The following is a 111,550-nucleotide window of genomic DNA, read 5'->3' as shown; positions in this document are numbered from 1 at the left end:
GTTGCTGATCTCGGCGCTTGTGCTCAAGCAGACCATTGGTCCCTGGCGCATTCTGGCCGTTCTGATGGGCTTCACCGGCATTCTCTTGGTGCTTCAGCCAAACCCGACTGACTTTGATGCGCGGACACTTTTGCCGGTTGCCGCAGGATTTTTCTATGCGCTGAGTTCGATCCTGACACGTTCGATGTGCTCTGAAGAAAGCACAGTGGCAATGTTGGCGGCAATGGTTACCACGCTGGCCATTGCCGGAGCGATTGGTGTTATCGCCTTCACGGTTGTTCCCGTTGAAACCCCTGACGGACCGGATGGTTTTGTTACGCGTGGCTGGGTTTGGGCGTTCGAACCCGCGATGCTTTGGATAGGCATTCAAGCTGTGGGTTCAACAATCGCTGTCTATATGCTGATCAAGGCGTATCAGGTTGGCGAACCATCGTATGTAGCGGTCTTCGAGTATTCAGTCATGATTTTTGGTCCGCTCTTTGCATTTGTCGCTTTGGGGCAGACCATCGGTGCTCTGCAAGTTTCGGGAATTGTCTTGATAGCAGCGGCAGGGGCATTGCTTGGGTGGCGAGCCAGACGCTCATCGTCGTTGCAAGAGATGGCCTGACGCTTTCAACGCATTGAAGGGTCGGGATTCGAACCAAGAGTGCCCGCTTTACGTTTCGGATTTCGCAATAAAGTACATTAATCTGGCGAAAGTGTTTACGAAAACACCGGATCATAAGGCAAAATTAACCCAAATTGGGCGTAATTATGTCGGAAATAAGACGGCCTTTATTTTTGGTGCTAGCACTTAAACAAATCAATTTGTGCCAAAGGGGGTTCGGCACGTGTCTGAAGTTACGAGTATTTCTGTTTATCTGAATCAAACACCTGACGGTGATCCAAACAACCTGAACCAAGCGGTGAACGCACGCCGCGGGGGATTTCTGAAAGGCACCAAAGTTGCGACGACCAGTGGTTGGAAGCCCGTCGAACGGATCGCTGTTGGTGATCTTGTCCGCACGCTGGATAACGGCTTCAAAGAGGTGCGCCGCATTTCAACCAACGTTGTGGTTATCCCGGCTGACGAGCGACGGGACGAATACCTGCCTGTTTTTGTACCGGCCCGCGCAGCTTTTAATGGACGGCCTGTCTGGCTGATGCCCGAACAGGGCATGGCGCTGACCCTGTCCAAAATCGATGCCGAAAAAGACGGGGTGTCCGTGGTGCCCGCTCGTGTGCTGAGTGGCGCAGGTCGTCTGATGTCGCAAGCGCCGGGATCTTCTTTTGAAGTCTGTTCGCTGTTTTTCGACGAGGATCAGGTGATCTTTGTCGAAGGCGGCTTACAAGCCTATTGCCCTTCAGGTCGTTTTTCGATGCGCGGGTCGCTGCATAGGCAAAGCTACGAGGTCGCAGACGACGTGGCCGCTGCGGACTTGGTCAATTCCATAGCAATCAAGGGTGATATGTCAGCCCTTGCAAACCCATTGGGTGCACTGCCTGCACCCATCCCACAGGACCCGATATTTCCGATCCGCCCGCCATCTGGGGTCAGGCGACCGGGTCGACCGGGGCGTCCGAACGCTCCGGTTCTGTTCCTGCGGCCCGAATGGCAGATCTAACCAAACACTGACAAGAACGATACAGGCGCGGGCTCTTCCGCGCCTGTATCACATGATCAAGCAGCTTTTGCTGCGGGATTGAAGCGACCGTAGAAGCTTTGACCTTTTTCCGCCATCTCACGCAGCAGCGGTGGGCAGGCAAAGCGCTCACCATAGGTTTCGGCCAATTGATCGCAGCGCTCGGCCGCATAGGGCGTGCCGATGATGTCCAGCCAGCTCAGCGGACCACCCGACCAGGGGGCAAAGCCCCAGCCAAGGATCGCGCCTACGTCACCTTCGCGGATGTCTTCCAGAACACCTTCTTCTAGTGCACGAACGGCTTCCAGAACCTGTGCGAACATCAAACGTTCCTGCACTTCGATCAGGTCCGGTTGGTCTTTGGCGTGCGGGTATTTGTCTTGCAGACCCTTCCAGTATTCGACGCGCTTGCCTTTGTCGTCATAATCGAAGAAACCCGCATTGGCCTTGCGGCCCAGACGGCCCTGTTCCTCCATCCAGAAGATCAGGTCATCCGAGGGGCTGTCCGGATAGGCATCGCCCATCGCCGCCTTGGTCGCGCGGGCAATCTTGGCACCCAGATCGATCGAGGTCTCATCTGTCAGCTGGATCGGCCCCACCGGGAAGCCCAACTGACGCGCGGCGTTGTCGATCAGGACGGGGTTCACGCCTTCGGCGATCATCCGCACACCTTCGTTGATGTAAGGAATGATGCAGCGGTTGGCATAGAAGAAGCGCGCATCGTTGACCACGATCGGTGTTTTGCGGATCTGACGGACATAATCCAGCGCTTTCGCTACCGCGCGATCCCCGGTTTCTTTGCCTTTGATGATTTCGACCAGGAACATCTTCTCAACTGGCGAGAAGAAGTGGATACCGATGAACTGCTCGGGCCGCACCGAGGCTTTCGCCAGATCGGTGATCGGCAGGGTCGAGGTGTTCGAGGCAAAGATGCAGTCCTCGGGGATGATCGCCTCGACTTTTTTGGTCATCTCGGCCTTGACGCCCGGATCTTCGAACACGGCCTCGATGATTAGGTCACAGCCTTTCAGATGCTCCAGATCGGGGGTGGCTGTGATGCGGGCCAGCAGGGCCTCTTTCTTCTCAGCCGTGGCTTTGCCGCGCTTGATGCCCTTGTCCATGTAGGTCTCGCTATAGGCTTTGCCCTTGTCGGCGGCTTCCTGATCCCGGTCGATCAGAACAACCTCCATCCCGGCCTGCGCCGAGACCAGAGCGATACCGGCACCCATCATGCCAGCGCCGAGAACGCCGACCTTTTTAACGCGCTGATCTGGCACATCCTTGGGCCGCACCGCGCCTTTCTCCAACGCTTCCTTGTTCAGGAACAGCGACCGGATCATGGCCGACGAAGACGGGTTCATCAGGACATTGGTGAACCACCGCGCCTCGATCTTCAGGGCGGTGTCGAAATCGACCAATGCGCCTTCATAGATCGAGCTCAGCAGAGCTTTGGCCGCCGGGAACGCGCCTTGTGTCTTGCCGTTGACCATCGCGCTTGCGCCTACGAAGGTCATGAAGCCGGCGGGGTGGTAAGGTGCGCCGCCGGGCATCTTGTAGCCCTTGGCGTCCCAAGGCTTGACCAGATCCGCATCCTTGGCGTTCAGAACCCATTCCTTGGCTGCGGCAACCGGATCATCAGAAACTGCGTCGATCAGTTGCGCACCCTTGGCCTTTTTCGGGTCCATCATCTTGCCTTCCAGCAGCACCGGAGCGGCGGCCATTGCACCGACCATGCGGCTATAGCGCATTGTGCCGCCGCCACCTGGGAAGATACCCAGCAGAATTTCCGGAAGACCGATCTTGGATTTCGGGTTGTCGGTCATCACGCGGTGATGGCAGGCAAGGGCGATCTCGGTCCCGATCCCGGCGCATGTGCCGTTGATTGCGCAGGCAATCGGCTTTCCGCCCTTTTTGGTCTTGGGGTCCATGCCCGCCAATTCCAGCTTGCGCAGTATGTGGTGACCGCCCATCACAAAGTCGAACAAAGCTTGCGCCGGCTCGTCACCCGCCTCCTGACGAATGGTGGCCAGCGTATTCAGATCCATACCGCCAGCAAACGAGCCTTCCTTGCCCGAAGTGATGACGATGCCTTTGATCTCATCATCGCTCAGGGCCTGATCAATCAGTTGGCTGACCTCCTGAAACGCCTCGCGGGTCAGCACGTTCATGGATTTGCCCTGGGCGTCCCAGGTCACGAATGCGACGCCATCGGCGTCCTTGCTCAGAGTGAAATCAGTCATTGTCATCTCCAATCTGGTCAGCCGTCAGCGGGCTGCCATCTTTCCGGGTGAAAGAGAATCCGTTTTCATCATCTTTCACCATCATGTCTATGTCGCTGTAATAGCCGGTCTCAGTCGGGGTCCGTGTGCCCACCACCAAAAAGGTCGCGGGCGCATCGGTCTTGTTCACAAGGTGATGACCGTTGGCCTCACCAGCTGGCCAAGCGGCGCAGTCACCGGGCAGCATCTCATGCTCACCATCGTCATCGATCAGCACGCATTTGCCGCTGAGCATGATGGCAAATTCGTCCTGCTCCATATGGTAGTGGCGCAGCGATGAGAGGCCCTGCGGCTCTAACCGCACGATGTTGACCCCGTACTGGGTCAACCCGCCCGCATCACCGACGCGCTGCACAAAACGACCAGCGGTCGCCTCTGCCAGCTTGCCCGGATAGGACGAGCCACCCTTGAACGGGATCTGAGAGAGATCCAGCTTGGGCATCAGACCCGCTCGATAATGGTTGCTGCACCCATGCCGGACGCGATGCAGAGCGTGGCCAGACCGGTTTCTTTGTCCTGACGCTCAAGCTCGTCCAGCAGCGTGCCGATGATCATCGCACCAGTTGCGCCCAACGGGTGCCCCATTGCGATCGAGCCGCCGTTGACGTTCACCAGTGCCGGGTCGACGTCGAATGCCTGCTGGAAGCGCAGCACGACCGAGGCGAAGGCTTCGTTCACTTCGAACAGATCCAGATCACCAATCTTCATGCCGTTGTCGGCAAGGATTTTCTCGGTCACCGGAACCGGGCCTGTCAGCATGATGGTGGGGTCGGTGCCGATCTTGGCGGTCGCCTTGATACGGGCGCGCGGCTTGAGGCCGTATTTTTCACCGAATTCCTTGTTGCCGATCAGAACAGCCGCTGCACCGTCCACGATGCCCGAACTGTTGCCCGCGTGGTGGATGTGGTTGATCCGCTCCAGATGCGGATACTTGATCATTGCCACCTTGTCGAAGCCCGGCATCTGCTCGCCCATCATCTGGAAGGACGGGTTCAGCGCACCAAGGCTCTGCATGTCAGTACCGGGGCGCATGTATTCGTCACGATCGAGAATGGTCAGACCGTTCTGATCCTTGATGGTGATGACCGACTTCTCGAACCGGTTGTCTTCCCAAGCCGCTGCCGCACGTTTCTGAGATTCCACAGCCAGCGCGTCTGCGTCGTCGCGGCTGAAGCCGTATTCGGTCGCGATAATGTCCGCCGAGATACCCTGCGGAACGAAATAGGTCTCCATCGCCAGCGAAGGATCAACTGCAATCGCCGCGCCGTCGCTGCCCATGGCCACACGTCCCATCATCTCAACACCGCCAGCGATATATGCTTCGCCAGCGCCGCCTTTGACTTGGTTCGCGGCAAGGTTCACGGCTTCCATGCCCGAAGCACAGAAACGGTTGATCGCCAGACCGGGGATCGACTGATCCAGGTCCGAGGCCAGAACCGCCGAGCGTGCCAAACAGCCACCTTGTTCCATCACTTGTGTGACGTTGCCCCAGATCACGTCCTCAACGGCGTGGCCTTCAAGGTTATTGCGTTCTTTCATCGCGTTCAGGGTCAGGGCGGACAGGCGCACCGAGGTAACCTCGTGCAGGCTGCCATCCTTACGGCCCTTGCCGCGCGGGGTGCGCAGGGCGTCATAAATGTAAGCTTCGGTCATGGGTCTTCTCCTTAAGCTCGATCCGACGGGTTGCCGGGCATCAGGTCATAGGGGTGTTTCCAGCCGGGCTGCTCGGACAGTCGTTGCAGCCAGGCGTCGATATGGGGCCAGTCGGCACGGTCAAAGCCGAATGGTTCGGGATAGTAGAGGTAGCCGCAGCAGCTGAGATCGGCGTTCGTCACGCCGTCGCCGACGATCCAGTCGCGACCTTCCAAATGGGCGTTCAACACTTGGTAGGCTGCCTTCAGGCGCCCCTGATTGAAAGCAATCACATCTGGATTGCGATGCTGTTCCGGGAGGAAATTGATCAGGAAACGCGTCAAGCCTGCCATCGAACTGAGCTTGTGATTGTCCCACAGGACCCAGCGGAAAATGTCGTAGTTTTCATCGCGATCCTTGCCGCCGAACTTACCCGATTTTTCAGTCACATAAGCTTGAATGGCGCCAGATTGGCTGGTGCGGAAATCACCATCAATCAGGACAGGCGCTTCGCCCATCTCATTGACCTCGGCACGAAACTCGGGCGTTCGCGTTTGACCGTTGAAGAAATCGACAAAGACTGGCTCCCACTCCAGACCGGACATTTCCAATGCCAGGGCGGCCTTATAGCTGTTTCCGCTTTCTCCGAAGCAATGAAGTTTGATGCTCATGCGATCGCCCCTCCCAAGGCGCAATTGGCTAGGCCCAGTTTGAGTATTTTTGAAAAGATGAAGGTCTCTCAGTAACCTTTAATCAACCATCTTCGGTTCAATGGTCCTGCGGTACAGGCTGAAGAGCCGATGACCGCAAAAGGTGAAGTCGTCCCTGTCCTGATGGCGAGTGCGCCCTGTGGCAGGGACGCGTAACCGCTTCATCTTTTCACAAATACTCCCGCCGGAGGCATCCGGCATTTAGGCTAGCGTTGTTGTCGTACTTTCGCCGCAGCAGTTCATCTTTTCCGCGCCTCAAGCTCGGAGTTGAAGATGCGCAGGCGGTGGGTCAAATTCTCCTCATCGATCACGCTGCTGAAATTCTCGAACAAAAAAGACAAAGCCTCACCTTCGTCCAGACCGGCCTCTCGCGAGAACGCTTTGAGCTTGCGATACCCGTCCTCAGTCATGGCGATAGGAAAGCGACGTGTCAGGCGAAAACGCTTTGGCATTTTGGTCCTCCGGTGGTCTGGGTCCGGGCAGTGTTGCCCGAACCCACACTGAGATCAGAAGTTCGCTGCGTCCAGTGCCATGACAGTGTCCGCACCCGTCTGAATGCGTGCCAGATGCATCCCGGTCGCGGGCAGGCGGCGTGCCATGTAGAAGCGGCCGGTGTTGATCTTGGTCTCGTAGAACTCTTTATCCGATGCTCCACCGTCCAGAGCATCTTGTGCAGCTTTAGCCATTTGAGCCCACATCAGCCCGAGGCAAACGTGACCGAACATGTGCATGAAGTCGTAAGAACCGGACAGTGCATTGTTCGGGTTCTTCATGCCTTCTTGCATAAAGTACATGCCAGCTGCCTGCAGATCTTTTGACGCGGCTTTCAGCGGCTCGATGAACGCCTTGTCATACGCTTCGTCCTTGCCACCGTTTTCCTTGCAGAAGGTTTTGACCATCTCAAAGAACGCCATTACATGCTTGCCGCCGTCCTGCGCCAGTTTGCGGCCCACAAGATCCAGCGCCTGAACGCCGTTTGCGCCTTCGTAGATCATCGCGATACGGGCGTCGCGGGTATATTGCGACATGCCCCATTCCTCGATGTAGCCATGCCCGCCATAGACCTGCTGCGCCTGCACTGTCATGTCATAGCCCTGATCGGTCAGGAAACCCTTGATGACCGGGGTCAGCAGCGAGATCAGCCCATCCGCATCTTTGTCACCCGCGCGGTGCGCTTTGTCGAGCATCGTCGCGCCCCACAGGATGAACGCGCGCGCGCCCTCGGTAAAGCTTTTCTGATCCATCAGGTTGCGACGGATGTCAGGGTGCACGATCAGCGGATCGGCGGGACCATCGGGGTTCTTCACTCCGGTCACATCGCGGCCCTGAAGGCGGTCCTTGGCATATTCCAGAGCATTCTGGAACGCGGCCTCGGCCTGTGCCAAACCTTGCATCCCCACACCAAGACGTGCTTCGTTCATCATGGTGAACATGGCGCGCATGCCTTTGTGCTCTTCGCCCAAAAGCCAACCGGTGGCCTCGTCATAATTCATGACGCAGGTCGAGTTGCCGTGGATGCCCATTTTCTCTTCGATCTTGCCGACCGAGACGCCGTTACGCTCACCCGGCGTGCCGTCTTCGTTAACGATAAACTTCGGCACGATGAACAGCGACACGCCTTTGATACCTTCGGGTCCGCCAGGGATCTTGGCCAGCACCAGATGGATGATGTTGTCAGCCATGTCGTGATCACCGGACGAGATAAAAATCTTCTGCCCCGAAATCTTGTAGCTGCCATCGCCCTGCGGCTCTGCTTTGGTGCGCATCAGGCCCAGATCGGTGCCGCAATGCGGTTCAGTCAGGTTCATGGTGCCGGTCCATTCACAGCTGACCATGTTCGGCAGGTACTTGTTTTTCTGCTCGTCAGTTCCATGCGCCAGGATCGCAGAGGCCGCGCCATGCGTCAGACCCTGGTACATGGTAAATGCCTGGTTTGAACCCGAGAACATCTCGCCCACGGCAGTGCCCAGTACATAGGGCATGTTCTGGCCGCCATACTCTTCGGGCATATCGAGTCCAGTCCAGCCACCTTCCTTCATCTGCTCGAAGGCGTTTTTGAAACCGGTAGGAGTGTACACAATACCGTTTTCCAACCGACACCCTTCGGTGTCACCCACGACATTCAGCGGATGCAGGACGTTGGTGGCAACTTTGCCAGCCTCTTCCAGAACTGCGCCGGTAAACTCGGCTTCCAATTCGCTATAGCCGGGAATATCCGACTGAGAGATTTTCAGAACGTCATGCAGGATGAACTGCGTGTCTTTGGTTGGCGCGTTGTAAACGGGCATGTGAAGCTCCCTTAATTCATATGTCAGGATGACGGGGCGAGGTTACTCGGCCGCCTTCTTTTCCTGTTTCATCGAGGCGATAACTTTCTCGCCCCAGCGCAACTGCTCTTTCAGATCGTCGATGGCTTGCGTCAGTTCCCGGCGGCGTTCTTCCATATCCGCCAGACGTTCCAACGCGATTTCATAGGTGCGGGTCATCTGCGTGACCTGCTGGTCGCCCACATGGTACAGATCCAGAAGTTGGCGGATCTCTTCCAGGCTGAAGCCAAAGCGTTTGCCGCGCAGGATCAGTTTCAGCCGCGCCCGGTCACGTTTGGTGAACAGACGTTTTTGGCCTTCGCGGATCGGGAACAAAAGTTCCTTGGCCTCATAGAACCGCAAAGTGCGTGGCGTGACATCGTAAGTCTCGCACATCTCGCGGATTGTCATCACATCTTCGGTCATTCGTCATACTCTCGTCACTGGCGTCATGAGACATGAGTTGCGCAGTTGCTTTGAGCTTTACAACACGTGAGTGACGTTTACGTAATTCAGACGCTGCGTCACTTCAAAATTGACGTAACATCCAAACGCGTAAAGGGCGTTTCGCGTAATTTTCTTTCCCTAGGGTCAGGCATATGTTGCAGCTTTTGCACGTGCAAAGGCTGCACGCACACGCGTGAGGTGTGTCGCAAGACAGAGTGTACAGGAAAGAATTCCGAAGCGAAGGAAGACCTACTTCAGGGATTTTGCTGTTTGGTCGCGCAGACGCTTCAGTTCGTCCATGGCTTCGTCAAGTTGCTCGCGTTGCTGCTCAAGCTCGCTCATCTGGCGGTCAGCCATCTCAACGAAAGTAGCCATCTGAGCCTCGTTGCCCTGATCCTCATAGATCAAAAGCCATTGGCGAATCTCTTCCAGCGGGAATCCAAACTTGCGGCCACGCATGATCAACTTCATCCGGGCGCATTCCCGCGCGCCGTAAAACCGGGACCGGCCTTCGCGGTCCGGTTGCAGAAGCTCGATGTATTCGTAATAGCGCAGGGTGCGCGGTGTTACATCGAACTCGGCGCACATCTCTTTGAATGACAAACGGTTGTTGGACATTCCTGGTCTCCTTGCCAGCAACCTAGGCGGTCCCGATCCCAAGCGCAACAGGTGGGCTTGCCCTTTGCCGAAACAGCGGCTCATAAAGGAAGGGACGAGAACAGGACAGATGCCAATGGTCGACAAGACAGTATTAGCCCGCCAATTTATCGAGGCGATCCCTCATGCGCGGGCCCTGAACCTGACGCTGACCCATATTGGCGAGGGCGAAGCAGAGATCACGCTGCCGTACAACGAAGATCTGATCGGAGACCCGCGCACCGGAGTGATCCATGGCGGAGCAATCTCGACCATTTTGGATACGTGCTGCGGTGCCGCGGTGATGAGCCACCCATCGGCCCCTGGGGGGACTGCGACGATCGATTTGCGGATCGACTATATGCGCGCGGCGACGCCAGGTCAGACAATTTCGGCGCGCGCGACCTGCTATCACATCACGCGGAACGTGGCATTTGTACGGGCTACAGCCGTGGACAACGACAAAGACCTGCCCGTAGCGACCGCTGCAGGGTCATTTACGGTTGAGGGGAAGTAAAATGGCAAGACCGCGTCCTGAACCGATGCAGGTGGTCAAACAACGACGCGATGCGGCATTGCGCGCGTTGGTTGATGGCGTGCCCTATATCCGCTTTCTCGATATCAGCTTCGACCGGCGTGGGGATGAACTGACCGGCGTGTTGAATTTCGACGACAAACTTATTGGCAACCCGTTTTTGCCTGCGATTCACGGTGGGGTCACTGCGGCCTTTCTCGAAGTGACGGCTGTCATCACTCTCAGCTGGGAACATATGTTTCCGCTTATCGAGAGTGGTGAGATCGACGGCGAGGCAATTGTGACCGATCCAAACATCCGCTTTCCCAAGACAATCGACTTTACCGTCGATTACCTGCGCTCGGGCCTGCCGCGCGATGCTTACGCCCGGGCTTTTGTCAGCCGATCAGGGCGGCGTTATGCTTCGGTCCGGGTCGAAGCCTGGCAGGACAATCATGCGAAACTGTTTGCGCAGGCAACGGGGCATTTCCTGATGCCTCAACCCCCCAGAGATAAGAGCTGACTATGCAGGACGCGTCGGCGCCCATCACGCATAGGCGGGTGCTGAAAATCGCAGTGCCGATTGTGCTGTCGAACGCGACCGTGCCCATTCTTGGCGCAGTCGATACGGGCGTTGTGGGGCAAATGGGGCAGGCCGCGCCCATCGGTGCCGTCGGTATGGGCGCGGTCATACTGGCTTCGATCTACTGGATCTTCGGTTTTCTGCGCATGGGCACGACTGGCTTGGCTGCGCAGGCGCGCGGGGCAGGCGACGTAACTGAAACAAGGGCTTTGCTGATTCGTGGACTTTTGCTGGGTGCGGCAGCAGGCGTGTTCTTTGTCCTCGCGCAGGCGGCTGTCTTTGCCGGGGCATTTGCCCTGTCTCCTGCCAGCCCCGAGGTTGAGGCACTGACCAGAGCCTATCTTGAGATTCGCATCTGGGGTGCTCCGGCAACCATTGCTTTGTATGCCGTGACCGGATGGCTCATCGCGGTTGAACGGACGCGTGGTGTTTTCATTCTGCAAATCTGGATGAACGGGCTGAATATCATTCTGGACCTTTGGTTTGTTCTGGGGCTGGGATGGGGCGTGGAAGGTGTTGCTGTGGCCACCCTGATCGCCGAGTGGACTGGTTTGGCGCTGGGCTTATGGCTGTGCCGGGACGGATTCGAAGGCAAAATCTGGCTTGACCGGGCCCGGATTTTCGATGCCGGGCGCCTGCGCCGAATGATGCAAGTAAACGGTGACATCATGATCCGTTCCGTCCTTTTAACAGGCTCGTTCACGACTTTCCTGTTCGTAGGTGCGGATCTGGGCGACGTGACCCTGGCCGCCAATCAGGTTCTGCTGCAATTCCTTGAGATCACAGCCTTCGCGCTGGACGGGTTCGCCTTTTCGGCCGAGGCTTTGGTGGGTGGCGCAGTTGGTGCGCGGGATCGACGCCAGCTTCGACGCGCAAGTATCATGGCATCGCAGTGGGGGCTTGGTGGAGCCATATTACTGGGGGCTGTGTTCTTCCTGGCAGGCCCGGCCCTGATTGATCTGATGTCAACCTCGCCCGAGGTGCGTTTGGCCAGCCGCGACTACCTGTTCTGGGCGGCATTGGCCCCGATTATTGGTGTGGCTAGTTGGATGTTCGATGGCATCTACATTGGTGCCACCTGGACCCGGGCCATGCGCAACGCAATGATTCAATCCGTGGCGATCTATTTGGTCGCGCTGTTAATTTTAGTGCCGAGCCTCGGAAATCACGGACTGTGGGCCGCGCTTATGGTTCTGAACATCGCGCGGGGTGTAACGATGGGCTGGCGCTATCCCAAGCTGGAAGCGCAAGTGGCTTAGAGCAGTGTCAGCAGATTCTCAGGCGGGCGCCCGATGGCGGCTTTGTCCCCGGCAATGGCAAGAGGGCGTTCGATCAGGATCGGATTGTCCGCCATGGCGCGGATTAGATCGTCATCTGATGCGGTCTTTGTCAGCCCCAATTCCTTGAACCGTTTTTCACCGTTGCGCACCATATCAATCACAGGCAATCCCAGTGCAACGTGCGCGGCCCGTAGTTCGTCTGCTGAGGGCGCATCTTCAAGGTATTTTCGCAGTTTGATCTGTGCGCCATTTTCTTCCATCAGCGCCAGCCCGGCGCGGGATTTGGAACAGCGGGGGTTGTGCCAGTATTCGATCACAGCCAATCCTCTCGTTTGCTGCCAACGGCCTGGGCAACGCTGTCAAAGCCATCGCGGGCCAGCAATTGATCCAGCCCACGCGCGATGTCAGCGGCAAGTGAGATCCCACCGTAAACCATGGCGGTATAGAATTGCACGGCAGACGCTCCGGCGCAGATCTTGGCATAAGCTTGCTCAGCATTGCTGATGCCGCCGACACCGATCAGCGGGATGTCACCAGCGGTCAGCTGGCTCAGCTTTGCCAGCACGCGGGTGGATTTCTCGAACAAGGGCGCGCCAGACAAGCCTCCGGCTTCCCCTTTTTGCGCGCTACGCAACCCGTCGCGCGACAGGGTGGTGTTGGTGGCAATCACCGCATCCACGCGGGTTTCGCGTGCAACCTCGGCAATGTCTTGCAATTCAGGCTCGTTCAGATCCGGTGCAATTTTCAGAAAGATCGGCAGCGGGCGGGGCAGCGCATCCCGTGTCTCGATCACACCGTTCAACAACGCAGTCAGCGCAGCCTTGCCCTGCAAATCGCGCAGTTTTTCCGTATTGGGTGACGATACGTTTACGGTGGCGAAATCCAGATGTGCGGCGCAATGGGCCAGAACTTTCGCAAAATCACCCGCGCGGTCTTCGCTGTCTTTGTTGGCCCCGAGGTTCAGGCCGATCACAGCGACTTTGGGGCGCTCTGCCAGCCGTTTGGCCATCACCTCCATGCCTTCGTTGTTGAAACCAAAGCGGTTAATGGCTGCCTTGTCCTCGGTCAGGCGAAACAGGCGCGGTTTGGGGTTTCCCGGCTGCGGACGGGGCGTGACTGCGCCCACCTCGATAAAGCCAAACCCGGCGCGCGACAGCGGTGCGAGAACCTCGCCATTCTTGTCAAAACCAGCAGCCAGACCGACCGGGTTGGGCAGATCCAACCCCGCCACTTTGGTTTTCAGGCGCGGTGTTGTCACTGGTCCCGGCGCGGGTGTCAGCCCGGACTTCAACGCCTTGATCGACATGCCATGAGCCACTTCGGGATCCATGCGGTGCAGAGCGCTCAGCCCCAATTTTTCAATCAGTTTCATCCGAAGGCCTTTCCGCTTTCACCGGATCCGCACCGGATCAGACGCGAGGTTTCGACGGCAGCCTGACGATGGATCACCGCAGCCCGGTACACAGGGTCTGTCACCATTTCAAGGAACGCGTGTGCGGTTGGATAGCGGGCGATAAAGACGGCATCCCATGTTTCATCCGACGGCCCGATGAGAGTTGTTTCAAACACCCCACGCCACAAAATGCTTGCCCCGATACGCGCAATAATCGGCGCGGTTTCAGACCCGTATTTCTGATAGGCTTGTGCGCCAGTCAGCCCCGCGCCTGCCAATTCATGCGACGCGGGATACTGCGCTGCGGCCCGGAATTTCACCAGATTGAGCATCTCGATCGGCTGGTCGCGGTCCAGCGCTTTGAACGCTTCAAACTGATCCCGTTCGGGGTCGATAAAGGAGGTCATTCCATGTCCTCGGGGAACTGGTGCACAGCGCCGTCAAATGGCAGAGGGCGCGACCAGACAACGTCGCCAAGCCGGATCTGGCGATAGAGATGCGGAAACAGGGCACCGCCCCGTGACACTTCCCATTTCAGATCGTCACCCATGGCGTCGGCATTACAGGCCAGTAACGTCAGATCATCAACACCAGCGAAGTGTTTCGCCGCCGTCTCAGCAGCTTGTTCAGCCGTTGAAAAATGAACAAAGCCATCGGTGACATCGATTGGCGCACCATCTGTCGCGCCTTTGTCTTGCAAGGCAGCCCATTCATCGGCCCGGAAAATTTTGTAAATCAGCATATCGATCTGATGCCCCGCGCGGCGGCCGGAATCAAGCCGGATTTCCTCTTTGACTCTCTCTCTTCATAAGCGCACGATCCCTGAAAATATAAACAGGGAGATTCAGTATGTTGACCCGATTCTTGGCGTCTGCTGCAATTCTTGGCCTCACTGCCGGTATGGCGGCGGCCGAATACAAGCTAACCATTCTACACACCAACGACATTCACAGCCGCATCGAGTCGATCAATAAGTATGACTCGACCTGCGACGCCGAAGATGAAGCAGAAGGCAAGTGTTTCGGCGGCGTTGCGCGCCTCAAGACCATTGTGGATTCCCGCCGTGATGCGCTGGCGGATCAGAATGTTCTGCTGCTGGACGCAGGCGATCCTTTCCAAGGGTCGTTGTTCTACACCACTTACAAGGGCGCAGCAGAAGCCGAATTCATGGAAGCGATCGGCTACGACGTCATGGCGGTGGGCAACCACGAATTTGACGACGGCCCTGAAGGTTTAGCATCGTTCATTGAAACGGTCAGCTTCCCGGTGATTTCAGGCAATCTGGACCTGTCGTCGTCTGCCGAGCTGAACGGCAAGGTTGAAAACCATGTTGTGCTGGATATCGGCGGACAGAAGGTTGGTATCATTTCGGCGCTCGCTACGGATACGGTTGAAACGTCCAGCCCGGGCAAGGACGTTGTGTTTCAGGATGAGATCGAAAGCCTGAAGGCCGATGTGGCGGCTTTGCAGGATGAAGGTGTCAATATCATCATCGCCTTGAACCATGTGGGCCTGGCCAAAGATCTTGAGATCGCAGCGCAGGTGCCGGGTCTTGATCTTGTGGTCGGTGGCCATTCGCACACGTTGTTGTCGAACACGCAGGAGGGCGCGGCCGGGTCGTATCCGATGATGGTTGGTGACGTGCCGGTTGTGCAGGCTTACGCGTATTCAAAATATCTGGGCGAGATCACCCTTACCTTTGACGACGACGGCAACCTGATTGCGGCCGAGGGCGAACCCATTCTTCTGGATGCCTCAGTCACGCCTGACGCGGATATCGCCGCCCGCGTGACCGAAATGGGTGCGCCGATTGAAGAGATGAAGCAACGCGTTGTTGCAAACTCAGGCGCAGCAATTCAGGGCGACAGGTCGATCTGTCGCGTGCAGGAATGTGAAATGGGTAACCTTGTGGCCGATGCGATGCTGGCCCGTGTCGCGGATCAGGGCGCGCAGATTGCGATCGCCAACTCAGGCGGCCTGCGTGCGTCTATCGACGAGGGCGAAGTGACCATGGGCGAAGTGCTGACGGTGCTGCCGTTCCAAAACACGCTGTCCACGTTTGAGATCACCGGCCAGACCGTCATTGATGCGCTGGAAAATGGCGTCAGTCAGGTTGAAGAGGTAAAGGGGCGCTTTCCGCAAGTCGCGGGCCTGAGCTTTACCTGGGATCCCAGCGTGGCCCCGAACGAAGGCCGCATCAGTGAAGTCATGGTGGCCGAAGGTGACGGGTTTGTCCCAATTGATCCGAACAAGACCTATCTCGTCGTGACCAATAACTACGTTCGCAATGGCGGTGACGGGTATTCGATGTTCGAAGGTGACGACAAGAACGCGTATGATTTCGGTCCGGATCTTGCGGATGTCACCGCTGAATACCTGGCAGAGAATGCGCCTTATCAGCCTTATCTGGATGGGCGCATCAAGCAGAAATAATTCTACCCTCCAAAAACAAAAAAGCCGCATCCCAGTGATGCGGCTTTTTTGTTTCACACCAGCTCAGCTAAAGTCGTATTCCGGCCAAAGTTCTGGGTCAAAGCCGTCCAGCATCGGTTTGATCTGATCGGCTACCTCGCGCCAGCCGCCGATAGATTTGGTCGAAATTTTCTTACGCACTTGGTCAAGGCTGGCCGTCCGGACCTGTTTGGTGTTTTTTTCAGGGTGGACCATGTCTTCGGTCCATTGGATTCCGCAGTAGTCCGCCACTTTTTGACTATAAGTGGTGGGATCTGCGACCAACTCTTCATAACGTACGGTCAGCACCTGGCCAGGGAACACCTTATCCCAATGGGCCATGTAGCGGCGATAGAGGTTGGCCGAATGCGCAATCGCTTCAAGGTTCGACGCATAGTTCATGCCACCTGCCGGGAAGCGTCGGATCCATTTTGACAACCCGACATCCCGCGGGTCACGCAACATGTTGACGATCCTGGCGTTCGGGAAGGCCTGCAGAATGAAGCCAACGCGCTGAAAATTGTGCGGTAGCTTATCCACAAAACCAAGCGCACTTTCCGGTACGCCGGGCATGCTTTCCCGATAGGAAAGCGCGACAAGCTTCGCTGCTTCTTCATCAAATACTTTGCTGGTCGTGTGAAACTTGTTTGTCAGTTCCGGGATCAGCATCAACTCGCCACATCCCACAATATCAGGACCCGCGCTCAGCATCATCTCCATCAGGGTTGTACCGGATCGAGGTTGACCCAAGACAAAGATGGGCTGCGGAGCGTCCGATGGTACTTCAGCAAAGGGTTGTGTGCCTTCCGGGAATAGGTCGGTGATCTTGCTCAGCTTTTCTTCTTCTGCCGTGAAGTCATAAGGAAGCGCGTCAAACTGCAAAGTGTTTGCTTTCGCAAACTGGGGCAATGCAGCCGCCAGACCTTCTGATTTTTCGATCAGATGTGCTTTTGCAAACTCAAGCTCCTGCAGCGGTTCGTCTTTTTCAGACGCCGCTGCTTCGACCGCTGACATCAGCTGGGGAACGTTGTCTTTGGGTGTAATGGTTGCCACTTGCAGCAAGGCATTCGCGTGATGCGGTTTGGCATCCAGAATATCATTTAATACAGACAATGAGGTTTCTCTGTCGCCAGCCTGGTGCAGAATGATGGCCTTCTGGAATGCGACGACGAGGTTCTCTGGGGCCAGGCTGTATGCCAGGTCGATGTCGCGCGTGCTTTCTTCGACAAAACCCATTTGATGATACGCGCGTGCACGCTGTGCAAGAACGCTGGGATTGTAGGGATCTGAGGCCAGTTTATGCGTGGTGAAGTCAACGATCGAACGCCAGTTCCTACCCTCACGCTGGATCTCATCAATGACCCGCATAAGCTCGCGGTTGTTGGGGAACTGTTCTATCTTCTTTTCGGCATAGGCCAAAGCGCGAGAGATTTGCTCGGTTTGCATCAGCGCATTTGCCAGGTTTTCCGCAAATTGCGGATCATCCGGCTTCATTCGAGAGGCTTCAACAAAGTGCGGAATGGATTTCTTGTACTGCTTCATCTCGGTCAAAACAAAACCGGCGATGGCGTGGTAATCAGAGTCCTTGGGGAATTTCTTGACACCCAGTTGGGCCTTTTTCAAAGCCTGCGGCAGCTTGCCCTCATCCAGAAGGGATAGCGCTTTGCTCTTGAGGGATTGAGTCGTTTGGTTTTTCATGTGACCCGTAAGATCCTGTGCCTGTATCAAGAATATATCGATGGTTCATTACTCATGTGCGGACGGTTTGCAATAACTCTTCCCAATGACGCTATGGCACAGCTGTTTTCTGCACGCCCGGCAAACGCGCTACCGACCGTTCCGAACTATAACGTTTGTCCGACAAATCAGGTACATGTGGTACGCAGCAGCGAAACAGGTCGTCACTTGGATGCGCTGCGCTGGGGATTTTTGCCACATTGGTACAAGTCTGAGACGGCTGGGCCGTTGTTGATCAATGCGCGGTCCGAGACTTTGGCTGAAAAACCTGCCTTTCGCGACGCCTGCCGGTCGCGCCGTTGTTTGATTGCGGCCACGGGGTTCTACGAATGGACCAAGACCGAACAGGGAACGCGTCTGCCATGGTACATCCATCGCAAGGATGGAGCCCCGATTGCCTTTGCAGGCGTCTGGCAGGATTGGGGGCCACAGGAAACCAGACAGGGCACCTGTGCAATCGTAACAACGGGTGCAAACGAGAAGCTGAAGACGATCCATCATCGGATGCCCTTGATCGTCGAGCCCGACGATTGGCCATTGTGGCTGGGGGAGGCCGGAAAAGGGGCGGCCCGTCTGATGCAGCCGGGGGCTGAGGACCTGCTGACCTTCTATCGTGTTGACCCGGCTGTGAACTCGAACCGGGCCAGCGGACCAGAGTTGATTGAGCCTTTCGACGTATAAGGGCGCGTGGTCTTTCATTTGGTAACGCGTCAAGCTAGACCTCTGGTATGGCATTGAAATTCCCTGATCTGACCCGGCTCTACGCGCATGACTACGACACTGTCATAGATGTGCGCAGCCCGGCGGAGTTTGCCGAAGATCATCTGCCAGGCGCGATAAACCTGCCGGTTCTGAACAACGAAGAACGTGCGCGCGTTGGAACCATCTATGTGCAGGAAAGCCCCTTTCTTGCACGTAAGCTTGGCGCAGCGCTTGTCTTTCGCAACGCAGCCAATCACATCGAACGGCATCTCAGCCATCACGAAGGCGGGTGGCGGCCTCTTGTCTATTGCTGGCGGGGCGGGCAGCGATCTGGATCGTTCACCTGGATGCTGCAACAAATTGGCTGGCGCGCGGAAGTTGTCGAAGGCGGCTATCGCAGCTATCGCCGATTGGTGAATGCCTACCTGTACGACGACCCTCTGCCACATCGGTTAATTGCGTTGGATGGCTATACTGGCACGGCCAAAACCGATCTGTTGGCCCTGTTGCACAAGCGTGGTGTTCAGGTTCTGGATCTCGAAGCGCTTGCCAATCACCGGGGGTCCTTGTTGGGGGAAAAGCCAGGCGGACAACCTTGTCAAAAAGCCTTTGAATCGGCTTTGTCTGCCGCGCTTTGCAGGATGGATCCTGCACGCCCGGTTGTGGTCGAAGCAGAATCTTCGAAGATCGGCAGTTTGATCCTGCCGCCCAGCCTGTGGACGGCGTTATGTGCAGCGCCCCGGTTCCAAATTGCTGTACCGATTGAAGCGCGCGCCGCCTATTTGGTTCGGGCCTATGATGACATCCTGTCCGACAGCGACCGTTTGCGGGATCGGCTTTCTCCGCTGCGTTTTCATCGTGGCCACGAGGTTGTTGACGGGTGGATGAACCTTATCGATGCCGGAGAAAAAACGGCGCTGACGCAGGCGCTGATGGAACAGCATTACGATCCGGCCTACACCAAATCACGACGATCCCGGTCTGTTGAGGTTTTGGCCAATCTCGACATTGCGTCCTTGGACGAAGACGGCCTTGCAACAGCTGCAGCCCAAATCGAGAATTTGCTGGATCAGCTTTGAAGGCGCAGACCCGGTGTGTCTGTCAATTCGCCAATGATCGCAGCCGGATACCCGGCAGCCTTGAGATCCTTGATCATGGCATCTGCCTCAGAAGGATCGACAGCGGCCAGCAAACCACCGGCTGTCTGTGGATCAAATAACAATGCGGCTTTTCCCTCCGCTGGCAATTCCATAGCAATTGCCCGGTTATCAGCAAAAATCGTTGACCGCACACCCTGTTCCGACAACTCCAGTGCACCATCCATCACTTCAACCGCGTCCAGATCAAGCACTGCACCGCAGCCTGATGCTTCGCAGATACCTTGCAGATGCCCGGCCAAGCCAAACCCGGTCACATCCGTCATCGCATTGGCCTTGCCCAGAATGCGGGACGCATTTCCTTGTGGCTGGATCATCTGCTGATAAGCCGCCGCGACCCAGGATCCGTCGGCCTGACTAGCCATTTCAGCAGCCATGAGAACCCCGCTGCCCAAGGGCTTGGTCAGGATCAGACGATCCCCCGGGTGTCCGCCCGCCAGCGTGACAGGCGGCGTTTCACATAAGCCAGTTATCGTAAAGCCGACGGTCATCTCGTCGCCCATGGAACTGTGCCCGCCCACAATCTCGGCCCCGGCCTTTCTCATGACATCGCTTGAAACGGTCATAATTTCGGACATGGTGCGGCTTTGCAGGGCGGCAGACATACGAGGCAGGATGATCGTCGCCGTGGCGGCCTGAGGTGCGGCCCCCATGGCCCAGATATCCCCCAAGGCATGAACAGCAGCGATGCGGGCCATAAGGGCGGGATCATTGGTGAAAGCCCGCAGATGATCCGAGGTCAAAACCTGCTGGACGCCACCTGTTTGCAACAATGCTGCGTCATCTCCGAGCAGAGGGGTAATATCTGCGCGGGTAGGCACGGGTCGCGATTTAAGTGCGGTTTGCAACGCGTTACGCCCGACCTTGGCCCCGCATCCTCCGCACATGGGTTTTTCCCCCAGCGCTTCATCCAGCCCAAAGGCCCGGTCGCGGGGTAGTGCAGGAAGCTTCATCTGCGGCAGGTTTCGAAACCTGTTCATGAAGGTTTGGTCGATATGGTTCTTCCATGTCCACATCATCGGGCCGCTGAAGGATGCCCCCAAACGCTCACCCAAAGCGGATTTGCGGCCCAGCGAAATCAGTTTGAGGTAATCCTTCTGCGGGACATATTTGCGCATTCGTCCCGCCCCAAGCGCGGCGCGCAGATTGTCGAACAGAACAGGTGCTTCGCGCACCGCGTAAACGCCTGCCTTGGGGCGCGGATTGTCCAAGAGGTGGGCGCAATCTCCGGCCGCAAATATCACAGGATCGCTGGACTGGAGATAGCCGTTCACCCGGATGTACCCGTCCTGCAGATCCAGCCCGGTTTGTGCGATCCACTCAAAAGGGCGCGCGCCGGCGGCTCCGGTCACGAAATCGGCGGGGATCGCGCGGCCGTCCTGTAACGTGACATGATCAGCGTCGATCCGGGTGATCACTGCGTTTTCGATGACTTCCACACCCAGATCCTGCATGGCGCAGCGGATCGTAGCCGCCGCCTTGGGTTTGGTGGCCGTCAGGATTGAGGCATTGTCGATCAGCGTGATCCGCGCCGCGCGCCCCTTTGCTTTGAGAGCGTGGGCCATGGCCATGACCAATTCAGCCCCAGCAACGCCCCCGCCGATCACCGCGACTGACGCAGGGCCATCGTGATTAAGATAGTCAGCCCACCGCGCAGCAAATCGGCCCAGAGGTTTGGCAGGAACAGCATGTTCGGCAAATCCCGGCAATGCAGGCATGTCCGACGTGATGCCAACATTGACCGAAGCCACGTCGAACCCGACCGGCGGGTGTCCGTGAACATGCACCTGATGTGCGTCGGTATCGATCCCCTCAACCGCACCCAGAATGACACGAGCGCCTGCGAAGCGCGCGAGTTTCACCAAGTCAATGTCCAGTTCCCGGCGATCATAATGTCCGGCGACAAATCCGGGTAGCATCCCGGAATATGGCGCGGTAGGGCCGGGATTGATCACGGTTACCCGTGCCCCGGGCAGGGGGTTCATCCCCCATTTCCGCAAAAGCAACGCGTGGGTGTGACCTCCGCCAACAAGAACCAGATCGCGGGTTAAAGGCAGCGGAGGTGAGTGCATAGGTTTTAATTCGCGCTGTGGTCCGGGACGTCCTCGACCTGCTCGACCGCGTGAGTGGCCCAAAGCTCATCCTCACCCGCATCCGGCAAATCGCTGGGCTTTTCATGACGATGAATGTGCCATTTGGCAATGAACAGGGCCGTGATCGGAGCAGTCAGGAATAAAAACAGCGTGATCAGAAGTTCATGCAATGACAGCTTGCCTTCCAACAGAACCGAATGCGTGATTGAGGCCAGAAGCACGCCGCCCACGCCCAATGTCGTCGCCTTGGTCGGCGCGTGCAGGCGGGACATGGGGTCTTTTAGTTTGATCATGCCGAAGGAGCCAACAAAACCGAAGATACCCGACATAATCAGGAAGAGGGCGATCAGAATTTCGACGAGTAATGTCATGCCGCCCTCACTCGATAATGTTTCCGCGCAGCATGAAGCGCGCGTAAGCCACGGTTGAGACGAAGCCCAGCATGGCGATGATCATGGCAGCTTCGAAAAAGATCTCGGTGCCTTGATCCAGACCATACAGGATCATCAGGGCAATGGTGTTGATCACCATCGTATCCAGAGCCAGAACGCGGGTGCCTACGCCGTCAGCGGTGATGATCCGCCACAGACACATCATGATGGCGGCTCCGAAACAAGCGAAGGCGAACCAGATGGCATATTCCAAGATCATTCGAAAATCTCCTTCAACCTACGCTCATAACGCTGCTTGATCGTGTCTCGCACCTCTTCGGGGTTGGGGGCGTCAAGGCAATGGACCAAAAGGTTATGCCCTTGCGCCGACAAATCGCAGCTGACGGTGCCCGGGGTCATAGTGATGGTGCCGGCCAGCACAGTGATCGCCTCGGGGGTGCGCAGTTCCAGCGGGACACAGATCCAGTTGGGTTGACGGTCAGCATCGCGCTTGAACAGGATGATCCGGGCAACGGTGATGTTTGCAATCACGATGTCCCAAAGCACGACCAGCATGTACTCCGCCACCATCGGCCAATTGCGCAGCTTGGGACGATCCGGCCAATAGGGCTGTGTGATGAAAGGAATAATGATCCCCAAAATCAGACCAAACACCAATGAGTTCAATGACCCGTTATTGGCCAGCAGTACCCAGACGAATGTCAGCAGAAAAGTCAGATGAGGGTGCGGAAAAATCCGGTGGAGCAGTTTCATCATTCTTCCCTTCCCAATACGGCAGAGATGTAGTTGTCGGGCGCAAAGAGTTGAGCCGCGGTCTTGCTTGTGTATTCAAGGGCCGGGCCCGCAAACAGGGTCAGAAGGATCAGCCCAGCGACCAGTCCAAACACGGCCGTAATCGCAAGGCCAGGTTGCGGTTCAGGGGCAACCGGTGCAGGAACCTCTTCGCCTTCGACACGCTGTTCGATGGTAACGACCTGCGTGTCGTGGCTTTTCCAGAAGATCAACGTTCCCGCGCGCGCCAGCCCAACGATGGTGACAAAAGATCCGATCAGAATAACAGCCCAGACCGCTGTTGCATCCGATGCATCACGGGACGCGTCCAGAACCAGCAGTTTGCCGATGAAACCCGAAAGTGGCGGCATCCCTGCCATTGCGATGGCCCCGACAAAGAACAGGGCCGAGATCAGACCGCTTTGGGGCATCGGCGCTGTAGGTGTAATTGCGCCACCGCGACGCTCCATCACCAGATCAGCCACCAGGAACAGCAGTGCGGTCGCAAGCGTCGAATGGAACACGTAGTAGAGTGCAGCAGCCGTCGCATCCGGTGTGAATTGCGAGATCGCGATCAGCAGGGTCCCCATCGAAGCGATGGCGCAAAACGCAACCATGCGGGCAATGTGCTGTGATCCCAATATGCCGATGGCCCCAACGGCCAAGGTCAAAAGCGCGGCAGGTTGCAGCCAATCGCCGACCAATCCCTGGGTCGCTTCAACCTCTGGTCCAAAGGCCAGCGTGTACATCCGAATGATCGAGTAAGCACCAACCTTGGTCATGATCGCAAAAAGGGCAGCCACGGGCAGTGGGGCGTTGGCATAGCTGGCGGGAAGCCAGAAATGCAGTGGCAACACGGCGGCTTTGATACAGAAAACCAACAGCAATAGCACAGCGCCGACCCGCAGCAATGCCGTGTCCTCAGCCGGAAGTTCTGCCACACGCAGCGCGATATCGGCCATGTTCAGCGTGCCGGTGACGCCATAAATCGTGCCTAGGGCAAACAAGAAGAGTGTCGAGCCCAAGAGGTTGTATGCCACATACTGAACGCCCGATTTCAAACGAACCGAACCGCCGCCATGGGTCATCAGACCGTAGGATGCGATCAGCAGAACCTCGAAGAACACAAACAGGTTGAACGCGTCGCCGGTCAGGAAAGCTCCGCAGACGCCCATAAGTTGGAAATGGAGCAATGCGTGGAAATGTTTCCCGCGTTCGTCCCAGCCTGACGCTATGGCATAAAGAACAATCGGCAAGGCCAGCAGCGCGGTCAGCAGAACCATCATGGCTGAGAGCCGGTCCAACACCATGACGATACCGAAAGGTGCAGGCCAATTTCCAAGCTCGTAGACCAGTATCTCACCACCCGACGCCTGAACGGTGATCGTCAGGGCAATGCCCAGCAGGGCAATAACTCCGGCGACCGAGAAGATGCGCTGCAGGTCCAGATGGTAACGCAGGACCATAATGATGAACGGGGCCAGGATCGCGGGAAGGACGATCGGCGCAACGATCCAATGGTTCATGCGTCTTCTCCCGGCGCGTCAACGCTGTCCTGCGGGCTCATGTCGATATGGTCATCCTTTGAAGACAGGTAGGCCGAAAGCGCGATCATTACGATCACCGCCGTCATCCCGAACGAGATCACAATCGCCGTCAGCACCAAAGCCTGTGGCAGCGGATCGGTATAGGGCACGTCTTCGTATTTGTTCAGAACGGCAGGTGCGTTCAGCGCGAGGCGCCCGGTTGCAAACAAGAACACGTTCACCGCGTAGGTGATAAGGGACAGGCCAAGAATGACCGGGAATGTCCGTCGACGCAGGATCAGGAATATCCCGGCGGCGGTCATAATGCCGACGGCAGAGGCTACGAGCGCTTCCATCAGGCCTGCTCCTTCTCTTTGTCTTCGTCTTGAGGGGCGTCCCGCAGCGGGTTGATGTCCATCGGGAATTCCTGTGCCATGCCCGGTCGCCATGCAAAGCGTGACAGGCTGTCCAGCGCCAGCATCACGGCCCCAAGAACGGCGAGGAAGACGCCCACATCAAACAGCATGGCCGTGGCCCATTCGAACTCTTCCAACGGTGGCCAGTTAATGTAGCCGAAGTCACTGGTCAGGAAGGGGCGTTCGTTGAACCACGCGCCCAGACCGGTCGCCGCAGCGATCAGCACACCCCAGCCGATGGTGCCGTGATAGTAGAACCGTTGCCGTTCGATGGCCCATGTATAACCGCTGGCCATGTATTGCATCAGGAAGGCAATCGCGACGACAAGACCCGCGATGAAACCGCCGCCGGGTTGGTTATGACCCCGGAAGAAAATGTAGGCGCCAACCATCAGGGCGATGGGCATCATCACACGCGTCGCAACCACCATCATCAGCGGATGAGAATCCCCCGATTGCGGCCAATGCGGTCTTCGGTTCAGAAGATAGCCGCGCACATTCGTGCTCAGGACCGCTTCGGTCAGGGCAAAGATGATCAGTGCTGCAATGCCCAGAACGATGATTTCGCCAAAGGTATCAAAGCCCCGGAAGTCGACCAGAATAACGTTCACGACGTTCGTACCACCGCCGCCCTTGTACGAGTTCGCCAAATGGAAGTCTGAGATTGTCGGGAACGCAAAGTCACGAAGCATGATCGCGTAGATCAGCGCTCCAGTGCCGATCCCTGCAACAACGGAAATCGCAGCATCCCGCCACCGTCGTGCGGCTGAACTGTCCCACGGCGTTTCCGTGGGCAGGAAGTTCAGCGACAAAAGCAGCAGGATCATTGTCACCACTTCGACAGAGATCTGTGTCAGAGCCAGATCCGGTGCCGAAAGGTAGTTAAACGCGACTGACACGATCAGACCGACGACGCCGATCAGAACAAGCGACAACAAACGGTTGCGGTGGAACCACATGATCCCCAAGGTCGCGCCAACCAGACAAATCCAGCCGATGATCGGGATGATCTGCGCAGGCAGCGGAACACGTGTTTCAACGCCAATCGTGCCTGTCGAATAGGCGTAGTAGCCCAGACCGACGGTAAAGGCGACGAAGATGATTGCGTAGCGGCTGAGGACACCGTTGTGTAGCTCATCCGTGATCCATTGGCTCAGGCGGGTGAAGGCGTTGATGATCGCTTCGAAAATGACCTTCGCCTCAGGGCGAGGCAGGGCGTTCCAGATCTGCTCACCGCGTTTGTGCATCGAAAGCAGGAACAGACCGCCCAGCGTGGCTACGATCGACATATACAGGGCGGGCACAAAGCCGTGCCACAGCTTCAGCGAGTAGTAGGGCAGCTTTTCTCCACCGATCACAGCGCTGGACACCACGGCGACCAACGGACCGACGATCGCTGCCGAATAGAGGCCGATCAGAATGACCAGCACGACAAGGAAGGCTGGTGCAATCCACAGACCGACGGGTGGATCGTGCGGATGGGCAGGATAATCGTCGCGCTGCGGGCCGAGGAACACGTGGCTCACGAAACGGAAGGAATAGGCAGCGGAAAACAGAGAGGCCAGCAAGGCCAGACCCGGTACCAGATAAGGCGAGTTCAACCATGCTGTGCGCACGGTCTCTTCCAGCATCATCTCTTTCGACAGGAACCCGTTCAGCGGCGGCAAGCCAGCCATCGACAGCGCTGCAATTGTGCCGATTGTGAAGGTAATCGGCATCAGGTGGCGCAGACCGCCCAACCGCTTGATGTCACGCGTGCCTGTCTCGTGGTCGACGATCCCGGCGGTCATGAACAAAGCTGCTTTGAACGTTGCATGGTTGATGATGTGGAACACGGCGGCTACGGCAGCGAACTTTGTTCCAAAACCCAGCAGCATGGTGATCAGGCCCAGATGCGAGACGGTTGAAAACGCAAGCAGGGCTTTCAGGTCATCCTTGAACAGCGCAATCACCGCGCCCAGCAACATCGTTACCAGACCGGTGGTGGCGACGATGTAGAACCACGCATCCGTTCCAGCCAGAACCGGCCACATGCGCGCCATCAGGAACAGACCGGCTTTTACCATGGTTGCCGAGTGCAGATAGGCCGAAACCGGTGTAGGGGCCGCCATCGCGTGCGGCAACCAGAAATGGAACGGGAACTGCGCCGATTTAGTGAAAGCGCCCAGCAGGATCAGGATCAGCGCGGGCAGGTAGTAGGGCGAAGCCTGGATTAGTTCTTTGTTCTGAAGAATGACGCTGAGGTCATATGAGCCAACGATGTTGCCCAGGATCAGCATTCCGGCGATCATCGCCAACCCACCGCCTCCAGTAACGGCCAGCGCCATACGCGCGCCCTGACGGCCTTCGGGCAGGTGTTTCCAATAGCCGATCAGCAGGAATGAGCTGAGTGACGTAAGCTCCCAGAAAATAAGCAAAAGCAGGATGTTGTCTGACAGAACGATCCCGACCATCGCGCCCTGAAACAGCAGCAGATAGGTATAGAACTGCCCCATCGGATCTTCGCGCGAGAGGTAGAACCGCGCGTACAGGATGATCAGCAGACCGATGCCCAAAATCAGCAGGGCAAACAAAAACCCAAGCCCGTCCAGCATGAAGTTCGCGTTTAAACCAAGTCCCGGAATCCAATCGAACCGTGCAGTAACAACGTCGCCGCGCATGACCGAAGGGATGTGGATCAAAAGCCCCATCAGGGCGAGAAACGTCGTCAATGCCGCTGCGGACGCAGCCGCATTCCGACCAGCACGGATCAGCAGAGCAGGGAATACAGCACCAAGGAAAGGAAGGGCCGCGATAAGGAATAGGGACAAGTGCGATACTCCGGTCTGAGCGGTCAGGGTGAAGCCAATTTTGTAAGGATATTTTCTTGGCTGTCCAGATATTGTAACTTCTTCACAAAATTCTACTGAAACACTCAACTATTCGACAGCCCTGCGAAAAAATGACGCGATCTTGATCCTGTTCAGGGGTTTAAAGGCATCCGTTTTCATCCATCTGTGCTAGATCAACGGGTATCGAACAGGAGGCATCCCTTGGCCGAACAAGTGAACCGAACCCGCAGGTGGGTGCTGATCGGCGGTGGTGCCGCAGTCGCTGCCGGATTTGCGATCCGGGAATATCGCTTGATCCCCGACGATCATAGCGGAGGCCGGATAAGTGTAGCCGCGGCTCATGAACAAGCCCGCGAAGGGCGCATCCTGCTTGTCGATATTCGGACACCGCGTGAATGGAGCGCTTCGGGTATTGGTGAGGGTGCTACTCCGCTTGATATGCGACGTAAAGATTTCATCGAAGCGCTGTCGCAACTGACTGACGGTAACAAATCGGCGCCTGTCGCGCTGATTTGTGCACGTGGCGTACGCTCGGCACGACTGAGCAACCAACTCATCGCGGCCGGGTTCACCCAAATCATTGACGTGCCCGAGGGTATGCTGGGCTCGGCGGCTGGACCGGGTTGGGTTCGGGCCGGACTGCCGGTTCGTAGATATAATGAGGATGCAGGATGATCCGAACACTCTGTCTAACGGCATTTGTTGCCGCAGCCGGGCAGGCCGCTTGGGCCGGGTGCGCCGGTCAGGACGCGGTTTGCGAAACGCCCACGGGCACCTATCACCTCGAATTGCCTGATGCGGATAATCCTCCGATGGTCCTATTCCTGCACGGCTATGGCGGCAGCGGATCGGGCACGATGCGCAATCGTGCAATGGTCGAGCCTTTGCTGGAGCGTGGCTATGCGGTTATGGCACCCGAGGGTTTGGAACGACCTGATCGGGGCGGCACCAAAAGCTGGAACTTTTATCCCGGCTTTGGCGAACGGGATGAAACCGCCTTTCTGACCGAGGTTGTGCAAGATGCCGCCAACCGGTTCGGCGTCGATCCCGACCGCGTCCTTCTGGGCGGATTTTCGGCAGGGGGCTTCATGGTAAATTATCTGGCCTGTGAGGCTCCTGATACGTTTTCTGCCTACGTTCCCGTCTCGGGCGGGTTCTGGCGTCCGCATCCCGAGGCTTGCGAGGGCCCGATCCGCATGTTCCACACCCATGGCTGGACGGATAATGTGGTGCCGTTAGAAGGTCGTTTGCTGGGTGGCGGGCGTTTCCAGCAGGGGGACATTTTTGCCGGGCTTGAAATCTGGCGTGAAGCCAATGGTTGCGCCGATCACAAACCAAGCAGTTTCACTGTGATGGATGACTTTATGCGCCGTCGCTGGACCGGTTGCGCAGAAGGCAGCGCGTTGGAGTTTGCTCTGTTCCCCGGCGGACACAACGTACCTACCGGTTGGGCAGACATGATCGTCGATTGGTACGAGGGGTTACCCGGCAGTTGATCATTCCGCCGGGGTCATGCTGCCTTTACCTTCGACCAGCCGCTTGAGCTCATCGCGATAACGGCGGGCCGAGCGCGTGATAGCAGGCTCGCTGAAATCCTCACGCATCCCGACCATCCTGCGTGCAGTGCCCGCTGACACACCGCTGAGGGCCGACAACGGGATTGCCAGTGCTAGGCTGATGGCAATCGGGGCCAGCCAGATCGAAACCAGACCGGACAGAATACCCACGCTCAGCGCGATGCCACTGATCGTTTCCAGCGCATGGCACAAAACAAGAGTGCCCAACCCATAGCTGCCGCCATCACGGGCTTGCGGAGACCAGCCGCGTTGGATGCCAAAGGCGGTGCGGAAGACTGCGATCATCTGTTGCACCATCAGAATAGGCGCGTACAGAATAGACAGCAGAACCTCGGCCAGGAACGACGTCAGAAACTTGCGCGCTCCGCCAAAGTCGGAATAGCGCACACCGCTCAGCGGCAGGGCCAGAACACCAAGCACCTTGGGGGCCAGCAACATGGCATACATGACAAGAATGATCAGCACATGCCGGGTCTCCGACATTTCGGGCCATTGCGGAAACAGCGGATTGTCGGGACTGAAGTAATGCAGGACAGATGCGTCCTGACCCTGACCAATCAGCGCCCACATCAACAGCAGTGCGAACCATAGCGGAGACATCAGGTATCCAACCGCACCGTGGAACATGTGAAAACGCGACACGGCACGGAACCCGGTTGAGCCCAACAGTTTCAGGTGTTGCAGGTTGCCCTGACACCAGCGGCGGTCCCGCATGGCATGATCGATGAGGGTGGGTGGTGTTTCTTCGTATGATCCGCGAATGCGTGGCAGGAAACGCACAGCCCAACCTGCGCGGCGCAGCAATCCGGCCTCAACAAAATCGTGGCTCATGATCAGCTTGTCCTGACCGCTGAAGGATCGCAGCTTTGGCAGGCCAGCGCTGGTGGCAAAAGCCTTGGTGCGGATGATGGCGTTGTGGCCCCAATAATTGCCTTCTTGCCCGCACCAACGCGCCAGACCTTCAGCAAAGGCGATGCCATAGACGCCGTTTGCGAATTGCTGCATCCGGGCAAAGACAGACTGTGCGCCTATGAGTTGCGGATAGCTTTGGATCAGACCCGCGCTGGGATCACGCGCGAGCGCATCGGTCAGTCGATAGATCGCGCGCCCAGTCATCAAACTGTCGGCATCCAGCACCAACATCGCATCCCAATCCGCGCCCCAGCGGCTGACCCAGTCGGCGATATTTCCCACCTTGCGATCGGTGTTTTGATCGCGGCGGCGATAATACAACTCCAACCCGGGCGCCAACGTGGTGCGGAGAGCCTCGACGCTGGCCTGTTCCTGCGCTGCTATTTCGGGGTCTCGTGTATCGGAAAGGATGAACATGGCATAATGGTGCTGTCCGCCACGGGTCTGCAAATCTTCCAGCATGGTGCGGGCATTGCCCAGCACGTTCCACGGCACTTCGTTGTAAACCGGGGTCAGCAACGCGACGCGCAGCGGCTGCGCGCTGTGGCTTTTCTGTGGGCGATCCTGCCGAGACAGGGACACCATACCCAAAAGAACCGTGCAAACTGTAAACGAGATCCAGAAGAAATTGAACGAGATCAGCGCCAGTAGGATGGCTTCGATCAGATTGATCCCTTCAGCGCTGAACCAATCGCTCATCACCCAGAGCAGGCCCAGCGTTGCCGCCATTGCCGGGGAAAACGCTAACGCGCGCCAGAACCCGGCCGATGAGCCTTGCTTGCCAGACGGCGCATCCGAATCCCGGAACCGCGCGCTGAAGTTCTGCGCGGGCATCGCCAGCGGGGCTTCTGGCGGCATGATATGCAGATCGCGGCTCATGTGGTCCAACGGTAAAGCCAGACCTCAGAGGCGGGCTGTTTGTCTTTCAAAAGCTGCGCGCGCAGCTCGACATGATTGCGGTCTCCGGGCTGGAACGAAAAGGCCAGACGCAGGCCACCGGTATCGGGATTGCGTTGCAGAACACCTTCAGAAGTTTCGGCATGGGGCGAGTCAACAAAGATCGAGATCGCGTCGATGTCCTCGAACAGTTCACTGTCTTCAAAGTCAATGACAGCCAGACGACCCTCGCCGAACGTGTTGTCCCCCATCGCGGTGTTGATGACCCGCGGCATAGGCGTGCGCTGAGGTTCTTCACCCCAGATCAGACGATAGGACATATCGACCTGACTGCCCGCCGCATAAGGCTCAGCCGGGCGCCAATAGGCGACGATATTGTCATAGATTTCCTGATCAGCGGGGATTTCCACCAGCGTCACAGTGCCCTTGCCCCAATCCTGATTGGGTTCGACCCATAAACCGGGGCGCTTGTGATAATTCGCTTCCAGATCGGCATAGTCCGAAAACTCGCGCTTGCGCTGCATCAGGCCAAAACCGCGCGGGTTCGTATCAACAAAAGACGAGATCTGCAGGCGGGTCGGGTTGGCCAGCGGCCGCCACAAAACCTCACCCGCGCCATTGCGGATCAACAATCCGTCACTGTCATGCACAGCGGGGCGGAAATCATCGAACCGGCTGTGGTTGGTTTGGTCGAACAGGAACATCGACGTGCCCGGCGCAATTCCGACGTGGGGCAGCTCTTCGCGTGGGAACAGCGTTGCCTCAACTTCCATGATGCAGTCTGCGCCTGCTGTCACATTGAACCGATAGGCCCCGGTCACGCTGGGGCTGTCCATCAAGGCATGCACAACCATATTGCGCTGGCCGGGTTCAGGGCGCTCCAGCCAAAAGCGGATAAACTCGGGAAATTCCTCGCCATCGGGATCGCCGGTCTTCAAGGCCAGACCTCGGGCGGACAGGCCGTATACCTCGTGCAAGCCAATGGCGCGGAAATAGCTTGCCCCTTGCCAGACGCAGAATTCATCCGTCTTGCCGGGGCGGTGCATTTCGGTCCGAAGGCGCAGTCCAGAAAAACCCAGCGTATCGTCGATGGGCAATTGCGGGACATCTTCGGACTTGTCGAACATCGCAAGGTCGAAAGCGACTGGCGTGGTCATGCCGTTTTCAACCGTTTCGACCTTTACGGTACGGGGGAAGTACAAGCCAGGAGTGAAGAAATCCACGTTGAACGGGGTCTCGGTCTCGTACCAAAGCGCGCGGTCCAGCCGGAACCGGATCGAGCGGTATTGCTGATAGGTCAGATCCTGCCATTCCTGGGGAACCATATCGCGTTCCGCGTAGGGACGGCTGGCCAGATCACGCGCCATCTCGATCACATAGTTACGATCAAAAGGTACTTCGCCGCCCGTCGCATAGGCGGACGGGGCAAAAGCCAAAGCGGTCGTCGAAACGAGGAATGCGCGACGGGTAAAGTTCATTTCTTGGTCTTCCAGGGTTGTGACTTGAACCAAGCTGCCAAATAGGCAACGCCGATGATCATCGCAAAGCCAATCATGTTGGCGACAAAGACACTGGCAACATCTCGCCCAGATTGGTCCAGCGCAACGCCGATCAGGCGGGCTGCGGCCATGGAAAACACAAAGACCGCAAGGGATTGCTGGCCAACCTTCGTGATGACCGCCAGCAGGAATTGCCAGACCCGCGCGCCCACACTGTGCCCTGTTGCGATCAGGCGGTGGCCATGCTCGCCCGCCGCGACCCAACCCAGATAAGCCAGCGACAGGAAGTGGACGTAACGCAGCAGGCCAAATTCGGTTTTTCCACGCAGGTCTTCAGTCAGAGGCCAGCCCTTGCGGATTACTGCGCCAAGATCGGGCGCGGCGGTGTTGATCCAGGTGAAGACCTTCCACGACCCGAACGGAGCCGATAGGACGACGAAGGCAATTGCCACCCAGATCAGGGTTTTCGAAACGGGTGGAGCGGGAATCCAGCCGCGCATGAAGGCGAACCCTGTGAAGAACAGCAATTGCCAGCCGAACGGGTTGAAGAACCACTGGCGGTCCGACCATGGCTCGGCCGGCAATGCCAATGCGCCGGTCTGAGCAATAAACCAGATGCTGACCGATACTGCTGCCATCAGCCAGAAGCTGACCCGATACAGCGCCATGTAAAGCGGCATCAACGCCAGAACCACAAGATACATTGGCAGGATGTCAAAGTAGTTCGGCACGTAGGTCAGTGTGAAAATCCCAACCATCTGCGAGGCCGGATCGTTGAAAAAATGCTGCAGGTTCAGGGACGAAATATAGGTTTTCTCGAACGCACCGGTCTGGTCCAGCGCAGCCATGGTCATGGCCACGAAGAAAAACAGACAGATATGTGCCCAGTAAACCTGCCAGATGCGGAACGCCACACGCGCTGTCCCCATCCACCAGCCCTTGCGCAAGAATGCACCGCCAAAGGCAATGGCCGAGGCCATGCCTGAACAGAACACAAAAATTTCTGTCGCGTCGGAATAGCCGAACCGCGCTGGAATCCACCTGGCCCAGGGATCGTTGGGAATATGGGCAATGAGGATGATGAACATCGCGATACCGCGGTAGAAGTCCAACCGTGGATCGCGCGTGCGTGCAGGGGCTGCGGCTGGGGTCGCAGCTGGTGCAAAATCAGAAGCGGGCGATATGGTCGCCATACGTTTTCTGTCCTTCTAGATCGTCTTGTTATTCGGCGGGGACGCTTTGCACGTCGCCGCTGTCGCGGGCCGCATCGATCAGGGCGCGGCGTGCGATGGCAAAATTGTCTTCGCCTCCGGCTCGCTTTGCACGACGGTCGTCCAGAATACGCTCGACCGCGTCCAGACGTCCGGCGCGCAGACCGGAATCGATGGTAATGCGTTCAAATACATCACGTTGCGCGTGGCTGCCACCGGCCAATTGCATCGATCCACGCGCCGCCAGCAGGTGATCGAAGGCGGTGCCATAATGGCCGTCTCCGAAGGCTTCCAACCCCATGGCAGCTGCAACACCGGGATCAGCCATACGGCGGGTGGTGTCGTCTTTGGCGTGGGCTGCGTCACGGTTCATGCGGCTCAGCATTTTGGAAGTTGCATCGGCGCGGTTATCGCCCGTCAGAGCAAGCAGGTAATGCAGGTCCGCGAAGATCAGGCAGCCATCTTCGGTGCGTGCAGCACTCAGATCGGCCAGTTCTTCCCAGCGGTTGCCAACATTCACGCCCTCAAGCTCGAGCCGTGACAGAAGCGAGGTTGCGTTCGAAATGTCGCGGTAATCGTCGGTCTTGTCCTTGCGGATATGGGCGTCATACAGCGCCATCACCTGATCAACCTGACCCAGATCCAGATGCATCAGGGCTTTGTGCCACCAGACGTGATAGCGGAAATTGTTGCAGTGCGCCCAGGCATCTTCGCGCCCCGCCAGCCAATCCAAACCCAGCTGCGCGTTGCCGGTCATCTCATGCACATGAGCCACCGCGTGCAGGCCCCAGGCGTCGTCCGACACCATCCACAGCGCCTGACGGCCTGCGATTTCGGCTTTCTCATAGGCGCCGGTTTCCTCCAGCGCGAAAGAGTGACAGCCCAGCAGATAGCCACGGCCCGGATGGTCGGGTTCATAGGCTGGCATCACACGTTCGATCGACCGGCGCATTCCTTCGGCATCACCCAGCACGAATCGGGTTGCGTGGCTCAGCTTCATCGCCAGTGTGTCCTGCGGGTGATCACGCAGGATCGCCTCGAATTTCTGTACTGCCCGCGTTTGTTGTCCCGCCAAAAACAGCGCCAAAGCGTCTACATACAAGCGCTCGCGGGCCGAGATCGGCTGACGCTCTATCGCTGCATTTGCCGCGGCCAGCGCTTCAACCGCGACAGCCATCATCTCACGTCGGCCCAGCAGCGCCATGAACAGACCCTTGACCGCGTGACCCAGCGCAAAATCAGGTTCAAGCTCAAGCACTTTGCCCAGATGTTGGGGCGTGACGGCAGCATGCGCCATGAACCCAAGCAGAACACCATTCCAGGCATCGACCGCAGCCGGCTGGGTCAGGGTGTTCATCTGTCCAAAAACATCTTGTTTCATACTTGGGTCCAATCTGATTGCGGTATTTCACACTGTTCGATGTAACAGAGTGTGAGAGAGGGACGTAACAGTATCGACCCTGCTCTCGAATTGGTGAAATGCCGTGTGCGAAAAAGATGAAAAAAACCGCCGATTCAAGGGCATGTTTCAGCGAGTTGCCGCCTAAATGTGCAAGTATTTCAATCCTCGAACGGGTTTTCGGCGTTCAGAACGGCCTCGGTGTCCGCTCCGCAAACCGGGGGCGCACTGCGATATGTTACAGGCGTGCGAGATAGATTGAGCGGATTCCCGATCAGACTGACAGGGCCTGGCTGGGCTTGCATGTCGATCTGCATGTGCCGTGCGGCGACTTGTTCGGTGTTGAAAACCTGATCCAGTGTTTGCACCGGGCCAACCGGCACTTTCAAAGCTTCAAGACCCGAAATGACCTCTTGTGTGTCCAAGGTCTGCATCGCCGGCCGCAGGATCGCGTTCAGCGCGTCCCTATGTTCAAGGCGCGATGGGTTGGTCGCAAAGCGGGGATCTTCGGCCAGTTCGGTTCTTCCCAAAAAGCTGCAGAACTTTTTGAATTGCCCGTCGTTTCCAACGGCCAGAATCACATGCCCGTCAGCTGTTTCATAAACCTCATAGGGCACGATATTTGGATGTCCGTTGCCGCGCCGCTGGGGGACATTGCCCGAGGTCAGGTAGTTTACGCCTTCGTTGATCAGCCACGCAATTTGGGCGTCGACCAGCGCCAGATCGATCTGCTGACCTTCGCCGGTCAGGTCTCGGTGGCGCAACGCGGCCAGAATCCCGACACTCGCATACATGCCACACATCACATCTGCGATGCCAACGCCCACCTTCATCGGTGCGCCCTCTGGATCGCCTGTCAGCGACATGATCCCGCCATAGCCCTGTGCCATCAGGTCATAACCCGGCTTGCTGGCGTTCGGTCCGGTTTGTCCATAGCCCGAGATCGAGCAGTAGACCAATCCGGGAAACTCTTTCGACAATGTGGCGTAGTCCAGCCCGTATTTGGCCAGCCCGCCGGGCTTGAAGTTTTCGATCAGGATATCCGCGTGTGATGCCAGGCGACGGATTTCGGCCTGACCATCGGCCGTCGCTATATCCAGCGCGACGGATTTCTTGTTGCGGTTGGCGGACATGAAATAGGCACTCAGGTCCGAGCGGTTACCCTCGGCATCTGTCACATAGGGCGGGCCCCATTGCCTTGTGTCGTCGCCGCCAGTGGCAGGGTTTTCGATCTTGATGACGCTTGCACCCAGATCGCCAAGCAATTGCGTGCATGTGGGCCCTGCCAAAATGCGGCTAAGATCCAAAACCTTGACGCCCTTCAAGGGGCCTTCAGATGCGGCCATCATAGCCTCCGCGCTCAATTTCAGCAGCAATGACTGTAAATGTCTCGGCCTTTACAGCAGCTTCCAATGCTGCGCGCAACTCTGTTCGGTTGCGAACAGTGTGCCCGGTGCCGCCAAAGGCCTGACCCATAGCAGCGTAGTCGTGGTGGCCAAAGTCGACACCCTTGTTTCCCATTTGTCTTTGACGCTGTTTCAGTTCGATCAGCGCAAGACTTGCGTCCACAAAGACCAAAAAAATCGGATTGGCGCCCATTTCGGCTGCGGTCGATAATTCACCGGCCACCATCAAAAAACCGGCATCGCCTGAAAAGCTGATGACCGGGCGCTGGGGTTCTGCCAGTTTCAGGCCAATTGCCATTGGAACCGCACATCCCATGGTGCACAGTGCCGAAGACTGAATCAGTCCCCACTCTTCGCTGCAATTCCACATCTGACTCAGCAAAATACGATGGGCGCCGCTATCCGCAGTTGCCAGAGTTTCAGGGGGCAATACTGCCCGCGTTTCAGCAATAACCGCCGCCGGTCCCCAATCTTCGTCATTGGGAAAGGTCTTTGCCAAAGCAGCTTTGACCTGCAAGGGCTCACCTGCCGGCCACGTTGCACGCGCCGGATTACCTTTGGCGATGGCTTCTAATGTCTCGCCTGTGTCGGCCACTAGATTCAGCCCTGCCTGATGCATGTAGTGATCATTGACCACAGCAGAGATGTCGATAACGCGTTTGTCTGCGGGATCCCAAATCTCGCGCCAGCCGGGGCGCATTTCGATTGGGTCGTAGCCTAGGCACAGCACCAAGTCGGACTGTTCGACTAGAGGCACCAGATGTTTGTCCGCCAGCGGCGACAGACCGGCACCGCCCAGACACAAGGGGTGATCTTCGGGGACGACGCCCTTAGCTTTGTAGGTGGTTACAAATGGAATGCCGAAATGTTCCAAAAACGCCCGCACTACGCTGCGCGAGTCGTCGTACAGAACATCCAGACCGACAATCGCAATGGGACGTTCGGCCTCCGCTACCCAGCGGCGGGCCTTTTCCAAACACTCTCCCCCGGGGCTGACCGGCGCGACCTTGGCCAAGCGGCGGCGTTTCACACCGGTCACTGGCGTGTCGGCGACTGAGATCGGAACATCGATATGCACCGGGCCGGGGCGCGGTTGATTGGCCAGCGACACTGCCTTGTCGGCGATGACATCAGCGCCTTTGGCCGTCAGCGTGAAGGTGCCCTTGGTGATCGAGCGATAGACCTGCGCGTGGTCCATGACCTGATGTGTGTAGGTCAACGCTTCGTCCGCATCGACACACCCTGTCAGTACGATCATCGGCACACGGTCCTGCAATGCGTTGGCCACCACGTTGATGCCATTCATCGCGCCGGGGCCAAGCGTGGCCACCAGAATCGCAGGCGCGCCATCGCGGTGATGCACCGCCTCGGCCATGAAACCGGCAGAGTTTTCGTGTTTGGTCAGATGAAAGGTGATGCCTGCCTTTTCCAGCGCATCGACCAGTGTCAGAACCTCGCCCCCCGGCATCCCAAAGGCGTGGCGGCACCCTGCTTCGTACAGGCGTTGGGCCAGAAGATCCGCGGCGCGGGGCGAGGGGTCCTGCATATGTCATGCTCCGAAAAAACAGTTTCAAAGCAGATTGCGGAGGACGCCCCCGGACGCAAGGCGGTTCACGCCAGTGTGACTATTTGACTGCGTCTTGGGCGACAGATTGAAACTTTGTGTCAAGTTCTAAGGCGATGTCCGCCAATGCTTGCCCGCCTTCCGGTGCGTAAGGGGCAAAGACAAAGCTGGGGGTTTTGTACGACAGAGTGGCAGAGCCGTCCTCGTTTTCCGTCACATAAAAGCGGATGGGGGCTTCGATCATCGCGTGCGTTGATGTCTCAAGCACCCGCACGGCGTAGTCGTTGTTGAAAGCTCCTATCACTCGGTTGCCCGGAATGGTGATACCACGCGCGGCCGCTGCCTTGGTGGGGCCAGCCTGCGTCACGACGATCAACCCGTTTTCCTTGATGGCGGCTTTGGTGGCGTCAACCAACTCGGAATAGGGTTTGTCTGTCGGGTAGACGGCCCAGCCTTCCGGCGCGTCCTGCGACCAGACGGGCGAAGCGATCAGGCAGAGCAGGGGAATAAAGGCTTTCATGATCACGTCTCCGATAGAATGCTGAGACTTTTGTGCCAGACTTAGGCGCGCTGCGCGGTCACAAACGCGTGTTCATCGCGTGCAACAAACCTCAGCGCTTCTTCAGCACATAGATGTCCATGATCCAGCCATGATCTGCTCGTGCTTTGGCACGCGTATCCAGAATCTGTTGGGCGACCTGATCCAGCGGACCGCTGATCAGCAGCTCTTCTTTCATACCCACATACGCGCCCCACCAGATGTCGAATTCCGCCATCTCAAGGGATTGGAATGAGCATTCTCCATCTAACATAACCGCCACTTTTGAGCCGGTTGCGGGCCACCCTTCATCCCGAATGCGGCGCCCTGTTGTCACGACGTAAGGCGCGCCCAGATCGTTGATCGGGATCGCGTGGGCCGCCGTCAGCGCTTGCAAGGCGGTAATGCCGGGGATCACTTTCGTTTTGGGTTTGGGGTCCAGCCGGGCAGCGATGCGCAGCGAGCTGTCATAGAGCGACGGGTCCCCCCAAATCAGCAAGGCCACATGTTGTGCCGTTGGGTGGGCGTCCATAGCCTTTTGCCAGCGCAGGGCAATGGCATCGTGCCAATCGTCAACTCCGCGCAAATAGCCATCGTCAGCGCGGCGTTTGGGGATATCGAAGTAAGCGATCTGGGGCGCGGTATCTGTGACTTCGGCAATGATTTCCTCGCGCAGCCCGGCCAGATCGGCTTTGTTATCCCCTTTTTTCGGAATCAGAATCAGATCCGCCGCCCGGATGGCCTGCGCGCCCTGAAGGGTCACGTGATCCGGGTTGCCGGTGCCAATGCCGATCAGGCTCAGGTCAATCATCTTCGAACTCCGCCAGCGGGCCATACAGGATCAACGCCGGAGCTTTGCCAATCTCGGATTTCAACTGATCCGCCAACGCGCCGATGGTAGCGCGCTGCAGCTTTTGATCCGGGGTCGACACGGATTCAGCCATCAACGCCGGAGTGTCCAGTGGCAGGCCATGGGCGTTCAACGCTTCAACCAGCAGCGGGAAGGTGCGCTTGCCCATGAACACAACGGTGGTCGCTTGAGAATCCGCCAAAGCAGTCAGGTTCAGATCGTCCGGCAGTTCACCGCTGACGTCGTGACCGGTGACAAATTGCACCCGCCGCGCGGTCAACCGGCGCGTCAGTGGAATGCCTGCCGCCGCTGCTGCTGCGATGGCAGAGGGGATGCCGGGAATGATTTCATAAGCGATTCCAGCTTCACGCAGGGCCACAAGCTCTTCTTCCAGACGTCCGAACATGCCGCCATCGCCAGACTTCAGCCGCACAACGTGCTGGCCGGTCTGGGCGTAATCTACCAACAACCGGCTGACATGGTCCTGTTTGGGCGAGGGGCGACCAGCCCGTTTGCCGACCCCTACAAGATCCGCATCCTCGCGCGCGTGGCCCAGGATTGGCCCGCTGCTCAGGTCATCAAACAGAATGGCATCGGCCTTTTGCATCCGGTCCACGGCCTTCAGCGTCAGTAGTTCCGGATCACCGGGCCCCGATCCGATGAAAGAGACAAAGCCGCTCATGCCGAGGCCTCTGCGATCAGGTGAAAGAAAGTGCCGGTGACATTGCCGCGCACCGAGCCCGTCTGCGGGCCTTCTGCGCCTTCGGCATCAAACACACGCGCAAGGGGGGCATCAGGTTGGTCCACAATCGAAGAATAGTGGAATTCGTGCCCGCGCAGTGCTGTGCCTTCAGCAAAACCAGGCATGGGCGCAAGAAGCTCAGCCTTGCGATAACCAAGGTTGAACTTACGCTTTTGATACGACGTCACCAGTCCCAGCAAACCCGCCATTTCATGCTGCACGCCATCCTTGTCAATCAGCGCTGTTCCAAGCGCCATATACCCCCCGCATTCCCCATGAACGGGCTTGGTCTCTGCATGCTTGCGCAGACCCGTCAGGAACGTGTTCGCTGCGGCCAGGGTTCCGGCGTGCAACTCAGGGTAACCACCAGGCAGCCAGACCAGATCGGCGTCTGTCGCAGGCGCTTCATCGGCCAGTGGCGAGAAAGGCAGGATTTCGGCCCCGGCTGCACGCCAGCCTTCCAAGAGGTGCGGATAGGTGAACGAAAAGGCTGCATCCCGGGCAAGTGCAATCCGCTGAGCAGGGGCGCGCGGCAGCGCGGCTGACGATTGCCCGCTGGGGCCTGAGGAAGCCGCCCGCTTGATCGCCTCAAGATCAACATGTTCGCGCAGAAACGCAGCATAGCCGACGATTGCGCTTTCCAGATCCGGATGCTCAACCGCCTGGATCAGACCCAGATGCCGTTCCGGCAATGTCAGATCTCCGCGACGGGGCAGCACGCCCAGCACCGGTAATCCAGCGCGCTCCATCCCCAGCCGGGTCAAACGCTCGTGCCGGGGGCTGGCGCAGCGGTTCAGGATCACTCCGGCAAAGGGCAGATCGGGGTTGTACATCTTGAACCCCAACGCCGTGGCTGCCGCCGATTGCGCTTGACCGCCGACGTCCAGAACCAGAACCACAGGCCACCCCATGCGCGCAGCGGTTTCAGCACTTGACCCGTGGCCCAGCTCTCCGGGTTTGGCAACACCGTCGAACAGCCCCATCGAACCTTCGGCCACAACGATATCCGCACCTTCGGCCTGTGTTGAAATCGCGTTCAGCAAAGGATCACCCATTGCCCAGCTATCCAGGTTGAACGAAGCCCGCCCTGCGGCCGCCCGGTGAAAGGCTGGGTCGATGTAATCGGGGCCGCTCTTGAACGGCTGCACGGTCAGCCCGTCTTCGGCGAGCGCCCGCAACAGACCCAGCATCACCGTTGTCTTGCCGGTGCCCGAAGACGGGGCCGAGATCAAAATGCCGGGGGGATTAGTCATCACCGTGGCTCCAGCTGGACCACGGGCTGTCCGCGCTTTGCGGGCGATAGCGTCGGTCGTAGGTCTTGGAATAGAGGCAACTTTCGTCGAAACCTTCGCCCGCCAGCGCCGGACCAACCATAATCAATGCAGTGCGCGAGATTTTCTCGTCCAGCACGTCTTTGAGTGTTTCCAACGTGGCCCGAATGATCTGCTCGTCCGGCCAGCTGGCGCGATAGACTACGGCCACGGGGCAATCTGCACCATAGGCTGGTGTCAGATCGGCGATGACCTTGTCCAGATTGCCGATCGACAGGTGAATAGCCAGCGTCGCCCCTGTGCGCGCAAAGTTCTCCAGCGTTTCGCCCTCGGGCATCGAAGACGCACGCCCCGGTGTCCGGGTCAGTACCACGGATTGTGCCAGACCCGGCAACGTCAGTTCCGTACCCAGCGCGGCGGCGGCGGCGGCAAAGGAAGGCACGCCCGGTGTGACGCTGACGGGGATACCCATCTCTTTCAGGCGGCGGATTTGTTCGCCCATCGCCGACCAGACCGACAGGTCGCCAGAATGCAGGCGCGCCACGTCCTGACCCGCTTTATGTGCCGCGTCGATCTCGGCCATGATCTGATCCAGATCCATGGGCGCGGTGTTGATGATCTTTGCGCCCTCGGGGCAGTGGCTCAGGATCTCTTCGGGCACCAGTGACCCAGCATAAAGGCACACGGGGCAGGATGCGATGATGTCGCGCCCGCGCAGCGTCAGCAGGTCGGCAGCGCCCGGTCCGGCGCCGATGAAATGAACGGTCATGTTTGTCCTCCGATGGCTATGGCGCAGGTCGCCAGCCGGTCGTCTGAAATCTGTCTGGGTGAGAGCAGCCGCGCGCCCGAGCCAAATAGCTTTCCGGCGGCAGCCAATGCGGATGCTTCGGCCACGCTTCCGGTGCCATAGGTGGCACGGCTGCGGGTCGAGCAGGTGAGTGTGCGTTGCCCGGCCAAATCGGCTGCGGCAATGAAATGCACGGGCAGCGACACCTCTTCTGCAAAAGATGTCAGTGCTGAATGGCCTTCCTTGTCGGCAACAGTCGCCAAGGCTGCCACATCATGGTTCGCAGTCGCCGCGTTAAATGCTTCACGCAAACTGTCGGCTGTCGCAGCAGAGGAGAAACCGAGGCCAGCAACGATCATAGCGTTACGCTCCACTGCACCACCGGATAGGCAGACTTCCAGCCGCGCCTCGGTCCCAGCGGGGCGGAATGTGCCAGTTCAATGCGCAACAGATCGCCACCCAGGTCTGTGTGCCATTGTGCGAGTAGGGCTTCGCTTTCCAACGTGACCGCATTGGCGACAAGGCGTGTGCCTTTGGGAAGCGCACCACGCAGCCACGTCAGCAGGCTGGTACTTAACCCTCCGCCGATGAAAACGACATCTGGCAGGCTGACGCCAGACAGCGCTTCTGGTGCGGTTCCGTGAATGACGCTCAGGCGATCCTGGCCCAATGCATCGGCATTGCGGCGGATGCGCTCAGCCCGATCGGCGCGAGGCTCGATGCTGGTCGCGGTCAAGGTTGGATCACACATCAACCATTCGATGCTGATTGAACCTGTTCCGCCGCCGATATCCCACAGATGCTCGCCTCGTTGCGGGGCTAAAGCCGAAAGGGTCAGTGCACGGATGGGGCGTTTGGTGATCTGCCCGTCAGTCTCAAAAATCTCGTCGGGTTTGCCTGATGCTTTGGACAGGGCAGGACCTATACCGGTAACCTCCAGTCCAACGCAGACGGGATGATCGAACGTGCGCAATAAAGCTTCGGTCAGCGAAACGGACTGAGTATTTTCGCGCGGCCCACCCAAGGCTTGCATAACGTGCAGGGAAGAATCCGCAAAACCGGTCTCGGTCAGATATTTCGCCAGTTCCGCAACAGCCTTTCCGTCACGCAGCAACAGAATCGCGCGCAAGCCCGGTGCCAGATGAGGCCGAAGCCGGGTGAGGGGTGCGGCGTGCAGGCCAAAGGTCAAAGTGCTTTCCAACGGCCAGCCCAGCCGGGCGGCAGCCAGCGAAAAGGTGGATTGGCCGGGCAGGGCGACCCATTCAGCGGTATCGAAATTGCGCGCGATGACCGAGCCTGCACCAAACCAAAACGGATCGCCCGAGGCCAGAACGACAGTCTGTCTTCCACGCAAGCCTTGCAGGATTGGCAGTCCATCCGAGAACGGCACCGGCCATTCGATGCGTTCTGCCTTGGTTTCTGGCAGAAGCGAAAGGTGGCGCGTTGGCCCCATGATCACTTCGGCCCGGTCCAGCACTTGACGGCTTGTTGGCGACAGGCCATCAAGCCCATCTTCGCCTAATCCCAAAACGGTCAGCCACGGAGCTTTAGACATGACCAACCTCCTGATTCTTGGCGGCACAACCGAGGCCAACGCTTTGGCCAAAGTCGTTGCGGAACAAGGGATTGCGGCTGTCTATTCTTACGCAGGTCGGGTGGAAAACCCTCGTCCACAGCCTTTGACCGTGCGGGTTGGCGGCTTCGGCGGTCCTGACGGTCTGGCTGGCTACATCCGAAAAAACGCGGTCACGCACGTTGTGGATGCGACCCATCCATTTGCGGCCCAGATGAGCCGGAATGCGATTGAGGCGTGTCGCGCAACGCAGACGCCCTTGGCCGCGCTGACACGCGCGGCTTGGACGCGGCAGCCCGGCGACAACTGGCATCATGTCCCTGACATTGCAGCAGCCGTCGACAGGTTGTCCGGCGACGCGCGGCGCGTGTTCCTTGCCGTTGGCCGTATGCATCTTGGTGATTTTGCTGCTCGGCCCCAGCATCACTACTTGCTGCGTCTCGTGGATGAACCTGACAGCTTGCCCCTGCCGAACGCGGAAGTTGTCATAGCCAGAGGGCCTTTTACCGAAACCGAGGATCGTGCGTTGATGCAGCGCCACGGAACGCAACTGGTTGTGTCCAAGAACGCGGGAGGCACCGGCGCGCGGGCCAAGCTGGATGCAGCGTGTGCGCTGGGCGTGCCCGTGCTGATGATCGACCGCCCGGTTCTGCCAAAGCGGACCGAGCTTGCGACTGTTGCTCAGGTTCTGGACTGGCTGTCTCATCCCTGATCCTTATCAGGGGTGAAGCGTGGCGTGTAGACGATCGGTGCGCCGTTGCGTTCGATAATCCGAGTGCGGGATGACCCGACAATGACCACTGTCTGCATATCGGCCATCTCGGGCGTAGCTTCGGCAAGCGTCGAAATACGGATTGCCTCATCCGCTCGCGAAACCGCGCGAGCGAACATAATCAGGCGCTCGGGCTCACATTCGTTACGCAGGATTTCCAATGTCTTTACAAAGCCTTCCGGGCGAGACTTTGAGCGTGGATTGTAAAAGGCCATCGAAAAATCCGCCTGTGCCGCCAGACGCAGACGCTTTTCGATCAAAGACCATGGTTTCAGGTTGTCGCTGAGGTTGATGGCACAGAAATCATGCCCCATGGGCGCACCCGCCCGCGCAGATGCGGCCAGCATTGCAGTGATACCTGGCAATACATCGATCTGAAGATCGCGCCATTCTACCGGGCCGCTCTCCAGCGCCTCAAAGACGGCTGCGGCCATGGCAAACACGCCTGGGTCGCCCGAGGATACGACGACAACTTTCTTGCCCTCGGCTGCCATTTTCAAAGCATGTTGCGAGCGGTCGATTTCGACCCGGTTATCACTTTCGTGCAAGGTCAGGCCGGGGCGTTCGGCCACACGCGCCACATAAGGGATGTAACCTACCACATCGGTGGCCTCAGCCAGAGCTGCGGTGACTTCGGGTGTCACCAATGCCTCATCGCCCGGTCCCAACCCTGCAATCTTGACCCAACCGCTCATGGTCGCCGTCCCTGGCCATGCACCACGATGATCGAGAAATATGGGGTGATCTTTTCACAGGCCTCCGACAGTTTTGTCACTGTCTGGTTCGGCATCTGCGCGTATTCCACAATCCACGCCCGGTCATAGAGGCCTGAGGTCTTCAAAGCCCTCTTCACCTTGTCGATGTTCCGCCCGATTTTCATCACAACCAGCGCGTCGGTTTGCGCCATACGCTCGGCCAGAGTGTCTTCGGGCAGGGTGCCAACCAGCACGGTAAGCACGTCATCACCCCATGTGATCGGATCACCAGTTGCCGTCCACGCACCGGACATGCCGGTGATTGCGGGCACAACCTCAACCGGTGCTTCATTGCGCAACCGGTTGTAAAGATGCATGAACGAACCATAGAAGAACGGATCGCCCTCGCACAGAACCACAACGTCTTCGCCCTGTTCCGACAGTGTTTTCAGATGGGCAGTGCAATCCTCGTAGAACGCGGCCAGCAATTCGTTGTAACGTGGGTCCGTGACCGGGATTTCGGTGGTCACAGGGTATTCCATAGGGAACTCGACCGCGCCTTCAGGGATCATTCCGTTGACTATCTTGCGCGCCTGACCGCTGCGGCCCGGCTTGCGGAAAAAGGCCACATGCTTGGCGTTGCGTAACAGGCGATCCGCCCGGACGCTCATCAGATCCGGGTCACCGGGGCCTAGGCCCACACCGTATATGGTGCCCATGCTCATTCTGCCCGACTTGCGATGGCGTTGACGGCCGCCACGGTGATGGCACTGCCGCCCAGACGACCTTTGACAATGCAGGACGGCACCGGTTGTGCCTCCCACAGGGCATCCTTGGATTCTACCGCGCCAACAAAGCCCACGGGGCAGCCAATGATCGCGGCGGGGCGCGGGCAATCAGGGTCTTCCAGCATGTTCAGAAGGTGGAACAGGGCCGTCGGCGCGTTACCGATGGCGACCAATGCACCGTCCAGATGCGGCCGCCAAAGTTCTAACGCAGCAGCAGAGCGGGTGTTGCTCATCTCGGCCGCCAAAGGGCGCACGCGTTCGTCATGCAGGGTGCAGATCACTTCGTTGTCGGCGGGCAGGCGGAAACGGGTCACACCTTCGCTGACCATACGCGCATCACACAGGATCGGTGCGCCATTTTCCAACGCCGTACGGGCAGCCGTCACAAAACCAGGTGAGAAATGAACGAACTCTTCCAGCCCGACCATGCCAGCGGCGTGGATCATTCTGACAGCGACCTGTTCTTCATCCGCATCAAAACGGGCCAGATCAGCCTCGGACCGGATGGTGGCAAAGCTTTCCTTGTAGATCGCCGCGCCATCGGTTTCGTATGTGTAGGGCATCAGGTGAAGTCCATAGTCATGAGTGTTTCGGGGTCGAGCCCGCGCTGGCAGGGCTCATCCCCTGCGCGGCCCTGTTTTACAAGATCAAATCGTCCGCTTGCGCCCACCAAAGTGATGTCGGCAGAACCCATCCGGGCACAGCCCTTGGCGCAGCCCGAGACATGCAGGCGTCCAGGAACGCGCGCAGCCAGGGCGCGGGCGATGTCGCGGGTTTCCACTTGCGCTTGCGGGCAGAAAGGTGCGCCGGGGCAGGCGTCGGTGGTCATCAGCGGGTCAGAGGCGTCCGTGACAAACTCTGGCGCGGGTATCGCCGCCCCGCCTTCCAGCAGGATCAACCGCCACGGCGTGACGCGCAGGGCAGATGCGTCGCTGTCGTCAATCAGATCATAAAGCTTACGCGCGGGCAGCGATCCAAAAGCCGCGCCATACAGCGCGCCCAGATCACATGGGCCGGGTTGCAGATTTGCACCGACGGGGCCGGGCGCATGTCCTTGCCATTCCTGCGGCAACGCGTCGATGACCCGCGCCATGCGCCGGGCTTCGGACGTGTACGTCTTTGAAAACCACATGGCCAACGCGATCACATGGTCAACGGCGTTGTTCTCGGTCACAGGTCGCCCGGTTTCGCAGCCATCGGCGCGCAGGATCAGGCCATCAACGCCCGTTTCCAGACGAATATCCGCCGAATCCGAGTTCAACAACCGCGCGGGTCCAGTGTCGATGGCAAAGCCGAACTTGGCGGGTAGGGCAGGCAACTCTGCCAACCGGTCGATCAGTTCCTGAGTCAGCCGCGAAGTCAAATCACCGGCCTGATACAGCGGAGTAACCAGTATATTGCGTCGCACCTCGATGCCGGGTTCCGCATCCAGAAGGTTCAGCGCAGCAAGCTCCTTAAGCAGCGGCTGATGGTCATAGTCCGCCACGCCCCGCAATTGCAGATTGGCGCGGTTGGTCAGATCGATCGACCCGTTGCCAAACCGATCTGCAAGATCGCACAGACCCAGCGCCTGATCCGCTTTCAGACGCGCCAGCCGGGGCCTTACACGCACGACCAGCCCGTCGCCGGACATCATCGGACGGTGAGCACCGGGGCACCAACCCTGCACGACAGGAGCGCTCATGTCAGACCCTCCAAATCCGCCCGGATCGAGTTTCGACGGGTGTTCCAAAGCCCGGCCTCCAGCAGCGCGCGGAAACGGTCCTGCATTGCTTGATGGGCCAGGGGGTTGGCCTCTTGCAGGAAGGTGTCTACCTCTTCGTTGCCCAATGTGGCGTCATGGTAGAGGTCAAAAAGGTGCGGCGCGACTGTCCCGGACAGATGCGCGAAGGATGCCATGTGATCCAGCGTCGCCGCGATTTCAGCCGCGCCCCGGAAACCGTGCCGCTGCATCCCTGCGATCCAGCCGGGATTTGCGGCGCGAGCGTGAACGACGCGGCTGATCTCTTCCGGCAAGGTTCGGGCGCGGGGGTTTTCGGGGTTGGTGTTGTCCAGATGGTAAAGCTGTACGCTGCCGCCGGTGATTTTCTTGGCTGCCGCAAATCCGGCCTCATGCGTGGCATAATCATTGGCCAGCAGCAGATCGGTCTCGGTCAGATCCTGCAGGTGAACAAAGCTGTCAGCATTGGCCATGCGCTGGGTGATACCGTCTTTGTCCTGTGCGATGTGGTCGCCTTCCAGCGCGAAAGAACTGGCCTCCAGCCAAGCCTCACCCGCCTGAACGCGCGCCTCTTCCGTGTAGACTTCGGACAATTGGGTCATGTTGACGCCGTAGCTGCCGGGTGCCGGGCCGTAAACGCGGGCCGAGGGAGCCAGACCTGCATAGGGGTTCCAGTCCGGGGCTTCGTCACGCGTAGACAGCGCACGAACAGCCTGACCATAAAGCGCCGAAAGGGTCGGGAACACGTCCCGGAACAAGCCCGATACGCGCAGGGTTACGTCCAGACGCGGGCGGCTGAGATCGGTGATTGGCAGGACTTCGATGCCCGACACCCGTTCGGAACCCTTGTCCCAAACGGGTTTGACGCCCAGCAGATGCAGCGCCATGGCAAATTCTTCACCTGCCGTGCGCATGGTGGCCGAGCCCCACAGGTCAACGATCAGCCCTTTGGGAAAATCGCCTTCTTCTTGCAGATGACGGCGCACCAGTTCTTCGGCCAGTTTGACGCCCTGCGCATATGCTGCGCGAGTCGGGACCGAGCGTGGGTCGGTTGTATAAAGGTTCCGCCCGGTCGGCAGCACGTCCGACCGCCCGCGATAGGGAGAGCCGGATGGGCCAGCCTCGATCCGTTTGCCCGCGAGCGCGTCGATCAGAGCACTTCGTTCGGCATGGGCCGAAGCCGTTGGGTCGAAATTGCCCGCCACTTCTGGCACGCGGCCAAAGATATGTAGCCCGTCACCGAACTGACTTTCCTTGATGTCGCAGACAAAACGGTCGATCCGGGTGATCGCCTCGGCGGTGCAGGTGGCCTGATCCAATCCAAGATCGTTTTCAAGCCCGATGGCTTGTGCTTCATCCCGGATATCTTCTTGCAAACGGTCGCGGCGCTTGGGGTCTAATCCGTCTGCGTTCGAAAACTCATCCAGCAATGATTCCAGCCTCACCATCCGGTCAGGCGTACCGCTTTCCTTCATCGGTGGTGGGATATGGCCCAGCGTGACGGCCCCGACCCGACGCTTGGCCTGCGCGGCTTCGCCGGGGTCGTTGACGATAAAGGGGTAGATCACTGGCAGGTCGCGGATCAGCGCCTCGGGCCAGCAGTCGGCAGACAGGGCCACAGATTTACCCGGCAACCATTCCAGCGTGCCATGCGCGCCGATATGGATCAGCGCATCCGCACCCAGACCTTTGCGCAACCAAAGATAAAAGGCGACATAGCTGTGGCGCGGGGTGCGCGACAGGTCGTGATAATCGTCATCGCGCAGTTCGGGTGTGCCGCGTTCGGGCTGCAACGCGACCAGAGCTTTGCCCCGGCGCAGCGCTGTGAAGTGAAACGCGCCATCTGCACAGGCGGGATCATCTTCGCATTTGCCCCAAACCGTTTGAAGGTCGGTTCGCAACTGCTCTGGCAGATCGGTCAGCGCTTGCAAGTACTCTTCCAGCGGCCAGGAAATGCGGGCGTCCAGCAGTGTTTCAGCAATCGGTTCAGCTGGCGCGGTGTCATAACCTTCGTTCTGGAGATCGGACAGCATCGCCTCGGCGGATGCCAGCGCGTCCAGACCCACCGCATGGGCCATCTGCCAGTCTTTGCCGGGATAGGTCGACAGCACCAACGCGGGGGTCTGCTCGGCCTTCGGTTTGTGGTTCAAGCTCAGCCAGCCTGATACACGGTCGATGATTGCTTCGATCCGCTCCGCCTCGGCCCGGTGGGCGAAGCGGGAGTATTCCAGATGCGGATCGCGTTTGCCCGGCTCTTTGAACGAGGCGATGCCCGCTGAAATTCGTCCGTCTACCTCGGGCAGTACAACATGCATGGCCAGGTCGGCGGGCGAGAGACCGCGCTCCGCCTCGGCCCAGGCTTTGCGGCGCGAGGTGGCCAGAGCGACCTGAAACACCGGCACATTGGCGGCATCCAACGGAGACGTGCCGGACGCGCCTTTGCCGGAAAAGGATGTGGCGTTGATGATCGCAGCGGGGGCCAACGCCACAAGAGTTTCGCGCAACCAATCGGCAGCTGATGGCGCTTTGAGTGAAGGTGCGAACAGGCCCACTGCCGCAAATCCGCGCGCACGCAAACTGCGGATCAGAGCTGCGACTGGGGCGGTGTCGGCCGACGTCAGGTAGGCGCGATAAAACGTGACGACGATACGTTTCGCGTCGTCTTCGAACGCGGTATCCGCTGGGATTACACCACGATCCGGGCACCATGCCCCGCATTCAGGCAGAGTCTTTGCGCCCATCACCGGCCCGGCATACAGCCCGGCAGCCAAGGCCATCTGGGCCAATGCGGCTTGTGCTGCGACCTCGCCACCAGTGTCGCACAGATGGGCCAGACGGCGCAGCGTTGAAACGGGTAGGGTGGAGTAGTCATCCAGCCGCGTATCTTCGCGCCCATCCGCAGGCAGAACGGCAAGCGCGATCCCCTTGGACTGCGCCAGCGCCATAACCTGTTGCAAGCCGTAGGACCAGTATGGCACGCCGCCAATCAGGCGGATCAAAATGCCCTTGGCGCCGTCGAGCGTCTGTTCGACATAGGTGTCGACGGACAGAGGGTGTTTGAGCGCGGCCAAATTGGCCAATCGAAGCGTCGGCATACGACCCTCGGTTCCGCCGCCACGATGCCAACCCGCCGCGAAAGCGCCGAGGTCGCTGTCCGAGAAGGACAAAACAACCAGATCCGCCGGGCTTTGGCCCAGATCGGTTGGGGTCTCGGTTTCCTCGAGCCCGTGGCTTTCGCGGAAGACGACGTGCATGGGTTACTCGGCAGCCTCGGTGACGCCTGCAAGGATCTCGTGAATCTTGGCCTCTTTGATGTCGTCATGCTCGGCAATGATCACCAGACGCGAGCGGCGCTCTTCGCCCGGTTCCCATGGGCGGTCATATTGGTGACGGACGCGCGCGCCGACGGCCTGTACCAGCAAGCGCATGGGTTTGCCCTGAACTGCGGCATAGCCTTTGACACGCAGGATGTTCAGCTCTGACGCCAGACGTTCGATCTTGGCGACCAGATCGGCAGGGTCGGTTTGTTCCGGCAGCTCGACGATGATGCTTTCGAAATCGTCATGTTCGTGATCGTGGTGACCGTCGTGGTGCGACGGGCGGGCATCCATGTCGTCCTCGGCAGCCGCTTCCAGACCCAGTACAACGCGGACGTCCACAACCCCTTCGGCAACTTCGACCACGGGCAGGGGGCGCGGTGCTTCGGCGGCGATCACCTTTTTGGCCTTTGCCACACCTTCCGGGCCTGCAAGATCAGGCTTGGTCAGCAGGATGATGTCGGCGCAGGAAATCTGATCCTCGAACACTTCGGACAGGGGCGTTTCGTGATCGATCGAGTCGTCGGCCATGCGCTGGGCATCGACAGCTTCGACATTCGGCGCAAAGCGACCGGCGGCAACGGCCTCAGCATCGGCCAGAGCGATCACGCCATCGACGGTGATTTTCGAGCGAATGTCCGGCCAGTCGAATGCTTTCAACAGCGGCTTGGGCAGGGCGAGCCCAGAGGTTTCGATCAGGATATGCTCGGGGCGCGGTTCCAGCGCCATCAGCGCCTCGATGGTCGGGATGAAGTCATCCGCGACGGTGCAGCAGATGCAACCGTTCGCCAGCTCCATGATGTTTTCCGCCGGGCAATCCGGGATGGCACAGGATTTCAGGATGTCACCATCCACGCCCACATCGCCAAACTCGTTGACGACAACAGCCAGACGTTTGCCCTGCGGGTTCTGCATCAGGTGTTTGACCAGTGTGGTTTTGCCCGAGCCCAGAAAGCCGGTGATCACGGTGACGGGAAGTTTTTCGAGATTCGACATGTCAGGCTCCAATCGGGGGAATGCGCGAGGCGCAGTTTTTGCGGAAATGTTCAGGGCGCTCGCGCCATTTCACCAGGCCATCTTTGGTGGCCAGATACTTGGTCGCACCGTCGACGATTACATCGACATGGTCCACTTCGTTCAGGTTCTCGTAAACGAAGGTCCAGCGATCGGGACCACCGCGCAGCACGATAGAACAGCCTTGGTCGCAGTTCGAAAGGCATTCGACAGGTTTCAGGGTGATGCCTTCGGGCAGCTCTGCTTGTTCCAAGGCCTGGTGCAGCAATGTACCGGGGCGTTGCGCATCGTCTTCGATAGGCAGCCCGCGGCGGCAGGTCGTGCAGACCAGCAGCTCGACCGGTGTGGTCTCAGTCATGTCTCTCATCCCCCCAAATCCTCTTCGCGGGGGACGGGGTTTCAAGCGGGCCACGTGTTGCAACATGGACCCGATACCGGAACACCCCGCCCGGTTTCAACTTCGGGTGTTGGCAGGTCTCCCGGCTTGCGGATGTCAGAGGCCCGGTACGTCAGGGTCCTCTGTCGGATGTCCCGCCTTCCCGGCCTAGGCCAGTGGCATTGGGCACCCTCTCCGGTCACGGTCGCGGGGGCGGCTGCGTTTGGCGGAAGTTCCGTTGACGCATTCCCTTTTCATCGGCTCTTGCCGACACCAACGAATGGGTCATGCGGCACCGCTGGCCCGCTTGTCAAGCGCGTTGCGCGTAACATCAGGAGGCGGGTGTGAAAAGCGACCTGTGGTTGTCGTTGGGCGGCATGAATGGTCAGATAAATCCGTGATCGCATGACAGGTACAAGCCAGCAGGGAGAGGCGACATATGAAAGTAGGATTCATCGGGTTGGGAAACGTTGGCGGCAAGCTTTCGGGATCCTTGCTGCGAAACGGGATTGATCTGACGGTGCACGATCTTAACACGGATCTGGTGGCCGAGTTCGTTGCCCGTGGCGCAAAGGCGGCAGAAGGCCCGTCACAGCTGATGCGCGATTGCGACGCGGTCATCACCTGCTTGCCATCGCCTGCGGCATCAGATGCGGTCATGCAAGAGATGCTACCCGAAGTGGGCCCCGGCAAGATCTGGATGGAGATGTCGACAACCGATGAGGCCGAGGTCAAGCGTTTGGGGGCCGAGGTGATCGAACGCGGCGGCGCGGCAGTGGACTGCCCGGTTTCGGGCGGGTGCCATCGGGCAGCCACCGGCAATATCTCGATCTTCGCGGGATGTGATCGTGCGACTTTTGAGCGGATTTTGCCGTTTCTGACCACCATGGGACGGCGTGTTTTGCACACTGGTGAATTGGGTTCTGCCTCAGTCCTGAAGGTGCTGACCAACTATCTGGCCACGGCCAACCTGATCACCTGCGCCGAAGCGCTTGTCACGGCAAAGGCGGCGGGCATGGACCTAAACACTACCTATGAGGCGATAAAAATCTCGTCCGGCACATCCTTTGTGCATGAAACGGAAAGTCAGGTCATCCTGAACGGTTCGCGCGATATTTCTTTCACTATGGACTTGGTGAAAAAGGATATCGGTCTGTTTCAGGAGGTTGCCGACCGCGCAGGGGTGCCTCTGGAAATGAACCCGGTCATGATCAAGATTTTTGAAGATGGCATTGCACGGTATGGCGACCGCGAGCTGTCGCCGAATATCATCAAACGACTGGAAGAGGCGACAGGTTTGGATATCACAGCTCCCGGCTTCCCACCTGAGATGGAAGATGATGAACCGGAAGAGCCGGGGTATGAGGTTGTCCCGCAAGGCCGTCGCTCGGCGTAGAGGTTCAGCCTGAGCTTTCCAACGAAATGTCAATGGCAATCGGGGTGGGCTAATCCGGAAATCTGGTCCCGATTGCTGCGCTAGTACATAACGTTGATCATCACCAATGACACAACTAGGAACAGCGCGGTCATGATGCCGCCTGAACGGACGAAATCCATGACCTTGTACCCTGCCGGACCCATGATCAATGCGTTGACCTGATGGGTCGGGATGATGAAGCTGTTCGAAGTGGAAATGGCAACCGTCAGCGCGAAGACGGCAGGGTTGCCTCCGGCAGCCACCGCAATTGAAACTGCAAGTGGAACAAGCAATACCGTGGCTCCAACATTCGACATAACCAGCGAAAAGGCAGTCGCCAGAACGGCAACGCCGGTTTGAAGCGACCAAAGCGGCCAACCATCAAGAATGACCATGATCTGCTGCGCGATCCATGCGGCTGTGCCGGTGTTTTGCACGGCCTGTCCCAAAGGTATGAGGCAGGCGAGCAGGAAAACAGTGTTCCATCCAACGGCGCGGTAAGCCTCATCCACGCTGAGAACACGGCTCAACATCATGCCAGCTGCCCCGGTGAGAAGACACAGCGAAAGGCGTACGTCGGTAAACAGGATCAGGCATATTGAAATAGCGAAAAAGGCAAGCGCCCACCCGACTTTCTGAGGTCTCAGTTCCTCTTGCGGAAAGTCGCTTGTCACCACTACGAAATCCGGATCACGCGTGATCCGCATCAGATTGTCCCATCGTGTGTGCGCGACAAGCATGTCACCGGCATGGAACTTTTCCAGCCCGATCTGAGTGGATTGATGATCTTCGGTCTCTACGTGGCTGAGCGTTTCTTCCCCTCTGTGAATGGCCAGAAGCGACATGCCGTATGTTTTGCGGAACAAAAGCTCGCGCGGGCATTTGCCGATCAATTTGCTGTCGGGGGTAACGACCACTTCGGCGATACCGGCATTGGTGGGTGCGAACTCCTCAACAAAAACATCCAGATCGGGAAGAACCGTTAAACCGAATTTCTTTGCAAAAACCTCCACCTCGCCACGGCGTCCGACAATCGCAAGCCGACAAGGGGCCGCGATTTCAGCGGTAAGAACCTGAACCATAGAGGTTTTGCCGCGATAGAAGGTCGAGATGATGTACAAGTGGTTCTCATGGTTGATGTCGGCCAGGATCTGTCCCACCAGCGGGCTGTCCGCAGGCACAACAACTTCGAACACATCTGCCTTGAGCCCATACACCCGCTGCAAATACTCTTGTGTGCCTTGGCCGGTGCCCGTGTTGTCGGCCTCTTCCGGCGCAGGGAGAACCCAGCGCCCCAGCAGCAGAAAGTACCCGATGCCCGTCAGGATCAGTACCGCCCCGATCGGTGTTACTGAGAATAGTCCGAACGGCTGCATTTTCTGATTGTCCGGCAGGCCGTTATTGGCCGTTTGGATCAGGTCGTTGAGCAAGATCAGCGGTGAGGACCCCACCATCGTCATCGTACCACCCAGGATCGCACAGAACCCCATCGGCATAAGCAGACGCGACAGTGGAATGCCGGATCTCGTGGATATCCGGCTGACAACTGGCAAGAACAAGGCCGCGGCGCCGACGTTCTGCATGAAGGAAGAAATAACGCCAACGGTACCGGAGATGATTGGCAGCACACGGCCTTCCGATTTGCCACCATATTTCAGAATTACGGCTGCAACTTTGTTCATGATGCCGGTTTTATCCAGGCCAGCACCAACGATCATGACCGCAATAATCGAAATGACTGCGTTGGAAGCGAACCCATCGAACAGACGCGGGACATCCGCCAGATTTTCAAGCCCGGGCGCATAGCTTAGCAGACCGACTAGAACCAGGACCAGTATGGCGGAAAGGTCGATTCTCACGACCTCGGACACAAACAGGAAAACAGTGAAAGCGAGAAGGGCGCAAACGACCCCCATCTCGAAGGTAAAGGTTATGTGTTCCACAATACGTCCAGAACTTTTTTACTTTTCTTGAATAAACACTTAATTCATTTCGTCTTTGCTGTCATGAAGTTTCGTTTTTGATCCAGTTTTGGACATAATGTTACTCATGTGATGGTACGCATTTAGAGGTCACCACTACGCCTCTCACCAATCACATAGGGGGCTTTGTCTCATCGTATGCCTTTGGGCGGCAATTCTTGTTGGATTGGATTACGGTGCGAATGAAGCCCATATGCGAGGGCAATCGCAGCAAAAGCTGAGGATCAGAAACTACGAAAAGCTCGACGCAAGCGCGGTAAGAAGATGTTGTGGAGGCGAGTACCGGAATCGAACCGGTGTACACGGATTTGCAATCCGCTGCGTCACCACTCCGCCAACTCGCCTTTTCAAGTAAAATCAAATACTTGCTGTGGTGTGCGTGGGGTTTTAGCAGCTTTCCTGGAGGGCGTCCAGTGGATTGCGTGCAAATTTGGCGACAAGATTGAATTTCACAGTAACCGGCGACGGATTATTTCAACACCTTATCTTGGTTGCGGCAACAGGGCCGTTGCTGGTCGGGTCAGGATGTGGCACAAGCCGGACATCCATGGGAATGAGACGAGATACCCAATGACAGATTTCGCAGCCCGGCGCCGCACAATGGTTGATACACAGGTCCGACCCTCTGATGTCACCAAGTTCCCGATCATCGAAGCAATGTTGAGCGTTCCACGCGAAAATTTCGTGCCGGATGCTCAGCGTGAAGCTGCCTATGTCGACTGTTTGATCGATATGGGCGAGGGACGCGCGATGATTGAGCCGCGGACACTGGCCAAAATGCTGGATGCGTTGAACATTTCGAATGATGAGATGGTTCTCGATATCGCGCCGGCCATGGGGTATTCCACGGCGGTGGCCGCGCGTATGGCTCAGTTGGTCGTTGGTGTGGAAAGTAACGAAGCACTGGCGGCTGAGGCGCAAAGCCTTCTGGCCGAAGCAGATGTCGACAATGCCATCATCCATGTGGGCCCGCTGGAACAGGGCGTTGCCGAACATGGCCCGTACGACGTGATCATGGTGCAGGGCGGTGTTGAGCAAATCCCCGAACCTTTGCTGGATCAACTCAAGGAACACGGCCGAATCGCGTGCTTGTTTGTCGATGGCAACCTGGGGACCGTGCGGATTGGTCGAAAGTCTGGCGGTCAGGTCAGCTGGCGCGACGCGTTTAACGCCAGCGCACCGGTCTTGGAGAGTTTTTCGGCTGAGTGTGCATTTTCGCTATAGTCCGCCGATAGATTTTTCTTCCGCCTTGATTAGTTGAAAACAAGGCCGCAAACTGCCTGAAGGGCAGTGTAATTTCGTTTTGAGAGGATTTCGGTATGCGTGGTTCAGCGACAGGCAGGCTGGTCAGAGCATTCGCAGTGACCGCAGGGCTTGCCATGAGCGTAATGCCAGGTCGTGCGGCGTGGGCTGATAACATAACAGACGCCTTCATCGGTGCGTATAATACAAGCGGTTTGCTAGAGCAGAACCGAGCGCTTTTGCGGGCTGCGGATGAAGATGTGGCCATCGCGTTGGCGGCGTTGCGGCCGATCATCAACTGGACAGTGCAGGTTAGCCAGGATTACACCCGCAGTCGGACCAGCAATGTGGTCACGACCAATGAGCCGTCGCGCTTCTTTACAGGTCTGACGCTGGGTCAGCTTCTGTATGACGGCGGTGCTTCGGTTCTGGGCAAGCAATCTGCTCAGGAAACCGTGTTGTCGACGCGGCAAACTCTGATCGACATCGAACAACAGGTTCTGATCCGCGCGGCGAACGCCTATCTGGGCGTGTTGCTGCAGGAAGAAACCGTGGCGATCCGCCAAAACAACGTCGAGGTTTCAGCCGAGGAACTCAGGGCATCGAACGACCGGTTTGAGGTCGGCGAAGTCACCCGTACGGACGTTGCGTTGTCCGAAGCGCAGTTGGCGAGCTCGCAGGCGGATCTGGCGGTTGCGCGAGGTGAGTTGAGCATCGCGCAGGCTGAGTATGTGAACGCAGTCGGAAAGGCACCGGGTCGAACCGCGGGTCAGCCGAGTCTGCCCAACCTGCCGCGGTCCGAAGCTGAGGCCGTCAGTCTTGCGCAGCGCAACCATCCCGCGATTCTGTCAGCCCAGCATCAGGTGCGCGCATTTGACCTGATCGTGCAGCAACAGCGGGCCAACTTGGGTCCGAATGTCAACCTGAATGCAGATGCAGGGGTGAGGGAAAGCTATGACAATGATGACTACGTCAACGACGCAACCATCTCGCTAACCTTCAATCAGCCCGTCTATGCAGGTGGTCGGTTGGCTGCGAGTGTGCGCCGAGCAATGGCGACCCGCGATGCGTCGCGCGCGAACCTTTTGAATGTCCAAAAAGATATCACACAGGGCGTGACTGACCGTTATGCGGCGTTCCAGGCGGCCAGCGCCAGCCTGAGGGCATCGACTGAGCGGGTTCGGGCATCGCAAGTGGCGTTTGACGGGATTCGCGAAGAGGCAACACTGGGCGCGCGGACAACTCTGGACGTGCTGAACGCTCAGCAAGATCTGCTGGATGCGCAATTGGCCGAAGTTGCTTCGCGCACCGAACGCTCTCGCGCGGCTTATCAGCTGTTGCAGGCTCAAGGCCTGTTGACGGCTGAACGCCTTGGGTTGGCAGTGCAGATCTACGATCCGACCTTGTATTACAACCTGGTTAAAAAGGCGCCAGCACGGGTCAGCAAACAGAGCAAAGATCTGGATCGCGTCCTCAAAGCATTGCGTCGGGACTGATCGGCCATACTATTTGTTGTGAGGTTGGGATTGTTTGGCTACACTCGATCTAAGGATAGAGCGGTAGAGAACAATGACTGATAATGTCGTAAAAGCAGGGATCGAAGACGTTCTGTCTTCGGTCAAACGTCTGGTAAGCGAAGACAACCGCGATAAATCCGTCTCGGATCAACACCCTGCATCGAGAAAGCCGGGGCGATTGGTTCTGACGGATGCCTTGCGTGTCAGCTCACCCAAGCAGACCAATGGAGTTGCGAACCAGGCCGACTCGGACCTAAAGAGGCCCGACTCGGCCAAACCCATGTTGTTGCGGGCCTGCGACATTGTGCAGGCCGGCAAGCCGGCCAACGCAGCCGAGGACACGGCCGATACGCCTAAACCTGCTCAGCCTGCGGATGCCGCAACAAGCTTAAGCGCCAAGATCGAAGCGCTGGAAGCGGCCATTGCGCAAACCGAAGATCAATGGGAACCGGACGGCGACAGCGAAGATGCTTACTCTGGCACACCGTCGCAATCTTTGCCGTGGAACGTAGAAAAAGAATTTGCCGCAGCCGAAGCTGTCGGTTCAATTGACATTGAGCAAGCTGACGCGTCCGACGACGAGGGCGAAGCACACGTTCAAGCTGAGTTCATCCGCGCGCCGAGGGCCGAGACCGAGGAGATGGCAGAGCCTGTAGACGATGGCAGAAGCATCGACATGGATGAAGAGGATTTGCGCGCCCTGATCGCCGAAGTTGTCAGGCAAGAGCTACAGGGCACGATGGGCGAACGGATCACGCGGAATGTGCGCAAGATGGTCCGGCGCGAGATTGCACGTGCCCTTGCCGCAAAAGATCTGGAGTAACGCCTAGCCGCGGCGAGGGGACTGGGCGAGGCTCAGCAGTAGATCTAGATCCATGTGGTGTTCCAAATGGTCTGCCAGATCATCCAGAACCTGTTCAACGCCATCCTCATAAGCGACACCCGAGGTCACGCCCAGCGTTGAAAGATAATGCGCCCGGAACGCGTCGGACGAAAAGATTCCATGTAAATAGCTGCCCTTGATCTGTCCATTGGCGCTGGCGGCACCTTCCGGTTTGCCTTCAACCTCCAGCCATGCACGGTCACAATCAGGTCCTTCAGTGTGTCCCATATGGATTTCATACCCGCTGACCGGATCGCGGTCGGGCAGGGCATGGGCCGAACGCAGAATGACTTGCTTTTGTCCGCCCATGACAGTGTCGACATCCAGCAACCCCAAGCCTTCGACCTTGCCGGGTCTGCCGTCGACGCCATCCGGGTCGGAAATCGTTTTGCCCAGCATTTGATAGCCGCCGCACAAGCCCAGAACGTGCCCGCCACGGCGCACATGGCCGTAAAGGTCGATGTCCCAACCCTGCGCCCGAAAATAGGTCAGATCCCCGATAGTGGATTTACTGCCTGGCAGCAGAACCAGATCGGCATCCCCGGGCAGTGGACGTCCGGCTGGGATGATCTCGACACTCACGTCTGGTTCAGCGGACAGCGGGTCGAGGTCGTCAAAATTGGCCATCCGCTCCAGCTGAGGCACCACCACCTTACACGTACCGCCGGTATGAGAGCGAATGTCCATCATATCCTCAGCAGGCAGTTTCCACGCATCATGGAACCAGGGCACGACACCCAAGCAGGGCCAACCAGTACGGGCGGCGATGTCGTCACGCCCTTGGTCAAACAAAGACACGTCCCCTTTGAAACGGTTCACGGCAAAACCCCGGATCTGTGCCAGGTCGCCGTCGTCCAGCACAGCCTGAGTGCCGACGATCTGTGCGATCACACCGCCACGATGAATGTCACCGACCAGAACCACTGGAATACCTGCGGCGCAGGCAAACCCCATATTGGCGATGTCACCTTTGCGCAGATTGGTTTCCGCCGGACTACCCGCACCTTCGATCAGAACCAGATCCGCATCCGCACAAAGCCGGTCAAAGCTATCCAGAGCGGCCCCCAGCAGCTTGGACTTGTCCTTCCGGTAGTCACCGGCCTTCATCGTACCCGCGCGCTGCCCTTGAACGATGATCTGAGCACCGGTGTCCGTCTCGGGCTTCAGCAGGATAGGGTTCATATCTGTATGGGTCGCCTGCTTTGCGGCACGGGCCTGAAGCGCCTGCGCGCGGCCGATCTCTCCTCCGTTTTCGGTGACGGCCGCATTGTTCGACATGTTTTGCGGCTTGAACGGAGCAACCCGCACACCCCGCCGTGTAAAGGCGCGCGCTAGCCCGGCCACAAGAACCGATTTTCCAACGTTGCTGCCAGTGCCTTGAATCATGATGGCGCGAACCATGGGTTGTCTCCTATAAGTCAGGGCGCAGATGACTTGATTTGAGCGGGAAGGGAAAGCCCCCGATGAACACTCCAGCGCATCTTTTGATCGGGGCTGCCGCTTTTGCACGACCGCCGCAGGGCCGCATCCTGTTGGCTGCAATGCTGGGGGCAGTGCTGCCGGATTTGTCCCTGTATCTGATGGTGGGAGTGTCCTTGTTTGTATTGGGAATTCCGGAACAGGTGGTCTTTGGGCAACTGTACTATTCGCAGGCCTGGCAAACCGTCTTTGCGATCGACAACTCCTTTATCCTCTGGGGGATTGCACTGTTTTTGGCAGTTTGGCGTGGCTGGCACGCCGTGGCTGTCGGAGCAGCGGCAGGTTTGTTGCACCTAGCGACAGATTTTGTGCTGCATGCGGGCGACGGGCGACCTCAATTCTGGCCCCTGAGTGATTGGGTGTTTCACAGCCCGGTCAGCTATTGGGACAGCAGCCATCACGCATTATGGGTGGCTCCGGTTTCTGCCGCAGTTTGTCTTGCTGCGTATGTCGCACTGTGGCAGCGCGGTCTGTCCGTCTGGGGCAAGTCCATGTTTGGTGTCATGCTTCTAGTAGAAGTATGGGTGGCACGGCAGTGGCTGTTGTTTTTTTAGCCTTTTGAAAGTCGTAGCACTGCAAAGAAAAACGCGCTCTGTCGGACAGAGCGCGTTTTTTCTGTGCGAACTCGCTTTAGTTCAGGCGGCTTCCGCGTGCTGAGCTGCGTTGCGGCGCTCGCTTTCTTCACGGGACAGTGCGACCGAGGTACGCACACCACGACCCACGAACTCCATCAGTCCGCTGACAACCCGTTCGTTCGGGTCAATACCCGCGCAGGACAGCACTTCGCGCCCATCGCGCGAACGGGCCCAGCGGGCGATTTGTTCGGGGCCATTGCCGTATTTCTTGTCATCGGCGATAGCGTCATCGAGTGCAGCCAACACAACGGCCGCGAAAAGTTTGCGCGCACGATTGCCTTGCTCGTTGTTAAAGGCAGTGCCGTCAACGAAATCTCTCATCTCGTCTTCCTTGTTGTTCTTGCTCTTGCATTTTCGGCGTGAGGGTCCTTATGACCTATTAGGTGCGATTCGGATACAGCTAAAATGCATAGTTGCGTTGCGTCACTTGCATGGCTTGCTGCAAGTGCAGCACTAGGTGTCGTTGTCTTGTCAGGTGTGATCCCGCCAGATATAGGGACCGCAACTGATGCATCAACCGTTTGTGAAGGATTTATGTAATGCCCAAGATAAATGGGAACGAAATTCGCCCCGGCAATGTGCTTGAGCATAACGACGGCCTGTGGGCAGCTGTCAAAGTTGACCACGTAAAACCGGGCAAGGGCGGGGCGTTTGCTCAGGTCGAACTGCGCAACCTGCGCAATGGCTCAAAACTCAATGAACGCTTCCGGTCCGCGGACAAGGTCGAGCGTGTCCGCCTTGAGCAGAAAGACCAGCAATTCCTGTACGAATCCGACGGGATGCTGGTGTTCATGGATGCAGAAACCTACGAACAGATTGAATTGCCAGCAGATTTGTTGGGCGAACGTCGCCCGTTCCTTCAGGATGGGATGACCATTGTCGTTGAGTTCTACGAAAGCGAGGCGCTGAACGCGACGCTGCCGCAGAAAGTAACCTGCCAGATTGTCGAGACCGAGCCGGTCGTCAAAGGCCAGACCGCTGCAAACTCGTTCAAGCCCGCGGTGCTGGACAATGGCGTGAAAGTCATGGTGCCTCCTTTCATCGGGCAGGACGAAATGATCGTCGTGAACACCGAAACCATGGAATATTCCGAGCGCGCGTGACGTTTCGTCACTTCGTGAAAGAGACCGCGCAGGCACCCGCCGCGCGGTCTTTTTTTATGCGTTGGGACGGTAACGATACCGTGTTGGGTCGGGGCCAAACAGCTCCAGCATCAGCTCGTATTTGATGCGATTGGCGCTGACCTGGCGATAGAAAGCGATCAGAAATGCGGTCGGCCCCTGTATGCGGCTAAAGCCGCTGGTGGCCGCCACAACGGTGCCCACATCCGTTTTCCCCTGTAACACCAGATAACCGCCCAGCATCAGAATACCAACAGTTCCGGCCCCGTTGATAACGCTTAGCAGAAACTTGGCCGACAGCTTCCACAGGAACATGCGTCTCCGTGTGTCGTAAATGTCGTCAAACATGGTATTGATGTCCCGCTCGACCGCTTCGATGTCCTCGGTCGTCAGTCGGTCCGTGGCACCGCGCAGGATGCGGACGCGCTCTGCCACAAAAGTGTTCACTTTCCGTTGCGATACCAGAACAATGATGATCTGCGGCACGATCATCGAGAAGGCGATCAGCCCAAGCCCTGGTTGCGTGGATGAAATATAGCCGATCACGCTGATCAGCGTTCCAATTTGAACCACCGGATCCGAGAATGCGCCACCTGCGAATTTTCCTAACTCTTCGGCTTCGGCGGAAATGGCCGTGGTCATTGTGCCCTTGCGCAGGTCTTCACCTGTGCCCTTCATGTCGCTCGAACGCCAAAGCAGACGCTGTCGGATCAGTCGAATAATGTCTTCGCCCAAGGTGCCAGCGCGGTATCCTAAAACCCATTTCAACCCGAGACTAATCAGGATAACAGCCATCATGCCGATACCCAGTTGGATCAACTTTTTAGTACTGACATCATCAGCGGTCAGGTGGTTGACGATATCGCGCTGAAACTCAAGCGGAACGGCGGCAAGGGCTGCAATGGCGATGGACAGCACGATAAGAACGATCTGCCGTCCGGAACTGGCGCGCCAGATCGCGGAATATAGTCGAAACATGAGTGTATCCGGTTTGACCTGTTTCCTACACTCTGGCAGGGCCGGGTAGCAGGTTCAAACTTGGCGATACGTGTCCAGGTATGGGTCGTGCTGATTAGGCAACAAGGGGTGTTTAATCCGTCATTCGTACCTTGGCGTCGCCTGCCTGCATTTCACCTTTGGCGCGATCAATGCGCAGATAGGCAATTGCCTGACTACCAGATTGAGTAAACAGAGTGCCCACGGGTTTGCCATTGGCCGTGATCTCGGTTCCAACCGGCGCGATGCCATCGACAGAGACCCGGCGCAGACCCTTGCGCAGCTCGGTCTTGTGTTTCATGCGCGCGGTCACTTCCTGACCTACGTAGCAGCCCTTTTTAAAGTCCACGCCATTCAGCGCTTCGAAGCCAGATTCTAGGATGTAGCTGTCATGTGTCAGCTCAGTACCTGCTTCGGGAATGCAGTGTTGAACACGCACTGAATCAAAATCGGTGCCGTCGTCCTGTTCGGGCGCGGCAGAATACATACGCCAGCCCATGTCAGGGTGTCGCGGGTCGGGCAGGGCGCTTTCTGGTGCTGCACCAGTTCCGCGTTGCAGGTTCAGATCTGTGCCTTCGATCGCCACGTCCGCACGCAGTTTGTACATGCTCAGACGTTTGACCAGATCATCAGCAAGGTGCTCGGCGACATCCAGCAGAATGCCATCGCCATCGCGATTGAGGAAAAAGTCGGCCAGATACTTGCCTTGCGGCGTCAACAGCGCGGCATAAACCAGCCCGTCATTCAATCCCTGAATGTCATTGGTGATCAGGTCCTGCAAAAAACTTTCGGTGTCCGAGCCGGTCAGGCGCAGGATGCGGCGGGTAGGCATAGCTTGGTCCTCGTCATTTCCCTTGGCCTCGTGATATAGGAAGATCCGCCGCCAAGACCAGAGGGTATCAGACGTGCCAGCCCCGATCTCTGTTGTTGTTCCGACCCTGAACGCTGCCGATGCCTTGCCCGAATGCCTTGGGGCATTGATGGAAGGGCTGCACGCCGGGCTGATCCGGGACCTGATCATCAGCGATGGGGGGTCAACTGACCTAACACTGGAGATCGCAGAAGAGGCCGGAGCAAAGGTTGTCACAGGAGCAGCGTCGCGTGGCGGGCAGTTGCGTCGGGGCTGCGCCGAGGCCGGTGGAGATTGGTTGCTGATCCTGCATGCAGACACTGTATTGGAAAGTGGCTGGAGCGAGGCGGTGAGCGCTCATCTATCCAGCAGCGGACCTGCGGCCTTTCGGCTGGCGTTTAATGCGCGAGGGGTCGCACCGAAATGGGTCTCGGGCTGGGCCAATCTGCGCAGCCGGGTTTTCCGGTTGCCCTACGGGGATCAGGGACTTTTGGTGCCGCGTGATGTCTACCATGCCGCAGGCGGCTATCCGGACCAACCTTTGATGGAAGACGTCGCCCTGGCGCGTCGTTTGCCCCGGATCACACTTTTGGGTTCGCGGGCCTTTACGAGCGCGGAGCGGTATGAGCAGGCGGGCTGGATTCGGCGGGGTAGTCGGAATCTTTGGACTCTGCTGCGTTATTTTCTGGGGGTGGATCCGCAGGTGTTGGCACAGGCGTATCGGCGATAAGTGTTGTACGCAATTCCACCACCGATTTTCCCAAACGGAACGGGGCCGCAAAGCTGACAAGGCACAAAGCTACGATTTGCAGAACCAGAATATGGGCGTTGGCCTGCAAATATTCCCATTCGTCTTTCAATTTGCCGACCTGTTCGATCAGATCATCATAGCTTTGAGCCAGGATCAGGTAGTCCCCGGCAATGGCGGGTACTTTCCGACGCATGTTGTCGATAGCGGTCTGCGTTTCGTCGTCCAGAGAGGTGAAGACCAGAAACTGGTCGATGTCGAAGGCGTCGGCCTGCGCGGCGGCGCTGCGCATTTCATCCATGTCATCCTTGGCCTGACGTCCGAACAGGAAATGCAAACCCTGCAATGGGGCGACTTCGTTTGTCACGGCAATGAACAGCGGCAGTTCTGAATTGCTGGCAGTTGAAGCCGAGAGGAACTCGACCTTGTCGCATAAAACGGCTGTATCCGGGTCAAATGCCGGATCGCAAAAGCGTAGGCGAAACCTTGCAGCGTCGCGATCAAATGCCAGAGTGGCCGCATAGGCGACATCGATCTGACGATCCAGCCGAGAGCTATCGGAGGTGTAAAGCCCGGCCAAAACCGCAACCAATGCCCCGATACCGCCCAGCACCACCCAAACCAGATCGGCCAGTTTCCACGCCCGATGCCCGGCCGGTTTGCGGAACAGAAACGCCGTGCCGATTGAGCCTATCACAAAAAACAGGATCAGCAGGGGCAGTTGGTTGTCGGTCACAAAACTCATAGTCCCGATCTTAGGACCTGACCTGCGTCCTGCAACAGGGATCACGGGCAGTTGTAACATCTTACCGGATGCTCATACTGATCAAGGAACCACAGGAGATTTCGATGACAAAAGAAATTGTTCTGATTCATGGGGCATTTGCCGGACCCTGGTGTATGCAGGGTTACGCAACTTTCTTTCGGGATCGAGGCTGGACTGTACATACTCCAGCCTTGCGTCACCATGGCGGTGATCCGAAAGCCGACCCTGACCCTGGGCTGACCGAGACCAGCGTTTTGGATTACACCAATGACATAGCGGAATTTGTGCAGGGTCTGGACAGCAAACCGGTTCTGCTGGGTCACGCCATCGCGGGTGTTGTTGCACAGCAGGTGGCTGCACGCGGTTTGGCCAGTGCTATTGTGTTGATTAATCCCAATGCACCCTGGGGCACTTTGCCTGAAACCGACGACGAGCGCGCCGTGCCGCGCGCTTTGATGGAAGGAGGGGCGTTCTGGAAACAGCCCATGCGGGTTGAGTTCGACCTGATGGCGCCCTTCGCGCTTAATAAAATGGACGAGTCACAACAACACATCGTGTTCGATCAACTGGGTGCCGAAAGCGGGCGCGTGATGTTCGAGATGTTTTTCTGGATGTTCGATGATCATCAGGCGATTAAAGTCGATTTCGACAAGGTCGACTGCCCGGTTCTGGTTGTGTCTGGAGCAGAAGATCGGGCGGTAAACCCGGACACCTGCCGCGCCCTGGCAGAGCGTTACGGAGATCGCGGAACTCTTCTGCTGGTTCAGGATCACGCGCATTTTCTGTTTATGGAACCCGGCTGGCAAGGGCCGGCGGAGCAAATCGAAAGCTGGCTTGCTCAGCAGCCTGTGTGAAACCGGGTTGACAAAAATCAGTCTTTTGGCCGAGATCGCGCCAAGTGAATAGGGCCACTGACCCTTTTTGCGCAAAATATCTGCGGGAAAGGTCCAGGCATGACCCTGTTTGTCATCCTTATCATTCTGTCTGCGGCATTGCTGCATGCGGTCTGGAACGCAATCGTCAAGACAGCGGCGGATCGCACGACGATGTTGGGCCTTGTTGCTTTGGGCCACGTGTTGCCAGCGGCCGTGATGGTAATGCTTCTGCCATTGCCCAGTGCTGAAAGCTTTATCTACATCCTGCTCTCGACCGTTGTGCATTTCGGGTATTACTTCATGCTGGGTAAAGCCTATCAGCATGGCGATCTGAGTGTGGTCTACCCCATTGCGCGGGGCATCGTTCCGGCGCTGGTTTCGCTTTGGGCGATGGTTCTGGTGGGGGAGGTGCTGCCATTGCAGGCTTGGGGTGGAATTGCCCTGATCGCATTTGGCATTCAGTTGAGCAGTTGGAAGGCGCTGCGCTCGGGGGTTGGACGCAGCGCGCTGGGCTTTGCGCTGGGCACAGGGTTCTGCATTTCGATCTACTCGGTAGTGGATGGGATCGGCGTTCGGCTGTCAGGCAACACGCTCAGCTATTGGGCCTGGGGGGCGTTCCTGCACCTGTTCATTGCGGGTTTTGTTGGGGTCAGAAAACGCGAGACCCTCAAAGACCTGCCGATCAGAGTATGGATGACTGGAATTCTGGGCGGTCTTGTGTCGATGACGGCCTATGGTCTGGTTCTGTATGCCAAGAACTTTGCCCCACTGGGCGCGGTCTCGGCGCTGCGGGAAACCTCAGTCATCTTTGCTGCGCTGATAGGGTTCATCTTCCTCAAGGAAGGCAATTGGATACGACGGCTGGGTGCCGCCGTACTTATGGCCCTAGGCGTTGCCTTGATCGGGCTCGCCGTCTGATCGCGTTGGCGAGCCTTAGTTGTTGGTCGAGAACGTGCTCTGCGGTCTCCATTTCAGAGTGCCGTCATTGTCGCGGTGGCACCGTAGCAAGCGCTCCTGAACTGTACTGATCGTCGAGGTGACGGTGTTGTCACCGACCATCAGGACAAACGCGTCCTCGGAATAGGCCATGCCATCGTAATAGCAAAACCGGGTCTCGGCGCCGTCTGGAATAGGGGATGCAGTACTGAGCATCTGCTGTGCGGGGGCGTGTGAGGCCACCAGGGTCAGGGCCAGCCCGAAGGTTAATGCTTTCATGTCGTCCTCCCGTTCGAAAGTCTGTTTGTGGTCAATTTTGGTTTCGTATGCTTGAAACTTCCAAGATCGATTTTGGATTGCTGATTGAAAGTAAGTGTGAACGAGATCAACGGGTTAGGCAACAAAAATCCACGTATACACAGCGGATGGAAAAGGTGAGTTTTTGAGATGAGCGATACTGTGATATCACTGAAGCATTATTTTGGGAGATTAGAGACATGTTTAGACCACCCGTGGAAAAAATATTGGAAGTCATGAAGGATAAGGGCTTTGCAGTTTTTGACACACCAGCAATTGACTGGAATCTCAACATCGTGGGCATTCGGACGCGACCGGTTTCGCCAAAGAAATTCGACGACGTCATGACGGTTTTTCACCGTTTCTTAGGTGTTTGGGATATTGCTTACTATCCGATTACTGCCGATCCCAGCAATCATTACCTTAAGAAGCCGATAAACTCAGACGGAACGGCTATTCTGGCACCGGGTCAATACCGTTCTTGTTACAAGATCGATATACACAAAAGAGGAAAGCCCGGTGGTCACAAGGCGATGTGTCAGCGATTGGGCGATGTGACGGTCTTTCGTGACAACAATCGCGACGGCAACCTTAATCTCGTTAATCCTCAAAGTGGGATGTTCGGTATAAACCTTCATAAGGGGCCAAAAAATGGCGACCATGATACCACGAACTCGATCTATTCGGCCGGGTGTCAGGTATTTGCAGACAGCCGGCATTTTGCCGAGTTCATGCTGAAATGCGAGGCGGGGCGGGACGCATTCGGCAACAAGTTCACGTATACGCTTCTGGATGAAGCGGATTTTGACTAATACCTACCCACGGCTATGTCTGGGCCGGAGTCTGGTGGCGAACTATGCCTCGACCCCGGTCACGACTGTATTCTGCACACCGATGGCCTAAGCCTGCAACTCTCTGAAATAGCTGATCGTCGCCGCCAACCCTTCCTTTAGCTGCACCTTGGGTTCCCAGTTCAGCACGCTCCGCGCCAGAGTGATGTCGGGCTGGCGTTGCTTGGGGTCATCCTGCGGCAGGTCCTTGAAACTGATCGGGGTGTCGGTGCCCACAAGCGCCTGCACTTCGCTGGCCAGTTCGTTCATCGAGAATTCATTGGGATTGCCCAGATTGACGGGGCCGGTGACGTCCTTGTCGGTGTCCATCAACCTCATGAAGCCTTCGATCAGATCATCCACATAACAGAACGACCGGGTCTGTGTGCCATCGCCAAAGATCGTGATCGGCTCACCCGTCAGGGCCTGCATGATGAAGTTCGACACAACGCGCCCATCAGCCGGATGCATTCTGGGGCCGTACGTGTTGAAGATGCGGGCCACCTTGATCTCTAAACCCATCTGCCGGTGATAGTCGAAGAACAACGTCTCGGCGCAGCGCTTGCCCTCGTCGTAGCACGAGCGCGGACCAACCGGGTTGACGTTGCCCCAATAGTCTTCGGTCTGCGGATGGATGGTCGGATCGCCATAGACCTCAGAAGTCGAGGCCTGAAATATCTTGCATTTCAGCCGCTTCGCCAGCCCCAGCATGTTGATCGCGCCATGCACGCTGGTCTTGGTCGTCTGCACCGGGTCGTGCTGGTAATGAACGGGCGAGGCCGGGCAGGCGAGGTTATAGATCTCGTCGACTTCCACAAACAGCGGGAAGGTCACGTCGTGGCGCATGAACTCGAACCGCGGGTTGTTGTGCAGATGGTCAATGTTGCGCTTGGTGCCGGTGAACAGGTTGTCGACGCACAAAACCTCATGCCCCTGATCCAGAAGCCGGTCGCACAGATGCGAGCCCAGAAACCCGGCCCCACCGGTTACGAGAACACGTTTTCGACTGTCATAAAGGCGGGCCATTGCAAATCCTTAATCGTTAAATCCAAGCCAGCTTGTCACAGGGAAGCCGGGTCTTGGTTTGATTAGTAAACTGAAGATGTTTGAATTGCAGTAGATTTTGGTTTTTTGAGGGCGCGTGTGGTGTGGGTGCGTCTTCCTATCCATCCAATGCTTGATGCAGGGTGTCAAACACGCGCCAGACCCGCCCCACAGGGCGCGAGGGTAATTGGGGCCGCTCGGAATGTAAGTTTGCCAGGCATGCTGTTTCAGTTTAATTAGCGCGTTGGCAGCTGCTCGTTTCTAGTGCTCTATAAGCGTTGCCAGAATTGAATAGCTTGATCGATAATCCGTGGATTTAGCAGAGCAAACGTTGTTGCGACGAGTACTAGAAAATACTCAATTACAAAGCTTCTTAATCGAGATAAAGTTTTGACTATAAATTCGGCAATACTTTCTTGGCGTTGTCGTTTGAAATCCTCCTTATGGTGTTCGTACTCCCAAGACTCCAAACCGCCAAGGGGGTCTTCGTGTTCATAATTCGGATCTAAGTCCTTGTGATCATTCATTCTTTGTATGCTTGTCAGTGAGCGTTGCTTCCAGCGCACATTCATCTCCGTAAGTGTGTTGGAGATTGCCTGTGAAGCAGCTACTGCGCAGTGAAGAATAAAGATGAAAAAAAGAAGTAGAGTAACAAGCTGCCCAAAGGCTGCCAAGTCTGCCTGTACCACGGCTATGCGAAGCCCGAAGATGGACATTTCGCTACTCAAAAGTTCCGCATTTGCTACCGCGAAGGTAAAAAAAGTGCTAAAGTAAAGAGCCTTTCGAGTTTTGGTCAAGTTTTCGTGTTCAATAGCGGAAGTTAGGGGCACGTTGCTAAATTCTTTCCAAAATAGCTTCTTAAATAGAAAATTATACGTCCAACTCCTCAACAAACCGCGCGTTCTCCTGAATGTATTGGAACCGCAGTTCGGGCTTTTTGCCCATCAGGCGCTCGACAAGGTCGCCGGTCTCGCCGGGTTCGTCCTCATCAATAGTGACCCGGATCAATTTCCGGGATTTGGGGTCCATTGTGGTCTCTTTCAGGTCTTTGGCGTCCATTTCGCCCAGACCCTTGAAGCGCGAGACGTCGATCTTGCCCTTGCCGCCCAGACCTTTCTCAAGCCACTCGTCGCGCTCGGCCTCATCTAGGCAATAGACCCGTTTGGCGCCTTGGGTCAGGCGGTAGAGGGGCGGGCAGGCGAGGTACAGGTGGCCCGCGTCGATCATCGGTCGCATCTGGGTGAAGAAGAACGTCATCAGTAGCGAGGCGATATGCGCCCCGTCCACATCCGCATCGGTCATGATTATGACCTTGTCATAGCGCAGGTCGTCGACATTGAACTTGGTGCCAAGGCCCACACCCAGCGCTTGGGTCAGATCGTTGATCTCGGCGTTGGTGCCCAGTTTCGAACTGGCCGCGCCCAGCACGTTCAGGATCTTGCCGCGCAGGGGCAGCAGGGCCTGCGTTTTGCGGTCCCGGCCCATTTTTGCAGACCCGCCCGCAGAATCGCCTTCGACGATGAATAATTCCGTGCCATCGCGTGTTGAACTACTACAGTCCACCAGCTTGCCGGGGAGACGAAGTTTCTTAGTGGCGGACTTGCGTTGTGTTTCCTTCTCGGCCCGTCGGCGCAGGCGTTCCTCAGCCCGCAGGATGAGGAAATCCAGGATCGCGCCGGCGGATTTCGTGTCGGCGGCCAGCCAGTTGTCGAAATGGTCGCGGACCGAGTTTTCGACCAACCGTTGCGCCTCGACCGTGGCCAGGCGGTCTTTGGTCTGGCCGACGAATTCCGGTTCGCGGATGAAACAGCTGACCAGCGCACAGCCGCCGGTGATCAGGTCGTCGCGGGTGATCTGCGCGGCCTTCTTGTTGTTGATCAATTCGCCATAAGCCTTGATCCCCTTGAGGATCGCGGCCCAGAATCCCGCCACATGGGTGCCGCCTTCGGGGGTGGGGACGGTGTTACAGTAGGACTGGATGAACCCGTCGCGCGAGGGCGTCCAGTTGATCGCCCACTCGACCTTGCCGGGCGTGCCGAATTTTTCGTTGAAGTCCACGGTGCCCGCAAAGGGCTGCTCGGCATAGGTGGACGAGCCGTTCATCGTCTCTTTCAGGTAGTCTGACAGACCGCCGGGAAAGTGGAAGGTGGCCTCGGTCGGTGTTTCCCCGTCGTCGATGGCGGATTTCCAGCGGATTTCCACGCCCGAGAACAGGTAGGCTTTGGAACGGATCGATTTGAACAGCCGTGCGGGTTTGAACTTGTGGTGGCCGAAGATATCGGAGTCTGCGTGGAAGGTAACGGTGGTGCCGCGTCGGTTGGGCGCTGCGCCGATCTTCTCGACCGGGCCAAGCGGAACACCCCGCGAGAACCGTTGTTCGAACAGCGTCTTGTCGCGCGCCACTTGCACGACCATCGAGTCGGACAGCGCGTTCACCACCGAGGCACCTACCCCGTGCAGACCGCCCGAGGTCTGATACGCCTTGCCCGAGAACTTACCACCCGCGTGCAGGGTGCACAGGATAACCTCAAGCGCGGATTTGTCGGGAAACTTGGGGTGCGGATCAATCGGAATGCCGCGCCCGTTGTCGCGGACCGTCAGGGCGTAGTCCTCATGCAGTTCAACCTCGATCCGGTTGGCGTGGCCTGCGACGGCTTCGTCCATCGAGTTATCGAGGATTTCGGCCACCATATGATGCAAAGCACGCTCATCCGTGCCGCCGATATACATGCCGGGGCGTTTGCGGACCGGTTCCAGCCCTTCGAGCACCTCGATCGAGGAGGCGTCATAGGTATTGGTCGCTTCGGGCGTCAACAGATCGTCTGGCATATGGGCTGCTCTTGTTTTTGAGTTTCCCCCATTATGGCAGGTGATGTGGTCCGGGGGAAGAGGGACGCGAGGTGTTGTGGAAGGTTTGGGCGCGCGACCAAGCAGAAACACTCTCTGTGCTTGCGTCGTAGAGGATTTCGTTCGTCGATTTGGTGGTCGACGAAGCTGTCATCATCGGTCCGAGCTTAAAGCTTGGCACGCAGAATGGGTCGCGCCCGGTTCTTGGTGGGCGCAAACCGGCTCAGCCCGCAAGATATGTTCTGAACCAAGCCACCATGCGTTCTTCAGCAAGCTTTGCCGCAGCCTCGTCGTAACGCGGCGTTGTATCGTTGTGGAAGCCGTGGTTCACACTTGGATAGATGTAGGCCTCGTAAACTTTGTCGTTTTCCACCATTTCCTTTTCAAACGGAGGCCACATCGCATTGATGCGTTGATCGAGCGCGGCCAGCTGAACCATCAGCGGCGCTTGGATGTTGGGCACTTGGTCAGCGTCTGGAAACGAGCCGTAGAACGGAACGCCTGCTGACATTTCCGGGTAAGCGGCTGCCAGCCTGCTGACCACTCCGCCTCCGTAGCAGAATCCAGTTGCCCCCACCTTACCATTTGTTCCATCCAACGACTGAAGATACTCAAAGCCTGCGAAGAAATCGTTCAAGAGTTGCCCCTGATCAAGCGTGCGCTGCATCTCCCGACCTTCATCATCGGTTCCCGGATACCCTCCGAGTGAGGACAGCCCATCCGGACCCATCGCAACGAAGCCTGCCTTTGCGAGGCGACGCACCACGTCCCGGATGTAAGGGTTCAGCCCGCGGTTTTCATGAACGACAAGAATCGCGGCAGGTGGTCTGTCAGGGTTTATTTCAGTTGGCCGGACGAGATAAGCGGTAATGTCACCAGTGCCGTTCGGGCTCGGATAGACGATATCTTCACCTACAATATCGGGGTCGTCCTCAGCCACTTGCTGCGCAAGCGCGTAATTTGGCGAAAGCGTGCTGAGAATAGTCGCCGCCGTCAGCCCGCCGACGGCCCATTTACCAGCGCGATCGAGAAATTCGCGTTTCGAAATCTTGCCATGCGCGTAGTAGTCGTAGAGATCTAAAAGGTCTTGGTCAAAGTCCGCCGCCGTCAGCCGGCGGGATGGCGTTGAATCGTTCATCCTTAAACTCCCAGTGCTTCTGCGTGATGCTGTTTCGTGTTTGCGATCGCCCATGGTTACCTTTTGCCAACCCTGCAGGGATCTGAATTGTTGTTCGCTGCTTAGTAGATAACGAACTGCCGTCTAAAAGAACGTACCATGCGCCTGTTCATTCAAACAATAAGTGTTTGCCCGGGTGAACGCCGGGCCACGCAAAGAGAAGTCAATTTACGTGCGTAACTTAGGGTCAAAACGCGCAGCAGTGCGGCGGACTTTATCGACGGCTTTGGGCTCTTTGCTGACGCTCGTAGAATTTGTCTCGCCACCGCCCCAAAGCGCCCATAGTCTCTGGGCGTCAAGAAAACACCATAACAGGACCCCAAATGAGCTGGATCAAAACCATCCCCTTCGCTGAGGCCACAGGCAAACTGAAGAAACTCTATGACCGGGTCACCGGGCCAGACAACAATGTGGACAACATCATGATGGCGCACAGCCTGCGGCCGCATTCGATGGAAGGCCACATGGCGATCTACAAGGCGGTGCTGCATCATTCGGGCAACAAGATCCCGAAATGGTTTCTTGAGGTGCTGGGCGTGTGGGTCAGTTCTTTGAACCGGTGCGGCTATTGTGTGGAACATCATTTCGCGGGTTTGCAGCGGTTGCTTGGCGATGAGGCGCGGGGCAATGCGATCCGGGCGGCGATTGAGACGCGCGATCCGGCTGCCGCCCCGTTGGATGCAGCGCAAGTGGTTGCCATGATCTATGCCCGTAAACTGACCGAAACGCCCGGCGACATGGTTGAGGCGGATGTAATCGCCCTGCGCGAGGCGGGATGGGACGACGGAGAAATCCTTGAGATCAATCAGGTTGGTTCGTACTTCTCTTATGCAAACCGGACGGTACTGGGGTTGGGGTGTTCAACCGATGGCGACGAATTGGGTTTATCCCCGAACAATTCTGACAACCCCGACGATTGGGGGCATCGTTAAGAGACCATACAGGTCAGGCCGTTTGGACCCAATCCAGAATGGCCAGTGCAACGTCCTGCGGTTTTTGGTGATGCAGCCAGTGATCAGTTTCAGGGATCGTGATCCGGGTCAGGTTGGGCGCGAAGGTTTCCAAGCCTTCAGTTGCCTCGGGCAAAAGGGCTTTGTCATCCGGTCCCCAAAGCAACAGATGCGGGCATCGGACATGCAGCCGATCCAGTGGCAGATCCGGCAGGTCTGTTGCGGGAAGCCCCGGCTGTGCGACAACCAGCGGAGAGGCGCGATACCAGTTCAACATCGCCTCTAACCGTCCGGGTCGCGCCCATTCGGTCCGGTATTCGGCCATGCGGCTCTCGGTCAGCCAATCCAGTCCCATGCCGTGGCGAAAGAACCTTTCGAGCAATGCAAAGTTGTTTTCAGACAGTTTTTGCGTCGCATCGGGCGCCCGCAGTTGGTTTATGTATTGCGAGGCTTCTGATTGCGCACCGCCTGCGGCCATGGCGCGTTGAAAGGGAACTGGGTGGACGCCGTTTGCAATGATAAGCCTGTCCACCAGATCAGGGCGGAACATGGCAAGGCCATAGGCCACCGATGCACCCCAATCATGGCCCAGCACAGCCAAAGGTGCACCGTGGGTCTCAATCAAAGCGGCCATGTCGGACACCAGTTGGGACAGGGCATAGTTCTGTACCCCTTCAGGGCACCAGCTTTGGCCATATCCACGTTGATCCGGGGCGATGCAATAGAAGTGATCCGCCAGATGTGGAGCGAGATCCGCCCAGGCGCCCCCGTATTCCGGGAAACCATGCAGCATCAGAAGCGGTGGCGCATCAGGGTCGCCCCATGTTCGGAGGCAAAAGGACTGATCATTCAGATCGGTGAATGACGTGTGCATTGGAACCTCTGATCCAGAGTGGAATTTTTGGGTTTTTGAGGCATCAATTTGACACCAATCAAAGCGCATTTGCGACCTTTCTGCTAGCCCTCATTCAGGACAGTTGAAAAAGGATAAGATGTATGGAAGCCATTGCTCCGGTCGAAGCAAAACCCCCTCAGATCAAAGTCGTAGAGGCCAAGGCAGCAAACGCGGCAGAGCCCAGCCCCGAGAAGATCCGGCAGGCGTTCGAAAGCGGAAAATACCCCTATGGCCGCAAGATGGCGCGGTCGACCTATGAGGCGCAGAAGGCAAGTCTGCAGGCGGAGCTTTTGAAGGTTCAGTTGTGGGCGCAGGATACGGGGCAGCGGTTTGTTCTTCTGTTCGAAGGTCGCGATGCCGCTGGCAAGGGTGGCACGATCAAACGGTTCATGGAGCATCTGAACCCGCGTCAGGCCCGTGTGGTTGCACTGAACAAACCGACCTGGGAAGAGAAGGGGCAATGGTACTATCAGCGCTATGTTCAGGAACTGCCGACTGTTGGCGAAATGGTGTTCTATGACCGGTCCTGGTACAACCGCGCGGGTGTCGAACGGGTGATGGGGTTCTGCTCGCCCAACGAGTATTTGGAATTCATGCGTCAGACGCCGGAACTGGAACGGATGCTGGTGCGCTCGGGTATTCAGCTTTACAAGTACTGGTTCTCGGTCACGCAGGAAGAGCAACAGCGCCGCTTCAAAAGCCGCGAGACCGACCCACTGAAGCAGTGGAAGCTGTCACCGATCGACAAGGCCAGCCTTAGCAAATGGGACGATTATACCGAGGCGAAAGAGGCGATGTTCTTTTACACTGACACCGCAGACGCGCCCTGGACGATCATCAAGTCGAATGACAAGAAACGTGCGCGCCTGAATTGCATGCGTCATTTCCTGTCGACGCTGGATTACCCGGGCAAGGATTTGAACGTCGTAGGGGACCCGGATCCATTGATCGTTGGTCAAGCCCATCACGTCATTCACCGGTCCGAGCATATTCTGGGCGCAACATTGCATCCGGATGCCCGCTAATCCGCAACGCGCCCGTTTTCACGGTGAGGCGGGCGCCATAGTCTCATAGTGAAATTTTACTGATCCGCTCTTGTCCCGCGCCAAACCCGAGCATATGGCTGGTGCAATGACAAAAGTGATGACATACCCCGCCCATTTTCGGGCGATCGCCGTGCTTGGCTTGCCGCTGGTCGGTGGCCATCTGGCGCAGTTTGCCATCGGTTTGACCGATACCATCATGCTGGGCTGGTACGGGGTCGAGGCACTGGCTGCGGTCACGTTGGCCAGTAGCTATTATTTCGTGCTGTTTTTGTTTGGGGCCGGGTTCGGCTGGGCGGTCATGCCAATGGTTGCCACTGCTGCGGCGGAAGGGGACGAAACCAGCATTCGACGCTCGACTCGTATGGGGCTTTGGCTGTCGTTGCTCTACGCAGTAGTGGTCATGCCATTGCTGTTGTGGTCTTATCCAATCCTGATCGCCATGAAGCAGGAGCCGCAGGTTGCTGAAACAGCATCCGAATATCTGCGCGTTGCCGGTTGGGGGTTGTTTCCGGCCCTTATCGTGATGGTGCTCAAATCCTACCTTGCGGCTTTGGAGCGAACGCAGATCGTGCTCTGGATCACAGTCGCGGCGGCATTTGTGAACGCAGTGACCAACTATGCGCTGATCTTCGGCAATTGGGGCGCACCGGAATTGGGTGTGATGGGTGCAGCAATCGCCTCAATCGCAACGCAGGTTGTTTCGCTGATTGCTGTTGTCATCTACGTGGTTCGAACGCTGCCGGAACACAGCCTTTTCCAGCGTTTCTGGCGACCGGATTGGGAGATGTTCGCCAGCGTGTGGAAGCTTGGGGTTCCCATTGGTCTGACCACGTTGGCCGAGGTTTCATTGTTTGCCACATCAGCTGTGATGATGGGGTGGTTGGGACAGGTTCCGCTGGCGGCACATGGGATCGCGCTGAACCTAGCGTCGGCCACGTTCATGGTGCATCTTGGGTTGTCAAACGCCGCCACCATCCGGGCCGGTAATGCGCTGGGACGCCGGGATCGGGCGCATCTGGAGAAAGGCGCAATTGCGGTGACGGGCATGTCGCTGGTTATGTCTGTGGTGACCGTCATCCTGTTCCTCACATACGCCGAACCGCTGATTTCCCTGTTTATGGAGGCAGATGATCCGCAGCGTGGACAAATCCTTGCCATTGGAACCGGATTGCTTGCCATGGCGGCGTTGTTTCAGCTGGTGGACGGCGCGCAGGTCATTGCGCTGGGCCTGTTGCGCGGGCTGCAAGATGCAAAGATTCCCATGGTCATGGCAGCACTCAGCTATTGGGTCGTAGGTATCCCGGCGTCGTACTATTTCGGTTTCGTTCGGCAGATGGACGGCATTGGTATCTGGCTGGGGCTCGTGCTTGGCTTGGCCTTTGCTGCCGTGCTTCTCATGGCCCGGTTCTGGATGCATTCGGTGCGCCAAATGCCAGCAGCGGCTGAGCCTGCTTAGTCTTTACTCAGCCGATCTGCTTTTTTCCGAACCAGAACGGTGCGCAGGTCATGCATCGCCATCAGTAGCCTGTCTGTCACATTCTCAAGCTGGGCGTCGGTTGCTTTGGACTGAACCCATTGTGTGGTTAGGTTCAGATGGTCGATGGCACGGTGTATGTCGTCAATGTCACGCTGCGCCAGCAAGGCCCGGCGCTCTTCCATCCATTGGGCGATTTCTGCCTGATCACGCTCTGAAAGGGTCCGCTGCCCCTGCGGTTTGACGTCACCGTTGCGAATGTTGATGACTGCGATCTGGTCCATCTCAATCCGGCGTTGGCGATTTTCGGTATCGACCCGAAACACTGCAGCCCCGTTTTCACGGATGCGAAAGTAATATTCGGGAAGATCGGCAGACATGGTCACCTCAGTGATGCACAGAAACGCTGAATGCGGCTGCAGGCCTCGGTCAGCGCCGCATCGGACGTAGCGTAGCTGACCCGGAAATTCGGCGAAAGACCAAAGGCAGCGCCGAAGACAACGGCAACATCTGCCTCTTCCAACAGGGCTGTGGCAAACGCTTCGTCCGTGTCGATGACCGTTCCGGCAGGTGTTGTTTTGCCGATCAGACCGGCGATTGACGGATAAACATAAAACGCACCCTCTGGCGTCGGACAGCTGACGCCGTCGATCTCGTTCAGCATCCGCACAACCAGATCGCGGCGGCGTTTGAACATCTCGTTGTTCGGGGCCAAAAATTCCTGCGTTCCGTTCAATGCCTCAACAGCGGCCCACTGGCTGACTGAACAGGGGTTTGAGGTGGATTGAGACTGGATTTTGCGCATTGCCGCGATGATCTCGACCGGACCCGCCGCATAGCCAATGCGCCAGCCTGTCATGGCGTACGCTTTGGAAACCCCATTGCAGGTGAGTGTTCGGTCATACAAGCCGGGTTCCACTTCGGCAGGCGTGCAAAACTCGAAACCGTCATAGGCAAGGTGTTCATACATGTCGTCCGACATGATCCAGACATGCGGATGGCGCATCAGGACGTCGGTCAGCGCCTTCAACTCGTCACGGCTGTAACCGGCACCCGTCGGGTTCGAGGGAGAGTTGAAAATGAACCATTTTGTCTTTGGGGTAATCGCAGCTTCAAGCTGTTCTGCGGTAAGCTTGAAACTGTTCTCCAGCGTTGTCGCAACCGTGATCGGCGTACCGCCTGCAAGCGTCACCATGTCCGGGTAGCTCACCCAGTAGGGCGTGGGGATAATGACCTCGTCACCTTCGTTCATTGTCGCCATCAGGGCGTTGTACAGCGTTTGTTTGCCGCCGGTTCCGACCGAAATCTGAGCCGGGGTGTAGTCCAGGCCATGATCACGCTTCATCTTGGCGCAGGCCGCTAGTTTGAGCTCGGGAATGCCGTCTGGCGCGGTGTACTTGGTTTTTCCTGCCGCAATAGCAGCAACCGCGGCGTCTTTAATGTTCTGAGGCGTGTCGAAATCCGGTTCTCCCGCGCTCAGACGGATGACGTCGCGACCGGCGGCCTGCAGTTCAGCTGCCTTGGCTGTCATGGCGATGGTGGGCGAAGGTTTAACGCGTGACAGTGTCGCAGACAGGAAACTCATGGTCGGCCTCGGTTTGTATGTTCAACCTGACTGTCATAGGGTGCGCCCGAAAGACGTTCAAGCCGTATAGAAACTCTGAGTTGGAGATCCGAATGACTGATGAAAACGACTGGTATGGTCCGGATTCTGCAACATTTGGGGACCGTCTGGCCGGCGCGCGCGAAGCTGCCGGAATGACCCAGGCGCAATTGGCGCGACGCCTTGGTGTCAAAAAGGCAACCGTTGCTGACTGGGAAAACGACCTGTCCGAGCCGCGCGCAAACCGCCTGTCGATGATGGCTGGGATGGTCAACGTTTCGATCATGTGGCTTTTGACTGGCGAAGGCGAAGGTATGGACGCACCGGTGGACGAGGGCGAAGGCGGAATGGAGTTATCAACTGCCGTCGCTGAGTTGCGTGCCATTCGCGGTGAAATGCGCGCCTGCGCCGAGCGCGCGGCGCGGCTTGAAAAGAAAATGCGTCTGATGTTGGAGCAACGACATTGAGCGAACAGCGGGATGTGCGCATCAAGCGTATGAAAATGCGCTCGATGCGGCGCGGGATCAAAGAGATGGATATTATTCTTTCCGCTTACGCGGATCGTAATCTCGCCGATATGGATGACGCCGGATTGGACATCTATGACGCGTTGCTTCATGAAAACGATCAGGATCTCTATCAATGGGTAACAGGGCAGGTTCAGCCCCCCAGTCAGTTTGCCGATCTCGTTTCTGATATCGCACAAACGTTTCAAAAATAAAGACAATTCAAGCTTAACCGATTTTTCGGATTTTCGGTTCATCGTGTCTCAAACAGCACGACTGAATCGGAGGGTCGGATGAGTATGGAAATGAAGGTCTACGGACCGGAAACCAAGGGGTTCATGACCAGCTACCTTGAGGCGCTGGCCCTTGTGGAACGATTGCACCGGTTGCTGCTGGACGTCATCAAGGATGAGTTTGAGCGCGTCGGTGTTTTGGAAATCAATGCTGTGCAGGCGCTTTTGTTGTTCAATATCGGTGATCATGAGGTCACAGCCGGTGAACTGAAAAGCCGTGGCTACTATCAGGGCAGCAATGTCAGCTACAACCTCAAGAAACTGGTTGAGATGGGATACATGCACCACCAACGCTGTGAGATCGATCGCCGCTCGGTGCGCGTACGCCTGACGCCGCAAGGCCGGGAGATCCGGGATATCGTCTCGGATTTGTTTGCCCGCCACGCCGAAGGCTTGCAGGGACGAGGCGTGCTGGAATTGGATGGCATCGAAGATATCACAACCTCTCTGCGCCGCGTGGAACGGTACTGGACCGATCAGATCAGGTATATTTATTGATCAGGGGCGCGCATCTGACAGAACGAGGTTGTCCAACTCTCGGATCAACTTGCGGGTCATGGCCTCTGCATAAGCCTCAAACCCCAACGCGACTTCAACGAACGCGTTTGGACCGGAAATAACCCAGGTATTGTAGTAAGCCGAAAGCTCTCCGACTTGAACGTAACGGCGGTCTCCTGAACTTGGATCATCTGCACCGATAACAAGCCCGTTGATCGTAATGCCGCTGCCGCGCAACGCTGTTCTGACATCTCGGGGATGGGGCCCAAGGTTGTGTTTGCCATCACCTGAGAGATCCAAGGTTTGCCGCCAACACGTCTTTTGCTGGTTCAACAATTCAGCTCCAAATGCCATCGCAGACCCCACTGCCGTTCCTTCTGCCGTTGACCGCCTCGATGTCTGGATAAGGCGCGTACTGATGGTGTTCAGATCGGCCAAGGTTTGGATATCAGTCCAGTTGAGCAGCACCCTTTCGTGCCCTGGTTCTGTCCATTCATAGACCGCCAACCTCATGGATGTTGAACCATTCGCCAGCATCAGTTGACTGACCTCAGGATCGCGCAGAGCAGCGGCCAGACCCTCAAGCTGCAACCTGTATTCACCGCTATCGACAGATGCCGACACATCCAGACCCAAAGCCAAGGCATGGCGACATTGTGCAAAGGCGGGCCCTGAAATCAGGCAGAACAAAATGACCAACAAGCGCGTCTTCATTGGTCGTACACCTGCACTGCACCAATTTGCAGCCCGCTCAATTCCCGTTCCAGTTTTCTGCGCATCGCGCGTTCGAAGTCTTCAAATCCTTGTGCGACTTCCAAAAAGGCGCCCGGGCCATGCAGGACGTTGTTTTCGAAAAAAGGGATGAGAAAAAGTTCTCCTTCGAAATCTGCGGCGTTTATCACCAAACCATTGACGACGATGTCATGACTAAAGAACCGCTGATATGCGATCTGTGGTCCATAACCGTCATTATTGGATCCGTCTCCTGACAGATCGATGGTGCGAAACAGGCACGAAGGCGCGGTTTGGAACAGTTCGGCCCCAAACCGTAAGGCATGGCCCATAGCCGTGGCCGAGCCTTCGTTGGACCGGATCGACTGACTTATCCGGGTCGCTGCAGCCACCAGATCTCCGTGATTTTCAATCAAGCGCCAGTTTAGGATAACATGCTGTGTAGACTGCCCGCTCCATTCATAAACGGCCAGCGCAACAGGTAGAGGAGATGAGAAGAATGCGTCTTGCACTTCAGGTGCCAGAAGCGCTGCGGCCAGTCCCTGTCGCTGCAAAATGTCTTCCGCGTCGTCGACCGAAACCGAAATGTCCATCGCAAGTGCAAGGGCCAAACGGCATTGTTCAGCCTGCAGAGGGCCGGCCAACAGGGCCAACCCCATCGTTATGATCCACCGGATCACCAGTGGCCGGTGCTCTCCATGCTGGCCCAGGGCTCGGCTGGTTCCAGCGCGTCACCGTTTTGAAGCAACTCGACCGAGATGTTGTCCGGAGAACGGACAAAGGCCATGCGACCGTCGCGTGGCGGGCGATTGATGGTCACGCCGTTGTCCTGCAAATGCTGGCAAACCTCGTAGATGTTGTCGACACCATATGCTAGGTGGCCAAAATGGCGGCTGTCGCTGGGCAGTTTGTCATCGCCATCCCAGTTGTACGTCAGTTCGATTGGGGCGTCCACCTGCCCCGGAGGCGCCATGAAGATCAGCGAGAATCGCCCGGCCTCGCTGTCGTATCGACGGGTTTCCTTAAGACCCAGCAGCTCAAAAAACGCCATGGACTTTTCCAGGTCCTTCACGCGGATCATAGTGTGCAGATACGTCAGCGCCATCGTGGCCATCCTCTTTCGATTTGTTTTGCCAGCAACTTAGCGCACTGGTTTGACGTGTCGAGTGCACCTTGCGGCCGAAATAAAAAATTGCGCGGGTTGCGGCATATATCGCGGTTCCGGTGCTGCCGGAAGCGAGATATAGTAGGGGGCGACTCATTGCCAGAAAGGAAGATTTGATGCCGCTGTCCGCTGACCAACAGGCCGAGATCGAGGAGCAACGCGCGCAATCGCATCCCACACGTCGCGTCGTTTCAGCGGGAATGGAAGACCATTTGTACACCGCGCATCAAGTTCTGGATCACGGTTTTGTCCGCGTGATCGACTATATGGGCGATGACGCCGCGATCTGTCAGGCGGCCCGTGTGTCTTATGGTAAAGGCACAAAATCGGTTCAGAACGACGAAGGGTTGATCCGGTATCTGATGCGGCACTGGCACTCGACCCCGTTTGAGATGTGCGAAGTCAAACTGCACGTGAAACTGCCGGTTTTCGTGGCGCGCCAATGGATTCGGCACCGGACGGCAAATGTGAACGAATACTCCGCGCGGTACTCTATTCTGGACCGTGAGTTTTACATCCCCGCACCTGAACATGTGGCGGCGCAGTCCGAGGTGAACAATCAGGGCCGTGGATCAACGCTGGAAGGTGAAGAAGCCGCGCGCGTATTGGAGATACTGAAGGCCGACAGCACCCGCTGCTACGACAATTACGAAGCCCTGATCAGTCAGGACGGGCAACAGGGTTTGGCGCGTGAGTTGGCCCGGATGAACCTTCCCGCTAATATCTATACGCAATGGTATTGGAAGGTTGACCTGCACAACCTGTTCCATTTCCTGCGCTTGCGCGCGGACCCTCATGCGCAATACGAAATCCGCGTTTATGCCGATGCGATGTGCAAGATTGTCGCCGACTGGGTGCCGTTTGCTTACAAAGCGTTCGAGGATTACCGGTTGGGCGCAGTCAACCTGTCTGCTCAGATGGTAGAGAGTCTTCGGAACATGCTGGCGGGCGAGACGGTCACGCAAGAAAGCTCGGGCATGACCGCCCGTGAATGGCGTGAGTTTGAAGCGATCATCCGCAAGTAACGGCCGCTGACGCATAGCTTTTGTCTATACATCTTGTCATGGAACCGTTACATTGGTTCCATGATGCGAATTTTGAAACCCGCTTTACTGTGTCTGGTATCAGGCGTGGCTTTGCCCGTGCAGGCGCAGTCACCTATCGCTGAAATTCTGTGTGAACCCACACCCAGGTTGCACGAAAAGCTCAAGGGACAGTTCCGCTCCGAGCGCGTGGCAACCGGTATTCGCGGACCTGAGCAAATCATGGAGGTCTGGTCAAACCAGCGCGGCGATTGGACGATGGTCGTGACCTATGCAACTGGGACGTCCTGTATTGTTGCCATGGGCGACAACTGGATTGCTCATGACAAGCCGAAGCCCGCGCGAGGGTAATGGAACAAATCCGGTGGGGGGCGGGTGACGGCCGGAAATTGGCCGCCATCCTAAGATGTTTCAACCCGCGCAGTGCGGGGTGTCGTTACAACGGCTTTAAATCAGCTGCCATTTGGCGGCCGTCGCGTCCGTCCTGCAACTCGTACGAGACTTTTTGGTTGTCTGCGAGTCCGGTGAGGCCGGACCGTTCTACGGCCGAGATATGAACAAACACATCTTTGCCCCCTTCATCAGGGGCAATAAATCCATAGCCTTTAGTGGTATTGAACCATTTCACGGTGCCGGTTGGCATGTCCCGTGTCTCCTTCTACTTACGCATTGTCCCACAAATTGGTGGGGGCTGTGGTCAGCGTCATCGTAAACCCCACTGTTTCGCGTTTGCACAACAGTCCAATTTACATGTTTCGCCTTTTTCAACATTGCACGGTGAAGTAAAAAATCAAGAATAACTGCCAAAAACTGGCGTGATTGCACAAAATCGAAGCACGAGCAGGAGTATCAAAGAAATGAATCTATATGGGCTAAAGACCTGTGACACCTGTCGTAAGGCACTGAAATCTTTGCCAGATGCGATCTTTTTCGACGTCAGAAGTGACGGCGTGCCGGAGCCGGTGCTGTCGCAAGCTTTTGCTGAGTTCGGCAATGCTCTGCTCAATACAAGATCAACCACCTGGCGGGGTTTGGATGAGACACAGCGCGCAAAAGCACCGCTGGAGCTTTTGAAAGAACATCCAACACTGATGAAGCGCCCGCTGATCGAGGATAACGGTAAGCTGCTGTTGGGGTGGACCGCTGAAACGCGCGGTCAGCTTGGCATTTCTTAAACGGGTGCTTATCTGCCAAGGGTCAAGAATGAGGATTATCTATGCGTAATGCCGCAATGATTTTGGGCGTTATTGCCGGGCTGATCGGCATGATCGTCGGGTTCTTCGGATATGCCAGGGTGGTTGTGGTCGACCATGTCGGCGAGATCGACGGCGTCCTGAGCCAAGTCGACAACCCCGGCCTGATACAGGCCCTCTCGATCATCGCGCCCTTGCTGGCGGTTGCCGGTGGGGCAATGGCGCCTGCACGGGCTCTGATCGGTGGGGTTTTGTTGCTGATCTCAGCAGGTGCGATGTACTACGCATTTGGGTTTGGTGTCTTTACCATGTTCCCAATTGCCTTCGCCGGCGTGGCGGGCGTGCTTGGGCTGGCGGCAGGGAAACCGGATCAGCCCAAGGCACATTTCTAGATCACTTCAGGTTCAGGATCCGGTCAACCGAAAGCGGGCCTGAGCCATGAATGACAATCACAGCCAGCAGGAAAGTCCAAAGCGTCCGGTCATCCAGCAAGCTTACGTTGTTGGTGAAGTAGCTGCCCAACTCGGTCCCGTGGCCGGTCACATCCACAATGGTCTGGACCCAAACAAACCCAATCATGCCCAAGGCCGCAAATCGCGACAGCAGACCGATGACGATCAGAGCTGGCAACAGAAATTCGGCCCATGTGCCTGCGACGGCCACTGCCCAATGGAAGATGCCCAGTTGCGAGCTGTCATAGCTGACGGCTTCCATCGCTTTGGGGAAAATTTGCACGTAGGCTCCATCCGATGGACGCAGAAACCCAAAGATACCGCTGCCTAGCTTGGTTGTTGCCGAGTTCCAGTAGTACACAAGCAACGTCGCGGCAAATACCAAACGAGCCAAGCTTGGTGTGAGCCAGCCGGAGGTCACGCCCAACCGTCCCAGGGTGTTGTTGTGCAATGAGATCAGCGCAGTCATGTCTTCGGCCTTTCGATAGTCACAGAGGTTATTGCACCGCCCTGTAAAAGCAGTGCCAGAGTGGTTCCGAGGTCAAATTCGGGTGTTTCAGCAGCGGTTTTCTCAAACGCCGATCCGATCTTTTCCCCATTTTGCATATGCGCGATCCAGCTCGCCCCGCCCACTGGCAGCAAATGAGGTTCAGGGTCGTATTCGGGGCGCGTGATCAGCACATCCTCGGCTTGCGGTTGAGGCTTCGGGGCTTCAGCCACAGAGTTAAAGCGCCAGATCGCATGAATGGGCCATTTCGACCGGATCACTTGCATGGAAGGGGCAAACTGCAACCTAGCCAGCATGACCTGTTCGGGGTCTACAGCCAATGCCTCAGCCGGTGCAGGTTGGCTGTCGGCCGCGTGATAGGACTGGCGCAAGGCCAGTTCCAACCGGGCTATGTCGGGCAGGTAGCCAAGATGCGAAAGCTGCTGCATCCCCGCCAGAAAATCGGGAAACGCTTCGCCGTAGAACATCATAAGCGGTGAGGATGGCGGATGCTGGCGCAAGAAAATCCCGGCCAGCCCGTCCATATTCTGAGTACCCAACAGTTTAGCGATCACAGGGAACGCCTGATGCATCGCTTCGGTCAGAGAAACGGCAACGTTGTTGCGGTAGACGCTGAACCTGCGCCCAGCCGGTTGCGCGTCGGCGTCCAGCAGACCGGATGGAACCGGCGCGGAAGCATCCATCATGGCGGCGCGAAACTCGGACTGAGATACGCTCATGCTGGTACCCGCTCCAGTGCGGTCTGAGCGCGAACAGCTTCTTCGCGCAACACCGGCCAGTCGGGTACATCGGTGTCCCACTCGACCAGCAGCGCCTTGGGGCCCGACCGTTCGAGAACATAGTCGAGCAAGGCCCAGACCGGATCGACAACTTCGCGCCCATGGCTGTCGATCAGCAATTGATGGCCGTGATCATCTTCGTCCTCATCATGGCCTCCAAGATGGATTTCACCCACCTTTTCAATCGGATAGGCGTCGATATAGCCTTGGGGCGAGAAGTCGAGGTTGGTGGCCGAAACAAAGACGTTGTTCACATCCAGCAACAAGCCACAGCCAGTGCGTTTGGCAATCTCTCGCAGGAAATCGGGTTCCGACCAGGTGCTTTCTTCAAAAGCCAGATAGCTGGACGGGTTTTCAAGCAGCATCTGCTGCCCAACGGTGTCCTGCACTTGACCGATGTGCTCGCAGACCCGCGTCAGCGTCTCGTCTGTGTAAGGAAGCGGCAGGAGGTCGTTGTAAAAATGGCTGTCGTGGGTGGACCAGGCCAGATGTTCGGAAAAGCTGGCGGGTTTCAGCCAGCCGATCAGGTGTTTCAGCCGGGCAAGGTGATCTGGGTCCAAGGGGCCTTCGCCGCCGATTGAAAGCCCAACGCCATGGACTGAAATCGGAAAATGTTCGGACAGGTGGCGCAGCTGAGCCAAGGGGCGCCCACCATCGCCCATATAATTCTCGGCGTGAATTTCCAGCCATGCAACAGGCTGCGCGTGGTCAAGTATCTGAGCGAAGTGTTGCGGCTTGTACCCCACACCCGGCGCTGCGGGCAGGCGATTCGAGCGGAGCGCATCATCCAACATGGGTCAGTTCCTTGATCACGAAAGGGAAGGGGCGGGCGATCTGGCCCGCCCCTCTGAATTCGTTTGGTCGACCTTATGCTGGCAGGTCACGATCCAGTGCTTCCAGCGAACCTTTCCGCGGGGTGCCGTCTGCTTCGGCCGGCAGTTCGATGTCCGCGCAAGTTCCGGCGTCAACCAGGGTCCATGCGTTGCCCTGATAGTCTACGGTCGAGGTGCCCGCGCACGTGGTGCCGGGACCTGCGGCGCAGTCGTTCTGACCGGCCAGCGATACGCCATAGCACTTTTCTTTGGCTTGCGCGGTTGCTGTGGTTGCGGCGCCCGATACGGCGGCTGCGACTGCGGTTGCGATAACCAGGGACTTAGCTGTGTTCGACATCTCGGTAATCCTCTTGATGACAGGGTATGTCTGCTTGTGACACTGACAAAACTAGTGGCTTGTCGGCCAGAGTTGAATTCACGAGCCCGTGTCTCACAAGCGCGTCAGGGGGCGGCACGCCCTCTTGAAGCCTAATACATTGTTTTTGATGAAGAAAGGGTGAAATGTTACAATCCGGCCCCGTTTCAAGGGCCGGATTTCCAGCGATATGCCGCTGATTGTTACAGCAGATCTGGTGGTGTGGCGGCTTGCGACAGCTCATTTGTTACAACATCAAGCGGTTGAACCTGCGTCTGTTTTTCACCCAGACGTCGGACACTGACGGTGCGTTCTTCTACTTCGCGATGACCAACAGCCAGAATCACCGGCACTTTACTCAGCGAATGTTCGCGAACCTTGTAGTTGATCTTTTCGTTGCGAATATCTGCTTCAGCCTGGATACCAGCCGCTTTCAATGTGTCGACGACTTCCTGCACATAGGCATCCGCCTCTGATGTGATCGAGGCCACCACGACCTGACGCGGGGCCAACCAGAATGGCAGCTTGCCTTCCCAGTTTTCGATCAGGATACCGATGAATCGCTCCAGCGACCCAAAGAGCGCACGGTGCAGCATGACCGGTGCTAGCTTCTCGCCCGATTGGCTGACATAGGTCGAGCCAAAGCGCTCTGGCAGGTTGTAGTCCACCTGCAAGGTGCCGCACTGCCAATCGCGACCGATGGCGTCGCGCAGAACATATTCCAGCTTCGGTCCGTAGAAAGCGCCTTCGCCTTCGAAGATCGTGTAGCTCATTCCAGCCCGATCAAGCGCAGTCTTCAGCGCACCTTCGGACAAGTCCCAGCTTTCATCACTCCCGATGCGATTGTCCGGGCGGGTCGACAGTTTGACGTGCACGTCTTCAAAGCCGAAATCCTTGTAGATCGAAAGGATCAGATCGTTGACCTTCAGACACTCATCGGTCAGCTGCTCGGGCGTACAATAGATATGCGCGTCGTCCTGAGTGAAGCTGCGCACGCGCAAAAGACCATGCAGTGCACCCGAAGGCTCGTACCGATGCACTTTACCGAACTCTGCAATCTTCATCGGCAGCTCGCGGTAGCTGCGCAGACTGTGATTGTAGAGCATCATGTGACCAGGGCAGTTCATCGGCTTGAGCGCATAGTCGCGGTCGTCATGTGTCTTGGCGAGAAACATGTTTTCCATGTAGTTGAACCAGTGACCCGAGGTTTCCCACAAGGCGCGGTCCATGATGTCAGGGGTGTTCACCTCGACATATCCCGCCGCTTCCTGACGGCGACGCATATAGGCGATCAGGTTCTGGAAGACGCGCCAACCAGCAGGGTGCCAGAACACTGAACCCGGTGCGTGCTCTTCAAAATGGAACAGGTCCATTTCCCGGCCCAGTTTGCGGTGGTCGCGCTTGGCGGCCTCTTCCAGCATGTGCAGGTGGGCTTTCAGCTTTTCCTTGCCGGTAAAGGCCACGCCGTAGATGCGTTGCAGCATTGGGCGGTCGCTGTCGCCGCGCCAATACGCCCCTGCAACAGACATAAGCTTAAACGCGTCGCCCGGCACCTGGCCGGTGTGCTGCAGGTGCGGGCCACGGCACAGGTCCTGCCAATGACCGTGCCAGTACATGCGCAGCGGCTCGTTGCCCGGAATGGATTCGATCAGCTCAACTTTGTAGGGTTCGTTATTGGCGGTATAGAACTCGATCGCGCGCTGACGCTCCCAAACCTCGGTGGTCACGGGGTCACGCTTGTTGATGATCTCTTTCATTTTTTTCTCGATCAGGCCGAGATCTTCGGGCGTGAAAGGTTCCGCCCGGTCAAAGTCATAGTACCAGCCGTTTTCAATCACGGGGCCGATGGTGACCTTGGTGGCGGGCCAGATTTCCTGAACGGCGCGCGCCATGATGTGCGCCAGATCGTGGCGGATCAGCTCATTGGCTTGTTCTTCATCCTTCATGGTGTGGATGGCGATCTGGGCGTCAGCGTCAATGGGCCATTGCAGATCCCAGTGCTGGCCATCTACCGTGGCCGAGATGGCCTTTTTGGCCAGAGAAGTTGAAATATCGGCAGCCACCTGCGCAGGCGTGACGCCTGCGTCGTAGGTACGTGCATTGCCATCGGGAAAGGTGAGAGAGACGGATTTTGAATCCAGGGCCATATCGGCTCTCCTCGTCGGTTTGGCGCCCACTGAACGCCCGGTTGCGGGTTATTTGCGTTCGGCTCGTTTGGCAGGTGGTTGATCCTGTGTCAAGGGCAGGAGCGAGGGGCCAGCCCCTCGCGCACCCCGAGGTATTTAGTGCCAGATGAAGAGGAATCCGGGAATTGCACTTGGGTACGTGGCGTGCATGATGCTGCGAAAGGAAAGAGGATTTCATGGCAGCAACAAATTTTCTGGAGACGGCGCAAGGTCGCCGGTTGGCCTATCACAAAAGTGAGGGCGCGGGACCGACCATCGTTTTCCTGGGCGGGCTGAGTTCGGATATGGAAGGCACCAAGGCCGTACATCTGGAGGCCTGGGCACAGGCGCGGGGGCAGGCGTTTTTGCGGTTTGACTATTCGGGGCATGGTGAAAGCTCGGAAGCGTTTACCGATGGGTGTATCGGTGATTGGCACGAAGATACTATTGCGGCCGTGACGGCGCTGACAGATGGGCCGTTGATTGTTGTGGGATCCTCCATGGGTGGGTGGCAGGCGTTGTTGTTGGCCAAAGCGATGCCGAACCGGATTGCGGGCATGGTCACAATTGCTGCTGCGCCGGACTTTACAGAAGACGGCTACTGGGCGGCATTCAGCGATGAACAAAAGGCGGAGCTGGACAAAGTTGGTCAGGTGGAACTGCCTTCTGACTATATGGAACCCTACATCATCACAAAACGAATGATCGAAGACGGGCGGCAGCGATTGGTTCTTCGGGATCCGCTTCATCTGCCTTTCCCGGTGCGCTTTCTTCAGGGAACGGCGGACACGGCGGTGTCGACGGAAACCGCGGTGCGGCTGTTGGATCACGCGACCGGGCCAAATATGCGCCTTTTGCTGGTCAAAGATGCGGACCATCGCTTTTCGGACGGCCCCTGTCTGGGGCTGATTGAAGACGCGGTGCTAGATGTGGTGGGAGGCAACTGATGCGGCGTTTGGGCTGGTTGCTTGGGCGGTTTCTGTTGGCGCTGATTGTCGTCGGCGGCCTCTTCTATTGGTTTGGGCCGCGCGAGGAGGTGGATTTGCACCCAACATTCGACTCTCGCAAGTTTGGTGAGGGTGTTCAGGTCTATTTCGAAAGCACTGAATCAGCTTTTGACGATATTGTTCCAGGCGTTGAGAAGCGTGTGGTCTGGCAGGAGGGTTTCAAGGAGCAGCGCACACCTTACTCTGTGCTCTATATCCATGGGTTTTCTGCAAGTTCCGAAGAAATTCGTCCGGTGCCTGATCTGGTCGCCGATGCGCTTGGGGCAAACCTTGTCTACACGCGCCTGCAGGGTCATGGCCGCGATGGATCTGCCATGGCGGAAGGCACGGCCACAGGTTGGATGCAGGACACTGCCGAGGGGTTGGCTGCGGCACGGGCGGTTGGCGACAAGGTGATCGTTATTTCAACCTCTACCGGTGGTACTTTGGCGGCGGCTGCAGCGCTTGACGCGGATCTCAGCAAAGATGTTGCCGCAATGGTCTTTGTGTCGCCGAATTTCGGCGTGAATACAACCGCGGCATGGGTGCCGACGCTGCCATGGGCCCGGGATTGGTTGCCGATCCTTATGGGGCCAGAGCGTGATGTGTCCGGGCCGGATCCAGAGAAGAACACGTATTGGTCCGCCGTCTATCCTTGGGAAGCCGTCGTTCCGATGTCCGTTCTGGTTGATGTCGTTTATGCGTTGGATTTTTCCGAAGCTCTGGTGCCGGCCTTGTTTTGGTTTTCGGACGATGATCAGGTTGTGCGTCCCGACAAGACACATAACGTCGCCGAGGGTTGGGGCGCTTCAGCAACGGTCGAGTTGGTCACAATGGGGCCAGGAGACGATCCCGCATCACATGTCATTGCCGGGCGGCTGATGTCGCCGGGGCAGACCGATGCCGCCGTTGAGGGTATCCTGACTTGGTTGAAAGAACTGGGGATAGAGTAAAGCCCAACCGGAATTGAGGAGGCAAAATGCGAAAGCCGGGCAGCATGTGGAGTCTAGAGACCTTGGGTCGCGTTCGCTTGTCCCGGCATTTCTTCATGCGCGATTTTCTGTATTCGGAGATCGGCAATTTCCACCAAAAGCAGAATATTCCCGACAATCCGGACCTGGCGATCGAAACGGGGCGCGCGTTTTGCGAAACACTGCTGGACCCGTTGGAGGAAACCTTTGGCCGTGTCGCCGTGCGATCGGGGTACAGGTCGCCGTCGTTGAACCGGTTCGGCAATGAAAACCGGCTGAACTGTGCCCGCAATGACAACCCGCTGGAATGCCATATCTGGGATCGCGGCGAAGGCGATGCGCGGATTGCAGGAGCTTCTATCGTCATCCCCTGGTTTGCGGATCAATACGCGCAAGGGCGGGACTGGCGGGATCTTGCGTGGTGGATGCACGATCACCTGACCTATTCCGAGATCTGGTTTTTCCCGAAGCTTTGCGCATTCAATTTGGTGTGGCGGCCTAAACCGCTGCGCAGGATTGATAGCTATATCGACCCGCGGGGTTGCCTGTTGAAGCCGGGGGCGGAGCCCGATGAAGACAGATCCAAACGGCAGCTCCGGTACGCGGATTTCCCTGCGTTTCGCGCAATCGCCTATCCGTAAAGTTTCCCTTGCCCGATTGTGGCAAACCTTACATCCTGGCGGAAAAGGAAAGGGCTCGGAAAACCGAGTAAATGGAGGCCCCGCGTGATCGAGCCGCTGGTGTTCTTGCCTGGGTTGATGTGTGATGCCCGATTGTTTCGCCCTCAGATCGAGTTGTTATCGCGTGCGCGGTCTGTGACTGTCGCACCTGTGTCTGGCGGCGAACGAATTGAAGAAATCGCCTCGGGGCTGCTCGATCAACTGCCACATCGTTTTGCCCTGGCCGGGCACAGTATGGGTGGCGTGGTAGCATTGGAATTGGTTCGCAGGGCACCGGAGCGGGTTTCTCGCCTGTGTTTGATGGCCACTGATGCGCAGGCCGACACACCGCTAATGGCGGCCAGTCGGGAAGATTTGATCATTGGTGCGCAAGGCGGTCGTCTGGAAGAGATGATGCGCAAACTTGTGGGATCCGACGCCTTGGCGCCGGGGCCTCGGCGCATCCCCATCCTGAACGATCTTTTGGCGATGGCAGAGGGGCTGGGGGCCGAAGTGTTCGTGCGCCAGATGCGAGCCTTGCAACGCCGCCCTGATCAGCAAGCGGCATTACGGAAAATCAAGGTGCCGACACTGTTGCTGTGCGGCGCGCATGACACTCTTGCACCGGTCAGGCGACATTCGTTTATGGCTGATTTGATACCGGAGGCCGAGATGCTCGTTCTTCAAAACGCAGGGCATCTTTTGACCCTCGAAGCGCCTGACCACGTGAACGAAGCCCTGCAAACTTGGCTGAATGCTCAGTTGCGGTTCGACTATGGATAGAGTGCTGCGCGTTCATCTTTCGTTATCAGCAAGGGCGTCACAACGGGTTCGCCGGATTTCGAGTCGAAAAACGGTGTGTTCCTCCAGCGCCCAGACAGACGCGAAGCAGCAACGCGGCGTATCAGACCGAAGGCTGCAAACCTGATTTTTTCGTGTTTCTGTTTTCCGTCGGGTTGGGGCACAAACCCGCGCGTTGTGACAGGCCCCAGGACCGAAATGTTATCGGTGATCCTGCGAACCAGAAACCCGGCAAAGGGAAAGCTTGCACGTGGTGGCGTTGTTGCCAGCGGGGAATTGCAGCAGCTTGTGTACCATCGCAGCATCCCGTTGGGGCCAAGCTTCATTGCGGCCAGAAATTGACCGCCGGTTGAGATTTCGATCTCCTCCGGTGCCATCTGCAGTATGTCGACAGGTCCGGGGGCTGGGTCAGGTTGCTTGAAATACAGCTGTGCGGCGCGGCAGTCGTGGCAGAAACAGGCGACATGAGTCCCTTGCTGAACGCCCCTTGTGGAAATGTGCCCTTGCAAATTTCCGCACTGGCAGGAAAAGGCGAGGCCGCTATGCGCAGGCTCGCTCATTCCGTTTTACGCGACTTTGTTTGTGTTGGCAGCGCGGCGACGTGGCTTGCGGCTGTTTTCATTCATGAAATCAATCACAAGCGGGCGGATGTTGTCACGCCAGCTTCGGCCTGCGAAGATACCGTAATGACCTGCGCCGGGTTCCACATGGCTTGCCTTCTTGCTGTCGGGCAGACCAGTGCACAGATCAAGCGCGGCGATGCACTGACCGGGTGCTGAAATATCGTCATTTGCCCCTTCGACAGTTTTCACTGCCACATCCGTGATCTTGGACATGTCCACCTTGTGACCGGCAACAACGAACTCGTTCCGCGCAATCTCGCGGTTCTTGAAGACACGCTCGACGGTCGAAAGATAAAACTCGGCGGTCATGTCCATGACGGCCAGATATTCATCATAGAACCGGTTGTGGGCATCCATGTCCGAGGCTTCGTCCCGGATGACTCGCTGGATCTGATCCGAAAATGCCTTGGAATGGCGTTCGGCGTTCATCGACATGAACGAGGCAAGCTGCAAAAGGCCGGGATAGACCATGCGACCCACGCCTTTGTATTTGAAGCCGACACGCTGGATCATCGTTTCTTCCAACTGACCCATGGTGACGCGCCGTCCAAAATCGGTCACGTCGGTGGGGGTCGCATCCGGGTCGACCGGACCGCCGATCAGGGTCAGTGTGCTGGGTTGCGCTTTGGGTTCCACCTCGGCCAGGTAGGCAGTGGCCGCGAGGGTCAGAGGAGCCGGTTGGCAGACTGCAACAACATGCGTGTCAGGACCCAGCTCTTTCATAAAATCGACAAGATAGAGGGTGTAATCCTCGACATCGAACTTGCCCGCAGACACAGGGATATCGCGCGCATTATGCCAGTCGGTGATGTAGACTTCGCAATTGACCAGAAGGCTTTTGACGGTCGAACGCAGCAGCGTTGCGTAGTGGCCCGACATGGGCGCAACCAGCAGCACCTTGCGCGGTTGTTCTTCGCGGCCGTTGACGCGGAAATGGACCAGATCGCCGAATGGGCGCTCCAGAACAGTTGCAATCTCAACCAGATGGTCCTTGCCGTCTTCGCACGTAAAGGTACGAATACCCCAGTCAGGCTTCACGACCATGCGCTGGAACGTACGCTCAGTCACCTCACCCCAGGCTGCCATCCAGTTGAAAGCCGGGTTGGGTACCATCGAAAACATCGGGTAAGAGGCCATCGCGCTGGCCGTCGCACCAAGCCATTGGTTGGTGTTGCGCATGGTTTCCATAAGGTCGTAGGTCATCATGTAGCGCATAAATGGGGCCTCCTGAGTGTCAGCCTGAGAGTTCGGACCATTCGTCGCTTTGCCCCCCAGCACCCACGACGTTATTCTGCATAGCAGCGAGGTTAGGGGGGAATTGTTAAAATGACAACTAGCGAAGACCAAATGCCAGACGTATCAGACGAACACATTGAACGCCTTAAAGAAAATATGGACAAGGTCGAACAGCTCTCGAAGCGTTTGATTGAGGTCATGGCTACTAAAAAGCCGCACACCCCCGCGCTGGATGGCCCGAATCAAGAGCTTTTCGCACGAGCAGCAACGGCATATTGGGCCGAAGCTTGGCAAAATCCCGCCAAACTGTTGGAACAGCAGATAGAATTCTGGGGAAAGTCTGTTTTGAACTTTGCGGAAGCGCAGCAGGCATTGACCCAAGGTGAAGTGGAAGACGAAAACCCCACCCCTGGCGACAAGCGTTTCTCGAATCCCTTGTGGGAAACCAATCCCTATTTCCGTTTGATCCGACAGCAGTATCAAACCAACGCCCAGGCTATTGCGCAAGCTGTCGCCTCGGTCGACGATCTGGATACCAAGGACAAGCAGCGCTTGCAGTACTTCTCGCAGCAGATCATCGACATGATGGCCCCCACCAATTTTCTGGCCACAAATCCTGACGCCCTTCAAAAGGCGGTCGAGACGGAAGGTCAATCCTTGATTCAGGGGTTGGAAAACCTTGTTTCCGACCTGGAGGCCAATGATGGCGAGCTGGTTGTAAAGCTTGCAGATGAAAACGCGTTCGAGGTCGGCGGAAACCTGGCAACCACACCAGGAGACGTGGTGTACCGCAACCGGATGATGGAACTGATCCAGTATAAGCCTGCGACGGAATCCGTGTACGAGACACCGATCGTCCTGTTCCCGCCCTGGATCAATAAGTTCTATATTCTGGACCTGAAAGCGCAAAACAGCCTGATCAAATGGATCACCGATCAAGGGTACACCTTGTTCGTCGTCAGTTGGGTCAATCCAGACGAAAGCTATGCCGAAACCGGCATGGAAGATTACATTCAGGACGGCTTTTTGACGGCAATCGACGTCGCCAAGAAAATCTGCAAGGTCAAGCAAGTCAACGCGGTCGGCTATTGCATTGCGGGCACCACGCTCAGCCTGACTTTGTCGCTGATGAAGCAGCGCGGTGACAAGTCTGTAAAATCGGCCACACTGTTTACGGCGTTGACGGATTTCTCCGATCAGGGTGAGTTCACGCCTTTCCTGCAGAACGACTTCATTGATGGCATCGAGCAAGAAGTGAACAAGGAAGGTGTCCTTCGCTCGTGGATCATGGCGCGTACCATGTCGTTCCTTAGGTCACGCGACCTTGTCTATGGACCGGCCATTCGCAGCTACATGATGGGAGAGGTGCCTCCGGCGTTTGATTTGCTGTACTGGAACGGCGATGGTGCGAACCTTCCGGCCAAAATGGCTGTGCAGTATTTGCGTGGACTGTGTCAGCGCAATGAATTCGCAACGGACGGTTTTGAGTTGATGGGCCACAAGCTGACGTTGAACGACGTAGATGTGCCGTTGATGGCCATCACCTGCGAAACCGATCACATCGCTGCCTGGAAAGACTGTTATCGCGGTGTCCAAAAAATGGGTTCGCGGTCGAAGACTTTCGTGGTTTCAGAGTCGGGTCACATCGCCGGTATTGTGAACCCGCCGAGCAAGAAGAAATATGGGCACTACACCAATCCGGACCTGAAAGCGGATTCTGATACCTGGCTGAAAGAAGCAGATTTCCATCAAGGATCGTGGTGGCCCATGTGGGACGCCTGGCTGAAGAAGCGGTCCGGCAAACAAGTGCCAGCACGCGATGCAGGCGATTCGGACCACCCAAGCCTTGCACCCGCTCCGGGGACCTATGTTTTGGCAAATCCAAACGCCTGATTTCATTTTGAAACTTAATTTTTTCTGCGCTGCAGCAAGAAAAAACTTGCAATGCTGCGACGCAGCAATCATATTGTCCTCAAGCTGATGAAGCCCGGGGTGGGCCCGGACCGGCTAAAAGGATTAGGACAATGGCAAAGACCCAAGACTTTAGCGCGATCATGAAAGACATGATGGGCGCATTCCCGGTGGACACCACCGCAATGGAAGACGCATTCAAATCGACCGCTTCGCTGAACGAAAAGCTGTCGGGTGTTGCTCTGGAAGCTGCTGAGAAATCGGCTGAGATCTCGAACAAATGGACCAAAGAAACTCTGGCCAAACTGACCGAGATGTCGAAAGCAAAGGCAGAGCCTGCTGACTACGCAAAAGCAGCAACCGATTTTGCAAGCGCGTCGGCTGAAGTTGCAGCTGAAAACCTGGCTGCTTTCGCTGAAATCGCGAAAAAAGTTCAGACCGAAACCGTCGAGCTGCTGATGGCTGCTGGTAAAGACGCTGCAGAAGAAGCAACTGCTGCTGTCAAAAAAGCAACCAACGATGTGACCACTGCTGCTAAGAAAGCCGCAGCGGCCAAGTAAGAACGTCCGCGAAGCGCACCAAATCCTCCCATACGGTGCAATCGCGTTGGGCAGGTCGATTGACCTGCCCTTTCTTTTTGTGCTGCAGTCGCATAACCTGTGCTGCAACGCATCATCCTTGGGGAGGGTACCCGGTGTCGGACCAAGAAAAACCGCTGCTAATCAAGCGCTATGCCAGCCGTCGGCTGTATAACACCGAGACCAGCGACTACGTGACGCTCGAAGATATTGCGGGGTTTATCCGCGACGGGCGTGAGGTGCAGATCATCGACCTGAAAACCGGGGATGACCTGACGCGGCAGTATCTACTGCAAATCATTGCTGAACATGAAAGCCGTGGTGAAAATGTGCTGCCGGTGAACGTGCTGAACGATCTGGTTCGCAGCTACATGGTGCCGGGCGGGGGAATGATGCCGCAATTCCTGCAAAGCTCATTCGAGATGCTGCGCGAAAGCCAAAGCAAGATGATGGAGAACATGAACGCCATGAACCCGATGTCTCAGATGCCGGGTTTCGACGCGCTGCAAGCGCAGCAACAAGCGTTCTTGAAAGCCATGACAGGGGGCTTGTCCAGCGGATGGTCTGCGCCTGACACTGAAGAGGAAAAGGCCGAGCCCAAAGAGGATTTGGACGAAATCAAGAAACAGCTGGCAGAGCTTCAGCAGAAGCTATCCAAGTTGAACTGATATAGAAAAGAGGGGGCCCGCCGTTAAGCGGGCCTGTTTTTTCAGGTGCCATAGACAGGCATCGGGCCGGTCACTTCACCTACTGAGGCCAGCAAAATATCCGCGATCACGTCCAGTTCCTCGCGCGTCAGACGCACAGGAAGACGGACGTCACAGGCTTTCATCAGCATATCGCGCGTCTGCGGCAGTTCGAATGTTTCAGGAAGGAACTGCCAATTCCAAAAGGCGCGGGCATTGTCCTCGCTCAGACCAAAGACCTGAACTTTTACGCCGCGTGCCTCGGATGCGGCGGCAAAAGCACGAATCTCATCCTCGTGCAGCCCAACTAGATTGAACTGGATCGAGTCCGGTGCGCGCCGCTCGGGTGCCAGTGGGGCAGGAACATCGATATAGGGTGAGGTGTTGAGGCGCTCGGCCACATAATCGTGGTTTGCAAGACCGTCGCGCACACGGCGCGCAAGTTCAGGAATCTGAGGGCGGATTACCGCAGCGCTCAAATTGCTGAGACGCAGGTTATACAGCGGTAGTTTGTTCTGCCAGCGCGCAAACGCTTCTTCCAACTCGGGCGAGTTGTCGCCGTGCGGGGTTTTGTGCTTCTTCCAGTTATGTTCATACGCGCCGGACATGATGACAGCGCGAGCCACCAGATCGGCATCGTCTGTGACCAGAATGCCGCCTTCGCCTGCGTTGATCATCTTGTAAGACTGGAACGAGAAACAGCCGACCTTGCCAATAGTGCCAATATTGCGACCGTGCCACGTGGTGCCCAGCGAGTGCGCAGCGTCTTCGATCACCGGAATGTCGCGCGCGTCGCATAGCTCCATGATGGCGTCCATGTCGGACGTATGTCCGCGCATATGGCTGATGATCACGGCCTGAACATTGCCTAGCTTGGCTTCGAAATCGGCCATGTCGATGCGATAGTTTTCGCCCACTTCGCAAAGCACCGGAATGCAGTCAGCGTGCACGACAGAAGAGGGTACAGCGGCGAAGGTAAATCCGGGGATCAGAACGCGCGCGTCACGCGGCAAGTCCAGCGCTTTGAGCGACAGGAACAGCGCGGCCGAGCAGGACGATACTGCAAGCGCGTATTTCGAGCCCAGCAATTCCGCGAACTCGGCTTCCAGCAAGGCCACCGGGGCATCTTGCGGCGCGGTATAGCGGAACAGATCGCCTGATTGCATCAAGGCGTCGATGGCTTCGCGGGCTGCTGCGGGGATGGGTTCGGCGTCATGGACGTTTGGTGGAAGCGTCATATTTGGATTTCCCGAATTCTATCTTTGGGAAAGATAAAGGTAATCACATGGCAATCCAAGCCCTCAATCACAGGGTTGGCAAAAATTCACCAATCTGTCGTAATTTAAGTGGATCAGACCCCAAGCCGGTCGCGCAGCGCGTACCAGGTCATCGCAAGCACCAGCAGCGGATTGCGCAGCGCGGGACCGCCAGGGAAGGGCAGGGCAGGCACGCGCGCCATTGTGTCGAACCCTTCAGCTTGTCCTTGAATGGCCAGCGCCATCAGCTGCCCGGCGTGGGTCGCGGTGCCAACTCCATGACCGGAATAGCCCGAAGCGGACAGGATATTTGGCGCGACGCGGGCCAAATAGGGCATCCGCCGCATGGTGATGGCCAGCGTTCCACCCCACGCATAGTCGATTTTGACGTCAAGCAGGTGGGGGAAAATCTCGGTCATGGGTTTGCGGACCTTGGCGGCAATGTCCGAAGGGAAACGGTAGCCATAGCTTTCGCCGCCACCGAACAACAAGCGACCATCCGCACTCAGGCGGAAGTAGTTCACGACAAATTTGGTGTCCGCAACTGCGACATCCTGTGTCAGAACCCGCGCCGCATCGCTGCCCAATGGTTCGGTGGCAGCAATAAAGTTGTTGATAGGCATGACCCGAGAGGCCACGGAGCGGTTGAGGTTGCCCAGATAGCCGTTGCAGGCCAAAACTACATGCTCGGCCCGAACAGCCCCGTCAGAGGTTCGCACCACCGCAGGCCGGGAGTCAGCAATCCCTGTGACCTCGGTGTTTTCAAAGATCCGTACACCCGCTTTCGCCGCTGCTTGCGCCAACCCCAATGCAAAATTCAACGGATGCAGATGCGCCGCGCCCATATCCAAATAGCCGCCTTTGTAAGCCGGGGACGGGCAGAGTGCACGGCCTGCGTTTTCATCCAACAGCTGGATCTGATCATAACCGTAACGGTCAGTCAGATGACCGGCATGGTCGTGCAGTTCTTTCTGCTCTGAGGTGCTTAGTCCCAAAACCGCGACACCGGGTTTCAGATCACAAGCGATTTGGTGTTTGGTGATCAGAGACTTGACCAAATCCTTGGCGTCTTCGGCCAGATCCCACAGTTTGGAGGCATCTGCATCGCCAACCAGGCTTTCGAGATCCTCCTGATCCATCCGCTGCGCGCTGCCCAGCTGACCACCGTTGCGCCCCGACGCGCCAAAGCCGACGCGGTGGGCCTCAAGCAACACGACGTCGAACCCGGCTTCGGCAAGATGCAATGCTGCGGACAGGCCGGTATAGCCACCACCGACAACACACACATCTGCTTTAACGTCTTCTGACAGTGCGGGGAAACGATCCATCGGGTTCGCCGTCGCAGCGTACCAACTGGCAGGGTATTCGCCCTTGCGGTCATTAGAATAAAGCAGGTTCACGGCGCGTCTCAGACGTTGACCAGAAGATGCTCGCGTTCCCACGGAGAGATGACCTGCAGGAATTCCTCGTACTCGGCCCGTTTTACAATACCGTAGACGCGGGCAAATTCGGGTCCAAGAACTTCGTGCAGGGCAGTGGCCCTGTCAAACAGATCCAGCGCTTCCCCCATGATCTGAGGAATATCCCCTTCGCCTTCATAAGCGTCGCCATAAAACTGGCGGCGAGGGCGTTCTTGTTCGACCAGTCCCAGATAGCCGCAGGCAAGCGACAAGGCGATGCCCAGATATGGGTTGCAGTCCATCCCGGCGATGCGGTTTTCGACACGGCGCGCCGCCGGGCTGGACAGGGGCACGCGGATTCCGGTTGTACGGTTGTCGCGGGCCCATTCCAGATTGATCGGCGCGGCGTGGTCTTTCACATAGCGACGGTACGAATTCACATATGGTGCCATTACCGCCAGACCGGCAGGCAAGTGGTTCTGCAGGCCCGCGATGAAATGGTAAAACGCGTCCGTTTCACCGCCTTGCGGACCGGAAAAGATATTTTCACCCGTTTCTATGTCGATGATCGAATGGTGGATGTGCATGGCCGATCCGGGCTCTTCCTCGATCGGTTTGGCCATGAACGTCGCAAAACAGTTGTGACGCAGCGCAGCCTCGCGGATCAGGCGTTTGAAATAGAACACCTCGTCCGCCAGCTTGATAGGGTTGCCGTGACGCAGGTTAATCTCCAACTGTCCGGCTCCGCCTTCCTGCGTGATGCCGTCAATCTCGAACCCTTGATGTTCAGCGAAATCATAGATGTCGTCGATCACCGGGCCGAACTCGTCCACCGCAGTCATGGAATAAGCCTGTCGCGCAGCCGCCGGGCGGCCTGAGCGGCCCATCATCGGCTTGATGCCCTGTGCCGGGTCGACATTGGGGGCGACGAGAAAGAATTCCATTTCGGGCGCGACAACAGGTTTCCAGCCCTTGTCGTGATAAAGCTGCACAACACGCTTCAGAACATTGCGCGGGCTGTACGGGATAGGATTGTCTTCCCGGTCATAGGCGTCGTGGATCACCTGCAGCGTCCAGTCACCTGTCCAGGGCGCGGCGGAGGTGGTCGAGAAATCGGGCTTTAGGATCATATCCCGTTCGATAAAGCCATCTTCACCGGCAGCTTCACCCCAGCCACCAGTGATGGTCTGGTAGAATATGCTGTCGGGCAGGTGGAAATACGACTGCTTTGCAAACTTTGAGGCAGGCACTGCCTTGCCCCGCGCAATGCCGGGCAGGTCCGAGATGATGCATTCAACCTCATCCAGCCTTTGCCCGTGGAAATACGCTTTGGCGGCGTCCGGCAGTTTATCGGTCCAATCAGCCATCAGGCTCTCTCTTTCTTTAGAAACTCGGCCATCTGGCGCGCGATTCTGGCATTGTCATCGGGTGCAGTTTCACGGTTTGCGGCAGCTTGCATAAGGTCGTCGGGAACCACGCCTTTGCCGCGTGTGCGCATCAGGCCCGAAACAAAGCCGTTGGAAAACTCTGGATGCGCCTGAACGGTCCAGATCGTGTCCCCATAGGCCAGCATTGCGTTTTCACAGAATGCATTCCGTCCCAGAACACGCGCCTGTTCAGGAAGGTCTACAACCTGATCCTGATGCCAGGCATTCAGCCAGATCTTATCCCCGTTATAGTCGTATTCGGTGCGCCCCACGGCCCATCCGCCCGAGAATTTTTCGACCTTGCCACCAAGGGCCTGTGCGATGATCTGGTGACCAAAACACACACCAATAAGGGGTTTGCCGCTTTGGTGAATCTCTCGGACCAACGCTTCCAGCGGAGCAATCCAAGGCAGGTCTTCATAAGCGCCATGACGCGAACCGGTGATGACCCAACCGTCTGCGTCATCAGCCCCATTTGGAAAAATGCCGTCCACTACGGCGAAGGTTTCGAAATCAAACCCGTGTCCATCAAGAAGTTTGGGAAACAGAGCATCGTAATCCCCGAATTCACCCTGCAGCACATCGGGGGTGTGGCCGGTTTGTAATATGCCGATTTTCATGCGTCACCAAATTTGATCAAATTCATTCTAGCCGAGTCCGCGCAAGGCGGCAAGAGGGTCAAACCGCCTCAAGATAGCTCAGCCAGTGCGCCTCTGGTGGGATGCTCGAAAACCGTCTGACTTCCTGCCGTTTGGTCATGGCCAGATACCGGATCAGGTCGGCAGGGAACAGGCGTGCGATCATGGGGTCTGCCTCAAACCGGTCTATTGCCGTTGACCAGTCCGGCATCAACTGCGGCAAGTCTGGCAGATCATAGGCGTTTCCGGAAATCGGAGCAGGCGGTTGCAGCCCGTCTTCGATACCAACAAGTGCTGCACCCAACACCGCGGTCAGCATGAGGTAGGGGTTGATGTCCCCTCCTGCGACGCGGTGTTCGATACGGCGCGCGGATGGGTTTCCACCCGGAATACGAATGGCAGCGGTTCTGTTCTCGTAGGCCCAGCACGCCCCCGTCGGAGCATGAGCGCCCGACACCAGCCGGGTGTAAGAGTTGCCGTGCGGCGCAAAGATCAGTGTACTTCCCGGCATGGCCGCGACACAGCCTGCAACGGCAGACTTCAGAACCTGAGTGCCTTCTGATCCACCGTTGTCGAACACGTTGCGCCCGTCCTGATCCAGAACCGAGAAATGCACATGCATCCCGTTGCCTGCATCATCGGCATAGGGTTTCGACATGAAGGTTGCCGCAAACCCATGCTTGCGGGCCAACCCGCGCGTCAAGGTCTTGAAAAGCCACGTATCGTCAGCGCATCGCATGGCGCCTTGGTGGTTCAGGTTGATCTCAAACTGGCCGATACCGCTTTCTGAGATAGCCGTCTGCGCAGGGATCCCCATGTCGGCACAGCCGTCGTACAAGTCAGTGAAAAATTCCTCGAACGCGTCCATTTCGGCGACCGACAGAACGGCTTCGTCCGACATACGCCGCCCGGTAATCGGGTTCACCGGAGGTTGCGGTTGTGGGCCAGAGGCATCAACCAGAGTAAACTCCAGTTCGGTTGCTGCCATGACTGACCAGCCGCGTTGCGCATAACGGTCCAGCGTGGCTGACAACGCGTGGCGTGGATCTCCGGCAAATGGAACGCCTTCATCATCATAAAGGCTCATCGGCACTAGGGCTGTTTCACTCTCAAGCCATGGTACAGGGACTGCGCCGCGCTCGGTCGGACGCAACACGCCATCAGCATCACCGGTTTCAAAGACCAGGGGGCTGCCGTCGATGTCGGCGCCCCATAGATCGACGTTCAATGCCGAAAACGGCATTCGAACTGCGCCTTTGTCCAATTTGTCCGCATAGGCAGGGGGAACGCGCTTGCCACGCATCTGGCCATTCAGGTCACATGCGGCAACGCGAAAATTGTGCAGGGCGCTCAGGTCCATAGGGGGCTCCGTCGGTGCTGGTTCCCCGTGATGTACTTCAATGAACCTGTTTTGTCACCAAATTTGATCAAATTTTAGATCAGGAGACCAAGGCAAGGCCCCGCGCCGGTGTGATCCGGCGCGGGGTAAAGTTATTTACGCAAAACTGACGCCGTTCTCTTCCATCGGCAGTTGCGCAACAAGAACGCCCGACAAGGCATGGATCGCGTTGGCCAGCGCAGGTGCTGAAGGTGGAGTGCCGGGTTCGCCAACACCGGTCGGTGCCTCGGCGGACGGCATGATATGCACGTCGATCGCGGCAATATCGCCAATGCGAAGCGGTTCATAGTCAGGGAAATTACTCTGATCCACTGCACCGCTGGTCAGTGTGATCTGGTCACGCATCACATGGCCGATGCCGTATCCAATGCCACCTTCCATCTGGGCGCGCACAGTATCGGGGTTCACGGCAATACCGCAATCCACGGCGCAAGTGACCTTTTCGATCTTGATGCCGCTTTCCGGATCGCCCGAAACCTCGACCACTTCAGCCGCGTAAGACCCAAAGGACTTGTGAACTGCAACACCTAAAGCCCGGCCTTCACGAGGAATTCCCCAACCTGCCTTTTCCGCAGCCAGCTTCAACACCGCTGCCTTGCGCTGTTGGTCAGGGTTGTTGCTGTCGGACAAATGAGCCAGACGGAACTCCACCGGATCACGTCCCGCGCTCTGAGCGGCAAGATCCATCATGGTTTCCATGACATAGGCCGTGTGCGTGTGCCCCACAGACCGCCACCACAGAAGCGAAGTTGCTTTTGGTGTGTCCGTCAACCCCAAGGCCATGCCGGGAATTGCATACGGGCTGTCCGCGATACCTTCGATCGAGCTGTGATCAATGCCGTCATGAACCAATACCGCTTCGAAGGGCGTACCTTTCATGATGGACTGGCCTGCGACCTGGTGATGCCATCCGACGATGTCGCCTTGACCGTCCAGTCCAACCCGAACCTTGTGGCCGAACGCCGGGCGGTAATAACCGCTGCGGATATCATCCTCGCGTGTCCAAACCAGCTTGACCGGGCGTGTGCGATCTGTGAGCACAAAGGCCAAAGCCGCCTCGACCTGATAGTCTGCGTCCGGTGTTGCGCGGCGTCCAAAAGAACCACCGGCCAACAAGGTGTTGATCTGGACTTTCTCGGGCGGCAATTCAAAGACTGCGGCTAGGGCGAAATGTACGATGGTAGGAATCTGAGCCGCGTCGTGCAGCACAATCGTGCCGTCCTGGGCCTGTTCGATGGTGCAGTTCATCGGCTCCATCGGCGCATGCGCCAGCAGCGGGAAGTAGAACGTTTTCTCCAGAACCGTGTCGGCACCGTCGATCTTTGCTGCAACTTCGGTCGCGTCCGCCCCGTTGACGTTGTACTGGGGCGCGGCGTCCAAGGCGGCGCGGATCTCTTCCTCAATTTGATCAGAACTGCGGGTTTCGGCAGCGGAAACATCCCATTCAACCTCAAGCGCTTCGCGCGCCTGAATAGCTGCCCATGTGTTTTCGGCATAGACAGCCACACCGGCCTGGTTCGGCAGGGTCGCTGCGTTGATGAAGCCTTTCACTTGCTTTGAACCGCTGTCGTCAAAACTCTTGACCGTTCCGCCGCGAGCGTCTGAGCGTTTGATCATTGCAACCATTTGGTTGGGCAGGTGCAGGTCCATGCCGTAAATGGCCTGACCATTGCCTTTGATTGCCGAATCCTTTCGGCGCACGGCTTCGTTGCCGATCAGGCGAAACTCTGACGGATCTTTCAATCGCGGTTCGGCCGGGGCTTCGAGCTGTGCAGCCGCTGCAACAAATTCGGCAATCGGTGCCGACTTGTCGCCCGCTTTGACGATGCCCTCTTCGATTGTCACACCCGATGCGTCCACGCCCCAAGCCTGAGCGGCGGCATTGATCAGCATCTCGCGCGCTGCAGCACCGGCCTGACGATATTGTTGCCACGAGTTTGCAATGGCGGTCGACCCGCCTGTGCCTTGTGCCTGACCGAACGCGAGGTTGGCGTAGACCTGTGCATTGGACGGCGCAAATTCATACTCGATTTGGTCCATGCGCAGGCCGATTTCCTCGGCAATCAATGTGGGCAAGCCGGTCGCCGGACCTTGGCCCATCTCAATGTGCTTTGTGATTGCGGTCACGGTTCCGTCGGCATCAATTTTCACAAACGGATTGAACTGTGCGCTTTCCGCTGTTGTGGCAGCAAGCGAGCCGTCAGGACGAGCGCCAACCAGCAGGACGGCACCAGCAGCGGCGGCACCTTTCAGAAATCCACGGCGGGAAGTGTTGATGGTCATGAATCAGGCCTCCAGGATTTCAGACGCGCGCTGGATACCGGCGCGGATGCGTTGATAGGTGGCGCAACGGCACGCGTTGCCAGCCATATAGTCGTCGATCTCTTCCGCCGAAGGCTTGGGGTTTTCAGAAAGCAGCCCTACCGCCGACATCACCTGACCCGATTGGCAATAGCCGCATTGAACCACATCCAGCTCGACCCACGCCTGTTGAACAGCCGCGCCGATCTTGTCGCCGCCGACCGCTTCGATTGTTGTGATTTCGGCGTCTTCGACATCTTCGATGTACGTCTGACATGAGCGGACAGGCTCACCATTCAAATGCACGGTGCACGCGCCGCATGACGCCACGCCGCATCCGAATTTGGTTCCGGTCAGCTTCAACTCATCCCGGATCACCCACAGCAAGGGCGTGCCGGGTTCGGCATCGACCTCATGGGTCTTGCCGTTTAGTTTCAAAGTTAAGGACATTGGGGACTCTCCTGTTCGGGCTGGTTTCCAGAGTGGTAAACTGGCGGGTTTACTGATGGCATAGTTCCGCGCTCTTGTAAACTCTTGCGTTTACCTAGGGTTTGACCGCTCCCCGTCAATGGGTCTATAGCTCTGATATGAACGAATGCAGCACACCGAATGCGTCCAAGTACGCACAGATCATCGAAGCTGCCGTGGCCGAATTCCAGGAAAAGGGTTTTGCTGCGGCCAGCATGGATCGAATTTCGGCTCAGGCAGAAGTATCCAAGCGCACGCTGTATAAGTATTTTGAAAGTAAAGATAATCTGTTTCGCTCGATCGTTGTTGAGCTGTCCAGCCGTTTTGCCGAAGTGCTGGAAATCCGGTACGAAAAAGGCCGCGATATTCGCGAGCAATTGACTGAACTGGCCTGGGCCGAGGGACGGATTCTGATGCATCCCGACGTGATCGCCATGGCACGGATGGTGGTCAGCGAAACTTTGCGCAACCCCGAGCTTGCGGCAAAGGTCCAGGGGAAACTGGACAAGACACAGACCTTTATTGCGATGCTGAAAGATGCAGCCGAGGACGGGCAGTTGCAGGTTGATGATCCCGAACGCGCGGGAATCGAGTTTGTCGGTCTGATCAAGGCGCGGGCTTTTTGGCCGCTGATGTTCACGGGAGGAACGCTCAGCGAATCGGAAATGGCGCAAACGATCGAAAACAGTGTCGAGATGATGATCAGCAGGTACGGCGTTTCTTCTGCCTCAAACCGTGATTGATCTGACGCATTTTTATTAGGGCAGGGGTTTCTGCCCACAAGTCTGTTTTCCGCCTCACACTGCCCATCTTGAGGGCTTGCGTTGCGATACGGTGTTTGAACCCAATTTGCTTGACATAAAGTCATGTGCCAGCAGTGATTTTGCTAAAGGTTCTCCAGTAGTTTGAGGCATTTTCGAGCGATAGGGTTCTGTTGCCCGTAGCGGGTCAGCCTGGCATAAATAATCGTCTCTCTTGAATACCAGTCATCGGGCATTTCAACCAGATCGCCACGGTCCAGATAGGCATCGACAAAGCTACGCCACCCAAGGCCAAGCCCCTCACCGGACGCGGCGGCTTCCAGCAAATAGACATAGCTGTCGAATTCTTCCGAAATCGGCCAATTGGCATAGCCGGGATGCGCGCTTTGCCAGTCGGACCAGTCCATCCAACCATAGTTTTCCTTTTGAAGCTTCAAAAGCGGTGGCGGTTCGCATTTGCCCTGTAACGCGTCTTTCGCTTTGGCAACATTTTCGGGCGTTCCAACGGGCTTAATTTCTTCCTTACAGACGACGACATGTTCGTGCTCGGGCGGCGAAGAGGAGTATTCAAAAACGATATCACCTCCTGTCTCAACAGCAGCCTGAACCAGATTGTAAGCCGATGTCATAAAGCGCAGCTCGACATTGCGACCCAGCGCCTGCCGGAGTTTTCCGAAGCGGGGCATGAGCAACAGATGCGATACTGAATGTGAACACACCAATGTGACCCGATTCTCGACGCGCTCAAGATCCCGAACCGCGTTCTGTAATGCGTCAAATCCCTGAACGACTCCGGCATAGAACAAGCTTCCTTTAGCCGTCAGGCAAATCGGCGTTCTGTCCCGGTGAAAAAGATCTGCCCCAAAACGAATTTCCAGATTGCGGATGTGACGGCTGATTGCAGGCTGTGAGGTGTTAAGCTCTTCGGCTGCACGCGCAAACCCCTGCAATCGAGCAACTGCTTCAAACGCGATCAGAGAGCTTGTGGATGGCAGATTATACATGCGCGACGTCATATCAATTTCGATATGAGTAGAAGCACAAAAAAGCAATAGGAAAACTAGACGAAACAGGTCTAACTCTCGACTAGAATTCTCCAATGGAAAAGAAGAGCGATGAACACTTACGTAAAGCCGCCCAAGTGGGAAAACCCCAAGGTTAAACTGTTCCCGCATCAGGTGGGCTTCACTTGCCCTCCGCATGACTTTGACGCAGCCCCGTCGGACTTCCTGCGCATGGCTCCTCGGAGTGTCGGTGTTCACGGGCGTATGCTTCACGTGCCGGATTACGCCCATCGCCTTGACCAGCGCAAAAAGAACTTTGGCCTGCTGGAAGAATACATGGAATGTATGGCCAACAACGGCGCTGACGTCTGCGGGCAGGTCGGTTCGAACTGGGTGCACGCCAGTGGTCTGGGTGTCGAGGGCATCCGCCAACACATCGAAATGCTGAGCGACAAGTACGAGACACCGTTTCACATGTCGGGCTATGCCATGGTCGAGGCGCTGCGAGATCAGAATGTCGAAAAGGTTGCGCTCAACGCCTGCTATCACCCTGACAGTTGGTACAAGGGCACCGTAGGTTTCCTGAAAGAAGCTGGGTTCGATGTGGTCTGGGCTGGAAACTTTTTTGATCAGGGCTGGTTCGAAACACAAGAAGAGGTCAACGACTGTATCTGGTGCTTCGACGAAGATTTGGTCTGGAAAAGCTTTGACTACACCGCTGACAAAGCCCCCAATGTGGACGCCTATTTGATCAATGGTATGTGCAACTTCCGTCGCGCCTCGGACGGAATTGCGCAACGTCCGGTTCACTACGAAGTCGAACTGGAAGAACGTCTCGGCAAGCCGGTCATCGGTCATGACACCGCGCTCTACTGGCGCATTTTCAAAACCCTGGGCCTGGCCCCGGAAACCCAGCAGGGCAGCCTGCTCTCCTCACTGAAAGACTGAAGCGAATGCACAAGATTGTAGCTCTTTGGGGGATTCCCCGCTCCACCTCGACCGCGTTTGAATGGATGATGCGCCAGCGTGGCGATCTGGATTGCCTGCATGAACCTTTCGGCGAAGCCTGGTACCAGGGTGAAGACCCGATGTGGCCGCGGTACAAAGAAGGTGAGGTCACGACCCCCGGCCTCACTCTTGAAAGCGTGTGGGCGGATATCAAGGATCGTGCCGAAAAAGGCCCGGTCTTCATCAAGGATTTCCCCCATTATATCAACCATATGTGGGATCCTGAGTTTCTATCGCATTTCACCCACGCGTTCCTGATCCGCGACCCGGCCAAGACGATTTCATCCATGTACAACAAATGGCCGGACTTCGATGAGCTTGAGGTCGGTTTCCCCGAGCAGCGCGCGCTGTTCGACCTGCTGACGGCGCTGAACGGTGGCAAGACACCTCCGGTCGTTGACAGTGACGACTTGCTGGAAAATCCCCATGACGTAACCAAGGCGTTCTGTGAATCCGTTGGCATTCCCTTCATCAAAGAGGCGCTGACCTGGGAAGCGGGCGGCGACCCGTCCGAGCACAGTTGGTGGGATGGCGGCTCTTTCCATGCCAATCTGGCTCAGTCCACCGGACTGACACCGCAGAAACGTAAATATATCGAAGTGGCTGATGCTCCGGAACGTGTGCGTCGCGTCCATCGTCGGATGAAGCCCCACTACGATCACCTCTATAAGCACCGCATCCGCGTGTCGGAAACCGTTTGAAAGTCTTTGAAAAATGAACAAGCAAGTGAAAACTGAAGCGGCTCCGCGCCCCGCAAAAGTCATGCCCTACGGCCCGATCCCCGAGCTTTATGTGTCGTATGACTCGGCTGCGAAACTGAAGGTTGAGGCGGCGGATCTGACCAGCCATGACCTGAGCCCGCGCCAGATCTGCGATCTGGAACTGCTGATGAATGGCGGCTTCAACCCGCTCAAGGGCT

114 protein-coding genes, 1 tRNA gene and 1 riboswitch (1 of these 116 cut by a window edge) are annotated in these 111,550 nt (G+C 57.3%); of the genes, 42 read left to right on the top strand and 73 right to left on the bottom strand.

Features of this window, described 5'->3' with window-relative positions; genetic code table 11:
• Window positions 1-607: the 3' portion of a DMT family transporter gene (locus ACR0EV_RS22430; protein ID WP_480802118.1), read on the top strand. Its footprint begins 329 nt before the window's first position; the window shows 607 of its 936 coding nt (coding positions 330-936); its start codon lies beyond the left edge, outside the window; it ends in the stop codon at window positions 605-607.
• Between the two features lie 223 nt (window positions 608-830).
• Complete coding sequence (locus tag ACR0EV_RS22425) at window positions 831-1,604, top strand: Hint domain-containing protein (protein WP_480802117.1); 774 nt, start codon at window positions 831-833, stop codon at window positions 1,602-1,604.
• 56 nt (window positions 1,605-1,660) lie between these two features.
• Here ACR0EV_RS22425 and ACR0EV_RS22420 read toward each other — a convergent pair whose 3' ends face one another.
• The 8 genes from ACR0EV_RS22420 to ACR0EV_RS22385 form a co-directional block, all read right to left on the bottom strand.
• Window positions 1,661-3,862 (bottom strand): 3-hydroxyacyl-CoA dehydrogenase NAD-binding domain-containing protein, encoded by a 2,202-nt coding sequence (locus ACR0EV_RS22420; RefSeq protein ID WP_480802116.1) that lies wholly within the window; start codon window positions 3,860-3,862, stop codon window positions 1,661-1,663.
• Window positions 3,855-4,343, bottom strand: coding sequence for a cupin domain-containing protein (locus tag ACR0EV_RS22415; protein ID WP_152457419.1), 489 nt, complete (start codon window positions 4,341-4,343; stop codon window positions 3,855-3,857). Before ACR0EV_RS22415 ends, ACR0EV_RS22420 begins: the two co-directional genes overlap by 8 nt.
• Window positions 4,343-5,554, bottom strand: a complete 1,212-nt coding sequence (locus ACR0EV_RS22410; RefSeq protein ID WP_480802115.1) for an acetyl-CoA C-acetyltransferase — start codon at window positions 5,552-5,554, stop codon at window positions 4,343-4,345. Before ACR0EV_RS22410 ends, ACR0EV_RS22415 begins: the two co-directional genes overlap by 1 nt.
• A gap of 11 nt (window positions 5,555-5,565) precedes the next feature.
• Entirely contained in the window at window positions 5,566-6,204 is a 639-nt protein-coding gene (locus tag ACR0EV_RS22405) for a glutathione S-transferase family protein (protein WP_480802114.1), read from the bottom strand.
• Between the two features lie 278 nt (window positions 6,205-6,482).
• On the bottom strand, window positions 6,483-6,695 hold the full coding sequence (locus ACR0EV_RS22400; RefSeq protein WP_480802113.1) for a hypothetical protein: 213 nt from the start codon (window positions 6,693-6,695) through the stop codon (window positions 6,483-6,485).
• A gap of 54 nt (window positions 6,696-6,749) precedes the next feature.
• Window positions 6,750-8,531: an acyl-CoA dehydrogenase C-terminal domain-containing protein gene (locus ACR0EV_RS22395; RefSeq protein ID WP_480802112.1), complete on the bottom strand. Its 1,782-nt coding sequence runs from the start codon at window positions 8,529-8,531 to the stop codon at window positions 6,750-6,752.
• Window positions 8,532-8,573: 42 nt separating this feature from the next.
• Window positions 8,574-8,975, bottom strand: a complete 402-nt coding sequence (locus ACR0EV_RS22390) for a MerR family transcriptional regulator (RefSeq protein WP_171091075.1) — start codon at window positions 8,973-8,975, stop codon at window positions 8,574-8,576.
• A 270-nt stretch (window positions 8,976-9,245) separates the two neighbouring features.
• On the bottom strand, window positions 9,246-9,614 hold the full coding sequence (locus tag ACR0EV_RS22385) for a MerR family transcriptional regulator (protein WP_171186184.1): 369 nt from the start codon (window positions 9,612-9,614) through the stop codon (window positions 9,246-9,248).
• Between the two features lie 115 nt (window positions 9,615-9,729).
• Between ACR0EV_RS22385 and ACR0EV_RS22380 the strand changes: the two genes are divergently transcribed.
• Genes ACR0EV_RS22380 through ACR0EV_RS22370 form a run of 3 tightly spaced genes read left to right on the top strand, consistent with a single transcriptional unit; the run spans window position 9,730 to window position 11,988 of the window.
• A complete protein-coding gene (locus ACR0EV_RS22380) occupies window positions 9,730-10,149 on the top strand; it encodes a PaaI family thioesterase (protein ID WP_480802111.1) in 420 nt (139 codons plus the stop codon).
• 1 nt (window position 10,150) lies between these two features.
• Complete coding sequence (locus tag ACR0EV_RS22375) at window positions 10,151-10,669, top strand: PaaI family thioesterase (RefSeq protein WP_480802110.1); 519 nt, start codon at window positions 10,151-10,153, stop codon at window positions 10,667-10,669.
• Window positions 10,670-10,671: 2 nt separating this feature from the next.
• Entirely contained in the window at window positions 10,672-11,988 is a 1,317-nt protein-coding gene (locus ACR0EV_RS22370) for an MATE family efflux transporter (RefSeq protein WP_480802109.1), read from the top strand.
• Here the strand turns inward: ACR0EV_RS22370 and arsC are convergent.
• Genes arsC through ACR0EV_RS22350 form a run of 4 tightly spaced genes read right to left on the bottom strand, consistent with a single transcriptional unit; the run spans window position 11,985 to window position 14,144 of the window.
• On the bottom strand, window positions 11,985-12,326 hold the full coding sequence (gene arsC, locus ACR0EV_RS22365) for an arsenate reductase (glutaredoxin) (protein ID WP_480802108.1): 342 nt from the start codon (window positions 12,324-12,326) through the stop codon (window positions 11,985-11,987). The two genes, ACR0EV_RS22370 and arsC, sit on opposite strands and share 4 nt — an antisense overlap.
• On the bottom strand, window positions 12,323-13,381 hold the full coding sequence (locus ACR0EV_RS22360) for a quinone-dependent dihydroorotate dehydrogenase (protein WP_480802107.1): 1,059 nt from the start codon (window positions 13,379-13,381) through the stop codon (window positions 12,323-12,325). Before ACR0EV_RS22360 ends, arsC begins: the two co-directional genes overlap by 4 nt.
• Complete coding sequence (locus tag ACR0EV_RS22355; RefSeq protein WP_480802106.1) at window positions 13,378-13,809, bottom strand: DUF1330 domain-containing protein; 432 nt, start codon at window positions 13,807-13,809, stop codon at window positions 13,378-13,380. Before ACR0EV_RS22355 ends, ACR0EV_RS22360 begins: the two co-directional genes overlap by 4 nt.
• Window positions 13,806-14,144: a DUF952 domain-containing protein gene (locus ACR0EV_RS22350; protein WP_171668616.1), complete on the bottom strand. Its 339-nt coding sequence runs from the start codon at window positions 14,142-14,144 to the stop codon at window positions 13,806-13,808. The genes ACR0EV_RS22355 and ACR0EV_RS22350 overlap by 4 nt, the downstream gene beginning before the upstream one ends.
• Window positions 14,145-14,251: 107 nt before the next feature.
• On the opposite strand from ACR0EV_RS22350, the gene ACR0EV_RS22345 reads away from it, so the two are divergent.
• Window positions 14,252-15,835: a bifunctional metallophosphatase/5'-nucleotidase gene (locus tag ACR0EV_RS22345; RefSeq protein WP_480802105.1), complete on the top strand. Its 1,584-nt coding sequence runs from the start codon at window positions 14,252-14,254 to the stop codon at window positions 15,833-15,835.
• 63 nt (window positions 15,836-15,898) lie between these two features.
• Here ACR0EV_RS22345 and ACR0EV_RS22340 read toward each other — a convergent pair whose 3' ends face one another.
• The gene (locus tag ACR0EV_RS22340) at window positions 15,899-17,551 is read right to left on the bottom strand and encodes a tetratricopeptide repeat-containing sulfotransferase family protein (RefSeq protein WP_480802104.1); all 1,653 of its coding nucleotides are present in this window, start codon (window positions 17,549-17,551) and stop codon (window positions 15,899-15,901) included.
• Between the two features lie 54 nt (window positions 17,552-17,605).
• On the opposite strand from ACR0EV_RS22340, the gene ACR0EV_RS22335 reads away from it, so the two are divergent.
• Together ACR0EV_RS22335 and mnmH are read left to right on the top strand one after the other, a co-directional pair.
• The gene (locus ACR0EV_RS22335; RefSeq protein ID WP_480802135.1) at window positions 17,606-18,271 is read left to right on the top strand and encodes an SOS response-associated peptidase; all 666 of its coding nucleotides are present in this window, start codon (window positions 17,606-17,608) and stop codon (window positions 18,269-18,271) included.
• A gap of 47 nt (window positions 18,272-18,318) precedes the next feature.
• Window positions 18,319-19,371, top strand: coding sequence for a tRNA 2-selenouridine(34) synthase MnmH (gene mnmH, locus ACR0EV_RS22330; protein ID WP_480802103.1), 1,053 nt, complete (start codon window positions 18,319-18,321; stop codon window positions 19,369-19,371).
• Here mnmH and selD read toward each other — a convergent pair.
• From selD to ACR0EV_RS22295, 7 genes are read right to left on the bottom strand one after another with little or no spacing between them, the layout of a single operon-like run.
• Window positions 19,362-21,521 carry a selenide, water dikinase SelD gene (gene selD, locus ACR0EV_RS22325; protein WP_480802102.1) on the bottom strand — a complete coding sequence of 720 codons (2,160 nt, stop codon included), beginning with the start codon at window positions 21,519-21,521 and terminating at the stop codon, window positions 19,362-19,364. The genes mnmH and selD overlap by 10 nt on opposite strands.
• A 5-nt stretch (window positions 21,522-21,526) precedes the next feature.
• Window positions 21,527-21,913 (bottom strand): Na+/H+ antiporter subunit G, encoded by a 387-nt coding sequence (locus tag ACR0EV_RS22320; RefSeq protein WP_480802101.1) that lies wholly within the window; start codon window positions 21,911-21,913, stop codon window positions 21,527-21,529.
• Between the two features lie 7 nt (window positions 21,914-21,920).
• Window positions 21,921-22,193 (bottom strand): K+/H+ antiporter subunit F, encoded by a 273-nt coding sequence (locus ACR0EV_RS22315; protein ID WP_371255958.1) that lies wholly within the window; start codon window positions 22,191-22,193, stop codon window positions 21,921-21,923.
• A complete protein-coding gene (locus tag ACR0EV_RS22310; protein ID WP_480802134.1) occupies window positions 22,190-22,687 on the bottom strand; it encodes a Na+/H+ antiporter subunit E in 498 nt (165 codons plus the stop codon). Before ACR0EV_RS22310 ends, ACR0EV_RS22315 begins: the two co-directional genes overlap by 4 nt.
• Window positions 22,687-24,231 (bottom strand): monovalent cation/H+ antiporter subunit D, encoded by a 1,545-nt coding sequence (locus ACR0EV_RS22305; RefSeq protein ID WP_480802100.1) that lies wholly within the window; start codon window positions 24,229-24,231, stop codon window positions 22,687-22,689. The genes ACR0EV_RS22310 and ACR0EV_RS22305 overlap by 1 nt, the downstream gene beginning before the upstream one ends.
• Window positions 24,228-24,587, bottom strand: a complete 360-nt coding sequence (locus ACR0EV_RS22300; protein ID WP_170751150.1) for a Na+/H+ antiporter subunit C — start codon at window positions 24,585-24,587, stop codon at window positions 24,228-24,230. The genes ACR0EV_RS22305 and ACR0EV_RS22300 overlap by 4 nt, the downstream gene beginning before the upstream one ends.
• Complete coding sequence (locus ACR0EV_RS22295; RefSeq protein ID WP_480802099.1) at window positions 24,587-27,457, bottom strand: monovalent cation/H+ antiporter subunit A; 2,871 nt, start codon at window positions 27,455-27,457, stop codon at window positions 24,587-24,589. Before ACR0EV_RS22295 ends, ACR0EV_RS22300 begins: the two co-directional genes overlap by 1 nt.
• 222 nt (window positions 27,458-27,679) lie before the next feature.
• Between ACR0EV_RS22295 and ACR0EV_RS22290 the strand changes: the two genes are divergently transcribed.
• Together ACR0EV_RS22290 and ACR0EV_RS22285 are read left to right on the top strand one after the other, a co-directional pair.
• The gene (locus ACR0EV_RS22290; RefSeq protein ID WP_480802098.1) at window positions 27,680-28,153 is read left to right on the top strand and encodes a rhodanese-like domain-containing protein; all 474 of its coding nucleotides are present in this window, start codon (window positions 27,680-27,682) and stop codon (window positions 28,151-28,153) included.
• Window positions 28,150-28,974, top strand: a complete 825-nt coding sequence (locus tag ACR0EV_RS22285; RefSeq protein ID WP_480802097.1) for a CE1 family esterase — start codon at window positions 28,150-28,152, stop codon at window positions 28,972-28,974. The genes ACR0EV_RS22290 and ACR0EV_RS22285 overlap by 4 nt, the downstream gene beginning before the upstream one ends.
• Here the strand turns inward: ACR0EV_RS22285 and mdoH are convergent, their stop codons facing one another.
• From mdoH to cbiE, 13 genes are all read right to left on the bottom strand, one after another.
• Entirely contained in the window at window positions 28,975-30,846 is a 1,872-nt protein-coding gene (gene mdoH, locus ACR0EV_RS22280) for a glucans biosynthesis glucosyltransferase MdoH (protein WP_480802096.1), read from the bottom strand.
• Complete coding sequence (locus tag ACR0EV_RS22275) at window positions 30,843-32,342, bottom strand: OpgD/OpgG family glucan biosynthesis protein (protein WP_480802095.1); 1,500 nt, start codon at window positions 32,340-32,342, stop codon at window positions 30,843-30,845. The genes mdoH and ACR0EV_RS22275 overlap by 4 nt, the downstream gene beginning before the upstream one ends.
• A complete protein-coding gene (locus ACR0EV_RS22270) occupies window positions 32,339-33,556 on the bottom strand; it encodes an OpgC family protein (protein ID WP_480802094.1) in 1,218 nt (405 codons plus the stop codon). The genes ACR0EV_RS22275 and ACR0EV_RS22270 overlap by 4 nt, the downstream gene beginning before the upstream one ends.
• A gap of 28 nt (window positions 33,557-33,584) precedes the next feature.
• Window positions 33,585-34,955: a tetratricopeptide repeat protein gene (locus ACR0EV_RS22265; RefSeq protein WP_480802093.1), complete on the bottom strand. Its 1,371-nt coding sequence runs from the start codon at window positions 34,953-34,955 to the stop codon at window positions 33,585-33,587.
• Between the two features lie 179 nt (window positions 34,956-35,134).
• Window positions 35,135-36,319, bottom strand: a complete 1,185-nt coding sequence (locus ACR0EV_RS22260) for a CaiB/BaiF CoA transferase family protein (protein ID WP_480802092.1) — start codon at window positions 36,317-36,319, stop codon at window positions 35,135-35,137.
• Window positions 36,306-37,925 carry a thiamine pyrophosphate-binding protein gene (locus ACR0EV_RS22255; protein WP_480802091.1) on the bottom strand — a complete coding sequence of 540 codons (1,620 nt, stop codon included), beginning with the start codon at window positions 37,923-37,925 and terminating at the stop codon, window positions 36,306-36,308. Before ACR0EV_RS22255 ends, ACR0EV_RS22260 begins: the two co-directional genes overlap by 14 nt.
• Window positions 37,926-38,004: 79 nt before the next feature.
• Window positions 38,005-38,463: a DUF302 domain-containing protein gene (locus ACR0EV_RS22250; protein ID WP_480802090.1), complete on the bottom strand. Its 459-nt coding sequence runs from the start codon at window positions 38,461-38,463 to the stop codon at window positions 38,005-38,007.
• Window positions 38,464-38,554: 91 nt separating this feature from the next.
• On the bottom strand, window positions 38,555-39,292 hold the full coding sequence (cobF, locus tag ACR0EV_RS22245) for a precorrin-6A synthase (deacetylating) (RefSeq protein ID WP_480802089.1): 738 nt from the start codon (window positions 39,290-39,292) through the stop codon (window positions 38,555-38,557).
• Window positions 39,285-40,013, bottom strand: a complete 729-nt coding sequence (cobA, locus tag ACR0EV_RS22240) for a uroporphyrinogen-III C-methyltransferase (RefSeq protein WP_480802088.1) — start codon at window positions 40,011-40,013, stop codon at window positions 39,285-39,287. Before cobA ends, cobF begins: the two co-directional genes overlap by 8 nt.
• Entirely contained in the window at window positions 40,010-41,326 is a 1,317-nt protein-coding gene (locus ACR0EV_RS22235) for a cobyrinic acid a,c-diamide synthase CobB (RefSeq protein ID WP_480802087.1), read from the bottom strand. Before ACR0EV_RS22235 ends, cobA begins: the two co-directional genes overlap by 4 nt.
• Window positions 41,319-42,113, bottom strand: coding sequence for a precorrin-4 C(11)-methyltransferase (cobM, locus tag ACR0EV_RS22230; protein WP_480802086.1), 795 nt, complete (start codon window positions 42,111-42,113; stop codon window positions 41,319-41,321). The genes ACR0EV_RS22235 and cobM overlap by 8 nt, the downstream gene beginning before the upstream one ends.
• Window positions 42,110-42,490, bottom strand: coding sequence for a cobalamin biosynthesis protein (locus ACR0EV_RS22225; protein WP_480802085.1), 381 nt, complete (start codon window positions 42,488-42,490; stop codon window positions 42,110-42,112). Before ACR0EV_RS22225 ends, cobM begins: the two co-directional genes overlap by 4 nt.
• Window positions 42,487-43,686: a precorrin-6y C5,15-methyltransferase (decarboxylating) subunit CbiE gene (gene cbiE, locus ACR0EV_RS22220; RefSeq protein WP_480802084.1), complete on the bottom strand. Its 1,200-nt coding sequence runs from the start codon at window positions 43,684-43,686 to the stop codon at window positions 42,487-42,489. Before cbiE ends, ACR0EV_RS22225 begins: the two co-directional genes overlap by 4 nt.
• On the opposite strand from cbiE, the gene ACR0EV_RS22215 reads away from it, so the two are divergent.
• Window positions 43,685-44,416, top strand: a complete 732-nt coding sequence (locus tag ACR0EV_RS22215) for a cobalt-precorrin-6A reductase (RefSeq protein ID WP_480802083.1) — start codon at window positions 43,685-43,687, stop codon at window positions 44,414-44,416. The genes cbiE and ACR0EV_RS22215 overlap by 2 nt on opposite strands.
• On the opposite strand, the gene cobJ is transcribed toward ACR0EV_RS22215, so the two are convergent.
• From cobJ to ACR0EV_RS22180, 7 genes are read right to left on the bottom strand one after another with little or no spacing between them, the layout of a single operon-like run.
• Window positions 44,407-45,171 carry a precorrin-3B C(17)-methyltransferase gene (cobJ, locus tag ACR0EV_RS22210; protein ID WP_480802082.1) on the bottom strand — a complete coding sequence of 255 codons (765 nt, stop codon included), beginning with the start codon at window positions 45,169-45,171 and terminating at the stop codon, window positions 44,407-44,409. The genes ACR0EV_RS22215 and cobJ overlap by 10 nt on opposite strands.
• Window positions 45,168-45,896, bottom strand: coding sequence for a precorrin-2 C(20)-methyltransferase (locus ACR0EV_RS22205; protein WP_171091007.1), 729 nt, complete (start codon window positions 45,894-45,896; stop codon window positions 45,168-45,170). Before ACR0EV_RS22205 ends, cobJ begins: the two co-directional genes overlap by 4 nt.
• A complete protein-coding gene (locus ACR0EV_RS22200) occupies window positions 45,893-46,522 on the bottom strand; it encodes a precorrin-8X methylmutase (RefSeq protein WP_171091005.1) in 630 nt (209 codons plus the stop codon). The genes ACR0EV_RS22205 and ACR0EV_RS22200 overlap by 4 nt, the downstream gene beginning before the upstream one ends.
• Window positions 46,522-47,643 (bottom strand): cobalamin biosynthesis protein CobG, encoded by a 1,122-nt coding sequence (locus tag ACR0EV_RS22195; protein WP_480802081.1) that lies wholly within the window; start codon window positions 47,641-47,643, stop codon window positions 46,522-46,524. Before ACR0EV_RS22195 ends, ACR0EV_RS22200 begins: the two co-directional genes overlap by 1 nt.
• Complete coding sequence (cobN, locus tag ACR0EV_RS22190; protein WP_480802080.1) at window positions 47,640-50,933, bottom strand: cobaltochelatase subunit CobN; 3,294 nt, start codon at window positions 50,931-50,933, stop codon at window positions 47,640-47,642. Before cobN ends, ACR0EV_RS22195 begins: the two co-directional genes overlap by 4 nt.
• A 3-nt stretch (window positions 50,934-50,936) precedes the next feature.
• A complete protein-coding gene (gene cobW, locus ACR0EV_RS22185; RefSeq protein WP_480802079.1) occupies window positions 50,937-51,992 on the bottom strand; it encodes a cobalamin biosynthesis protein CobW in 1,056 nt (351 codons plus the stop codon).
• 1 nt (window position 51,993) lies between these two features.
• Window positions 51,994-52,368, bottom strand: a complete 375-nt coding sequence (locus tag ACR0EV_RS22180) for a DUF1636 family protein (RefSeq protein ID WP_480802078.1) — start codon at window positions 52,366-52,368, stop codon at window positions 51,994-51,996.
• A gap of 94 nt (window positions 52,369-52,462) precedes the next feature.
• Window positions 52,463-52,679, bottom strand: a riboswitch (cobalamin riboswitch).
• Between the two features lie 146 nt (window positions 52,680-52,825).
• On the opposite strand from ACR0EV_RS22180, the gene ACR0EV_RS22175 reads away from it, so the two are divergent.
• On the top strand, window positions 52,826-53,782 hold the full coding sequence (locus ACR0EV_RS22175; RefSeq protein WP_480802077.1) for an NAD(P)-dependent oxidoreductase: 957 nt from the start codon (window positions 52,826-52,828) through the stop codon (window positions 53,780-53,782).
• An 80-nt stretch (window positions 53,783-53,862) separates the two neighbouring features.
• On the opposite strand, the gene ACR0EV_RS22170 is transcribed toward ACR0EV_RS22175, so the two are convergent.
• Window positions 53,863-55,719 (bottom strand): SLC13 family permease, encoded by a 1,857-nt coding sequence (locus ACR0EV_RS22170; protein ID WP_480802133.1) that lies wholly within the window; start codon window positions 55,717-55,719, stop codon window positions 53,863-53,865.
• 336 nt (window positions 55,720-56,055) lie between these two features.
• A tRNA-Cys gene (locus ACR0EV_RS22165) sits at window positions 56,056-56,129 on the bottom strand.
• Between the two features lie 226 nt (window positions 56,130-56,355).
• On the opposite strand from ACR0EV_RS22165, the gene ACR0EV_RS22160 reads away from it, so the two are divergent.
• From ACR0EV_RS22160 to ACR0EV_RS22150, 3 genes are all read left to right on the top strand, one after another.
• The gene (locus ACR0EV_RS22160; protein WP_480802076.1) at window positions 56,356-57,009 is read left to right on the top strand and encodes a protein-L-isoaspartate O-methyltransferase family protein; all 654 of its coding nucleotides are present in this window, start codon (window positions 56,356-56,358) and stop codon (window positions 57,007-57,009) included.
• Between the two features lie 95 nt (window positions 57,010-57,104).
• The gene (locus tag ACR0EV_RS22155; protein ID WP_480802075.1) at window positions 57,105-58,523 is read left to right on the top strand and encodes a TolC family outer membrane protein; all 1,419 of its coding nucleotides are present in this window, start codon (window positions 57,105-57,107) and stop codon (window positions 58,521-58,523) included.
• 73 nt (window positions 58,524-58,596) lie between these two features.
• The gene (locus ACR0EV_RS22150) at window positions 58,597-59,367 is read left to right on the top strand and encodes a hypothetical protein (protein WP_480802074.1); all 771 of its coding nucleotides are present in this window, start codon (window positions 58,597-58,599) and stop codon (window positions 59,365-59,367) included.
• 3 nt (window positions 59,368-59,370) lie between these two features.
• Here the strand turns inward: ACR0EV_RS22150 and ACR0EV_RS22145 are convergent, their stop codons facing one another.
• Window positions 59,371-60,828, bottom strand: coding sequence for a cobyric acid synthase (locus ACR0EV_RS22145; protein WP_480802073.1), 1,458 nt, complete (start codon window positions 60,826-60,828; stop codon window positions 59,371-59,373).
• A 62-nt stretch (window positions 60,829-60,890) separates the two neighbouring features.
• Between ACR0EV_RS22145 and ACR0EV_RS22140 the strand changes: the two genes are divergently transcribed.
• Entirely contained in the window at window positions 60,891-61,460 is a 570-nt protein-coding gene (locus ACR0EV_RS22140; protein WP_480802072.1) for a cobalamin biosynthesis protein CobQ, read from the top strand.
• An 81-nt stretch (window positions 61,461-61,541) separates the two neighbouring features.
• Here the strand turns inward: ACR0EV_RS22140 and ACR0EV_RS22135 are convergent, their stop codons facing one another.
• Window positions 61,542-61,862 carry a DUF6280 family protein gene (locus tag ACR0EV_RS22135; RefSeq protein ID WP_171090939.1) on the bottom strand — a complete coding sequence of 107 codons (321 nt, stop codon included), beginning with the start codon at window positions 61,860-61,862 and terminating at the stop codon, window positions 61,542-61,544.
• 218 nt (window positions 61,863-62,080) lie between these two features.
• On the opposite strand from ACR0EV_RS22135, the gene efp reads away from it, so the two are divergent.
• Window positions 62,081-62,644, top strand: coding sequence for an elongation factor P (gene efp / locus ACR0EV_RS22130; protein WP_170459112.1), 564 nt, complete (start codon window positions 62,081-62,083; stop codon window positions 62,642-62,644).
• Between the two features lie 54 nt (window positions 62,645-62,698).
• Here efp and ACR0EV_RS22125 read toward each other — a convergent pair whose 3' ends face one another.
• Together ACR0EV_RS22125 and ygfZ are read right to left on the bottom strand one after the other, a co-directional pair.
• Complete coding sequence (locus ACR0EV_RS22125; RefSeq protein ID WP_480802071.1) at window positions 62,699-63,640, bottom strand: ABC transporter transmembrane domain-containing protein; 942 nt, start codon at window positions 63,638-63,640, stop codon at window positions 62,699-62,701.
• Between the two features lie 112 nt (window positions 63,641-63,752).
• Entirely contained in the window at window positions 63,753-64,490 is a 738-nt protein-coding gene (gene ygfZ / locus ACR0EV_RS22120; protein WP_480802070.1) for a CAF17-like 4Fe-4S cluster assembly/insertion protein YgfZ, read from the bottom strand.
• Between the two features lie 73 nt (window positions 64,491-64,563).
• Between ygfZ and ACR0EV_RS22115 the strand changes: the two genes are divergently transcribed.
• The 3 genes from ACR0EV_RS22115 (at window position 64,564) to ACR0EV_RS22105 (ending at window position 67,815) form a co-directional block, all read left to right on the top strand.
• Complete coding sequence (locus ACR0EV_RS22115; protein WP_480802069.1) at window positions 64,564-65,238, top strand: TIGR04283 family arsenosugar biosynthesis glycosyltransferase; 675 nt, start codon at window positions 64,564-64,566, stop codon at window positions 65,236-65,238.
• A gap of 867 nt (window positions 65,239-66,105) precedes the next feature.
• Window positions 66,106-66,876 (top strand): alpha/beta hydrolase, encoded by a 771-nt coding sequence (locus tag ACR0EV_RS22110; protein ID WP_480802068.1) that lies wholly within the window; start codon window positions 66,106-66,108, stop codon window positions 66,874-66,876.
• Window positions 66,877-66,975: 99 nt separating this feature from the next.
• A complete protein-coding gene (locus ACR0EV_RS22105) occupies window positions 66,976-67,815 on the top strand; it encodes an EamA family transporter (RefSeq protein ID WP_480802067.1) in 840 nt (279 codons plus the stop codon).
• Between the two features lie 15 nt (window positions 67,816-67,830).
• Here the strand turns inward: ACR0EV_RS22105 and ACR0EV_RS22100 are convergent, their stop codons facing one another.
• Window positions 67,831-68,112 carry a DUF1496 domain-containing protein gene (locus tag ACR0EV_RS22100; RefSeq protein WP_480802066.1) on the bottom strand — a complete coding sequence of 94 codons (282 nt, stop codon included), beginning with the start codon at window positions 68,110-68,112 and terminating at the stop codon, window positions 67,831-67,833.
• A 218-nt stretch (window positions 68,113-68,330) separates the two neighbouring features.
• Here ACR0EV_RS22100 and ACR0EV_RS22095 point away from each other — a divergent pair, with 218 nt between their 5' ends.
• Entirely contained in the window at window positions 68,331-68,942 is a 612-nt protein-coding gene (locus tag ACR0EV_RS22095) for a hypothetical protein (RefSeq protein WP_480802065.1), read from the top strand.
• Window positions 68,943-69,029: 87 nt separating this feature from the next.
• Here ACR0EV_RS22095 and ACR0EV_RS22090 read toward each other — a convergent pair whose 3' ends face one another.
• The 4 genes from ACR0EV_RS22090 to yghX all read right to left on the bottom strand — a co-directional run bounded on the left by ACR0EV_RS22090 (window position 69,030) and on the right by yghX (window position 73,989).
• Window positions 69,030-69,986 (bottom strand): UDP-glucuronic acid decarboxylase family protein, encoded by a 957-nt coding sequence (locus ACR0EV_RS22090; RefSeq protein ID WP_480802064.1) that lies wholly within the window; start codon window positions 69,984-69,986, stop codon window positions 69,030-69,032.
• A 287-nt stretch (window positions 69,987-70,273) separates the two neighbouring features.
• Window positions 70,274-70,801 (bottom strand): hypothetical protein, encoded by a 528-nt coding sequence (locus ACR0EV_RS22085; RefSeq protein WP_480802063.1) that lies wholly within the window; start codon window positions 70,799-70,801, stop codon window positions 70,274-70,276.
• Window positions 70,802-70,874: 73 nt separating this feature from the next.
• A complete protein-coding gene (gene parE / locus ACR0EV_RS22080; protein WP_480802062.1) occupies window positions 70,875-72,833 on the bottom strand; it encodes a DNA topoisomerase IV subunit B in 1,959 nt (652 codons plus the stop codon).
• A 241-nt stretch (window positions 72,834-73,074) separates the two neighbouring features.
• Window positions 73,075-73,989, bottom strand: coding sequence for a YghX family hydrolase (gene yghX, locus ACR0EV_RS22075; protein WP_480802061.1), 915 nt, complete (start codon window positions 73,987-73,989; stop codon window positions 73,075-73,077).
• Window positions 73,990-74,351: 362 nt separating this feature from the next.
• Here yghX and ACR0EV_RS22070 point away from each other — a divergent pair, with 362 nt between their 5' ends.
• A complete protein-coding gene (locus ACR0EV_RS22070) occupies window positions 74,352-74,960 on the top strand; it encodes a carboxymuconolactone decarboxylase family protein (protein ID WP_480802060.1) in 609 nt (202 codons plus the stop codon).
• A gap of 13 nt (window positions 74,961-74,973) precedes the next feature.
• On the opposite strand, the gene ACR0EV_RS22065 is transcribed toward ACR0EV_RS22070, so the two are convergent.
• Entirely contained in the window at window positions 74,974-75,852 is an 879-nt protein-coding gene (locus ACR0EV_RS22065; protein WP_480802059.1) for an alpha/beta fold hydrolase, read from the bottom strand.
• A 122-nt stretch (window positions 75,853-75,974) separates the two neighbouring features.
• Here ACR0EV_RS22065 and ppk2 point away from each other — a divergent pair, with 122 nt between their 5' ends.
• A complete protein-coding gene (ppk2, locus tag ACR0EV_RS22060; RefSeq protein WP_480802058.1) occupies window positions 75,975-76,898 on the top strand; it encodes a polyphosphate kinase 2 in 924 nt (307 codons plus the stop codon).
• Window positions 76,899-77,004: 106 nt separating this feature from the next.
• Entirely contained in the window at window positions 77,005-78,375 is a 1,371-nt protein-coding gene (locus ACR0EV_RS22055; RefSeq protein WP_480802057.1) for an MATE family efflux transporter, read from the top strand.
• Here ACR0EV_RS22055 and ACR0EV_RS22050 read toward each other — a convergent pair.
• Window positions 78,372-78,773, bottom strand: coding sequence for a hypothetical protein (locus ACR0EV_RS22050; RefSeq protein ID WP_480802056.1), 402 nt, complete (start codon window positions 78,771-78,773; stop codon window positions 78,372-78,374). The two genes, ACR0EV_RS22055 and ACR0EV_RS22050, sit on opposite strands and share 4 nt — an antisense overlap.
• 2 nt (window positions 78,774-78,775) lie before the next feature.
• Window positions 78,776-79,978 (bottom strand): pyridoxal phosphate-dependent aminotransferase, encoded by a 1,203-nt coding sequence (locus tag ACR0EV_RS22045; protein ID WP_480802055.1) that lies wholly within the window; start codon window positions 79,976-79,978, stop codon window positions 78,776-78,778.
• 92 nt (window positions 79,979-80,070) lie between these two features.
• On the opposite strand from ACR0EV_RS22045, the gene ACR0EV_RS22040 reads away from it, so the two are divergent.
• From ACR0EV_RS22040 to ACR0EV_RS22030, 3 genes are all read left to right on the top strand, one after another.
• Complete coding sequence (locus ACR0EV_RS22040; protein WP_171090907.1) at window positions 80,071-80,463, top strand: helix-turn-helix domain-containing protein; 393 nt, start codon at window positions 80,071-80,073, stop codon at window positions 80,461-80,463.
• Between the two features lie 29 nt (window positions 80,464-80,492).
• Window positions 80,493-80,717, top strand: coding sequence for a succinate dehydrogenase assembly factor 2 (locus ACR0EV_RS22035; protein ID WP_171091216.1), 225 nt, complete (start codon window positions 80,493-80,495; stop codon window positions 80,715-80,717).
• Between the two features lie 78 nt (window positions 80,718-80,795).
• On the top strand, window positions 80,796-81,293 hold the full coding sequence (locus ACR0EV_RS22030) for a MarR family winged helix-turn-helix transcriptional regulator (protein WP_480802054.1): 498 nt from the start codon (window positions 80,796-80,798) through the stop codon (window positions 81,291-81,293).
• Here ACR0EV_RS22030 and ACR0EV_RS22025 read toward each other — a convergent pair whose 3' ends face one another.
• Genes ACR0EV_RS22025 through ACR0EV_RS22015 form a run of 3 tightly spaced genes read right to left on the bottom strand, consistent with a single transcriptional unit; the run spans window position 81,294 to window position 83,130 of the window.
• Window positions 81,294-82,007 (bottom strand): DUF1194 domain-containing protein, encoded by a 714-nt coding sequence (locus ACR0EV_RS22025; protein ID WP_480802053.1) that lies wholly within the window; start codon window positions 82,005-82,007, stop codon window positions 81,294-81,296.
• Window positions 82,004-82,705 carry a DUF1194 domain-containing protein gene (locus tag ACR0EV_RS22020; protein WP_480802052.1) on the bottom strand — a complete coding sequence of 234 codons (702 nt, stop codon included), beginning with the start codon at window positions 82,703-82,705 and terminating at the stop codon, window positions 82,004-82,006. The genes ACR0EV_RS22025 and ACR0EV_RS22020 overlap by 4 nt, the downstream gene beginning before the upstream one ends.
• Complete coding sequence (locus ACR0EV_RS22015; protein ID WP_480802051.1) at window positions 82,702-83,130, bottom strand: VOC family protein; 429 nt, start codon at window positions 83,128-83,130, stop codon at window positions 82,702-82,704. Before ACR0EV_RS22015 ends, ACR0EV_RS22020 begins: the two co-directional genes overlap by 4 nt.
• A 176-nt stretch (window positions 83,131-83,306) precedes the next feature.
• On the opposite strand from ACR0EV_RS22015, the gene thyX reads away from it, so the two are divergent.
• Both thyX and ACR0EV_RS22005 read left to right on the top strand, forming a co-directional pair.
• Entirely contained in the window at window positions 83,307-84,215 is a 909-nt protein-coding gene (gene thyX, locus ACR0EV_RS22010) for an FAD-dependent thymidylate synthase (protein WP_480802050.1), read from the top strand.
• Between the two features lie 72 nt (window positions 84,216-84,287).
• The gene (locus ACR0EV_RS22005) at window positions 84,288-84,584 is read left to right on the top strand and encodes a hypothetical protein (RefSeq protein ID WP_480802049.1); all 297 of its coding nucleotides are present in this window, start codon (window positions 84,288-84,290) and stop codon (window positions 84,582-84,584) included.
• Between the two features lie 85 nt (window positions 84,585-84,669).
• Here ACR0EV_RS22005 and ACR0EV_RS22000 read toward each other — a convergent pair whose 3' ends face one another.
• The gene (locus ACR0EV_RS22000; protein WP_008758035.1) at window positions 84,670-84,876 is read right to left on the bottom strand and encodes a cold-shock protein; all 207 of its coding nucleotides are present in this window, start codon (window positions 84,874-84,876) and stop codon (window positions 84,670-84,672) included.
• A 214-nt stretch (window positions 84,877-85,090) separates the two neighbouring features.
• On the opposite strand from ACR0EV_RS22000, the gene ACR0EV_RS21995 reads away from it, so the two are divergent.
• Together ACR0EV_RS21995 and ACR0EV_RS21990 are read left to right on the top strand one after the other, a co-directional pair.
• Window positions 85,091-85,408, top strand: coding sequence for an ArsC/Spx/MgsR family protein (locus ACR0EV_RS21995; RefSeq protein WP_480802048.1), 318 nt, complete (start codon window positions 85,091-85,093; stop codon window positions 85,406-85,408).
• Window positions 85,409-85,449: 41 nt separating this feature from the next.
• Window positions 85,450-85,818, top strand: coding sequence for a hypothetical protein (locus ACR0EV_RS21990; protein WP_480802047.1), 369 nt, complete (start codon window positions 85,450-85,452; stop codon window positions 85,816-85,818).
• A 1-nt stretch (window position 85,819) separates the two neighbouring features.
• Here the strand turns inward: ACR0EV_RS21990 and ACR0EV_RS21985 are convergent, their stop codons facing one another.
• The 5 genes from ACR0EV_RS21985 to thrS all read right to left on the bottom strand — a co-directional run bounded on the left by ACR0EV_RS21985 (window position 85,820) and on the right by thrS (window position 90,500).
• Window positions 85,820-86,347 (bottom strand): DoxX family protein, encoded by a 528-nt coding sequence (locus tag ACR0EV_RS21985; RefSeq protein WP_480802046.1) that lies wholly within the window; start codon window positions 86,345-86,347, stop codon window positions 85,820-85,822.
• Window positions 86,344-87,105 (bottom strand): HvfC/BufC family peptide modification chaperone, encoded by a 762-nt coding sequence (locus tag ACR0EV_RS21980; protein WP_480802045.1) that lies wholly within the window; start codon window positions 87,103-87,105, stop codon window positions 86,344-86,346. The genes ACR0EV_RS21985 and ACR0EV_RS21980 overlap by 4 nt, the downstream gene beginning before the upstream one ends.
• Window positions 87,102-87,959, bottom strand: coding sequence for an MNIO family bufferin maturase (gene bufB, locus ACR0EV_RS21975; RefSeq protein ID WP_480802044.1), 858 nt, complete (start codon window positions 87,957-87,959; stop codon window positions 87,102-87,104). Before bufB ends, ACR0EV_RS21980 begins: the two co-directional genes overlap by 4 nt.
• 73 nt (window positions 87,960-88,032) lie before the next feature.
• Window positions 88,033-88,335 carry a BufA1 family periplasmic bufferin-type metallophore gene (locus ACR0EV_RS21970; protein WP_171090883.1) on the bottom strand — a complete coding sequence of 101 codons (303 nt, stop codon included), beginning with the start codon at window positions 88,333-88,335 and terminating at the stop codon, window positions 88,033-88,035.
• Window positions 88,336-88,556: 221 nt separating this feature from the next.
• Window positions 88,557-90,500, bottom strand: coding sequence for a threonine--tRNA ligase (thrS, locus tag ACR0EV_RS21965; protein ID WP_480802043.1), 1,944 nt, complete (start codon window positions 90,498-90,500; stop codon window positions 88,557-88,559).
• Between the two features lie 215 nt (window positions 90,501-90,715).
• Here thrS and ACR0EV_RS21960 point away from each other — a divergent pair, with 215 nt between their 5' ends.
• From ACR0EV_RS21960 to ACR0EV_RS21945, 4 genes are all read left to right on the top strand, one after another.
• The gene (locus tag ACR0EV_RS21960; protein WP_480802042.1) at window positions 90,716-91,465 is read left to right on the top strand and encodes an alpha/beta fold hydrolase; all 750 of its coding nucleotides are present in this window, start codon (window positions 90,716-90,718) and stop codon (window positions 91,463-91,465) included.
• Window positions 91,465-92,457 carry an alpha/beta hydrolase gene (locus ACR0EV_RS21955; protein WP_480802041.1) on the top strand — a complete coding sequence of 331 codons (993 nt, stop codon included), beginning with the start codon at window positions 91,465-91,467 and terminating at the stop codon, window positions 92,455-92,457. Before ACR0EV_RS21960 ends, ACR0EV_RS21955 begins: the two co-directional genes overlap by 1 nt.
• A gap of 44 nt (window positions 92,458-92,501) precedes the next feature.
• Window positions 92,502-93,116: a hypothetical protein gene (locus tag ACR0EV_RS21950; RefSeq protein WP_480802132.1), complete on the top strand. Its 615-nt coding sequence runs from the start codon at window positions 92,502-92,504 to the stop codon at window positions 93,114-93,116.
• An 84-nt stretch (window positions 93,117-93,200) separates the two neighbouring features.
• Complete coding sequence (locus ACR0EV_RS21945; protein WP_480802040.1) at window positions 93,201-93,917, top strand: alpha/beta fold hydrolase; 717 nt, start codon at window positions 93,201-93,203, stop codon at window positions 93,915-93,917.
• Here the strand turns inward: ACR0EV_RS21945 and ACR0EV_RS21940 are convergent.
• Both ACR0EV_RS21940 and phaZ read right to left on the bottom strand, forming a co-directional pair.
• A complete protein-coding gene (locus tag ACR0EV_RS21940; protein WP_480802039.1) occupies window positions 93,908-94,495 on the bottom strand; it encodes a DUF6151 family protein in 588 nt (195 codons plus the stop codon). The genes ACR0EV_RS21945 and ACR0EV_RS21940 overlap by 10 nt on opposite strands.
• A gap of 6 nt (window positions 94,496-94,501) precedes the next feature.
• Complete coding sequence (phaZ, locus tag ACR0EV_RS21935; RefSeq protein ID WP_480802038.1) at window positions 94,502-95,773, bottom strand: polyhydroxyalkanoate depolymerase; 1,272 nt, start codon at window positions 95,771-95,773, stop codon at window positions 94,502-94,504.
• Between the two features lie 111 nt (window positions 95,774-95,884).
• Here phaZ and ACR0EV_RS21930 point away from each other — a divergent pair, with 111 nt between their 5' ends.
• From ACR0EV_RS21930 to phaR, 3 genes are all read left to right on the top strand, one after another.
• A complete protein-coding gene (locus ACR0EV_RS21930; protein ID WP_480802037.1) occupies window positions 95,885-97,687 on the top strand; it encodes a PHA/PHB synthase family protein in 1,803 nt (600 codons plus the stop codon).
• A 131-nt stretch (window positions 97,688-97,818) separates the two neighbouring features.
• The gene (locus tag ACR0EV_RS21925) at window positions 97,819-98,265 is read left to right on the top strand and encodes a phasin family protein (protein WP_171090867.1); all 447 of its coding nucleotides are present in this window, start codon (window positions 97,819-97,821) and stop codon (window positions 98,263-98,265) included.
• Between the two features lie 134 nt (window positions 98,266-98,399).
• Window positions 98,400-98,951 carry a polyhydroxyalkanoate synthesis repressor PhaR gene (phaR, locus tag ACR0EV_RS21920; protein WP_480802036.1) on the top strand — a complete coding sequence of 184 codons (552 nt, stop codon included), beginning with the start codon at window positions 98,400-98,402 and terminating at the stop codon, window positions 98,949-98,951.
• A gap of 41 nt (window positions 98,952-98,992) precedes the next feature.
• Here phaR and ACR0EV_RS21915 read toward each other — a convergent pair whose 3' ends face one another.
• The 7 genes from ACR0EV_RS21915 to ACR0EV_RS21885 all read right to left on the bottom strand — a co-directional run bounded on the left by ACR0EV_RS21915 (window position 98,993) and on the right by ACR0EV_RS21885 (window position 107,840).
• Window positions 98,993-100,207 (bottom strand): DegT/DnrJ/EryC1/StrS family aminotransferase, encoded by a 1,215-nt coding sequence (locus tag ACR0EV_RS21915; protein ID WP_480802035.1) that lies wholly within the window; start codon window positions 100,205-100,207, stop codon window positions 98,993-98,995.
• A 113-nt stretch (window positions 100,208-100,320) separates the two neighbouring features.
• Window positions 100,321-101,625, bottom strand: a complete 1,305-nt coding sequence (locus ACR0EV_RS21910; protein WP_480802034.1) for an NAD(P)/FAD-dependent oxidoreductase — start codon at window positions 101,623-101,625, stop codon at window positions 100,321-100,323.
• A gap of 8 nt (window positions 101,626-101,633) precedes the next feature.
• Window positions 101,634-102,992, bottom strand: a complete 1,359-nt coding sequence (locus tag ACR0EV_RS21905; RefSeq protein WP_480802033.1) for a glutamine synthetase family protein — start codon at window positions 102,990-102,992, stop codon at window positions 101,634-101,636.
• A complete protein-coding gene (locus tag ACR0EV_RS21900) occupies window positions 102,992-103,672 on the bottom strand; it encodes a type 1 glutamine amidotransferase (RefSeq protein WP_480802032.1) in 681 nt (226 codons plus the stop codon). The genes ACR0EV_RS21905 and ACR0EV_RS21900 overlap by 1 nt, the downstream gene beginning before the upstream one ends.
• 58 nt (window positions 103,673-103,730) lie before the next feature.
• On the bottom strand, window positions 103,731-105,050 hold the full coding sequence (locus tag ACR0EV_RS21895; RefSeq protein WP_480802031.1) for a glutamine synthetase family protein: 1,320 nt from the start codon (window positions 105,048-105,050) through the stop codon (window positions 103,731-103,733).
• Window positions 105,051-105,185: 135 nt separating this feature from the next.
• On the bottom strand, window positions 105,186-107,372 hold the full coding sequence (locus tag ACR0EV_RS21890) for a xanthine dehydrogenase family protein molybdopterin-binding subunit (protein WP_480802030.1): 2,187 nt from the start codon (window positions 107,370-107,372) through the stop codon (window positions 105,186-105,188).
• Window positions 107,373-107,375: 3 nt separating this feature from the next.
• A complete protein-coding gene (locus tag ACR0EV_RS21885; protein ID WP_480802029.1) occupies window positions 107,376-107,840 on the bottom strand; it encodes a (2Fe-2S)-binding protein in 465 nt (154 codons plus the stop codon).
• Between the two features lie 137 nt (window positions 107,841-107,977).
• Between ACR0EV_RS21885 and ACR0EV_RS21880 the strand changes: the two genes are divergently transcribed.
• Window positions 107,978-108,601 (top strand): TetR/AcrR family transcriptional regulator, encoded by a 624-nt coding sequence (locus ACR0EV_RS21880; protein ID WP_480802028.1) that lies wholly within the window; start codon window positions 107,978-107,980, stop codon window positions 108,599-108,601.
• Window positions 108,602-108,744: 143 nt separating this feature from the next.
• Here ACR0EV_RS21880 and ACR0EV_RS21875 read toward each other — a convergent pair whose 3' ends face one another.
• Window positions 108,745-109,623 carry a LysR family transcriptional regulator gene (locus ACR0EV_RS21875; protein WP_480802027.1) on the bottom strand — a complete coding sequence of 293 codons (879 nt, stop codon included), beginning with the start codon at window positions 109,621-109,623 and terminating at the stop codon, window positions 108,745-108,747.
• 111 nt (window positions 109,624-109,734) lie between these two features.
• Between ACR0EV_RS21875 and ACR0EV_RS21870 the strand changes: the two genes are divergently transcribed.
• From ACR0EV_RS21870 to ACR0EV_RS21860, 3 genes are all read left to right on the top strand, one after another.
• Window positions 109,735-110,571: a hypothetical protein gene (locus tag ACR0EV_RS21870; RefSeq protein WP_480802026.1), complete on the top strand. Its 837-nt coding sequence runs from the start codon at window positions 109,735-109,737 to the stop codon at window positions 110,569-110,571.
• Window positions 110,572-110,576: 5 nt separating this feature from the next.
• A complete protein-coding gene (locus ACR0EV_RS21865) occupies window positions 110,577-111,332 on the top strand; it encodes a sulfotransferase-like domain-containing protein (RefSeq protein WP_480802025.1) in 756 nt (251 codons plus the stop codon).
• A 61-nt stretch (window positions 111,333-111,393) separates the two neighbouring features.
• A partial coding sequence (locus tag ACR0EV_RS21860) for a hypothetical protein (protein ID WP_480802131.1) occupies window positions 111,394-111,550 on the top strand: 157 nt, incomplete at its 3' end.

Source organism: Ruegeria sp. CF8, from assembly GCF_056537285.1.
The sequence above is the reverse complement of the archived record's forward strand: the minus strand, read 5'-3'. Positions and strand labels throughout refer to the sequence as shown.

Bases quoted from the DNA above. Each gene is read 5' to 3' on its own strand.
- ACR0EV_RS22260 (WP_480802092.1), bottom strand. From the start codon at position 36,319: ATGGCCGCATCTGAAGGCCCCTTGAAGGGCGTCAAGGTTTTGGATCTT.
- ACR0EV_RS22405 (WP_480802114.1), bottom strand. From the start codon at position 6,204: ATGAGCATCAAACTTCATTGCTTCGGAGAAAGCGGAAACAGCTATAAG.
- bufB (WP_480802044.1), bottom strand. From the start codon at position 87,959: ATGTTGGATGATGCGCTCCGCTCGAATCGCCTGCCCGCAGCGCCGGGT.
- ACR0EV_RS21985 (WP_480802046.1), bottom strand. From the start codon at position 86,347: ATGACTGCGCTGATCTCATTGCACAACAACACCCTGGGACGGTTGGGC.
- ACR0EV_RS22375 (WP_480802110.1), top strand. From the start codon at position 10,151: ATGGCAAGACCGCGTCCTGAACCGATGCAGGTGGTCAAACAACGACGC.
- ACR0EV_RS22215 (WP_480802083.1), top strand. From the start codon at position 43,685: ATGACCAACCTCCTGATTCTTGGCGGCACAACCGAGGCCAACGCTTTG.
- ACR0EV_RS22390 (WP_171091075.1), bottom strand. From the start codon at position 8,975: ATGACCGAAGATGTGATGACAATCCGCGAGATGTGCGAGACTTACGAT.
- ACR0EV_RS22345 (WP_480802105.1), top strand. From the start codon at position 14,252: ATGTTGACCCGATTCTTGGCGTCTGCTGCAATTCTTGGCCTCACTGCC.
- ACR0EV_RS22335 (WP_480802135.1), top strand. From the start codon at position 17,606: ATGTGCGGACGGTTTGCAATAACTCTTCCCAATGACGCTATGGCACAG.
- ACR0EV_RS22145 (WP_480802073.1), bottom strand. From the start codon at position 60,828: ATGGTTCGCGCCATCATGATTCAAGGCACTGGCAGCAACGTTGGAAAA.
- ACR0EV_RS22110 (WP_480802068.1), top strand. From the start codon at position 66,106: ATGACAAAAGAAATTGTTCTGATTCATGGGGCATTTGCCGGACCCTGG.
- parE (WP_480802062.1), bottom strand. From the start codon at position 72,833: ATGCCAGACGATCTGTTGACGCCCGAAGCGACCAATACCTATGACGCC.
- ACR0EV_RS22340 (WP_480802104.1), bottom strand. From the start codon at position 17,551: ATGAAAAACCAAACGACTCAATCCCTCAAGAGCAAAGCGCTATCCCTT.
- efp (WP_170459112.1), top strand. From the start codon at position 62,081: ATGCCCAAGATAAATGGGAACGAAATTCGCCCCGGCAATGTGCTTGAG.
- ACR0EV_RS22255 (WP_480802091.1), bottom strand. From the start codon at position 37,925: ATGCAGGACCCCTCGCCCCGCGCCGCGGATCTTCTGGCCCAACGCCTG.
- ACR0EV_RS22320 (WP_480802101.1), bottom strand. From the start codon at position 21,913: ATGACATTACTCGTCGAAATTCTGATCGCCCTCTTCCTGATTATGTCG.
- yghX (WP_480802061.1), bottom strand. From the start codon at position 73,989: ATGAACGATTCAACGCCATCCCGCCGGCTGACGGCGGCGGACTTTGAC.
- ACR0EV_RS22035 (WP_171091216.1), top strand. From the start codon at position 80,493: ATGAAAATGCGCTCGATGCGGCGCGGGATCAAAGAGATGGATATTATT.
- ACR0EV_RS22355 (WP_480802106.1), bottom strand. From the start codon at position 13,809: ATGACCTCCTTTATCGACCCCGAACGGGATCAGTTTGAAGCGTTCAAA.
- mdoH (WP_480802096.1), bottom strand. From the start codon at position 30,846: ATGAGCCGCGATCTGCATATCATGCCGCCAGAAGCCCCGCTGGCGATG.
- ACR0EV_RS22300 (WP_170751150.1), bottom strand. From the start codon at position 24,587: ATGGAAGCGCTCGTAGCCTCTGCCGTCGGCATTATGACCGCCGCCGGG.
- ACR0EV_RS21930 (WP_480802037.1), top strand. From the start codon at position 95,885: ATGACAACTAGCGAAGACCAAATGCCAGACGTATCAGACGAACACATT.
- ACR0EV_RS22270 (WP_480802094.1), bottom strand. From the start codon at position 33,556: ATGGCGACCATATCGCCCGCTTCTGATTTTGCACCAGCTGCGACCCCA.
- ACR0EV_RS22015 (WP_480802051.1), bottom strand. From the start codon at position 83,130: ATGGCGCTGACGTATCTGCACACTATGATCCGCGTGAAGGACCTGGAA.
- ACR0EV_RS22285 (WP_480802097.1), top strand. From the start codon at position 28,150: ATGATCCGAACACTCTGTCTAACGGCATTTGTTGCCGCAGCCGGGCAG.
- ACR0EV_RS22420 (WP_480802116.1), bottom strand. From the start codon at position 3,862: ATGACTGATTTCACTCTGAGCAAGGACGCCGATGGCGTCGCATTCGTG.
- ACR0EV_RS21885 (WP_480802029.1), bottom strand. From the start codon at position 107,840: ATGTCCTTAACTTTGAAACTAAACGGCAAGACCCATGAGGTCGATGCC.
- ACR0EV_RS22225 (WP_480802085.1), bottom strand. From the start codon at position 42,490: ATGATCGTTGCTGGCCTCGGTTTCTCCTCTGCTGCGACAGCCGACAGT.
- ACR0EV_RS22050 (WP_480802056.1), bottom strand. From the start codon at position 78,773: ATGTCTGCCGATCTTCCCGAATATTACTTTCGCATCCGTGAAAACGGG.
- ACR0EV_RS22155 (WP_480802075.1), top strand. From the start codon at position 57,105: ATGCGTGGTTCAGCGACAGGCAGGCTGGTCAGAGCATTCGCAGTGACC.
- ACR0EV_RS22200 (WP_171091005.1), bottom strand. From the start codon at position 46,522: ATGCCCTACACATACGAAACCGATGGCGCGGCGATCTACAAGGAAAGC.
- ACR0EV_RS22095 (WP_480802065.1), top strand. From the start codon at position 68,331: ATGTTTAGACCACCCGTGGAAAAAATATTGGAAGTCATGAAGGATAAG.
- ACR0EV_RS22400 (WP_480802113.1), bottom strand. From the start codon at position 6,695: ATGCCAAAGCGTTTTCGCCTGACACGTCGCTTTCCTATCGCCATGACT.
- ACR0EV_RS22045 (WP_480802055.1), bottom strand. From the start codon at position 79,978: ATGAGTTTCCTGTCTGCGACACTGTCACGCGTTAAACCTTCGCCCACC.
- ACR0EV_RS22385 (WP_171186184.1), bottom strand. From the start codon at position 9,614: ATGTCCAACAACCGTTTGTCATTCAAAGAGATGTGCGCCGAGTTCGAT.
- ACR0EV_RS22065 (WP_480802059.1), bottom strand. From the start codon at position 75,852: ATGCACACGTCATTCACCGATCTGAATGATCAGTCCTTTTGCCTCCGA.
- ACR0EV_RS22160 (WP_480802076.1), top strand. From the start codon at position 56,356: ATGACAGATTTCGCAGCCCGGCGCCGCACAATGGTTGATACACAGGTC.
- ACR0EV_RS22370 (WP_480802109.1), top strand. From the start codon at position 10,672: ATGCAGGACGCGTCGGCGCCCATCACGCATAGGCGGGTGCTGAAAATC.
- ACR0EV_RS22310 (WP_480802134.1), bottom strand. From the start codon at position 22,687: ATGAAACTGCTCCACCGGATTTTTCCGCACCCTCATCTGACTTTTCTG.
- ACR0EV_RS21895 (WP_480802031.1), bottom strand. From the start codon at position 105,050: ATGGACCTGAGCGCCCTGCACAATTTTCGCGTTGCCGCATGTGACCTG.
- ACR0EV_RS21880 (WP_480802028.1), top strand. From the start codon at position 107,978: ATGAACGAATGCAGCACACCGAATGCGTCCAAGTACGCACAGATCATC.
- ACR0EV_RS21905 (WP_480802033.1), bottom strand. From the start codon at position 102,992: ATGGCTGATTGGACCGATAAACTGCCGGACGCCGCCAAAGCGTATTTC.
- ACR0EV_RS22000 (WP_008758035.1), bottom strand. From the start codon at position 84,876: ATGCCAACCGGCACCGTGAAATGGTTCAATACCACTAAAGGCTATGGA.
- ACR0EV_RS22205 (WP_171091007.1), bottom strand. From the start codon at position 45,896: ATGAGCATGGGCACCATATACGGTGTGGGCCTAGGCCCCGGTGACCCG.
- ACR0EV_RS22090 (WP_480802064.1), bottom strand. From the start codon at position 69,986: ATGGCCCGCCTTTATGACAGTCGAAAACGTGTTCTCGTAACCGGTGGG.
- ACR0EV_RS22350 (WP_171668616.1), bottom strand. From the start codon at position 14,144: ATGCTGATTTACAAAATTTTCCGGGCCGATGAATGGGCTGCCTTGCAA.
- ACR0EV_RS22250 (WP_480802090.1), bottom strand. From the start codon at position 38,463: ATGAAAGCCTTTATTCCCCTGCTCTGCCTGATCGCTTCGCCCGTCTGG.
- ACR0EV_RS22070 (WP_480802060.1), top strand. From the start codon at position 74,352: ATGAGCTGGATCAAAACCATCCCCTTCGCTGAGGCCACAGGCAAACTG.
- ACR0EV_RS22275 (WP_480802095.1), bottom strand. From the start codon at position 32,342: ATGAACTTTACCCGTCGCGCATTCCTCGTTTCGACGACCGCTTTGGCT.
- selD (WP_480802102.1), bottom strand. From the start codon at position 21,521: ATGCACTCACCTCCGCTGCCTTTAACCCGCGATCTGGTTCTTGTTGGC.
- ACR0EV_RS22135 (WP_171090939.1), bottom strand. From the start codon at position 61,862: ATGAGAGATTTCGTTGACGGCACTGCCTTTAACAACGAGCAAGGCAAT.
- thyX (WP_480802050.1), top strand. From the start codon at position 83,307: ATGCCGCTGTCCGCTGACCAACAGGCCGAGATCGAGGAGCAACGCGCG.
- ACR0EV_RS22175 (WP_480802077.1), top strand. From the start codon at position 52,826: ATGAAAGTAGGATTCATCGGGTTGGGAAACGTTGGCGGCAAGCTTTCG.
- ACR0EV_RS22030 (WP_480802054.1), top strand. From the start codon at position 80,796: ATGAGTATGGAAATGAAGGTCTACGGACCGGAAACCAAGGGGTTCATG.
- ACR0EV_RS22265 (WP_480802093.1), bottom strand. From the start codon at position 34,955: ATGAAACAAGATGTTTTTGGACAGATGAACACCCTGACCCAGCCGGCT.
- ACR0EV_RS21915 (WP_480802035.1), bottom strand. From the start codon at position 100,207: ATGACGCTTCCACCAAACGTCCATGACGCCGAACCCATCCCCGCAGCA.
- ACR0EV_RS21875 (WP_480802027.1), bottom strand. From the start codon at position 109,623: ATGTATAATCTGCCATCCACAAGCTCTCTGATCGCGTTTGAAGCAGTT.
- ACR0EV_RS22395 (WP_480802112.1), bottom strand. From the start codon at position 8,531: ATGCCCGTTTACAACGCGCCAACCAAAGACACGCAGTTCATCCTGCAT.
- ACR0EV_RS22410 (WP_480802115.1), bottom strand. From the start codon at position 5,554: ATGACCGAAGCTTACATTTATGACGCCCTGCGCACCCCGCGCGGCAAG.
- ACR0EV_RS22415 (WP_152457419.1), bottom strand. From the start codon at position 4,343: ATGCCCAAGCTGGATCTCTCTCAGATCCCGTTCAAGGGTGGCTCGTCC.
- ppk2 (WP_480802058.1), top strand. From the start codon at position 75,975: ATGGAAGCCATTGCTCCGGTCGAAGCAAAACCCCCTCAGATCAAAGTC.
- ACR0EV_RS21940 (WP_480802039.1), bottom strand. From the start codon at position 94,495: ATGAGCGAGCCTGCGCATAGCGGCCTCGCCTTTTCCTGCCAGTGCGGA.
- ACR0EV_RS22380 (WP_480802111.1), top strand. From the start codon at position 9,730: ATGGTCGACAAGACAGTATTAGCCCGCCAATTTATCGAGGCGATCCCT.
- ACR0EV_RS21960 (WP_480802042.1), top strand. From the start codon at position 90,716: ATGGCAGCAACAAATTTTCTGGAGACGGCGCAAGGTCGCCGGTTGGCC.
- ACR0EV_RS22170 (WP_480802133.1), bottom strand. From the start codon at position 55,719: ATGGGGGTCGTTTGCGCCCTTCTCGCTTTCACTGTTTTCCTGTTTGTG.
- ACR0EV_RS21950 (WP_480802132.1), top strand. From the start codon at position 92,502: ATGTGGAGTCTAGAGACCTTGGGTCGCGTTCGCTTGTCCCGGCATTTC.
- ACR0EV_RS21925 (WP_171090867.1), top strand. From the start codon at position 97,819: ATGGCAAAGACCCAAGACTTTAGCGCGATCATGAAAGACATGATGGGC.
- ACR0EV_RS21955 (WP_480802041.1), top strand. From the start codon at position 91,465: ATGCGGCGTTTGGGCTGGTTGCTTGGGCGGTTTCTGTTGGCGCTGATT.
- ACR0EV_RS22125 (WP_480802071.1), bottom strand. From the start codon at position 63,640: ATGTTTCGACTATATTCCGCGATCTGGCGCGCCAGTTCCGGACGGCAG.
- ACR0EV_RS22055 (WP_480802057.1), top strand. From the start codon at position 77,005: ATGACAAAAGTGATGACATACCCCGCCCATTTTCGGGCGATCGCCGTG.
- cobF (WP_480802089.1), bottom strand. From the start codon at position 39,292: ATGATTGACCTGAGCCTGATCGGCATTGGCACCGGCAACCCGGATCAC.
- ACR0EV_RS22235 (WP_480802087.1), bottom strand. From the start codon at position 41,326: ATGACTAATCCCCCCGGCATTTTGATCTCGGCCCCGTCTTCGGGCACC.
- ACR0EV_RS22150 (WP_480802074.1), top strand. From the start codon at position 58,597: ATGACTGATAATGTCGTAAAAGCAGGGATCGAAGACGTTCTGTCTTCG.
- ACR0EV_RS21990 (WP_480802047.1), top strand. From the start codon at position 85,450: ATGCGTAATGCCGCAATGATTTTGGGCGTTATTGCCGGGCTGATCGGC.
- ACR0EV_RS21980 (WP_480802045.1), bottom strand. From the start codon at position 87,105: ATGAGCGTATCTCAGTCCGAGTTTCGCGCCGCCATGATGGATGCTTCC.
- cobW (WP_480802079.1), bottom strand. From the start codon at position 51,992: ATGTCGAATCTCGAAAAACTTCCCGTCACCGTGATCACCGGCTTTCTG.
- ACR0EV_RS22315 (WP_371255958.1), bottom strand. From the start codon at position 22,193: ATGATCTTGGAATATGCCATCTGGTTCGCCTTCGCTTGTTTCGGAGCC.
- ACR0EV_RS22025 (WP_480802053.1), bottom strand. From the start codon at position 82,007: ATGAAGACGCGCTTGTTGGTCATTTTGTTCTGCCTGATTTCAGGGCCC.
- cobN (WP_480802080.1), bottom strand. From the start codon at position 50,933: ATGCACGTCGTCTTCCGCGAAAGCCACGGGCTCGAGGAAACCGAGACC.
- ACR0EV_RS22140 (WP_480802072.1), top strand. From the start codon at position 60,891: ATGAACACTCCAGCGCATCTTTTGATCGGGGCTGCCGCTTTTGCACGA.
- ACR0EV_RS21890 (WP_480802030.1), bottom strand. From the start codon at position 107,372: ATGACCATCAACACTTCCCGCCGTGGATTTCTGAAAGGTGCCGCCGCT.
- ygfZ (WP_480802070.1), bottom strand. From the start codon at position 64,490: ATGCCTACCCGCCGCATCCTGCGCCTGACCGGCTCGGACACCGAAAGT.
- cobA (WP_480802088.1), bottom strand. From the start codon at position 40,013: ATGAGCGGCTTTGTCTCTTTCATCGGATCGGGGCCCGGTGATCCGGAA.
- ACR0EV_RS21995 (WP_480802048.1), top strand. From the start codon at position 85,091: ATGAATCTATATGGGCTAAAGACCTGTGACACCTGTCGTAAGGCACTG.
- ACR0EV_RS21970 (WP_171090883.1), bottom strand. From the start codon at position 88,335: ATGTCGAACACAGCTAAGTCCCTGGTTATCGCAACCGCAGTCGCAGCC.
- ACR0EV_RS22100 (WP_480802066.1), bottom strand. From the start codon at position 68,112: ATGAAAGCATTAACCTTCGGGCTGGCCCTGACCCTGGTGGCCTCACAC.
- ACR0EV_RS21865 (WP_480802025.1), top strand. From the start codon at position 110,577: ATGCACAAGATTGTAGCTCTTTGGGGGATTCCCCGCTCCACCTCGACC.
- ACR0EV_RS22360 (WP_480802107.1), bottom strand. From the start codon at position 13,381: ATGAAACTGATTGAAAAATTGGGGCTGAGCGCTCTGCACCGCATGGAT.
- ACR0EV_RS22180 (WP_480802078.1), bottom strand. From the start codon at position 52,368: ATGACTGAGACCACACCGGTCGAGCTGCTGGTCTGCACGACCTGCCGC.
- ACR0EV_RS22105 (WP_480802067.1), top strand. From the start codon at position 66,976: ATGACCCTGTTTGTCATCCTTATCATTCTGTCTGCGGCATTGCTGCAT.
- cobM (WP_480802086.1), bottom strand. From the start codon at position 42,113: ATGACCGTTCATTTCATCGGCGCCGGACCGGGCGCTGCCGACCTGCTG.
- ACR0EV_RS22305 (WP_480802100.1), bottom strand. From the start codon at position 24,231: ATGAACCATTGGATCGTTGCGCCGATCGTCCTTCCCGCGATCCTGGCC.
- cbiE (WP_480802084.1), bottom strand. From the start codon at position 43,686: ATGTCTAAAGCTCCGTGGCTGACCGTTTTGGGATTAGGCGAAGATGGG.
- mnmH (WP_480802103.1), top strand. From the start codon at position 18,319: ATGGCATTGAAATTCCCTGATCTGACCCGGCTCTACGCGCATGACTAC.
- thrS (WP_480802043.1), bottom strand. From the start codon at position 90,500: ATGGCCCTGGATTCAAAATCCGTCTCTCTCACCTTTCCCGATGGCAAT.
- cobJ (WP_480802082.1), bottom strand. From the start codon at position 45,171: ATGAGCGGTTGGGTCAAGATTGCAGGGTTGGGACCGGGCGATGAGGCA.
- phaZ (WP_480802038.1), bottom strand. From the start codon at position 95,773: ATGCGCTACATGATGACCTACGACCTTATGGAAACCATGCGCAACACC.
- ACR0EV_RS21870 (WP_480802026.1), top strand. From the start codon at position 109,735: ATGAACACTTACGTAAAGCCGCCCAAGTGGGAAAACCCCAAGGTTAAA.
- ACR0EV_RS21900 (WP_480802032.1), bottom strand. From the start codon at position 103,672: ATGAAAATCGGCATATTACAAACCGGCCACACCCCCGATGTGCTGCAG.
- ACR0EV_RS22195 (WP_480802081.1), bottom strand. From the start codon at position 47,643: ATGAGCGCTCCTGTCGTGCAGGGTTGGTGCCCCGGTGCTCACCGTCCG.
- ACR0EV_RS22040 (WP_171090907.1), top strand. From the start codon at position 80,071: ATGACTGATGAAAACGACTGGTATGGTCCGGATTCTGCAACATTTGGG.